105 protein-coding genes, 1 other RNA gene and 2 pseudogenes are annotated in these 115343 nt (G+C 61.0%); 74 read left to right on the top strand and 34 right to left on the bottom strand.

Features of this window, described 5'->3' with window-relative positions; translation table 11 throughout:
• Nucleotides 1-256 precede the first annotated feature (256 nt).
• Nucleotides 257-1930: a DNA repair protein RecN gene (gene recN, locus JF545_RS12265; RefSeq protein ID WP_206942446.1), complete on the top strand. Its 1674-nt coding sequence runs from the start codon at nt 257-259 to the stop codon at nt 1928-1930.
• A gap of 109 nt (nt 1931-2039) precedes the next feature.
• Here the strand turns inward: recN and fur are convergent, their stop codons facing one another.
• Nucleotides 2040-2486, bottom strand: coding sequence for a ferric iron uptake transcriptional regulator (gene fur / locus JF545_RS12260; RefSeq protein ID WP_206942445.1), 447 nt, complete (start codon nt 2484-2486; stop codon nt 2040-2042).
• Between the two features lie 33 nt (nt 2487-2519).
• Between fur and JF545_RS12255 the strand changes: the two genes are divergently transcribed.
• A complete protein-coding gene (locus tag JF545_RS12255; protein WP_315899936.1) occupies nt 2520-3014 on the top strand; it encodes an outer membrane protein assembly factor BamE in 495 nt (164 codons plus the stop codon).
• A 56-nt stretch (nt 3015-3070) separates the two neighbouring features.
• Here the strand turns inward: JF545_RS12255 and JF545_RS12250 are convergent, their stop codons facing one another.
• Both JF545_RS12250 and JF545_RS12245 read right to left on the bottom strand, forming a co-directional pair.
• Nucleotides 3071-3394, bottom strand: a complete 324-nt coding sequence (locus tag JF545_RS12250; protein ID WP_206942444.1) for an RnfH family protein — start codon at nt 3392-3394, stop codon at nt 3071-3073.
• Nucleotides 3384-3818, bottom strand: a complete 435-nt coding sequence (locus JF545_RS12245; RefSeq protein WP_206942443.1) for a type II toxin-antitoxin system RatA family toxin — start codon at nt 3816-3818, stop codon at nt 3384-3386. The genes JF545_RS12250 and JF545_RS12245 overlap by 11 nt, the downstream gene beginning before the upstream one ends.
• Nucleotides 3819-4066: 248 nt before the next feature.
• Between JF545_RS12245 and smpB the strand changes: the two genes are divergently transcribed.
• From smpB to JF545_RS12170, 15 genes are all read left to right on the top strand, one after another.
• Nucleotides 4067-4558 carry an SsrA-binding protein SmpB gene (smpB, locus tag JF545_RS12240; RefSeq protein ID WP_206942442.1) on the top strand — a complete coding sequence of 164 codons (492 nt, stop codon included), beginning with the start codon at nt 4067-4069 and terminating at the stop codon, nt 4556-4558.
• 54 nt (nt 4559-4612) lie between these two features.
• Nucleotides 4613-4992: a transfer-messenger RNA gene (gene ssrA / locus JF545_RS12235) on the top strand.
• Nucleotides 4993-5275: 283 nt separating this feature from the next.
• Nucleotides 5276-6505, top strand: a complete 1230-nt coding sequence (locus tag JF545_RS12230) for a tyrosine-type recombinase/integrase (RefSeq protein ID WP_206942438.1) — start codon at nt 5276-5278, stop codon at nt 6503-6505.
• Between the two features lie 118 nt (nt 6506-6623).
• A complete protein-coding gene (locus JF545_RS12225) occupies nt 6624-7631 on the top strand; it encodes a hypothetical protein (RefSeq protein ID WP_206942437.1) in 1008 nt (335 codons plus the stop codon).
• Nucleotides 7632-7717: 86 nt separating this feature from the next.
• Entirely contained in the window at nt 7718-7936 is a 219-nt protein-coding gene (locus JF545_RS12220) for a helix-turn-helix transcriptional regulator (RefSeq protein WP_108131810.1), read from the top strand.
• A 272-nt stretch (nt 7937-8208) separates the two neighbouring features.
• Nucleotides 8209-8382 (top strand): hypothetical protein, encoded by a 174-nt coding sequence (locus JF545_RS12215; protein WP_206942436.1) that lies wholly within the window; start codon nt 8209-8211, stop codon nt 8380-8382.
• Nucleotides 8379-8642: a hypothetical protein gene (locus JF545_RS12210; protein WP_206942435.1), complete on the top strand. Its 264-nt coding sequence runs from the start codon at nt 8379-8381 to the stop codon at nt 8640-8642. The genes JF545_RS12215 and JF545_RS12210 overlap by 4 nt, the downstream gene beginning before the upstream one ends.
• A complete protein-coding gene (locus JF545_RS12205) occupies nt 8639-8857 on the top strand; it encodes a hypothetical protein (RefSeq protein WP_206942434.1) in 219 nt (72 codons plus the stop codon). The genes JF545_RS12210 and JF545_RS12205 overlap by 4 nt, the downstream gene beginning before the upstream one ends.
• Before the next feature lie 68 nt (nt 8858-8925).
• A complete protein-coding gene (locus JF545_RS20150) occupies nt 8926-9822 on the top strand; it encodes a toprim domain-containing protein (RefSeq protein WP_206942432.1) in 897 nt (298 codons plus the stop codon).
• Nucleotides 9812-11758: a DUF927 domain-containing protein gene (locus JF545_RS12195; protein WP_206942430.1), complete on the top strand. Its 1947-nt coding sequence runs from the start codon at nt 9812-9814 to the stop codon at nt 11756-11758. The genes JF545_RS20150 and JF545_RS12195 overlap by 11 nt, the downstream gene beginning before the upstream one ends.
• Before the next feature lie 125 nt (nt 11759-11883).
• Nucleotides 11884-12627 (top strand): hypothetical protein, encoded by a 744-nt coding sequence (locus JF545_RS12190; protein ID WP_206942428.1) that lies wholly within the window; start codon nt 11884-11886, stop codon nt 12625-12627.
• A complete protein-coding gene (locus tag JF545_RS12185) occupies nt 12620-12889 on the top strand; it encodes a hypothetical protein (RefSeq protein WP_206942426.1) in 270 nt (89 codons plus the stop codon). Before JF545_RS12190 ends, JF545_RS12185 begins: the two co-directional genes overlap by 8 nt.
• A 16-nt stretch (nt 12890-12905) precedes the next feature.
• Nucleotides 12906-13385 (top strand): hypothetical protein, encoded by a 480-nt coding sequence (locus JF545_RS12180; protein WP_206942424.1) that lies wholly within the window; start codon nt 12906-12908, stop codon nt 13383-13385.
• 64 nt (nt 13386-13449) lie between these two features.
• A complete protein-coding gene (locus JF545_RS12175; protein ID WP_206942423.1) occupies nt 13450-13623 on the top strand; it encodes a hypothetical protein in 174 nt (57 codons plus the stop codon).
• A 116-nt stretch (nt 13624-13739) separates the two neighbouring features.
• Entirely contained in the window at nt 13740-15698 is a 1959-nt protein-coding gene (locus JF545_RS12170; protein ID WP_206942420.1) for an alkyl/aryl-sulfatase, read from the top strand.
• A 39-nt stretch (nt 15699-15737) separates the two neighbouring features.
• On the opposite strand, the gene JF545_RS12165 is transcribed toward JF545_RS12170, so the two are convergent.
• Nucleotides 15738-16541, bottom strand: a complete 804-nt coding sequence (locus JF545_RS12165; RefSeq protein ID WP_206942418.1) for a hypothetical protein — start codon at nt 16539-16541, stop codon at nt 15738-15740.
• A gap of 930 nt (nt 16542-17471) precedes the next feature.
• Between JF545_RS12165 and JF545_RS12155 the strand changes: the two are divergent.
• The 15 genes and pseudogenes from JF545_RS12155 (at nt 17472) to JF545_RS12085 (ending at nt 35074) form a co-directional block, all read left to right on the top strand.
• A pseudogene (locus JF545_RS12155) lies at nt 17472-18325 on the top strand (IS5 family transposase).
• 2 nt (nt 18326-18327) lie between these two features.
• Nucleotides 18328-18702 (top strand): hypothetical protein, encoded by a 375-nt coding sequence (locus JF545_RS12150; protein WP_206942414.1) that lies wholly within the window; start codon nt 18328-18330, stop codon nt 18700-18702.
• Between the two features lie 64 nt (nt 18703-18766).
• Nucleotides 18767-18961, top strand: a complete 195-nt coding sequence (locus JF545_RS12145) for a hypothetical protein (RefSeq protein ID WP_206942412.1) — start codon at nt 18767-18769, stop codon at nt 18959-18961.
• A 1243-nt stretch (nt 18962-20204) separates the two neighbouring features.
• Nucleotides 20205-20588, top strand: a complete 384-nt coding sequence (locus tag JF545_RS12140) for a hypothetical protein (protein WP_206942410.1) — start codon at nt 20205-20207, stop codon at nt 20586-20588.
• Nucleotides 20589-20645: 57 nt separating this feature from the next.
• The gene (locus JF545_RS12135; RefSeq protein WP_206942407.1) at nt 20646-21236 is read left to right on the top strand and encodes a hypothetical protein; all 591 of its coding nucleotides are present in this window, start codon (nt 20646-20648) and stop codon (nt 21234-21236) included.
• Between the two features lie 801 nt (nt 21237-22037).
• A complete protein-coding gene (locus JF545_RS12130; RefSeq protein ID WP_206942406.1) occupies nt 22038-23174 on the top strand; it encodes a hypothetical protein in 1137 nt (378 codons plus the stop codon).
• A 1655-nt stretch (nt 23175-24829) separates the two neighbouring features.
• Nucleotides 24830-25162, top strand: a complete 333-nt coding sequence (locus JF545_RS12125; protein ID WP_206942404.1) for a gamma-glutamylcyclotransferase family protein — start codon at nt 24830-24832, stop codon at nt 25160-25162.
• Between the two features lie 195 nt (nt 25163-25357).
• Nucleotides 25358-26032, top strand: coding sequence for a response regulator (locus JF545_RS12120; RefSeq protein ID WP_206942402.1), 675 nt, complete (start codon nt 25358-25360; stop codon nt 26030-26032).
• Nucleotides 26029-27420: an ATP-binding protein gene (locus tag JF545_RS12115; RefSeq protein WP_206942400.1), complete on the top strand. Its 1392-nt coding sequence runs from the start codon at nt 26029-26031 to the stop codon at nt 27418-27420. The genes JF545_RS12120 and JF545_RS12115 overlap by 4 nt, the downstream gene beginning before the upstream one ends.
• A 247-nt stretch (nt 27421-27667) precedes the next feature.
• Nucleotides 27668-30181 carry an EAL domain-containing protein gene (locus JF545_RS12110; protein WP_206942397.1) on the top strand — a complete coding sequence of 838 codons (2514 nt, stop codon included), beginning with the start codon at nt 27668-27670 and terminating at the stop codon, nt 30179-30181.
• Between the two features lie 93 nt (nt 30182-30274).
• The gene (gene mntR, locus JF545_RS12105) at nt 30275-30721 is read left to right on the top strand and encodes a manganese-binding transcriptional regulator MntR (protein ID WP_206942395.1); all 447 of its coding nucleotides are present in this window, start codon (nt 30275-30277) and stop codon (nt 30719-30721) included.
• A 197-nt stretch (nt 30722-30918) separates the two neighbouring features.
• A complete protein-coding gene (locus JF545_RS12100; protein ID WP_206942393.1) occupies nt 30919-31932 on the top strand; it encodes a metal ABC transporter solute-binding protein, Zn/Mn family in 1014 nt (337 codons plus the stop codon).
• A gap of 54 nt (nt 31933-31986) precedes the next feature.
• Nucleotides 31987-32793 (top strand): metal ABC transporter ATP-binding protein, encoded by an 807-nt coding sequence (locus JF545_RS12095; protein WP_206942391.1) that lies wholly within the window; start codon nt 31987-31989, stop codon nt 32791-32793.
• Nucleotides 32790-33938 carry a metal ABC transporter permease gene (locus JF545_RS12090; RefSeq protein ID WP_206942389.1) on the top strand — a complete coding sequence of 383 codons (1149 nt, stop codon included), beginning with the start codon at nt 32790-32792 and terminating at the stop codon, nt 33936-33938. The genes JF545_RS12095 and JF545_RS12090 overlap by 4 nt, the downstream gene beginning before the upstream one ends.
• Complete coding sequence (locus tag JF545_RS12085) at nt 33938-35074, top strand: metal ABC transporter permease (protein WP_206942387.1); 1137 nt, start codon at nt 33938-33940, stop codon at nt 35072-35074. The genes JF545_RS12090 and JF545_RS12085 overlap by 1 nt, the downstream gene beginning before the upstream one ends.
• A 76-nt stretch (nt 35075-35150) precedes the next feature.
• On the opposite strand, the gene JF545_RS12080 is transcribed toward JF545_RS12085, so the two are convergent.
• Complete coding sequence (locus tag JF545_RS12080) at nt 35151-35951, bottom strand: transporter substrate-binding domain-containing protein (protein WP_206942385.1); 801 nt, start codon at nt 35949-35951, stop codon at nt 35151-35153.
• 134 nt (nt 35952-36085) lie between these two features.
• Between JF545_RS12080 and JF545_RS12075 the strand changes: the two genes are divergently transcribed.
• The 5 genes from JF545_RS12075 (at nt 36086) to JF545_RS12055 (ending at nt 41175) form a co-directional block, all read left to right on the top strand.
• Entirely contained in the window at nt 36086-37036 is a 951-nt protein-coding gene (locus JF545_RS12075; RefSeq protein WP_206942383.1) for a LysR family transcriptional regulator, read from the top strand.
• A gap of 152 nt (nt 37037-37188) precedes the next feature.
• Entirely contained in the window at nt 37189-38223 is a 1035-nt protein-coding gene (dctP, locus tag JF545_RS12070) for a TRAP transporter substrate-binding protein DctP (RefSeq protein ID WP_206942381.1), read from the top strand.
• A 305-nt stretch (nt 38224-38528) separates the two neighbouring features.
• Nucleotides 38529-39056, top strand: coding sequence for a TRAP transporter small permease (locus JF545_RS12065; protein ID WP_206942379.1), 528 nt, complete (start codon nt 38529-38531; stop codon nt 39054-39056).
• Nucleotides 39053-40330, top strand: coding sequence for a TRAP transporter large permease (locus tag JF545_RS12060; protein ID WP_206942377.1), 1278 nt, complete (start codon nt 39053-39055; stop codon nt 40328-40330). The genes JF545_RS12065 and JF545_RS12060 overlap by 4 nt, the downstream gene beginning before the upstream one ends.
• A gap of 116 nt (nt 40331-40446) precedes the next feature.
• The gene (locus JF545_RS12055; RefSeq protein ID WP_206942606.1) at nt 40447-41175 is read left to right on the top strand and encodes a M15 family metallopeptidase; all 729 of its coding nucleotides are present in this window, start codon (nt 40447-40449) and stop codon (nt 41173-41175) included.
• 115 nt (nt 41176-41290) lie between these two features.
• On the opposite strand, the gene JF545_RS12050 is transcribed toward JF545_RS12055, so the two are convergent.
• The 5 genes from JF545_RS12050 to JF545_RS12030 form a co-directional block, all read right to left on the bottom strand.
• The gene (locus JF545_RS12050; RefSeq protein ID WP_206942374.1) at nt 41291-41815 is read right to left on the bottom strand and encodes an RES domain-containing protein; all 525 of its coding nucleotides are present in this window, start codon (nt 41813-41815) and stop codon (nt 41291-41293) included.
• Complete coding sequence (locus JF545_RS12045) at nt 41812-42171, bottom strand: XRE family transcriptional regulator (RefSeq protein ID WP_206942372.1); 360 nt, start codon at nt 42169-42171, stop codon at nt 41812-41814. The genes JF545_RS12050 and JF545_RS12045 overlap by 4 nt, the downstream gene beginning before the upstream one ends.
• 124 nt (nt 42172-42295) lie before the next feature.
• Nucleotides 42296-43549 carry a hypothetical protein gene (locus tag JF545_RS12040; protein ID WP_206942371.1) on the bottom strand — a complete coding sequence of 418 codons (1254 nt, stop codon included), beginning with the start codon at nt 43547-43549 and terminating at the stop codon, nt 42296-42298.
• The gene (locus JF545_RS12035) at nt 43546-44172 is read right to left on the bottom strand and encodes a hypothetical protein (RefSeq protein ID WP_206942369.1); all 627 of its coding nucleotides are present in this window, start codon (nt 44170-44172) and stop codon (nt 43546-43548) included. The genes JF545_RS12040 and JF545_RS12035 overlap by 4 nt, the downstream gene beginning before the upstream one ends.
• Nucleotides 44169-47855: an ATP-binding protein gene (locus JF545_RS12030; RefSeq protein WP_206942367.1), complete on the bottom strand. Its 3687-nt coding sequence runs from the start codon at nt 47853-47855 to the stop codon at nt 44169-44171. The genes JF545_RS12035 and JF545_RS12030 overlap by 4 nt, the downstream gene beginning before the upstream one ends.
• Nucleotides 47856-47998: 143 nt before the next feature.
• Between JF545_RS12030 and JF545_RS12025 the strand changes: the two genes are divergently transcribed.
• Both JF545_RS12025 and JF545_RS12020 read left to right on the top strand, forming a co-directional pair.
• Entirely contained in the window at nt 47999-48631 is a 633-nt protein-coding gene (locus JF545_RS12025; protein ID WP_242520808.1) for a hypothetical protein, read from the top strand.
• A gap of 476 nt (nt 48632-49107) precedes the next feature.
• Nucleotides 49108-50058 carry a formylglycine-generating enzyme family protein gene (locus tag JF545_RS12020; RefSeq protein WP_206942364.1) on the top strand — a complete coding sequence of 317 codons (951 nt, stop codon included), beginning with the start codon at nt 49108-49110 and terminating at the stop codon, nt 50056-50058.
• 131 nt (nt 50059-50189) lie between these two features.
• Here JF545_RS12020 and JF545_RS12015 read toward each other — a convergent pair whose 3' ends face one another.
• The 10 genes from JF545_RS12015 to JF545_RS11970 all read right to left on the bottom strand — a co-directional run bounded on the left by JF545_RS12015 (nt 50190) and on the right by JF545_RS11970 (nt 65486).
• Entirely contained in the window at nt 50190-52436 is a 2247-nt protein-coding gene (locus tag JF545_RS12015; protein WP_206942354.1) for a hypothetical protein, read from the bottom strand.
• A gap of 1 nt (nt 52437) precedes the next feature.
• Nucleotides 52438-55287, bottom strand: coding sequence for a type VI secretion system Vgr family protein (locus JF545_RS12010; protein WP_206942352.1), 2850 nt, complete (start codon nt 55285-55287; stop codon nt 52438-52440).
• Nucleotides 55288-55727: 440 nt separating this feature from the next.
• Nucleotides 55728-57542, bottom strand: a complete 1815-nt coding sequence (locus JF545_RS12005; RefSeq protein ID WP_206942341.1) for a TRAP transporter permease — start codon at nt 57540-57542, stop codon at nt 55728-55730.
• Nucleotides 57543-57708: 166 nt separating this feature from the next.
• Nucleotides 57709-58692: a TAXI family TRAP transporter solute-binding subunit gene (locus tag JF545_RS12000; protein WP_206942338.1), complete on the bottom strand. Its 984-nt coding sequence runs from the start codon at nt 58690-58692 to the stop codon at nt 57709-57711.
• 328 nt (nt 58693-59020) lie between these two features.
• Nucleotides 59021-59824 carry a hypothetical protein gene (locus tag JF545_RS11995; protein WP_206942336.1) on the bottom strand — a complete coding sequence of 268 codons (804 nt, stop codon included), beginning with the start codon at nt 59822-59824 and terminating at the stop codon, nt 59021-59023.
• Between the two features lie 23 nt (nt 59825-59847).
• Complete coding sequence (locus JF545_RS11990) at nt 59848-60588, bottom strand: SDR family NAD(P)-dependent oxidoreductase (protein ID WP_206942334.1); 741 nt, start codon at nt 60586-60588, stop codon at nt 59848-59850.
• Nucleotides 60589-60645: 57 nt separating this feature from the next.
• Nucleotides 60646-61434, bottom strand: a complete 789-nt coding sequence (locus JF545_RS11985; RefSeq protein WP_206942332.1) for an SDR family NAD(P)-dependent oxidoreductase — start codon at nt 61432-61434, stop codon at nt 60646-60648.
• Nucleotides 61431-62801, bottom strand: a complete 1371-nt coding sequence (locus tag JF545_RS11980) for an MFS transporter (RefSeq protein ID WP_206942330.1) — start codon at nt 62799-62801, stop codon at nt 61431-61433. Before JF545_RS11980 ends, JF545_RS11985 begins: the two co-directional genes overlap by 4 nt.
• A 114-nt stretch (nt 62802-62915) precedes the next feature.
• Nucleotides 62916-63797 (bottom strand): polysaccharide deacetylase family protein, encoded by an 882-nt coding sequence (locus tag JF545_RS11975; RefSeq protein ID WP_206942328.1) that lies wholly within the window; start codon nt 63795-63797, stop codon nt 62916-62918.
• Nucleotides 63798-64403: 606 nt separating this feature from the next.
• Nucleotides 64404-65486 (bottom strand): GntR family transcriptional regulator, encoded by a 1083-nt coding sequence (locus JF545_RS11970; protein WP_206942326.1) that lies wholly within the window; start codon nt 65484-65486, stop codon nt 64404-64406.
• 280 nt (nt 65487-65766) lie between these two features.
• On the opposite strand from JF545_RS11970, the gene JF545_RS11965 reads away from it, so the two are divergent.
• Genes JF545_RS11965 through JF545_RS11945 form a run of 5 tightly spaced genes read left to right on the top strand, consistent with a single transcriptional unit; the run spans nt 65767 to nt 71344 of the window.
• Entirely contained in the window at nt 65767-67323 is a 1557-nt protein-coding gene (locus tag JF545_RS11965) for an NCS1 family transporter (RefSeq protein ID WP_242520807.1), read from the top strand.
• A gap of 55 nt (nt 67324-67378) precedes the next feature.
• A complete protein-coding gene (locus JF545_RS11960) occupies nt 67379-68728 on the top strand; it encodes an amidase family protein (protein WP_206942325.1) in 1350 nt (449 codons plus the stop codon).
• A 41-nt stretch (nt 68729-68769) separates the two neighbouring features.
• On the top strand, nt 68770-69072 hold the full coding sequence (locus JF545_RS11955; protein WP_206942323.1) for a hypothetical protein: 303 nt from the start codon (nt 68770-68772) through the stop codon (nt 69070-69072).
• 27 nt (nt 69073-69099) lie between these two features.
• The gene (locus JF545_RS11950; protein WP_206942321.1) at nt 69100-70140 is read left to right on the top strand and encodes a CobW family GTP-binding protein; all 1041 of its coding nucleotides are present in this window, start codon (nt 69100-69102) and stop codon (nt 70138-70140) included.
• Entirely contained in the window at nt 70133-71344 is a 1212-nt protein-coding gene (locus JF545_RS11945; RefSeq protein ID WP_242520806.1) for an ABC transporter substrate-binding protein, read from the top strand. Before JF545_RS11950 ends, JF545_RS11945 begins: the two co-directional genes overlap by 8 nt.
• A 161-nt stretch (nt 71345-71505) precedes the next feature.
• Here the strand turns inward: JF545_RS11945 and JF545_RS11940 are convergent, their stop codons facing one another.
• Both JF545_RS11940 and gap read right to left on the bottom strand, forming a co-directional pair.
• Nucleotides 71506-72249: a sulfite exporter TauE/SafE family protein gene (locus JF545_RS11940; protein ID WP_206942319.1), complete on the bottom strand. Its 744-nt coding sequence runs from the start codon at nt 72247-72249 to the stop codon at nt 71506-71508.
• 169 nt (nt 72250-72418) lie between these two features.
• A complete protein-coding gene (gene gap / locus JF545_RS11935) occupies nt 72419-73420 on the bottom strand; it encodes a type I glyceraldehyde-3-phosphate dehydrogenase (RefSeq protein WP_206942317.1) in 1002 nt (333 codons plus the stop codon).
• Between the two features lie 363 nt (nt 73421-73783).
• On the opposite strand from gap, the gene JF545_RS11930 reads away from it, so the two are divergent.
• Together JF545_RS11930 and pgi are read left to right on the top strand one after the other, a co-directional pair.
• A complete protein-coding gene (locus JF545_RS11930) occupies nt 73784-74260 on the top strand; it encodes a methylglyoxal synthase (RefSeq protein WP_206942315.1) in 477 nt (158 codons plus the stop codon).
• 20 nt (nt 74261-74280) lie between these two features.
• Nucleotides 74281-75960 carry a glucose-6-phosphate isomerase gene (pgi, locus tag JF545_RS11925; protein ID WP_206942314.1) on the top strand — a complete coding sequence of 560 codons (1680 nt, stop codon included), beginning with the start codon at nt 74281-74283 and terminating at the stop codon, nt 75958-75960.
• A gap of 56 nt (nt 75961-76016) precedes the next feature.
• Here pgi and JF545_RS11920 read toward each other — a convergent pair whose 3' ends face one another.
• Nucleotides 76017-76460 carry a fluoride efflux transporter FluC gene (locus JF545_RS11920; RefSeq protein ID WP_206942313.1) on the bottom strand — a complete coding sequence of 148 codons (444 nt, stop codon included), beginning with the start codon at nt 76458-76460 and terminating at the stop codon, nt 76017-76019.
• A complete protein-coding gene (crcB, locus tag JF545_RS11915; protein WP_224907807.1) occupies nt 76457-76885 on the bottom strand; it encodes a fluoride efflux transporter CrcB in 429 nt (142 codons plus the stop codon). The genes JF545_RS11920 and crcB overlap by 4 nt, the downstream gene beginning before the upstream one ends.
• Nucleotides 76886-77251: 366 nt before the next feature.
• On the opposite strand from crcB, the gene ybiO reads away from it, so the two are divergent.
• A complete protein-coding gene (ybiO, locus tag JF545_RS11910) occupies nt 77252-79624 on the top strand; it encodes a mechanosensitive channel protein (protein WP_206942311.1) in 2373 nt (790 codons plus the stop codon).
• Nucleotides 79625-79982: 358 nt separating this feature from the next.
• Here the strand turns inward: ybiO and JF545_RS11905 are convergent, their stop codons facing one another.
• Nucleotides 79983-81209 (bottom strand): heme biosynthesis HemY N-terminal domain-containing protein, encoded by a 1227-nt coding sequence (locus JF545_RS11905; protein WP_206942309.1) that lies wholly within the window; start codon nt 81207-81209, stop codon nt 79983-79985.
• Entirely contained in the window at nt 81206-82210 is a 1005-nt protein-coding gene (locus JF545_RS19950; protein WP_224851901.1) for a uroporphyrinogen-III C-methyltransferase, read from the bottom strand. Before JF545_RS19950 ends, JF545_RS11905 begins: the two co-directional genes overlap by 4 nt.
• Nucleotides 82211-82229: 19 nt before the next feature.
• Here JF545_RS19950 and JF545_RS19945 point away from each other — a divergent pair, with 19 nt between their 5' ends.
• Nucleotides 82230-82793, top strand: coding sequence for a hypothetical protein (locus JF545_RS19945; RefSeq protein ID WP_242520805.1), 564 nt, complete (start codon nt 82230-82232; stop codon nt 82791-82793).
• A 45-nt stretch (nt 82794-82838) separates the two neighbouring features.
• On the opposite strand, the gene JF545_RS11895 is transcribed toward JF545_RS19945, so the two are convergent.
• Together JF545_RS11895 and hemC are read right to left on the bottom strand one after the other, a co-directional pair.
• Complete coding sequence (locus JF545_RS11895; RefSeq protein ID WP_206942304.1) at nt 82839-83603, bottom strand: uroporphyrinogen-III synthase; 765 nt, start codon at nt 83601-83603, stop codon at nt 82839-82841.
• Nucleotides 83603-84535: a hydroxymethylbilane synthase gene (hemC, locus tag JF545_RS11890; protein WP_242520844.1), complete on the bottom strand. Its 933-nt coding sequence runs from the start codon at nt 84533-84535 to the stop codon at nt 83603-83605. Before hemC ends, JF545_RS11895 begins: the two co-directional genes overlap by 1 nt.
• 332 nt (nt 84536-84867) lie before the next feature.
• Here hemC and argH point away from each other — a divergent pair, with 332 nt between their 5' ends.
• The 7 genes and pseudogenes from argH (at nt 84868) to JF545_RS11855 (ending at nt 91098) form a co-directional block, all read left to right on the top strand.
• Nucleotides 84868-86283: an argininosuccinate lyase gene (argH, locus tag JF545_RS11885; protein WP_206942301.1), complete on the top strand. Its 1416-nt coding sequence runs from the start codon at nt 84868-84870 to the stop codon at nt 86281-86283.
• A pseudogene (lptM, locus tag JF545_RS20220) lies at nt 86280-86396 on the top strand (LPS translocon maturation chaperone LptM); the annotation flags it as partial. The gene argH and the pseudogene lptM, both read left to right, overlap by 4 nt.
• A gap of 107 nt (nt 86397-86503) precedes the next feature.
• Complete coding sequence (gene lysA / locus JF545_RS11875) at nt 86504-87781, top strand: diaminopimelate decarboxylase (protein WP_206942297.1); 1278 nt, start codon at nt 86504-86506, stop codon at nt 87779-87781.
• Nucleotides 87781-88614, top strand: a complete 834-nt coding sequence (dapF, locus tag JF545_RS11870; RefSeq protein WP_206942295.1) for a diaminopimelate epimerase — start codon at nt 87781-87783, stop codon at nt 88612-88614. Before lysA ends, dapF begins: the two co-directional genes overlap by 1 nt.
• Before the next feature lie 87 nt (nt 88615-88701).
• Nucleotides 88702-89421 (top strand): DUF484 family protein, encoded by a 720-nt coding sequence (locus JF545_RS11865; RefSeq protein ID WP_206942293.1) that lies wholly within the window; start codon nt 88702-88704, stop codon nt 89419-89421.
• On the top strand, nt 89411-90370 hold the full coding sequence (locus tag JF545_RS11860) for a tyrosine recombinase XerC (protein ID WP_206942602.1): 960 nt from the start codon (nt 89411-89413) through the stop codon (nt 90368-90370). The genes JF545_RS11865 and JF545_RS11860 overlap by 11 nt, the downstream gene beginning before the upstream one ends.
• Nucleotides 90364-91098: an HAD family hydrolase gene (locus tag JF545_RS11855; protein ID WP_224907811.1), complete on the top strand. Its 735-nt coding sequence runs from the start codon at nt 90364-90366 to the stop codon at nt 91096-91098. The genes JF545_RS11860 and JF545_RS11855 overlap by 7 nt, the downstream gene beginning before the upstream one ends.
• Before the next feature lie 63 nt (nt 91099-91161).
• On the opposite strand, the gene yihA is transcribed toward JF545_RS11855, so the two are convergent.
• Nucleotides 91162-91767, bottom strand: coding sequence for a ribosome biogenesis GTP-binding protein YihA/YsxC (gene yihA, locus JF545_RS11850; protein WP_206942291.1), 606 nt, complete (start codon nt 91765-91767; stop codon nt 91162-91164).
• 242 nt (nt 91768-92009) lie between these two features.
• Between yihA and JF545_RS11845 the strand changes: the two genes are divergently transcribed.
• From JF545_RS11845 to JF545_RS11820, 6 genes are all read left to right on the top strand, one after another.
• Nucleotides 92010-92630, top strand: coding sequence for a c-type cytochrome (locus JF545_RS11845; RefSeq protein WP_206942289.1), 621 nt, complete (start codon nt 92010-92012; stop codon nt 92628-92630).
• 217 nt (nt 92631-92847) lie between these two features.
• Nucleotides 92848-93486 carry a thiol:disulfide interchange protein DsbA/DsbL gene (locus tag JF545_RS11840; protein WP_206942287.1) on the top strand — a complete coding sequence of 213 codons (639 nt, stop codon included), beginning with the start codon at nt 92848-92850 and terminating at the stop codon, nt 93484-93486.
• A complete protein-coding gene (locus JF545_RS11835) occupies nt 93486-94310 on the top strand; it encodes an endonuclease/exonuclease/phosphatase family protein (RefSeq protein WP_206942286.1) in 825 nt (274 codons plus the stop codon). Before JF545_RS11840 ends, JF545_RS11835 begins: the two co-directional genes overlap by 1 nt.
• Before the next feature lie 215 nt (nt 94311-94525).
• On the top strand, nt 94526-95086 hold the full coding sequence (locus JF545_RS11830; protein ID WP_206942285.1) for a TRAP transporter small permease subunit: 561 nt from the start codon (nt 94526-94528) through the stop codon (nt 95084-95086).
• Nucleotides 95087-96490: a TRAP transporter large permease gene (locus JF545_RS11825; RefSeq protein WP_206942284.1), complete on the top strand. Its 1404-nt coding sequence runs from the start codon at nt 95087-95089 to the stop codon at nt 96488-96490. It begins immediately after the preceding gene.
• A 416-nt stretch (nt 96491-96906) separates the two neighbouring features.
• A complete protein-coding gene (locus JF545_RS11820) occupies nt 96907-98010 on the top strand; it encodes a TRAP transporter substrate-binding protein (RefSeq protein ID WP_206942283.1) in 1104 nt (367 codons plus the stop codon).
• Nucleotides 98011-98167: 157 nt separating this feature from the next.
• Here JF545_RS11820 and JF545_RS11815 read toward each other — a convergent pair whose 3' ends face one another.
• Nucleotides 98168-98596, bottom strand: coding sequence for a YqaA family protein (locus JF545_RS11815; protein ID WP_206942282.1), 429 nt, complete (start codon nt 98594-98596; stop codon nt 98168-98170).
• Between the two features lie 59 nt (nt 98597-98655).
• Here JF545_RS11815 and thiD point away from each other — a divergent pair, with 59 nt between their 5' ends.
• The 5 genes from thiD to JF545_RS11790 all read left to right on the top strand — a co-directional run bounded on the left by thiD (nt 98656) and on the right by JF545_RS11790 (nt 103226).
• On the top strand, nt 98656-99486 hold the full coding sequence (gene thiD, locus JF545_RS11810; protein WP_206942281.1) for a bifunctional hydroxymethylpyrimidine kinase/phosphomethylpyrimidine kinase: 831 nt from the start codon (nt 98656-98658) through the stop codon (nt 99484-99486).
• 138 nt (nt 99487-99624) lie between these two features.
• On the top strand, nt 99625-100470 hold the full coding sequence (locus JF545_RS11805) for a universal stress protein (RefSeq protein ID WP_206942271.1): 846 nt from the start codon (nt 99625-99627) through the stop codon (nt 100468-100470).
• Nucleotides 100471-100567: 97 nt separating this feature from the next.
• Nucleotides 100568-101188, top strand: a complete 621-nt coding sequence (locus tag JF545_RS11800; protein ID WP_206942269.1) for a chalcone isomerase family protein — start codon at nt 100568-100570, stop codon at nt 101186-101188.
• Nucleotides 101189-101258: 70 nt separating this feature from the next.
• A complete protein-coding gene (gene dtd, locus JF545_RS11795; RefSeq protein ID WP_206942268.1) occupies nt 101259-101696 on the top strand; it encodes a D-aminoacyl-tRNA deacylase in 438 nt (145 codons plus the stop codon).
• Between the two features lie 114 nt (nt 101697-101810).
• The gene (locus JF545_RS11790) at nt 101811-103226 is read left to right on the top strand and encodes a uracil-xanthine permease family protein (protein ID WP_206942267.1); all 1416 of its coding nucleotides are present in this window, start codon (nt 101811-101813) and stop codon (nt 103224-103226) included.
• On the opposite strand, the gene JF545_RS11785 is transcribed toward JF545_RS11790, so the two are convergent.
• On the bottom strand, nt 103209-105161 hold the full coding sequence (locus JF545_RS11785; protein ID WP_206942599.1) for an ABC-F family ATP-binding cassette domain-containing protein: 1953 nt from the start codon (nt 105159-105161) through the stop codon (nt 103209-103211). The two genes, JF545_RS11790 and JF545_RS11785, sit on opposite strands and share 18 nt — an antisense overlap.
• 75 nt (nt 105162-105236) lie before the next feature.
• Between JF545_RS11785 and JF545_RS11780 the strand changes: the two genes are divergently transcribed.
• The 7 genes from JF545_RS11780 to JF545_RS11750 all read left to right on the top strand — a co-directional run bounded on the left by JF545_RS11780 (nt 105237) and on the right by JF545_RS11750 (nt 111451).
• On the top strand, nt 105237-105764 hold the full coding sequence (locus JF545_RS11780; RefSeq protein ID WP_206942266.1) for a TIGR02444 family protein: 528 nt from the start codon (nt 105237-105239) through the stop codon (nt 105762-105764).
• A gap of 133 nt (nt 105765-105897) precedes the next feature.
• Nucleotides 105898-106920, top strand: coding sequence for a TRAP transporter substrate-binding protein DctP (dctP, locus tag JF545_RS11775; protein WP_206942265.1), 1023 nt, complete (start codon nt 105898-105900; stop codon nt 106918-106920).
• Between the two features lie 198 nt (nt 106921-107118).
• The gene (locus JF545_RS11770) at nt 107119-107697 is read left to right on the top strand and encodes a TRAP transporter small permease (RefSeq protein WP_206942264.1); all 579 of its coding nucleotides are present in this window, start codon (nt 107119-107121) and stop codon (nt 107695-107697) included.
• Nucleotides 107698-107731: 34 nt separating this feature from the next.
• Nucleotides 107732-109015, top strand: a complete 1284-nt coding sequence (locus tag JF545_RS11765) for a TRAP transporter large permease (RefSeq protein ID WP_206942263.1) — start codon at nt 107732-107734, stop codon at nt 109013-109015.
• A gap of 26 nt (nt 109016-109041) precedes the next feature.
• Nucleotides 109042-109485 carry a universal stress protein gene (locus JF545_RS11760; RefSeq protein ID WP_206942262.1) on the top strand — a complete coding sequence of 148 codons (444 nt, stop codon included), beginning with the start codon at nt 109042-109044 and terminating at the stop codon, nt 109483-109485.
• 165 nt (nt 109486-109650) lie between these two features.
• The gene (locus JF545_RS11755; protein ID WP_206942260.1) at nt 109651-110367 is read left to right on the top strand and encodes an FKBP-type peptidyl-prolyl cis-trans isomerase; all 717 of its coding nucleotides are present in this window, start codon (nt 109651-109653) and stop codon (nt 110365-110367) included.
• A 64-nt stretch (nt 110368-110431) separates the two neighbouring features.
• A complete protein-coding gene (locus JF545_RS11750) occupies nt 110432-111451 on the top strand; it encodes an alpha/beta hydrolase (protein ID WP_242520842.1) in 1020 nt (339 codons plus the stop codon).
• Nucleotides 111452-111487: 36 nt separating this feature from the next.
• Here the strand turns inward: JF545_RS11750 and JF545_RS11745 are convergent, their stop codons facing one another.
• Nucleotides 111488-112093 carry an SCO family protein gene (locus tag JF545_RS11745; RefSeq protein ID WP_206942259.1) on the bottom strand — a complete coding sequence of 202 codons (606 nt, stop codon included), beginning with the start codon at nt 112091-112093 and terminating at the stop codon, nt 111488-111490.
• The gene (locus JF545_RS11740) at nt 112090-112617 is read right to left on the bottom strand and encodes a hypothetical protein (RefSeq protein ID WP_206942257.1); all 528 of its coding nucleotides are present in this window, start codon (nt 112615-112617) and stop codon (nt 112090-112092) included. Before JF545_RS11740 ends, JF545_RS11745 begins: the two co-directional genes overlap by 4 nt.
• Nucleotides 112618-112773: 156 nt before the next feature.
• On the opposite strand from JF545_RS11740, the gene JF545_RS11735 reads away from it, so the two are divergent.
• Entirely contained in the window at nt 112774-113685 is a 912-nt protein-coding gene (locus tag JF545_RS11735; protein ID WP_206942255.1) for an AEC family transporter, read from the top strand.
• A gap of 725 nt (nt 113686-114410) precedes the next feature.
• Here JF545_RS11735 and JF545_RS11730 read toward each other — a convergent pair.
• Complete coding sequence (locus JF545_RS11730; protein WP_206942253.1) at nt 114411-115337, bottom strand: LysR substrate-binding domain-containing protein; 927 nt, start codon at nt 115335-115337, stop codon at nt 114411-114413.
• Between the last annotated feature and the right edge of the window lie 6 nt (nt 115338-115343).

Below are 115343 nucleotides of genomic sequence, written 5' to 3'. Positions count from 1 at the left end.
GGACAATCTCAAGGGCCCCGAAGGCTGATCTGACTCACACGAACAGCCATTCGCCAATGACGGCGCCGACATCGGCACGTCGGCGTGCATTGTCGGCGCGCATCAACTACTGTATAAAACACCAAGTCATGGATAGATAACCAGTACCCGTCTACCGCCCTCCCGGCACGGATGCGTCCATCCTTCCATCCTCACCGGGATCAAGCATTGAGCACCTACCGCCACCTGCTCCAGGTAGCGTCACCCGGAGGCCCGCATGCTGACCGAACTCTCGATCCAGGATTTTGCCATCGTCGACCACCTCGAGCTTGAGCTTGACGGTGGCATGACCGCTATTACCGGGGAAACCGGTGCAGGCAAGTCCATCCTGCTCGGCGCCCTCGGGCTCTGCCTGGGTGAGCGTGGCGACGCGGGCAGCGTCCGTCACGGACAATCTCGCGCCGACCTGAGCGCACGCTTCGATATCAGCGGCCTACCCAATGCACGCACCTGGCTGGAGAGCCGAGAGCTGTCTGCCGATGACTGCCTGCTGCGTCGGGTCGTGACCAAGAGCGGTCGCTCCAAGGCCTGGATCAATGGTCAGCCGGCTACCATCGCCGACTTGAAGTCTCTGGGCGAAACCTTGATCGAGATCCATGGCCAGCATGCCCATCAGGCGCTGCTGGCAGAGGACACCCACCTCAGGCTGCTGGATGACCTGGCCGGCCACCGCGAGTCGGTGGTACGCCTGGCCGAGCTCTACCGTGAGTGGCAGGCCACCCGCCGCCAACTCAAGCGCCTGGCCGACGACAGCGACGACATTCGTGCGCGTCGGCAGCTGTTGCGCTACCAGGTGGAAGAGCTCGACCAGCTGGGCCTGGGCGAGGATGAGCTGGACAGCCTGGAACAGGAACAGGAACTGCTCGCCCACGCTGAAACGCGCTTGGCAGAGACCCAGTTTGCACTGGATTGCTGTGACAATGACGAGGGTGGCGCACTGCCGTTGCTGCACCAGGCCACCCAGCGCCTTGCGGCCTTGCCGGGCAGCAACCAGGGGGCACTGGCTAACGCTCTGGCGCTGTTGGGGGATGCCAGCATCCAACTGGAAGAGGCCGGAAGAGAGCTTCACCAGGTCATGGCAAGTGTCGAACTCGACCCTGAGCGCCTGGCATGGGTCGAGCAACGACTGGCTGAAACCCACCGAATCGCCCGCAAGCATCACGTGTTGCCCGAGGAGATCGTCACCCTGCATCAGCGCCTGTCCACCGAGCTGGAAGGCCTTGAGGGTGGCGACGAGGACCTGGAAGCACTGACCGAAAAGGCCGATGCCCTCAAGGCAGAGTGGCGACAGTTGGCGGAAAAGGTCAGCGGTGAACGCCACAAGGCGGCGAAGCGCTTTGGCAAGGAGGTTCAGCAGCAGCTGGCCTTCCTGGCCATGGGCAAGGCGCGCTTCGAGGTAGAAGTCAGCCAGCGAGATGCCGCCGCCCCCGAAGGCATGGACCGGGTGCGCTTCTTGATTGCAGCCAACCCCGGCCAGCCACCCAGGCCTCTGGCCAAGGTCGCCTCTGGGGGTGAGCTGTCACGCATCAGCCTGGCGATTCAGGTCATCGCGGCACAGCACTCGACCATTCCTTGCCTGGTGTTCGATGAAGTGGATGTCGGGGTATCAGGCGCAACGGCCGAGATCGTGGGGCAGCTACTCAAGCGTCTTGGCGAAGGTGGCCAGGTATTGACGGTCACACACCTGCCACAGGTCGCCGCACAGGCGCACCACCATCTGCATATCGAGAAGAAGGCCCGCAAGGACAGCACCTCGACGCATATGGCGCTGCTGGACGAGGCCGGACGAGTGGGCGAGCTGGCTCGCATGCTGGGAGGGGTCAAGCTATCCGATCAGACGCTCGCCCATGCCCGCGAGATGCTCGACGCCAGCCAGCGCGCCCACCATTGACCGGCGGACACACTGCGCACATCCGTCGACAAAAAACAGGCAGACACAACAAAGCCTCCACCCTGGGGCGGAGGCTTGTACACCTAAGCTCAGGCAAGGAGCGCCAATCTTAACGCTTGGCGATACCTTCCTGACGAGTGGCCTTGGAGCCTTTCGGTCTGACGTAAAGGACCAGCGCATGGTCCACGAGCTCAAAACCGTGCTCTTCCGCAATTTCTTGCTGGCGACGCTCGATGGTTTCATCGAAGAACTCGATGATTTCGCCACTTTCCAGGCACACCATGTGGTCATGATGCTCTTCCTGAGAGAGCTCAAAGACCGCATGGCCACCGTCGAAATTGTGTCGTATCACCAGGCCCGCTGACTCGAACTGAGTCAGGACACGATATACCGTGGCCAGGCCTACATCTTCGCCAGCTTCGAGCAACGTCTTGTACACGTCCTCGGCACTCAGGTGGTGCTGATCGGTGGCAGATTCGAGGATCTGCAGGATCTTAACGCGCGGCAGGGTGACTTTCAGTCCGGCCTTGCGCAATTCATGGTTCTTGTCGGCCATGGTTGCTCTTCGCAGTATCAGGTAGGGTCGGGTATGATCGACCGACCCCACGATAGTGAAGAACAGGCGCAAATGCAAAAGCTGACCGGAATTGTCACCCTTTCACTGGCCCTGGCACTGACCAGTGGCTGCACCTATTTCAGCGTGTACAAGCGCGACCTGGCCCAGGGCAACCTGGTGACCAACAATATGGTCGAACAGCTGCGCCCAGGCATGTCACGCCAGGAGGTCATCAGCCTGATGGGCTCTCCGCTGCTGGAGGCGCCGTTTAACGCCGAGCAGTGGGACTATGTCTATCGACTGGATGAAGCCTACGGAGATGTGATGCAACGACGCGTCACGCTGACCTTTGCTGGCAACAACTTGGTCAACATCGAGCGCGATGGCGACTTCAGCATGGACCCGGACGTCGCCGGCAAGCATAGCTACGGTGTCGGACCGACCAGCGGCGGGGCCGATGACAACCCCGACGGCGAGGCCAACATCGAACCTATCTACAACCGCACCGTCGATCCCGAGCGGGAGTAAGCCCTCGAAAGGATCGGCTGCAGCCCCGACGCACAGGCCCGTGACCGCTGATCATCTCAGCGGTCGCGGGCTGCGCGCTGCGCGCGGGCCTGTTTCGGATCAATCTTCAGCGGGCGATAGACTTCGACACGGTCTCCGTTACGCAGCACGTGCTGCGACGGGTCACGCAGCGTCTTGCCAAAGATGCCAAGGCTGGCATCGGTGAAGGTGTCTACAGGCAATTCAGGAAACAGCGCCGGCAGATGTGCCGCCGCCACGGCTTGAGTGGCCGTCGTCCCAACCGGAAGTCGCAGCGCCACCAGCCTCTGCTTGTGCGGCAAGGCAAAGGCGACCTCGACCGTGATGCGCTCCTGTGCCGTCGCGGGAGCGTCAGCGTCCATACAGCTCATCAGCACGACGAGTGAAGGCATCTACCTGCTGGCCGGCAATCTGCTGAAAGACCTTGCCGAACGCCATGCCCAACAGCCGACTGGAAAACTCGAAGTCCATTTCCAGGCTGACCTTGCACACGTTGTCGCCCATAGCAGTGAACTTCCAGCGCCCGCTCATGCGCTTGAACGGCCCTTTTACCAACGACAGCTCAATCCGCTCCGGCTCGTGAAGGTCATTACGGGTCACAATGGTCTGCTCGATCCCGGCCCTGCCCAGGGTCATTTCCCCCACCAGGTGTGAAGGCTCTTCCTCCACCAGGCGGGCACGGCGACATCCCGGCAGGAACTCAGGATAGCTTTCGAAATCGTTCACAAGATCGAACATCTGCTTGGGAGTGTGCCGCACCATGGCGGATCGATTGACGGTTGGCATTGACCTCTCCGCTGACTTCCAGAAGCCCAGGGCGTATCATGAGCGGTTGTTTCGGCCTTGAATGGTATCACGCTTCCACCGCCGGACTGGACTCCCTCTTCGAGGAGCAATACCGAGGAGTCATCCAGCCACCAGGCTCGACGGTGCCGTCGTCGCCTTGCTGCAGCGGCAGGAATGGACAGATGCATCAGAGGCCACCCCGATGACGATAACGTCCTCGGGACCGACTCAGAGATCAAAGAGGTTCCATGGCCAGCAAGAAGGGAAAGGACAAGGGTCCTGGCAACAACACCATCGCCCAGAACAAGAAGGCACGCTTCGAGTACCACATCGATGAGACCTTCGAGGCCGGCCTGGCGCTGGCGGGGTGGGAAGTCAAAAGCCTGCGCGCCGGCAAGGCCCAGCTCACCGACACTTACATCCTGGTCAAGAATGGTGAGGCATGGCTATTGGGCAGCCATATCATGCCGCTGAACACGGCCAGCACCCACGAAGTGGCAGACCCCACACGAACACGGAAGCTACTGCTGCACCGCAAGGAGATCGCCAAGATCTTTTCGCGCACCCAGGACAAGGGCCACACCTGCGTCCCACTCAAGCTGTACTGGAAAGGCAGCCGGGTGAAATGCGAGCTTGCGCTGGTAACGGGCAAGAAGCTGCATGACAAGCGCGCTACCGAGAAAGACCGGGACTGGCAGCGACAGAAAGGTCGCGTAATGAGGGAACAAAATCGCGCCTGAAGCGTCAGATCTGGCACTTCCCGCAGTATCTTTGGTACACTGGCGGGGCGTTACGGGGGCGACATGGTTTCGACGCCGATGACAACCCCTGAGGTGCATGCCGAGAGCGTGATGTATCTCGTAAATCCAACATCACGATTAAATAGTCGCAAACGACGAAAACTACGCTCAGGGCGCGCTGGCAGCTTAAAACCTGTTAGCTTCTTGTCCTACCCGGCGGCGACGCGCTCATCCGTTGCCAATGGGCTATGAGCCAAGATAGGTGAGATCGCGGTTGGCGCTGTCCTCTCGTCAATCGCTAAACTTACGAGGAATCGCGTTTCAGGATCCTGCCCGTCGGAGCCTGAGGCGTTAAACAAAATGACGGAACTAAGCATGTAGAGCCAATGGGCGAGTGTCGGCGGACGCGGGTTCGATTCCCGCCGCCTCCACCAAATCAAGGTTTCAGGACTTCCCAGCAAGCACCAGAAACCGCATGAATAGGGGCCTTCGGGCCCCTTTCTTGTGTCTGGACGTTCCATAACGTTTCTTGACATGCCCCCACCAAAGGGGGCATTTATGGGGGCACATAGCCTAAGCCGCTACCCTGATGCCCCCAAACCTGCCATAAAGCGCGCCATCAGGCGCTTGGCGGGCCAATGACCTGCCTCCACATTTGGGGGCATATGCCACAACAGGTTGGGGGCATATGGCGATCACCACCCCGAGGTGCCCCCAATGAGCCGCCAGACCAACAAGCTGTCCGCCACCGCCGTGAAGATGGCCAAGCCGAGAGCAAAGGCATTCAAGATGGCCGATGGTGGTGGCCTGTATCTGGAGATCTCCACCAGCGGGAGCAAATACTGGCGGATGAAGTACCGCCACGCTGGTAAGGAGAAGCGGCTGGCCATTGGCGTCTATCCCGATATCTCCCTGGTGGCCGCACGCGAGGCACGAGACGCAGCCAAGCGCCAGCTTGCTCAGGGCATTGATCCCAGCACCGCCAAGCGCATCGCTCGCCAGCAAGGTGAGCAAGACGCGGCCAATACCTTCATGGCCGTGGCCGCCGAATGGCTGGAAAAGGTTCACCAGCATGACGTGGTGCCCGCCCACTACCAACGAAACAAGCGCCGGCTGGAGCGCGACGCCTTCCCCATCATCGGCAAGCGTCCTCTCTCTGAGATCACGCCTCCTGAGCTTCTGGCCTGTCTGCGCCGCATCGAGGAGCGCGGCCATATCGAGACGGCTCACCGAGTAAAGACGCTATGCGGCCAAGTGTTCCGCTACGGCATTTCCACAGGGCGCGTGGAGCGTGACCCTACGCCTGACCTGCGTGGAGCGCTGCGCCCCCACAAGGCCAAGCACTACGCTGCCGTGACCGACCCCAAAGAGGTGGTGGGCCTGCTGCAAGCGATTGAGGGCTACGGGGGCCAGCCAGTCACCATTGCCGCCTTGAAGCTGGCACCTCTGGTCTTCACCCGCCCAGGTGAGCTTCGACAAGCGCTGTGGAGCGACATTGACCTGGAGGAAGCTACGTGGACGTTCAATGCCAGCAAGACAGGGCAAGCCCATGTGGTGCCCCTACCGTCCCAAGCCGTGGGCATCCTGCGCGACCTGTATGGACTGACCGGACGTGCTGAGTACGTTTTCCCAGGCATCCGTAGCAGCAAGCGACCGATGAGCAACAACACCATCAAGGCCGCGCTGGACCGTATGGGCTTCAAAGGTGAGATGACGGCGCACGGCTTCAGGGCGATGGCGCGAACCATCCTGGCCGAGCGCCTGAACTACCCCGAGCACTACATAGAGCAGCAATTGGCGCACGCAGTGAAGGACAGCAACGGACGTGCCTACAACCGCACCTCTCACCTGGAACAACGTCGAGAGATGCTGCAAAGCTGGGCCGATTACCTGGATGCCCTGCGCACTGGTGCCGACAACGTGGTGCCAATCCGCGCCGGGACCTGAGACAAGCGGCAACCGCCGCACCCTGTTGACTGGCTAGGGCCGATCACCCGAAAGCGTGGTAACTCCACCATGCCCGCCAGTCATCCTTTCCTGGAGTGAGCGCGAAGGAGTAGCGCGGATGAGGTCTAAACTCTATAGCCTGAAAGAATGGTTCACCCTAGAAGATGTTGCGTCGCATCTCACTGCCGTTTTTTCCGAGAAAGTCACTGTCGCTGACATCCTTCAGCTAGCGCTCCAAAAGCGCATCAAGCTTTCTGTGAATCTCATATCTTCAGCCGAAGCGAATAAAGGCACAGTACATAACATAACCGAGGGAAGGGTCATATTGCATCCGGCGGAAACTCCACTCTCGTGGCTAAGAGGGGATGAGCCCAAAACCTCTTTGGAGAAAAAGCTACGAGCGGTGGGAGTGGTGAAGATAGGTGATATACAAAACCTAGATGAAGAGATACGGAATGCTGTGAAAGATCAAAGCGTGCATGCTACGCATCTAGGCGAGATCATTTCAGAGACGGATATCGTGGAATTTGAAAAAGAGGTGCAAAGCATAAGCGGAATCTACGACTTGCCTATGCTCTCTGCCGAAAAGTCTCTCATCGAAGAGATGTACTACCCCAAGGTGGGCGGCCCTGATATTGATACGTGGGGCTTAGAAGGCTTGTGGCTGGAGCGAGGAGGCCACATCTATCGACTATGCGAGCGTGTAGCGACGCAGGCCGATCACGAAGCTTGCGGCAATGAAAGCAGCATCGCTCAGTGGGAGAGACGCTACCGAGACCCATCAAGGTGGTTTCCAACGACCAAGCTTCCCGAAGAAAGCACGATAATCGTAAGTAGGGTGAATCTGGACGCCTTCATCGATGGCCTAGAGGAGCCACAATCGAAAGTAAGTGTAGAGGCCAACGGCGATGAAAGCCGGGTCCAGGAAGTGCTTGGGCTCCTGGTAGAAATGTATGCTGGCCGACATGGCCCTGACTTCCATTATGGCACCAAGCCCAAGGCATCCCGCATCGTGCAAGACATGCTTAGCGCGGTTCCGGATGGAATTACTGGAATGGGTGACAGAAAGCTAAAAGAGCACGTGAGCGCAGCTATTGCAGCGTGGGAGGCGAAGAAGCGGCGGTGAATTGCAATCTGCAATTTGCATTTGCACCATACAACTAAAGCACCGCGCCACAGTGCCCTTGCATCCATCGCATAGGGCACCGTGACATGCCAGACACTACCAGTAAGTCCGCACTACTCCGCCGCCCCGAAGTGCTGCAACGCTGCGGAATCTCGAACTCCACCCTTCACCGCCTGATCAATGCTGGCGACTTTCCGCCACCGATCCAGCTTAGCCCCCGCGCCGTGGCATGGATCGAGGAGGAGGTATCCACCTGGATCGACCAACGCATTGAGGCCAGCCGTACCCAAGGGGGTGCAGCATGATGCTTGCGCCCGCTACCTCCTGCCACTATGCTGGCCCGGCTCCCGCAAATTCGGGAGCCGACCTTGGCCGGTCGAATGACTCTAGGCGCACAAGCGCCCCATCCATAGTTGGCGCTTTCTTTGTGCCCGCTATGCGTTATGGCGGCTGTGCGTGGGACGCCTTCGGGCGTGCCGGGTTCCTAGAGTCCCGGTCGGCCAACCCGCGTACAGTCGCCCCCATTCGATGCTTGGCCGCATCCGGGGACGACTCCACAACTCTAGGAGCGTCACCCATGGCATCACGCCTATTCCCTACCCTCAGTCCGTCCAAATCACGCGCCGCTGCCCATCGAGCGATGGCAAAGGCTGCGCTCTTCTCTGATTCAAGCGCCGCCGTCCGGCTCAAGCGCTACAACTCCCATATGCAGAAAGCCCGCCACCTGGAAGCCCAGGAGGTGGCCCAATGAGCTGTCCTGCCCACTACCTCACCGTTTCCGAAAGCCTCGACCGTGAAGACGCTTTCGACGCGCTGACCCTTTCTGTCCAGCACGCAATGAGCGCGACTCAGATGGTAGAGCTTGCACTATCCGATGCAGCAGATGGGGGCGAGCTTCAAGTCTCACCAGCGCTGATGGCCACGTCTCTGCACGGTGTCGAAACACACCTTGCCGCCGTCCTGGCCTTTGCTGATCGCCTCATGAAGCAAGCGCAGGAGGTGAGCCAATGACGCATGAACAAGCCGCCGAATTGGTGAGCACTGCCAATGACCTGCTGGCGCTGGGGGATAAGCTCGATGCTGCCGCCCACGCACTAGCTGACGAGGGGCAGCCCCAGTCCCGCTATCAGCCTCTTGTTGATGCCACTGGGCATATTGCTGGCGCGATCTGTTCGACGCTCGATGCCCTGACCGACAAGGGCGTGGAGGGGAGGACGCCGCGATGATCACCAATACGCACACAAAAGCGCCCGCCCCCTGCCAAGGGCGAGCGCAATGCTCTAATAAAGCGACTGTGCCTAAGCATTCTAGCATCGAATCAGCACTTGCCGAGGCGTTGGCCAGGCATGGGGTCGCGCTGACACCCAAAGCATCTGGACGCTTTGAGCGCTTCGATACGCCGGACAAGCCTAAGGGCAATGCCAACGGTTGGTATCGCATCCACTCACCCCAGGCAGCCAGCTTCGGTATCTGGCACATGGACCTGGTGGAGACAGTGACGCTCGACGGCCCTAGCGATCCAGAGGCGGCAGCAGCGGCCCGGCTGGAAGCCATGCGGGCCCGTGAGCAGCGAGACGAAGAGCGACGCCAGCGGGAAGCCGAAGCCAAGGTGAAAGCGGCTCAATGGTGGGCACAGTCTCGCCCCGCTGACCCTGGCCACCCCTACCTGACCGGCAAGGGCCTGCCGCCCTACAACCTGCGCCAGCGGGGCGACATGCTGCTGATGCCGCTGTTCCTCGATGGGGAGCTGGTCAACATGGAGCGTATCTTTCCAGATGGTGCCAAGCGCCCATTGCCTGGCGGTCGTGTTCGTGGCGCTGCGAGCCTGATAGGCCACCTGGCTGGCGCTGAGCACGTGTTGCTGGCTGAAGGCTGGTCAACGGCTGCTGCCCTGCATGAAGCCATGGGCTACCCGGTCGTGGTCGCTCGGAATGCCGACAACCTGGCCCCAGTCGCTCGTCGCCTGCGCCAGCGACTGCCCGAGGGAGTGGCCATCACCATCGGCGGCGACGATGACCGACACCTACCGGCTCAGGGCCTGCCCAACAAGGGGCGAGTATCGGCACGTCATGCAGCCCTGACCATTGATGCTCGATTGCTCATGCCAACGTTCTGTGAGGGCTGTGAGGGCTGCTCCGACTTTGCGGACGTGCGCCAGTGCAGGAAGGGAGGGCATCACCATGGCAAGTAACTGCCCAGACACCTTTGACCTGTTCGGTGATCCCTTTGAATCGAAGACTGATTCCGGACACATGCAAAAAGAGGTGTCCCATGTGTCCCACGTGTCCCATCCCAGTAATGACGGGGCTTCCAGCCGGGACACGTCCGAAAAAAGTGGTGTCCCGAGGTGTCCCATCGGCCACGAGGAGAGTGCCGTAAACGATGACGATACGCCCGAACCAGTAGGCGAACCCAAGCGCCCCAGCTTCATCACCCATCTGACGCGCACGCAGTATGGCCCGCCTGGCCTGCACTACCACGGCCAGCGCCAGCCCAGGGGTGAAGGCGATCCAGAGCCATTCGACGTATGGGTGTGCAGCCCTATCGAATGCCTGGCAGCCACCCACGATGAGCGAGGCGACAACCACGGGCTATTACTGCGCTTCAAGCCGCCCTATGGCGCTTGGCGAGAGTGGGCGATGCCCCAGCGACTGCTGAAGGGTAGTGGCGAAGAGATGCGCGGTGAACTGCTGGACATGGGAGTAAGGATCAATCCAGACGCCCATCGCTGGCTGACCAAGTGGCTAGCCCAAGCTGCGCCCAAGTCCGAAGTCATCGCCGCCACGCGGGTAGGCTGGCACCAGTTGGAAGGTGGTCGAGTGTTCGTCATGCCGCGACGGAGCATTGCTGCCGGGACGCTGGGAAGCCAGATCACCTTCCAGAGCGAGCACGCGGGGCAAGGTGACTACGCCACCGCTGGCACCCTGGACGGCTGGCGCAGCCGCATAGGTACCCTGTGCAGCGGCAACCCACTGCTGGTGCTCGCAGTCTCCGCCGCCCTGGCTGGCCCACTGCTGTACCTCACCCACCGCCAAACCGCTGGCATTCACCTGGTGGGTGATTCGTCCAACGGCAAGACCACCGCCCTAGAAGTGGCTGCCAGCGTCTGGGGCAGCCCTGATTTCAAGCGCACCTGGCGTGCCACAGGCAATGGCCTGGAAGGAATTGCAGCCGCCTTAAGCGACACCGCCCTGGTGCTGGACGAGATCGGAGAGGCTGACGGCAGGGAGGTAGGCGCTACCGTATACGCCTTGGGCAACGGCACTGGCAAGGCTCGAGCTAGCCGCACGGGAAACGCCCGACAACCTCACCGCTGGCGCATCGCGGTGTTGAGCAGCGGCGAGCACACCCTGGCTGCCCACATGAGCGAGGCAGGCAAGCGCCCCAAGGCCGGACAAATGGTGCGTCTGCTGGATATTCCCGCCAAGCGCCAACATGGGGCCTTCGATGACCTGCACAACCTACCTGATGGCCGGGCCTTCGCTGATCACCTGAAAACGCAGGTGACGCGCCACTATGGCCACCTTGGTCCCGCCTTTATCGAGCGTCTGGTGATCGAGGAGCGCGACCTGGCTGAAGAGGTGGATGGGTTCGCTCAATTGGGCGGGTTCGCCACCACCAACCCGCTACAGGGGCGTGCTGCCAAGGTGCTCGCGCTGATCGGACTAGCGGGAGAATTGGCCATCGAGTATGGGCTGGTGGGCTGGCAGGAGGGCGAGGCCATGGGGGCTGCTATTGACGCCTTCCAAGCCTGGTCTGCTGGCCAAGGTGGGGTGCGCACAGAGCACGAGCAAATTCTTGCCAGCGTGCGAGGGTTTATCGAGCGTCATGGCGATGCACGCTTCAGTAGCGCGTTCGCTGATCCCCTCCAGTCACCCACAGTTTACAACCGGGCTGGCTGGTGGCGTGACGATGCTGAGGGGAGGACGTACCTCTTCAGCGGCGATGGGCTGGGCGAAGCGCTTCGAGGCTTCGACCTGAAGCGAGGCACCGAAGCCCTGGAGACCGCTGGATGGCTGGTCGAGCGAGAGAGTGACAAGCGCTCCATTCGAATTTGGATCAGCGGGAGTCGTCGTCGTGTCTATGCCATTCGCCCAGTTGAGGGCGAGGAGGAGGCCGCAGCATGAGCCTAAGCAACGTTTATCAAACCCTGTCTGGGACACCTGGACACCATACGGGTCCCAGACGTGTCCCGCCGCAAACCCGCATGGTTGAGCCTTTGGGACACATGGGACACGTGGGACACCACAAAATGCAGGATGGCGGAAAGGATGACCCTGGCAGGAGTGCCGAGGTGCTGCTGGCTGCCCTTGCTGATGCTGGTAGACACCTTGGCCGCGACCTGGTGGGCCAAGTTCGGGCAAGGCTGATGATGATGGATCGTCAGTCCCGCGCCGAACTAGCTGCCGTCATTGATGACGCCTTTGAGGTGGCCCCGGACCTGACCAGCGCCCGCCAGCAGGCTCGCCGGATGCTAACAAATACGAACACCCGGCAGGCAGCTATGGCTGTGTGGCCCGCCTTTCCTGAGCCGGAGGAGCCGGTATCTAACGTCGAGCATATGGCCCCCTGGCTGGCGCTTATCGCCCAACACTGTGCCCTGGTGCCCGACGATCACCGCTACCTGACTCACCACCTGTCAGGGCTGCCGGATGCCCAGGCCATGCAGAAGGCGCAGCGGTATGCACAAGCATGGCTGAGGGCTGCTGATGGCGAGTCCCGCAATCACCGCAAAGAGAATGCAGGGAGGCGTGCCGCCAATGCCTCCCTGGTACCCCACAGGGCTGTGTCTATGGCCACGACAGCCCACCGCCCACACCAGCAGCACCACGGCGCACCCGAGCCACTACCGGCAGGCGTGCGCATGAGTTGGACACTATCGGTGGATGGAAGGCGGCTGGCGATTGCTGGTCATCCGATGACAGAGGATGAAGCACTGGCGTCAGCGCGGTCACGCTGGCCCCTATCTGACGTGGAGGTGCGGGCCAATGATTGATGACGCCATCCGTGAGGCAACCCGCCTGCTGGCCAGCCTGCGCAGCATGAGAGCCGCCACGGTACCCGAAGCCGAAGAGGTGCTGGCCACCCTGAAGGACAGCCCCGACCACAACGCCCTGATGGGATGCGCGGCAGTGCTGGAAGAGATCGACGCCCGGATGCCTGGCGGCACGCTGGCCGGATTGGTCCGCATTCGCCTGAAGTCTCTCACCGGCACGGTCAACGCCATGCTGGATGACGCCCCACCGCCTGCCGCCTGATATTGAGGACACGACCATGAACGACGCTATCACCCGCAGTGCACTCGCCAACGCAGCCGCCCAGGGCATCGGTATTGGCCACCTGACACCCGGCCAGGCATGGGCAGCCCACCACCTAGCTATGCCGCCTGAGCGCCTGACAAGGCCGCTGGCATCACATATTGCCGCCCTGCTGGAGAACGTCGAGCGCCTGGCACGTCGCCGGTTCTTTGATGGTGTGGCCAAGGACGATGCTGAAGAGATGATCAAGCGGGCCTATGACGAGGATAACCCCATGTTCCTGCGCGGCCCGATCATGGAGACTCTAAACGATGGCATGCAGGAATTCTTCCCTGGCCTGAAACCGTCAGGCGTGGACGATAAGGGGCGACAGGTGTTCAACCTGGCTGATCTTGCCGAAGCGCTGGGGACCAGAGAGGAAGACTTGCTAGCCCATGCCGAGAAGATGGGGATAACCAACCAGCTACGCACGACGCCGCCCAACCCGTTGCACTGACCATCCACGTGGCCCCGGCAAACGCTGGGGCCTCGCTTTTCCAGACTGACAAAAGGGCCGAACCATGAGCCGTAACCCGAGACGCCTGGACGATCCCCTACGCCTGATCGTTGGGGTCGAGCATGAAGTTATGGAAGCCGTTGATGCTCTGATGGAGCAACGCCGCTACTTCCAAGAACCATACATCATGAAAAAAACTTTTAATAGCCATATTCTATCAAGAACAAATAATAAATAGCTATTTTCTTTTCACCAAGGCATGCAGTACTTCTAGACTTGAACTAGGTTGAAAAAGAAAATAATGGTAGCCATTCACTTTGCTTGAGCCTCACTCACCCAAGGAAGAGTAACCGCATGAAAAATGTTAGTTTTTCAGTCGCAGCAATCACCATCGCGATTAGCGCTGCGTCAGTTCACGCTGCTGAAAATTCGGCTTCTGAGAGCACTGTGCAGGCGAATCAGCAGCTCAAAGAGTATTTGCCTTTTGATGATCAAACTGATTTCGAAAATGCTAATCGCGGCTTTATCGCAACGTTAGATGATAGCGTCATAAAAAAAACAGACGGCTCGCCTGTCTATGATACGAGTCAGTTTGATTTTATTGATGGCGAAGCACCCGATACAGCAAATCCTAGTCTCTGGAGGCAAAGCCAGCTTAACGCCATTAATGGTCTATTCGAAGTTGTCGAAGGAGAGATATATCAAGTCAGGGGCTTTGACCTGGCGGTCATGACTTTTATCCGCGGAAACAATGGTTGGATAGTTGTAGACCCATTAACCTCCAACGAGACTTCAAAAGCAGGATTGGCTCTGCTTAGAGAGCATGTTGAAGATCTACCCATAACTGGCGTAATTATCACACACAGTCATGTGGATCATTTTGGCGGCACGAAGGGAGTGATTAATGAGGATGATATAGCCGCAGGCGATATTCCGATTGTTGCCCCAGAACATTTCTTCGAAGAATCGGTCAGTGAGAACCTAATAGCCGGTAACACTATGAGCCGGCGTGCTAGTTACATGTATGGTAACGTAATAGATAAAGGGCCTGATGGATCACTTGGATCAGGCCTCGGGACCACTACCGCGGCTGGTACTGTGACAATTGCTCAGCCGACAATCACTATAAATGACACACCCCAGACAGAGACTATCGACGGGGTTGAGATGGAGTTTTTATACACTCCGGGTGCGGAAGCTCCGTCTGAACTAATGTTTTACATACCAGAATTAAATGCCTTAATGCAGGCGGAAGAAATCAGCCATACCATGCATAACCTTTACACTTTACGTGGTGCAAAAGTTCGTAGTGGTGATCTTTGGGCAAAATACATTCACGATGTTATAAACCGATATGGTGATGACGTTGAGGTAAGCTTGGGTAGCCACCATTGGCCTACATGGGGAAATGAGAATGTAGTCGAATACTGGGAAAAACAACGAGACACATATCGTTATCTTCATGATGAAGTTCTCCGGCTCGCCAATCATGGCGAGACCATGCTTGAGATCGCGGAACAGATTGAGCTACCTGATTCTTTGGCACAGGAGTTTTACAACCGAGGCTACTACGGTAGCGTAAGTCACAATGCCAAAGCTCAATACCAACTTTACTTTGGTTGGTTTACTGGAAACCCGTCGGAATTAAATGAATTACCTCCAGAGGAGGAAGGGAAAAAGTTTGTTGAATATGCTGGAGGTGCTGAGCAAGTACTAGAGAAAGCACAGCAAGATGTAAACGAGGGAAATTATCGCTGGGCGGCTACCGCGCTCAATCACTTAGTGTTTGCAGATCCCGATAACCAAGATGCGAAAGATCTTCTAGCCGAGGCGCTCACTCAGATGGGGTATCAGGCTGAGAGCGGTATTTGGCGAAACTTCTACCTTTCGGGAGCCAAAGAGCTCCGTGATGGGGTTAATGAAGTGGCCACTCCGGACACTGGTTCTCCCGACTTGGTGAAAGGGCTTCCACTAGATATCTACCTGGATTACTTGGCAGTTAGGCTGAATCACCCTGAAGCAGCTGATCAAGATTTTGACATTAACTTTGAAATGCCAGATGTAGACGAAAAATTTACAATTTCAGTGTCTAATGGCGTGATGAACTATACGATCGGTGAGTGGGCCGACGATGCAGCTGCATCTGTGAAAATTGATCGAGCACAGCTTGACAGCATTAATCTGGGTGAAGTATCCATGGAAGAAGCGATGGATTCAGGAAATATAACAATCGATGGTGATCAAACCACGGTTGAAAAGTTTATTGGGCTATTGGACAACTTCGACTTTTGGTTCAATATCGTCACACCCTAATTCAAAGCTAGTTTTAGGCGCCCCATGAGGGGCGCTTTTTTATTTTAGAAACTGAAGATTAAGACCGAAGAATACTTGCCACTCCGCTTGTCCACTTCCCTCGTCTGCTACGGAAACTTGTGGTTCAACAAAAAAATTGTACACTGTTTTATCTCTTTTAACTACTTGTCCAATGCCTAAGCCCAAAGGAATCCCGTAGTCACCATTATCAAGGTTAAACTGCCAAATTGGCGCGCTTCTTAAGTAAGAGCCACCCCCCAGTTGATAGAACGAAAACGGTTGGAACGCTGCAACATCAAGATCATCTCTATCAGCATTACCTTCAAAACTCTCTTGCCATGAGAGTAAGTAACCGTACTGGAAAGCGGGAGAGGCCCCATTAAATAAAACATTGACCAGACCCGCCGACCATTTTTCACTGCCTACTTCATCTTTTGAAGCCGTCGGCGCTGTGATCTGTGGTCCGACGCCGAAGCTGACAGCTGGATTACCTGTGTCGAACAAGTAGGACGTAAATACATTAAGATCGCCTATACCTGTCTCGGTGCTTAAATTGTCACCAACTGGATAACTGTTGATGGGAAGGGATGCTCTCACGAGCCAGTTAGATTCACCAAGGCTAAATGGCTGTGCATAACGAAACCAGAACTGATTTGCTTCTTCGCTAGATTCTGTGATGTCCCCTATATAGTAATTCTGCATGTTGAAGGCGGTCATGTTCGCTAGCGGATTGTTTGCCTGAGCGGAGGAGCCGGATTCTTCATCGGCTTGTATTGTAGAAACGCCAAGGCTAAATACCGCTGTAGCGTAAACTAAAAACTTTTTTCTTATCTTAATTTCCACATTTCGCTCCTTTTTTACGTTTGCTCTTTTTCTATCCCGTACTATTGGTGTTAAGTGAGTCCTATTTAGCTTCACTTCCCAACCTATAGCCAAAGACAGAACCCATTAGAAAATTTATAACTTTTTTCAATTTAATCTTCTCCATTTTTCACTGCGTCAAAGAGCATCCTTTTCAACATAAGCATTTCATGATAATTTCTTCCTTTCCTTGCAAGAGTAATACAATTCCACCAATCTCGCGGTAGAAAACTCCGAACAGTTAGGAGATGAGCTATCCCTACAAAGCACTCTTCAGCTAGATTCTGTATCAACAGTCAGCGCGTAGGCAGCGGTTTATGCAAGTCAGGTATATCATGGCGCAAAAGCTGCGGACTAGCTTGTCATAGCGTGTAGCGGTTCGCCGTAACTCCTCGACACAGCTAAAGACAATCTCTGCCACTTTACGCTCCCGATACTTGTGTTTACCGAATCCTCAATGGAGTTCAGGACGCAGCCTTCGATACGACTTGCGCTGCGCGATAATCGGCTTCATCCCTAATTGATCATAGTAGCGGCAACGCTTTCGTGGACGTCCCGACTTTCCTAGCAAGCGAATCATTCCATTGTGGGCATGAAATGACGTGTGTCGGCGTCCTGTCCCGGTGATAGCGTGAAGTTCAGCCGCTGTCAGGGTAAATATAGCGGAAAAACACATCGTCGGTGGGCCGATTTCTAAAGGAAAGGTCACGTAACCCCCTGCGCATGGCGAAAAAGGGAGCACTCCACATCTTGCCGGCACCACCTAGATGCCGTGGAGTGAACGCTCCATCCGATCAACCTGACGGCCCCGAGGCGGAGACCATTGCACCGCCCGTCAAATGCCCCGCTAGGTTTTGTCCGAAAAGTCGGATTTGCTAATGTGGCCGATGCCGCAACTGCATAGGTGACCGCATGGCAGGACGCTACGAGCTTTCCGCTCAAAGCTGGGAGATGAATAAGGACAGCGTCTCGCCCTCCCAACCAATGGGCCGCCCTCGCCGAGATGACCGGCAAGTGCTGAACGGGATCTTCTGAATCCTTTGCTCAGGCGCCAAAGGGCGCGATCTGCCAGAGCGCTACGGCCCATGGAAGACCGTCTATGAACGCTTTCGTCAGTGGCGCGACGGCGGCACCTTCGAGACCATCCTGGCGCGGCTCCAGCTCTGCTTGCGTGAAGATGGCCTGATGGATTTGGAGACTTGGATGATCGACTCGACGTCGATTCGCGCCACCCGCGCGAGCCTCTGGGGGCGGCAAAAAAGGGGACCGAAAGACCCCATACACCATGCGCTGGGGCGCAGCCGAGGCGGCCTGACCACCAAGATCCACATAGTTTGCGACCGGCATGGCTGGCCACTAACGTTCACCGTGTCGCCGGGGTAGGATCCGGATACCCGTCACTTTGTTCCTACCATGGAGCACGTCCATTTGCCTGGGCGAGTGGGACGACCACGTAAACGTTGCCAATACATCGTGGCGGACAAAGGCTACGACAGTGCTTCTCTCCGCCGGTACTACGACCGCCACCGGATGAAGCCGATCATTGCCAGGCGCAAGATGCACTGAAAGCCACTGCCGGGGGCATCTAGGGGGGTGACAAGCCGCGCTACCAAGAAAGGAACGTCATCCAGCGCTGTATCGGCTGAATCAAAGAACTACGCCGTGTCAGCACGCGCTATGACAAGCTCGCCAGAAGTTTCAAGGCGATGGTATGCCTGGCCTGCATAGACCGTTGTTTGCGTGCAGACTTTTCAGACAAAACCTAGCTATGCCGCCTGAGCGTCGAACGAGGCCGCTGGCATCGCATATTGCCGCCCTACTGGATAACGTCGAGCGCCTGGCATGTCGTCGGTTCTTCGATGGCGTGCTCAAGGATGATGCTGAAGAGATGATCAAGCGGGCCTATGACGAGGGTAATCCCATATTCCTGCGCGGCCCGATCATGGAGACTCTAAACGATGGCATGCAGGAATTCTTCCCTGGCCTGAAACCGTCAGGCGTGGACGATGAGGGGCGACAGGTGTTCAACCTGGCTGATCTTGCCGAAGCGCTGGGGACCAGAGAGGAAGACTTGCTAGCCCATGCCGAGAAGATGGGCCTCAAGGCTCAGCTACGCACGACGTCGCCCAACCCGCTGCACTGACCACCCACGTGGCCCCGGCAAACGCTGGGGCCTCGCTTTTCCAGACTGACAAAAGGGCCGAACCATGAGCCGTAACCCGAGACGCCTGGCCGATCCCATACGCCTGATCGTGAGCGTTGAGCGTGAAGTGGTGGAAGCCGTCGATAGCCTGATGGAGCAAGGCCGCTACCACCGTCACCGCAACCGTGCCGAGTTCGTCCGCCTGGCCATCGAGAGAGAGCTGGCGCGATGCCAGTCTGATGATTACCGCAGTCCCTAAAAGGGCAGTGAAGGTTTTTCCCCGGTCACTACGCGCGCGAGGCCGGGAAGATTTTTTCGCAGTCACTACGCGCGTGAGGCGTAGCCATGATCACAGCGTGACTTTCGCTACCACCAAGCCCCTGATGGGCTAAAGGAAACGCCCTACGGCAACGGGCAACGCCGCCGAACCAGTTGGCTGGCAGGCAATCCATCTGCCACATTGAGATACGTCAAAGCCCAAAGCGTGAGGGGGCCATGATCAAAAGCAAAAAGGCAGACTGGTATCTCGACACCCAGAGTCAAGCCGGGCTCTACCACTGGTTCTCTATGCAAGACGGCCATGGTCGTCGCCCCCGGTCTCTATGCAGCATGTACCTCTACGAGGCCTGGAGCCGTCAACAGACAGGAGAGCTAAGCCAAGACGAGCAATGCCCGAAGTGCAGAGAGCGGCTTAGCGGTTACCCTTCGCCAAAGGACCCATAGCCACATAGCCCAGCCATCGCGCTGGGCTTTTTCGTGGCCACTGCAAAGATTTTGTAGTGATGATCGCAGGGGTGGTCGGATCGGCCACCCCTGATCACCACGCTCAGAACAGGTTCGCGCCCTGGTTCGCAGGGCAGGTTCGCAGCGGTGCGCACCCGGTACGCACCATCGGTACGCATCTGGCAGGATGTTGAGGAATGTTAAGGCTGCGCCGTCGGTTCCATGCTAAGGAATGCGAAGGTCATCCGGCTTTGGGCAGCACCAGGATGTTGACGAATGTTGACATCAAGCCACGGGAAAAGTCGGGTCCTTACCAGGGCCGGATTCGGCGTTCACGGGGGCGGGCAGCCGCGGATTTCGACAAATTTTGCGCACCCCAGCACCACCACCACCAGCGCCCACAGCCCGCATGGCTGCTGCGTTTCGCCTCTTCAGGGTGGGGCATAGGCTGGGGCGTAAAGAGTCTAGAACCTGTAGGAACTTGCGCTGGGAACCTGAAAAAACCTGAAACGCTGCGTGAGGACTTGCCCCAGCGCCTCTCTATATTCCATAAAGGAATATATATGTTACGATAAAGCCTTAATAGGTTATAATTAGGTCTGTACGTCAACGGGACCGCATCCCATGCAGAAGCGCACACGAGGCCCGCAGGCCGCCCCTACCAAAGCACAGCGCCGCGACCTCTTGCGGATGCTATCTGAACTGGCCGAGGCCGGTGATACCAATGCAATCGGCTGGCTGCTAGTTCTCGATGAGCTGGGCCGCCGTAAGGAGCCAACATGTTGAGCAATAAGACCGCAGCAGCCTGGAGCGAATGGCTATCAGCCGTATCGGATCAACGAAGTCTAATGCAAGAGATCGCGCCACAGTTGAGTGATGCCAAGGAGCAATGCGATAGGTTCCAAAGCGGCGCGCACTACTATGCGCGCACCGTTGCCGGTGCTCTTCGCAAGAACATTGGCGAGCATCCCGACAAAGCTGAACGTGAGCGAGTGGCCACCGAGCTTCGTCAGGTAGCCCGCTCCCACAAGGCCCGACGCCATGACACAGCGGAATCTGTTGGATGGTCGCAAAACCTGACCAACCTGGATGATTGTGAAAGGAGTCTAGAGCAAGCCCAGCAGCGCCTCGACGACCTGTCGGAGCAGCATGATGCTATTTAGTCCGCAATTAACGTCCTGATCGAGAAACAGCCCGAGGCAAATCAGCAGGCACTGGACGTGCTTAATGATGAGGTTGAGCAGGCTGATAGCCGCCGGAAGCGTATTGAGCAAGCTTTGGGCGCCATGGAGAATGATGGCAGCGCCCACAGGCTGGCCCAAGAGGAGGCCGAGCAAGCCCAGCTTCGCCTTGATGAACTAGAAGCGGACGCGGCGCTTGGTGAGTTAAGGGAAGGCGAACAGCGTGCAGCGCAAGCGGCTCTGGCTAAGGCGCGGACGAAAGCACAAAAGGCGCTGGAGGAGGCCAGGCGACAAGCGTCTGCCCGTCGAGGGCTGGAGTCTCGCCTAGTGGTTGCCGCGGAACGTGCAGATGAGCTGCGCAAGGTTCGCGATGAGGTTGCCATCAACATCCATACCCAAGCCCTAGCTGAAGCCGAGGAGGCGCTTGTTGATTACCTAGATGGCGATGAACTCCGAAACCTGACAGCCGAAGTGGCCAAGCACCACGCTGCACTCACCAGCGCCCAGCCAGGCCACAGCTACGGTCCCGCACAAATCGAAATCAGAATGCCGACGCTCTACTGTCACCATGACCGTCAACGCCTGAGCCGCCAGCGCATGACCATCCAACACATACCTACTCGGGCATGAGGGAGGTGGGGGCGGGTGCAGAGTTAACCGCTCCCTAGTGCAGACCGGCGAGGACCCTTCGATGAATCGCTAACCCAGTTTTTCCCGTTGGCCAGAATCACCAGCAACCGGCGCCTGGATGTCCGCTCCTCCTCTACTCATACCGTTGACTAATCCCTCGGCTGGGGACGGGATGATCGTAACGCAACCTGAGCAGTACCGCTGGTTAACGGCGAAGTCGAGTTTGTGGAGATGGCGCTAGTCCATGGTAAAAGAGCAGGTATCACACCACTATGTGACCGCTTAGCAGGCTGCCGCCGAAGCCGAGCCCTATCCTCACAGTGAGGAGAATGCAGGCTGACAAGCCGCGAACCAGACGTTTTTACCGACACACAAACGCTCGATGACCTCCGGGACCACGCGCCAGGCGACGAACAACACACCGCCGTCACGGCTGCCCCGCACAACCAGGCGAACGCCAGCAAATGAGCCGCTAACTGTTTCATCCGGAAAAGCGTCCAAGAGGATCCATAACACCGCTAGTGACAAGCCACTGCTGCCTAAAAGCACTGTTCGGCATGGTCAAGACTATCCAGACACACTACCTCCCCCGGAAAATTTCCATATTGCGGAAAACTATTCCACAGGCAATCCACTCTCTTCCACTCCGAGCCATGATCACCTACCCTGCTAGTATCCCATTGGCTCGGAGTGCTGAAGGCCGTGGGTTGCAAAAAGCTCGAAATTGCCTGTATGGCATGGAGCAACTTAAAAGTCTATTAAATTAATAATCTGTCTATTCTTAATATTACGCGGGGTTTTATGGAACAGGGTGATCAAGTAAACGCAAAAGACATTGCAAGAACCGTCTACGAGTGGGCGAGGCGCAATGGTGCGTTGGCACTTAGCAATTCTCCAAGCGCGGGAAGTTCACACGAATTAAATGATGTCTTTGACCTGGATGCTGATGAGCTAGAAAAGATTGAGAGCATTCTCAAGCGAGTAAAGATCACTGCCGTAGTGCACGATGAAGAGAATCTTGCGGTATCACTTCTTTGCAAAAATGCAGTTTCTTCAGCAGCCCGGAAGAAGTTTCCATCCGAGTCGCATGGAATAAAGTTAAGCCTAGTTGGGAAGATTGCGCTGGAGTCTAACCCCCCTGTCACCCCATCTTCAACAGAGGCTGGATCTCCAATATGGTTTTCACATAATGGATCTTTAGCTTGTGGCAGTTCTGTTACTGCAGCGACTGACTCAGGTGCAGGCACCTTAGGGTTCTTGGCGACTCGCCAAGATGGGACATTAGTGGGCGTGACCAATAACCATGTAACAGGTGGCTGCAATCACACTCCGTATGGGATGCACATAATGTCACCTGCCCCTTTTGATGCCATACCAGGTGGACCAGAGCCAACAGCTATTGGTAAGCACTCCGGCCTAGTACCAATTTTGAGTGGTGATCCCGGACAAATTCACCTTCAAGAACTAGATGTTGCCGTATTCGATGTCACCAAACCTGACATGTTGTCGTCGATGCAAGGCGAGGGGCTTTATGACACACCTGTCGATGTAGTTGACCCGTCAGCCAGCATGCGGGTTAAAAAAGTCGGAAGAACCACAGGGTTGAGGACAGGTATTGTTCTGGGAAGAGTTTCCACCACGCTCTCGATCCCCTACAAGTCAAGCAAATTTAACTCCCTTGTCCATTTTGATGATATATGGGCCATACTAGGCGATAACAACGCAACCTTCTCGGAGCCTGGGGACAGCGGCTCCCTAGTTGTTTCTGAAGATGGCCAGAATGCCGTTGGCTTAATATTTGCTGGCGGAGGAAACACATCATTCATGATCCCAGTAAGGAAGGTTCTGGATCATTTCAACCTCAGCCTTACTTCTCAGCATAATGCTGAAGGAGGCGACCAAGATGACGAAGCCAAAGAAAATGACGATGCTGCTTGAATCTCTAAGTCTATCTTCCGAAGAAGCTTCGGTGATTGAAGATGAAAGCACGCACCCATCAAGACTAACGGTTGTTGTATATGGTAAATCTCTCCCGATGGGAGTATCTCCTGTTAAGAGATGGCAAGGCCATCCAGTCAAGGTAATTTGTACTGGGGAAAAGCTAAGCCTACATTTCTAGCCTTTGAGGCCCGTCTTATGTCGGGCCTTATTGAAATCTGACATCTGTGGTGCAGGGATTCTTTAAGAAATTAGTGTTGCTAGCGCTTAGATCGCTTAACCTGGGTGATGTCCAGCAGCCGTATCCAAAGCACAGGCCTACCAGATGTGCTTCGGGACGATAAACGCAACGGGGTTGTCACCGTAGACACGATGCGTACAAACCGGACAGCTCGAGCGGCTAGCGTCAGGTACACAGGGGGAGAGCAAGGACTGGCGCTGCTGGCTGGCAGGAAAAAGCGGATTAGCAGTCCACGGCTTAGGAGTCAGAGAATGGGCAGAAGCGTCTTCAAGGGGGCACATATGGGGGCACAAGCGAAAGAAGATCATTAAAAATCACAACAATATCAAATACCTTTTTAGGCTTTTTGTTGGACGCCGCCTCCACCAACACCGACGAAAGAACCTCCCACCGGGAGGTTTTTTTGTATCTGCAAGGCGAGTGTCGGCGCTTTCTACACACCCCGGGCTCGATGCCCGCCGCCTCCACCAACACCGACGAAAGAATCTCCCACCGGGAGGTTTTTTGTATCTGTAGGTATCAAAGACCGACCCCAGGGCGAGTGTCGGCGCTTTCTACACACCCCGGGTTCGATTCCCGCCGCTTCCACCAGCACCGACGAAAAAACCACCTCATCAGCAGGTGGCTTTTTTGTGTCTGTAGGTATCAAAGACCGACCCCAGGGCGAGTGTCGGCGCTTTCTACACACCCCGGTTCGATTCCCGCCGCCTCCACCAACACCGACGAAAGAACCTCCCACCGGGAGGTTTTTTTGTGTCTGTGGGTATCAAAGACCGACCCCAGGGCGAGTGTCGGCGCTTTTCACACACCCCGGGTTCGATTCCCGCCGCCTCCACCAGCACCGACGAAAGAACCTCCCTTGTGGAGGTTTTTTTGTGTCTGTGGGTATCAAAGACCGACCCCAGGGCGAGTGTCGGCGCGTTCTACACACCCCGGGCTCGATTCCCGCCGCCTCCACCAGCACCGACGAAAAAACCACCTCATCAGCAGGTGGCTTTTTTGTGCCTACAGGTACCAGAGGCAGACCCCAGGGCGAGTGTCGGCGCTTTCTACACACCCCGGGCTCGATTCCCGCCGCCTCCACCAACACCGACGAAAGAACCTCCCTTGTGGAGTTTTTTTGTGCCTGTAGGTATCAAAGAACGACCCCAGGGTGAGTGTCGGCGCTTTTCACACACCCCGGGGTCGATTCCCGCCGCCTCCATCAACACCGACGAAAGAACTTCCCCCAGGGGGGGGGGGGCTGCAGGCATCTGAGACAAGCCGAGGGAGAATGTCGGCACGTACACGCCCCTTCCCAGGCCCTGAGCTCGTCTGTCAGCGCTTCTGCCAGGCATCACACAGGGCTTCGCTTGTGTGGCAATGCCAAGATCTGCAAAATCTCGCTTTATTTCCCATCATCAGGAGCCTACCGATGGACCGCCTATTTATTTACGGCACGCTGGGCCCAGGGCGCCCCAACGAACATGTGATGCAGCGGATTGGCGGGCAATGGGTGGCTGGCACTACCCGCGGACGGCTGCTGGAGGCCGGCTGGGGAGCCGCCATGGGCTCTCCCGGCATGGTGCCGGACGCACAAGGTGAGCTGATCAGCGGTCATGTCTTCGAATCAGACAATTTGCAGCACCACTGGCAGGAGCTCGATGAGTTCGAGGGACCTGAGTACCAACGCGTACTGGTCACCGTCACTCAGCAAGACGGCAGCCAGGTTGACGCTTACATCTACGCGCTTCGCGACCACGACTAGGTCATCCCTAAGCTTGCCTCTTTAGCCCTCTACACCATTGACGGATAGCGAGCGCTCCCCAATGGAGCTCGCGTGGAAAGATTTGCAATGAGACACCTGTCCCCAGGTCAATAGATGGCCAAAACTTAAGACTGCCTTAAGGCCACCTCCGTCATACTGACGACGTTGGCAACGTGCCGGGCGAGGATCTGGGGTATGCGAGCATTATTGGTGGAAGACGACCCGTTGCTGGGTGACGGCATCAAGGTCGCGCTGGAGCGTGAGGGCTACGCCGTGGACTGGTTTACCCAGGGCTCTCAGGCGCTCCGGGCCATGGCGTGCGAACCCTTTTCGGTCATGGTTCTGGACCTGGGTCTACCGGACTGCGATGGGGTCGATCTACTGCGTCGCCTGCGCCTTACCAGCTCTCTGCCCGTTCTTATCTTGACCGCTCGAGATGCCATCGAGGACCGCATTCAAGGACTGGACGCCGGCGCCGATGACTACGTGCTCAAGCCATTTGACCTGCAGGAGCTGCTGGCCCGCCTGCGTGTCATCACGCGGCGCGCCGCCGGGCGCGCCAGCTCGACCGTCGACATTGGTTGCCTGTCCATCGATGAAGCTCGACACCTTGTGGACTGGCAGGGACACCAGGTCACTCTGAGTCGACGCGAATTTGCCCTGCTGTCTGAACTTGCCAGGCACCCTGGCCAGGTGCTGTCGCGGCCCCGGCTGGAAGGACTGCTGTATGGCTGGGGCGAGGAGCTCGAATCCAATGCACTTGAAGTGCATGTCCACCACCTTCGCAAGAAGCTTCACAAGGAAATGATCACCACAGTGCGCGGCATCGGATACCGCCTCAACACCGATTTCCTGGCGCCTTCCCCATGATGTCGATTCGTCGCTACCTGTTCAGAACCCTGGCGCTGACGCTGACCCTGGTGACCATTCTTTCGGTCATCGCCGCCTGGCTGATCTCGCAGAACGAGCTGGAAGAAATTCTTGATGCGCAGCTGGCCATCACCGGTCGCGGGTTGATGAGCATGCTCCCCGCCGAACCTGAGGCGGAAGATTACGAGCGCCTGGCACAGTGGATGGATCAACGTAAAGCAAGCACCAGGCTCTACGCCGAAAGCGGTGCGGTGCGCAGCCTCGACCAGGCTGACGGACAGACCTTTCACCATGAAGAACGCAAGGTCGGCTTTGGCCTGTGGAACGATGCCGGCAAGCCCCTGCTGATCGGCCCAGGCTGGCATGATGCCAAGACTCAGATGACCGCTCCCGTCGAGCAAGGCTTCCGCTGGCGCTCGCTGGAGGCATCGCGTTGGCGAGTGTTCGCCCTGCACGATGACTCCCGTGGGCTATGGTTGCAGATCGGCATCGAGCGGGAGTTTTTCTCCGATATCATCGAGAGAATTGCCCTTAACCAGCTGTGGCCGATGGTATTGCTGATGCCCCTTTGCCTATTGCTGGTGCTGCGCCATATTCGCCGCGGCCTGACGCCAATCCGTCGCTTGTCCGAGCAAGTCGAGCACCGTGATTCCGGCGACCTGGGCGAAATCCTGCTCGACGTACCCGATGAATTAAAAGGCTTGAGGGGCGCCCTGAATGACTTTCTGAAACGCCTGAAGGCCGCCCTGGAGAAGGAGCGACGGTTCACCGCCGATGCGGCGCACGAGCTACGCACCCCGTTGGCCGCCATGAAGATCCACCTGGACAATGCCATCGCTGGCGAGAGCAACGCCCTGCCCAAGGCACGTCAGGGCGTCGAGCGCCTGCAGCGCGTGGTCGAGCAGCTGCTGGTGCTCGCCAGGGTCGATCGACACTCAAGTGCAGCACGTGAGCAGGTGGATCTACGCGCCCTGCTGCAGGACCTGGCCGCGGAGCTCTGGCCGCTGGCCCAGGCCCGGAATCAAATCATCGAGCTGGTCGATCTGCCCCACGTCTTCGTTGCCGGTAACGCCACCGAGATCGGCATCATGGTGCGCAACCTGATGGACAATGCGTTGCGCTATTCTCCCGACAACAGCACCGTTCACGTGACCCTGGAATCGGCGTCCTCCGGCCCGATACTGTGCATTCTCGATAGTGGTCCAGGCATCGCCGAGAGCCACCTCAATCGCGTGAGCGAACGCTTCCACAGAGCCAGCGACTCATCGGTGACCGGCAGCGGTCTTGGGCTCTCCATCGTTACCGCCATGGCACGTCAACAGGGCGTGAGTCTGTCACTCTCCAATCGGTCCCAGGGCGGCTTGTGCGCTCGCCTGGCGTGGTCTTAGGTCAGCACAGGGGCGCACCATGGCGCCCCCGTTCCAACGGACAACACCGCACTATTGGACGGCGAAGTATGTAAGGCATTCCTCCCTTCTTAAGCTGCACACAGCGCCCGTTTTCTACAAAAATGTGCACGATCCCCGCCTCTCCTGGCACGTCCTTCGCTCAACAAGTCTTTGCCCTACGCGCCAGGCCATGCTAATCAATGAGGGTGTGTTCGAAGGCTTTCCCACAAGAGACCGCCTCTACCTCATGCCTCCCCTTTTCATCAGCTACCCACAGGTAGCCCAGGCCATCCAGGGTGAACATATTCCCTGGCTTGTGGTGCTGTCTTGCCTGGTGGCGCTGGTGTCGGTCTACTCTGCCATGGCCGTGGCAGAAAGGGTCAATGCCTCCCGCTGGAAGCACCGCCGTCAGATCTGGTGGCTTGCCGGGGGCACCATGATGGGACTTGGCATCTGGAGCATGCACTTCACCGGCATGCTGGCCTATCGCCTGCCCTTTCCTGCCCATCATAGCCTGGGCCTGACCCTGGTCTCTCTGCTGCCCGCTATAGCAGCAGGGCTCATTGCGGTTGCTGCCATGGCACGCAAGGGACTTTCCTCCGCGCACAAGGTGGCCGCAGGCTGCATTCTCAGTGCGGGAATTGCCACCATGCATTACACCGGCATGGCGGCCATGCAGCTACCTGCGAGCATGCGCTTTTCGCCGACTCCGCTGATCTTGTCTCTGCTGATTTCTCTGCCGTTCGGCATCGCCAGTATTCATTGCTTTCACGCCGCGAGAGACCTGCCCCGCTTTCACGGCATTCGTCTCGGCAGCCTCATCGCGGCAACCTTGGCATCGCTGGCCATTTGCAGCATGCACTACTCGGCCATGATGGCCGTGCACTTCTTGCCCGAACCAGGCTGGGAGGCGATTCCCCACAGTGCTGGCCATGACGCTATCGTGGCGATCGCCGTTATCGTGCTTGCCTCTTTGTTCGCATTGACAACGCTGGCGTCGGTGCTGGTCGATCGCAAACTCCAGGACAGCGCCGCCCGCATGCAGGTGTCCCGGCGTCAGCTGGTGGATGTCATCGAGTCGATGCACGATGGCGTCGTGCTGCTCGACCAGCGCGCGCGTATGGTGATGTGCAACCACGCCTTCGAGACGTTGACCGGGGTGCCGCACACCGATCTCCAGGGCCACTCGCTGCTGCGCCTCAATACCCTGCTGCGCTTCGATCACTATCGCGGCAACATTCTGCGTTCGCTGAAAGAGAATGGCGCCTGGATCGGCGATGTGGAGGTTCGTCATCGTGCCGGCCATCGCTTTCCCGCACGCCTGAGCATCAACCGCGTGCGCGCCGAAGAAGACAGCGCAGGCCACTTCGTGGCGACCCTGAGTGATACCACGGCGCACCACAATGCCCAGCAGCGCATCCGCTATCAGGCCTATCACGATGCCCTGACGACACTGCCCAATCGCAGTTCGCTGCAAGAACGCATCCATGCGCTGCAGCTGGCCAGTGATGTCAGCGGGCGCCATATCATGCTGCTGCTTGTCGATATCGATAACTTCAAGGGCATCAACGACGCCCTGGGGCAGGCCACCGGCGATCGCCTGCTCAAGGCCCTGGCCGCCAGATTGAAGCCCTGGGCCAGACAACCGAGCGATCTGGCACGCCTTTCCAGCAACGAATTCGCCCTGCTCTATGACGGACTGTCAGTGACGCCAGAGAGTGCCATGGACCAAGCTCGCAGCAAGGCCCGGCAGGTGCTGGAAAGCCTCAACGGCGACTACTCCCTCGCCGGAGAGCGTCACAGTTGCCACGTCAGCGGGGGCTTCCTGCTGTTTCGCGGGGGAGAGCTTGGCGTCGGCGAGCTGCTCAAGCGGGCAGGACTGGCGCTTCTTGAAAGCAAGTGCGAAGGGGTACAGCGCCCCTGTGCCTTTGAAGCCTGCATGGTTGAACGACTGGACGCACGCCTCAGGCTGGAGCGACAGCTCAAGACCGCCGTCGAGGAAGATCAGCTACGACTTCACATGCAGCCACAGGTGGATGATCTGGGCAACATCCTCGGCGCCGAGATGCTGCTGCGCTGGGAACACCCCGAACGCGGCCTGATCTCCCCCAGCACCTTCATCAGCCTGGCGGAGGAAACCGGCCAGATTGTCGAGCTGGGCAACTGGGTGCTGCACCAGACCTGCCAGCTGCTGGCCGAGTGGCAGCAGCATGAGCGCCGACGACATTGGACCCTGTCGGTCAATGTCAGCGCGAGAGAGTTTCAACGCGCTGATTTTGTCTCCGGGGTCAAGGCAGCCTTGGCCAAGACCGGTGCCCCCGCCCGCCAGCTCACCCTGGAGCTCACCGAATCGCTGATGCTGGGAGAGGCCTATCCGGTGATCGATACTCTGGGCCAGCTGCGTGATCTCGGAGTGCGCTTCGCCATCGATGACTTCGGCACCGGATACTCTTCTCTGGCGTATCTCAAGCGGCTTCCCCTGGATACGCTCAAGATCGACGTTGCGTTTGTTCGCGACCTGACCGAAGACCCTACCGCAGCCCCCATCGCCCAGACCATTATCGCCCTCGCCCAGACCCTCAAGCTGGGCGTCATTGCGGAAGGCGTCGAGACCATTGCACAACAGGAGCGACTGCTGGAGCTTGGCTGTCGCTCCTTTCAGGGCTACCTTTACTCGGTCCCGCTTCCGCTCAAGCAGTTCCTGGCACTCGCGACACGCCCTTGCTTGCCGATGACCGAACCCGCGCCAAGTCAACAATAGGGCAGCCTAACTGGCATCACGGCAGCGCCAAACTTGCAATACTGTCACCAATTGGCAAGATGGACACCTTGACCCGAGGCGATACCATCCCCCATGAACGACCCCCTCAACCACGACGAACGCGCATCGCTGATCTCTCCTGAAAGCCACGTCGAGGGGTTTCGCAAGGCAAGGGATGCTCGCCGCACCGAGCTCATCGAAGACTATGTCGAGTTGATCTCGGATCTGATCACCGACGGCGGTGAAGCGCGTCAGACGGATATCGCCCGTCGCCTGGGCGTGGCCCAGCCCACGGTGGCCAAGATGCTCAAGCGCCTCGACGAGGAAGGCCTGATCATCAAGCGGCCCTATCGCGGCATCTTCCTCACCGAGAAGGGGCAGGCCCTGGCGGATGCCAGTCGCGAACGCCACCAGATCGTCGAAGCGGTGCTGATCAAACTCGGCATCACTCCCGAAACCGCCAGGGTCGACGCCGAAGGCATTGAACATCACGTCAGCGCAGAAACGCTGGCGGCCTTCGAGCGCTTCCTCGAGCCCTGACAGACTTCAACGCTGCCAGACCCTGCGCCCACGCCTGGCGTCGGCCCAAATATAGTCAACGTCCATTGATGCGATTGAGGCGCGCCTCTTGACGATTGCCCTGTATCTCGCCAAAACTTAGCCTTGTCTATAAATGATAGCCAAATGGCACGTTGGCGCGATACTCGCGCTTGCCCATCATCAAGGGAGTCCTGTTCATGCGTCGTTCGGCCCTTCTGCTTCCGCTGCTGACGGCTACCAGCCTGTCGAGTATCGGCCTTGCCCATGCTCAGGATGACACCGCTGGGGAGGTATCGCCCCTCGCCACCGTCGTGACCATCGGGATGCTCAGTGATCTGGTCGAGCAGGTGGGCGGAGACTGTGTTGCGGTCAACACCATGATGGGTCCGGGCATCGATCCACATCTCTACCAGGCGAGCGCCCGGGACGTGCACGATCTCGATGAGGCTGAGCTGATTCTTTACAGCGGCTTTTCGCTGGAGGGTCAGCTGGGCAAGGTCTTCGAGCGATTCTCGCGCATCAAGCCCACCGCTGCCGTCAGTGAGCAGGCGATTACCGACGATCAGGTTATCCACACCCAGGACGCCTACGGCGTGGACCCCCACCTGTGGATGGATGCAGCGCTCTGGGCCCAGAACATCCCGACCATTGCCGCCCTGCTCAGCGAGCAGCGCCCTGACTGCGCTGCGGCGATCGATGCGCGTGCAGAGGCCTACCAGGCATCGCTGCTCGCGCTCGATGAGTGGATCCAGGCCAGTATCGACAGTATCCCAGCCGATCAACGCATCCTGCTGACCGCCCACGATGCGTTTGGCTATTACGGCCGCGCCTATGGCATCGAGGTTGCCGGCATTCAGGGGCTTTCCACCGCCACGGAGACCGGTGTCGCCGATATTCGGCGCATGGCAGACAAGGTCGTGGCCCAGGGGGTACCCGCCATGTTTGTGGAGAGCACCATCAACCCACGTACGGTGCAGGCGGTCATCGATGCGGCTGCCGACCAGGGCCACCGTATCGCTATCGGCGGGCAGCTTTACTCTGATGCCATGGGCGACGAGAACACCCCGGAAGGGACCTATATCGGCATGCTGAAGAGTAATACCGAGCAGATTGTCGCGGCACTCGGTGGCCACACCGTTGCCTGGCCAGACAGCCTTGCCGACTGGACCGAGCGAGTGGCACAAGCCACCCAGATGCCCAGCGAACCTTAAGTATGTAGCGCGCGTCGCCCTGCCAGACGGGGCGACGGCGACAGGAGCGACCCCATGAGCCAGCAGCTGCACGAACCGAACCTTGCCCTGCACGTAGAGGACCTGACCGTCAGCTACCACGGCAAGCCCGTATTGTGGGACATCGACTTCGACGTGCCGCCAGGCGTGATGGCCGCCATTGTCGGGCCCAACGGCGCCGGCAAGAGCACGCTGATCAAGAGCATCCTCGGCCTGGTCCCGAGCATCGCTGGCCACGTCACCCTGCACGGCCATCCCTACCGCCAGGCCCGGCGCCGCGTCGGCTATGTGCCGCAGCGCTCGACGGTGGACTGGGACTTTCCCACCACGGCGCTGGACGTCGTCACCATGGGACTTTACGGACGCCTGGGATGGCTCAGGCGTCCGGGGCGACGCGAGCGACGTGAGGCCATGGCGGCGCTCGAGATGGTGGGCATGGAACGCTTTGCCGAGCGCCAGATCAGTCAGCTCTCCGGCGGCCAGCAGCAGCGGGTGTTCCTTGCCCGTGCTCTGGTGCAGAACGCCGATGTCTATTTCCTTGATGAGCCCATGGCCGGCGTCGACGCGACCACGGAGCGCGCCATCGTCGATATCCTCAGGCGCCTGCGCGATCAGGGGAAGACGGTCATCGTGGTGCATCACGATCTGCAGACGGTTCGCAGCTACTTCGACTGGATGCTGATGCTCAATGTCAGAGTGATCGCCCAAGGTCCGGTGGACGAGGTCTACACCGCCGACAACCTGCGGCGTGCCTATGGGGGCCAGATTGCCCTGCTTGACGATGTCACCAGTGCCATCCCCGGCCCACGCGCCCCGGCCAATTCTGAGGAGGTGCCGGGATGAGCCTGGCCAGCCTCCTCGGTGACTACACCCTGCAGAATGTGGTGCTCGGCGCTGCCATGCTGGGACTGGTGAGCGGCGTGCTGGGCTCTTTTGCGGTGCTGCGCAAGCAGAGCCTGCTCGGCGATACCCTGTCCCATGCAGCGCTGCCAGGGGTCTGCCTGGGCTTCATCATCGCCGGGGGGCGTGAAATGGGCAGCATTCTTGCTGGCGCGCTATTTACTGGCTCCCTGGCTGCCCTGGTGATGCTGCTGCTGACCCGCATGAGTCGGCTCAAGACCGACGCCGCCCTGGGCATCTCGCTGAGCGTCTTCTTCGCTATCGGCGTAGTGCTGCTGACGTACATTCAAGGCACGGGCAACGCCTCCCAGGGCGGCCTGGATGCCTTTCTGTTCGGCCAGGCGGCGGCCACGCTGAGAAGCGACCTGTGGATCATGGCTGCCGTGGGCGGCGTGGCCCTGGCCTTGGTCGCCGGCCTGTGGAAAGAGTTCAAGCTGGTGTCCTTCGATGCCCAGTTTGCCGCGACCCAAGGCATGCCGGTGTCGCTGCTGGATGGGTTGATGACGATCATGATCGCCCTGGCGGTGGTCATTGGCCTGCAGATGGTCGGCGTGGTGCTGATGGCTGCCATGGTCATCGCCCCTGCCGTTGCCGCCCGTCAGTGGGCCAACCGGCTCGAGTCGATGGTGGCATTGTCGGCGCTGTTCGGCATTCTCGGCGGTGTCGTGGGCGCCGTCATCAGCGCCACGGGCCCCGGCCTTGCCACGGGTCCGCTGATCATTCTGAGCCTTTCCAGCGTGGTCCTGGTGTCCCTGCTATTCGCCCCCAGACGTGGCTTCTTGTGGGAGATCCTCAAGCTGCGACGTGACCGACGCCAGCTCCGCTACCAGCGCGTGCTGACCACGCTTTACCAGCTGGCAAGCCACCACGCAGACCGCCACTATCGCTCAGAAAAACGCATGCTGGACACCTACCTGGGCGCAGATAGCCGCAGGGCTCTTGCCCGCCTGATGGCTCGCGGACTGATCATCGAGCAGGACCCTCCCCCCCATGAGCCCGGCAACAACAAACGCTGGGTACTGACGCCAGCAGGCTGCCAGGAGGCAGAACGCATTCTGGCGACGCTCGGGCAGGAGCAAGCACACTAATGGCCACCCTATTCGACAACATTCCACTGATGATCATGCTGGTCGGGGCGCTGGTGGGCATCGCCTCTAGCCTGGTCGGCACCTTTCTGGTGCTGCGCGGGACCAGCATGCTGTCAGACGCCATCGGTCACTCTATCGTGCTCGGCATCGTGGTCGTCTGGCTGGCGACCCATCAAGCCAACGGCCCGGTGCAGATCATCGGCGCAGCGCTGACCGGCATCCTTACCGTCTTCTTGACCGAACTGCTGGTCTCGACGCAAAGGGTCAAGAAGGATGCCGCCATAGGTCTGGTGTTTCCCGTGCTGTTTTCGCTGGGCGTGCTGCTGATCAACCTTTACGCCAGCGACGTGCATATCGACGCCCATACGGTGCTGCTGGGGGAAATCGGCTTCGTCTGGCTCGATACCCTGACCATCGGAGGCGCGGAGGTGCCCCGCGCGCTGATCTCCATGGGCGCCATGACCTTGCTCAACCTGCTGTTCGTGGCGGCCTTTTACAAGGAGCTGAAGCTCGCCACCTTCGACGAGGCCCTGGCCAAGGCATTAGGCTTCGCCCCCACGGCACTGTTCTACGTCTTGCTGATGTTGACCAGCGGTACCGCCGTCGCAGCCTTCGATGCCGTAGGTGCGGTGCTGTTCGTGGCCTTCGTCATTGTTCCGCCATCCGCGGCGTATCTGCTCACCGACCGGCTATGGAAGATCTTTGTCTATGCCTCGCTGATCGCGGCCGCCTCCAGCGTCTCCGGCTATATGCTGGCGGTGGCATGGGACGTGTCGATTGGCGGCATGATGGCCGTCATGACCGGCGTCTTCCTGGCTCTGGCCTTTCTGCTCGGTCCGCGCTACGGCCTGTGCGCCCAGTGGCTGAGCCGTCGCCGCCAGCGTGACCTCAACGAAAGCCGTACCCTGATGGTGCACCTCTATCACCACGAAGATGGCCCCGAAAAGGCGGTGGAAAACGTAACCCAGGCGCTGCGCGAGCATCTGATGTGGACACCTGCCAGGGCGCGTCGCGCGGTTGAGTTATCCCGCCAGCGCCAGCTTGTCGTGCAGGAGGGTGAGCGCTTGCACCTCACCCAGGCGGGCCGGCACATGGCGCGAGAGATTCTGGAGCCAGGCGCCAAGGACGGCAGCTGATACCAGGCCGCGACGTCAACGGGGCAGCCAGAGGCTGCCCCGTTGACGTTAAACTGGCAGAAGCACAGCTCTTGCCTCAGATCTTGATATCGTAGTCCACGTACTTGTGCATCAGCTCGTCGTAGGTGCCGTCTTCCTTGATCTCGGCCAGGGCCTGATTGAACTGTGCGGCCAGGTCTTCGTCGCGAGGACGAAACGCCACCGCCACACCGTGGCCAAAGTAGGACTTGGGCTCACGGATCAGCTCGGAGCTGACCACTACCTCGCTGTCGGCCTCGTCCACCTGCAGGTTGGCCAGCGCCAGCGGGTAGTACATGAAGGCACTGTCCAGGCGTCCGGTCTTGACGTCCAGCGCCAGGTCCTCGGCGGTGGCATAGCGACGCACTTCCATGATGTCGCCGTAGGTATCGGTGATGAAGCGATCACGAATGGTGCCGCGCTGCACGCCAACGGTCAGGCCCTCCAGGCTCGCACGGTCGTCGGGATCCACTTCACTGCCGCGCAGCGTCACCCACACGCTGGGGTTGGAATAGTAGGGCTCGGAGAACAACACCTGCTGGCGACGCTCTTCAGTGATCGCCATGGACGACATGATGGCGTCGTACTTGCGGGCCATCAGCCCCGGGATGATGCCATCCCAGCTTTGCTCGACCCATTCACATTGACGCTGGATGCGCCGACACACTTCTTCCCCAAGCTCTACCTCAAAGCCCGTCAGGGTGCCATCAGGCAAGCGGTACTCGAAGGGCTCGAACGGGATATCCACCCCCAGCTTGAGCGGCTCGTCGGCCTGGGCCGTTGTCACCAGGGTCGAAGCCGACAAAGCGGTGAGCCCCAGCAGGGCACTCAATAGCACAGGACGGGAAAACGATCGCATCCGTAAGTTCCTTTTTGCGTTATGGTTATTGGTCTATGCCTTGTGGGCACAAAGAGTCTGCCACTCTCTGTCACCCTCGCCAAGTTGCCTGCGACATGCTGACAACCACCGGTCATCATCGATAAGGAACGACAATGCTCAACGGCCGCGCTCTGGCGTATCTGTGCGAAGTACAGCGACGTGGTTCCCTGCGGGGCGCAGCCATCCACCTGAATGTGGACGTCTCCGCCATCAGTCGCTTGATCCGGCGCCAGGAAGAAGAGCTTTCGATCCCATTGCTGACCCGCCACCCAGATGGCGTCACCCTGACCGAAGCCGGCCGCCTGCTGGTGGAACACCATCGCGCTCGATGCGATGCCGAAACGGCAACGTTGTCGCGCCTGAGCGCGCTTCAGAGCCTGGATAGCGGTGAGGTCAGAGTGGCCGTGGGCGAGGGCTTTATCGCTGACCTGGTCAATGCCCCCTTGCAGACCTTCATGACGGCGCATGCTGGCATCGACATTGTGGTGGTCATGGCCGGCGTCAACGAGGCCATGGCGTTGGTCCGTGACCGCGAGGTGGATCTGGCCCTGCTGTACGCGCCACCCATGGACCCGCTACTGCGTTGTCATGTGGAGCGCCGCCACCCTCTGGATCTGATCGTGCCTGCCGACCATCCACTGACTCGGCGCCAGGCACCATTGACCCTGGCCGAAATCAGCGATTGGCCACTGGGGCTGATGGACAGCCCCTTCGGCATGCGCCAGATGGTCGACCAGGTCGCCCATCAGGAGCGCCTCCATCTGCGTTCACGGCTGCATACCAACTCGGTCACCGTCCTGAGGAATTTCGTCAGGTCCGGTAGCGGCGTCACCTTTATGCCCGAGTTGACCGTCGCCGATGACATCGCCCAGGGGTTGATTCAGGTGCTGCCGCTGGCACATCCGGTGCTCAACGGGGCCCGCGCTCAGATCGTCAGTCGTCAAGGCCGGCCATTGCCGGTGGCGGCAGAGGCCTGCCTGGCGCATCTGCGTCGCGGCATGCGCTTCTTTGCCGATGATGCGCCACGCCTGCTGGCCCCACATCGCCAGAGCGGCGTTGCCTGAGGGCCCGTCCGACGTGCTGCCAAACGCCAGACCATGCTGGCGTTGCCAAAAGATCAACGCCTTGGGGTTTGATTAGTCAACGCGACAACGCCTAGTCTCGTTATCGATAGACAGCGTTGCCGCACAATAACACCACAACACCGGAGTCCCTCATGAGCCTGTTTCGTCCACTGCCCCTGCTTGCTGCCCTGACCACCGCCACGACAATGGGGTTGACCGCCGCCTCAGCGCTGGCCGCAACCACCGTCAACCTGAGCTATAACGGCGCTCCCGACCCGGACAAGAACGCGGTGCACGTGTTCGCCACCAACTTGAAGGAACTGGTCGAGGAGAAGACCGGAGGCGAGCTTGAGCTCAAGCTGTACCCCAACAGCATGCTGGGTGAAGAGCAGGAGCGCATGGAGCAGACCATGGCGTCGCCGAGCCTGAACATTGCGTCCTTCGCCGGCATGTCGCCCATCGTCCCCGAAGTGTTCGTCAGCGCGATCCCCTTCCTGTTCAAGGATTTCGATGACGCTCGCCAGTTCTTCGACGAAGGCAGCTACTGGAAAGCGGTTCAGGAAGACCTGGAGGGCCGCGCCGGACTGGAACTGCTGGCGGTAGTCGAGGAAGGCGGCTTCCTGGCCTTCACCAACGACAAGACGCCAATCGCCGAACCGGCGGACTTCGAAGGGCTGCGCTTCCGCGCCATGGACCCCAGCCAGGTCGCACTTTATGAGGCCTTCGGCGCGTCCGGCACGCCCATTCCCTGGACCGAGGTCTACATGGCGCTGAAAACCGGCGTCGCTGACGGCCAGATGAACCCGCCGATGTATATCATCCTCGGCAGCCTCTATGAGGTTCAGGACTACCTGACGCTGGCCAACATCCAGTACTCCGACCAGTTCCTGGTGGGCAACACCAGCATGATCAATGGCTGGGACGAGGCGACCCAGACTGCCTTCCGTGAGGCGGTCGCCGAAGCCAACCAGCTTGCTCGCGAACAGAACCAGGCCAAGGTCGATGAGCGCATTGCCTACCTGGAAGAGCAAGGCATGGAGGTCATTCGTCCTAACCCAGAGCAGCTGGAAGCCTTCCGCCAGCAGGGCCAGCCGGCTTATCTTGAGTGGCTGAAGGACCAGAACATCGAACAGCGCTATATCGACATGGCGCTCGACGACGCCGGACTTCAACTCAGCGCCCAGTAGCCCTGAGCACTTAGTACTGAACACCGGGCAGCGTCGACGACCGTCTGGCTGCCCGGCACACAGTGCACTGACCCAGACTCTCTTAACACGTGCTCTGAACAAGTGCTCTGAATAGGTGCTCTGAACAAGCGCTCTGATATTAGCGGCTCAACGTTAAGCGCTCTGATATCGGTATGGCGACATGAGTGCTCTGACGTGAGTGCGCAGGCCTGAGCGCAAGACGAAGAATGCTCCAGCACGTACAACGGCCTCCGCTCCAGGAGGCCGGTTCATCCTGTTTCACCAACCTGTGGGAGAGCCTCCCCATGTCCTGGTCCCTTGCCCAAAGCCGGCCCGTCATGGCGCTGCGGCGACTATCGCTATGGAGCGCGAGTGCACTGCTGCTCATTGATCTGCTGGCCATGCTGTATGGTGTGGCCGCTCGTTATCTAGCCGGCGGGGCCCCCATCTGGACCGATGAACTGGCCCGCTACCTGATCATCGGCGCGGTCATGCTGGCCCTTGGCAGCGTCTGGATCGAAGGCGGTCATATGCGGGTCGCGCTGATCGAGCGGCTGATTCCACGCACCCTGGGGCGCATCCTCTCTGTCTACCAGTGGCTATTGACCCTGGCACTTGCCGCTGGCGGAGCCTGGTTCAGCTTTCACTACGCGCAATCAGTGGCGATGTTCCAGAGCCAAGGCCTGGGCATTAGTCGGGCCGTGCCGGTCATGTCCGTGCCGCTCGGCTTTGCGCTGCTGACGCTGATGGCGCTGTGCCATGGCCCATTCCCGCTACCGACCCAGGACGGCGACGCCGACGCCGCTCAGCACGACCGGGGGGCCACGTCATGACGCTTGCCATGCTGGCGGTCTTTGTCGTCCATGTGCTGCTGGGCCTGCCCCTGTTCATCTCGCTGCTGGCCACCGCCGTGGTGGGTTTCGCCTTCGTCGACCTGTCGATGATTCCCCGCATGATGCCCCAGCAGTTCTTTGGCGGCATCGATGCCTTCTCATTGATGGCCATCCCGCTGTTTATCCTCGCCGGCAACCTGATGAACGCCTCGAAGCTGACCGACCGGCTGATGGCGCTGGCGCGTCTGTTGGTCGGCCATCTGCGCGGCGGCATGGGCCACGTCAATGTGGTGTCCAGCGTGTTCTTTGCGGGGGTCAATGGATCGGCGGTCGCCGATACCTCGGCACTGGGCTCTCTGCTGGTCCCTGCGATGCGCAAGGAAGGCTATTCGACGGCCTTCGCCGCTGGCCTGACGGCGGGCAGCTCACTGATCGGGCCGATCATCCCGCCCAGCATCTTCATGATCCTCTATGCCTCGCTGACCAACACCTCGGTGGGCGATCTGTTCCTTGCCGGCGTGATTCCCGGGCTGTTGCTGGGTGCCGCCTTCATGGCCATGAATGCTGTCTACGCGCGTCGCAAGGGGCTGCCCAAGGGTGATGGCTGGCCCGGTGCGCGCCAGCTGGGGGTGGCTGCCCTTGGCGCCTTGCCTGCCCTGATGGCCCCCTTCCTGATTGTCGCCGGCATCGTCATGGGATTGGTCACACCCACGGAATCGGGAGCGCTGACCGTGGCCTACGTGGCCCTCTACGGAGTGCTGGCTGGCAACCTGAATCTATTGGCGCTGTGGCGTGCGTTTGTCGACACGACCCGCCTCACCGCCGCCATCTTCGTCATCATGGCTGCCTCCAGCACGGTCAGCTGGCTGCTGTCCTACGCCCAGGTGCCCTACCAGTTCGTCGAGCTGTTGACCCCCTACGTCGATAGTCCGGTGATCATTCTGCTGTTGCTCAGCCTGATCACCTTCATCACCGGCATGTTCATGGAAGAGGTCTCGGCGCTGATGCTGCTGACACCGATCTTTGCGCCAGTGGCCATGATGGCAGGCATCGACCCGGTCCACCTGGGTATCATCATCACCCTCAACATCACCATCGCGCTGATCACGCCGCCGATGGGCGCCTGCGTATTCGTCGCCGCTGCCGTCAGCCGGCTGGAGATCACCGCGCTGTTTCGTACCATCTGGCCCTTCGTGGTCATCGCCCTGCTGGTCCTGGTGGCACTGATCCTGGTGCCCTCCCTGACCCTATGGCTTCCGACCGCTCTGGGATGAGAACCTCCATGACCTCCAACGAAGGCTGCAACGAGACCTGCAACGAGAGCTGCAACAACGGCATCAATAACAGCGGTGACGACCGTCATCCCTGTGCACATCCCGAGACCCCAGCCATGGCGATTCCTCTATCCGCTGAGCCTTCCTGGGCCCAACTGCGCCAGATTCCCATTCAGGGGCTGGATGATCCCCTGGTGCCCATGAGCCTGGCCCCATCACCGGTCAAGGTATTTCCCGCCTACGCCCGCCTGGGAATTCCTGGCGCCATCAACGAGTGCTATCTGCGTGAAGGCGTCTATCGCCGCGTGCTGGCGGCGGCGCGCTCGCTGCCTGACGGCATAGGTCTGATCGTGCTGGACGGCTGGCGTCCGTGGCGAGTTCAGCAGTACCTGTTCGACACCTTGATGGAAGCCATTCGCGGCAACCATCCAGACATTGATGAGGCTGAGCTGCTAAACCGTACTCGTGAGTTCGTGGCCGAACCCAGCACCCGTGCCGACGCGCCGAGCCCTCACCTGAGCGGCGGCGCCGTCGACGTGACCCTGTGCGATGCCGATGGCCTGCCGCTGCCCATGGGCACTTTGTTCGACGAAGCGTTGCCGGCCTCCCACACCGCCTTTCTGGAACACAAGGCCACGCTGACCGATGACGAGCGCGCGGCGCGGGACAACCGCCGCCTGCTGTACCACGCCATGACCGCTCAGGGATTCACCAACCTGCCGAGCGAATGGTGGCACTTCGACTTCGGCGACCAGCTGTGGGCCCATTACGGCGGCCACGACCAGGCGCTGTACGGACCCGCCGAACTGGACACCATCGAGAATCGCTGGCGGCGGCAGTTGTAGCGAAAAGCGGTAAGGGAAAGGGAGAGTGGGCAGGAGAAAGGAAAACGTTGAGGGGCAACACGGGATAACTGGCTGCGCTGGACATCTCGAACTGTGGCGCTGACGATGCGCTACTTCAGCGGCTCAGCCGCCCCTCATCATCGATCACCCTGACCTTGGTCGGACGAGAGCGAGACCATTTCCAGAACACCAGGTTGACGTCACGGGCACCGGCCCCCGTCGCCTGCGACGGTACTCGTATGCCGACAATGCCTTGCCGAATCAGCTCGTCGGCAATCTCCCAGGCGAGCACGCTTTGCCGTGCGAGCCTCTTCGCCAGCCAGGCCTCATGCATCCAGCTGTCCGCGTCGGGATGGACGAGGGCACAGACATCCCGATCACACAGGTCAAGCAGCGGACCACAGTCGACCTCATAGGTGCACAGCGTCAGCGGCTGTGTCTTGAAGGGCATTCCCTGTTGCGCTTCCAGCCAGGCGGTCTCGAACCGCGCTGAGGTGTAGAGTGCGGGTTGGCCAACACGGTTCCAGCGCCCGCCATTCAGCGCCGCCCCATCTCCGGATTCAGGTGCGTGCTGCCAAAGAGGGTTGTGCCCTCGATACACCAGCCCGTTGAAGTGAAAGCCGTGACTCCGCAGGCTCACGCATAGCCCCCCTCGGCGATATGCGACAGATACGCGCGTACATCATCGGCTCGACCTCGCCTGACCAGTTCTTCCGCCGTCATATCGCCCAGGGCCGCAATCGGGTAGCTGCGAAACCACGACCAGGCTGCGCTGATCGAGCCAGTCCAGGGCTCGATGCGTTTGAGTATTTCATAGGCCTGGCGCAACCGCTGCTGCGTCGAGACGGCTTGCAGCCGCTCCTTGCGAACGATGGCGCTCTGGCTGAGCCCGATGGCGCGAGCAAATTCGCTTTTCGTTATATGAAGCGCCTTGGGCAAGGCATCGGCGCTGATATAGCCCTCGGCATTCACCGCTTCACGAATCTCAAAGGACATACCTGGCACCCATTACGACATAGATATATGTCAATCTAGGCGACAAACAGGGAAGCGTCAAAACCCGCCTGCGTGCTCCCCTGCCACCCGCATTGAGCTCGCGTCTCGCCGACGCCATCGCCCGCTACACCGCCAGCACCAGGCTGACGTCGTGAATCAGCTGGACGTCATTGAAGGGACCTGCCGGGCTTTCCTCGGGGATCAGCCGAAACGCGCGCTGCTCTTCCCGCGGCAGCCCCTGGTACTCGGCGATGACCTGAAACAGCCAGATTTCCTGATCCCATTCGAGCTCGCTATCGGCCAGGTACTCAAGGGCACTGACATCTCCTGGCCTCCCGTCTGGCGCGGCACCGCGGTCCACCACGTCCAGGTAGAAGCGCTCTACATCCTGCTTCAGCGCCTGCTGGCGGGCCTCTACCAGGCTTGGTTCTTCCACCTGGGCGGGGCCGGCGGCCTCGACGATCTCGGGGCGGTGAACCGCAACCGGCAAGGCGTGCAGCAGGCTGGCGATCGTGTCGCTGTCGTGATGGTGGTCCAGGGCCACCGAACCCGCTGCCTGCAAGGGGCTTGCCCGATTGAACAGCTCTGGCACCTCGCTTCTGCGGGTGTAGTTGCCGGGAATAAACCCCGGATGCTCGCGCAGGAAGGCGGCCATACCGGCCACCAGTCGGCTCTGCTGCTGCTGCTGGCGAAAGCGCGCCATCAGCTCGATCAGCCGCCCCTGCACCTCACGCAGGTTGGTGTAATGCAGGCTCAGCTGCTGTTGCAGCTGGCTGATCAGCAGCTTGCGCAACGACCCATCACTGCCCACCAGTTCGATCAGCTCTTCGAAGTCGATCAACGCCATGCCGTCGAGCAGACGCACGATCTGCTTCTGGGCACGGTCGTTCTCGCGGATCTTGTCGTTAAGGCGGCTGACAAAGCCAAAGTCGCTGTTGAGGCGCTGCCACAGACTATCGATGGCGTCGGCGAAGCGGCCGTTGAGGTCGTCCACCTCCTGGCGCAAGCGCAGCATCAGGGGCCCCTGCTGGTAGTGCTCACCGCGATTGACCGCTTCACGATAGCTCTGCACCAGGTTGCGGATCTGCTCAAGGGTCTCACCGACGTCGGCGTTAACGTGGCGGCGGGTCTCATCGGCCAGCATCTCGGCGATCAGCTCGCGCACCTTGGGGGTCAGCTTGACCGCTCCGTGTTCGTCTGGGCGCCACAGGATGCGCGCCGCCAGCAGCTTGCGCAGGGCGCCGTCAGTCAGCGGCTCCAGCGGCACCTCGTCACGGGAGTAGCCCTGCATCAGGACGTCGGCGTAGCGTCCCAGCAAGGAGAGACGCTCGGTGCCGGTGGCCATCAACCGGCTTTCGAGCGTGTGTTCCTCGCTCATAGCAGGGACTCCTGACGGGCCGGTGCCTCATCATCCACCGGCAGGCTTTCTTCGTCGCGAATGAAGCGTACCAGCTCGACCAGATAATCGATCTTGCCGGTGACCAGATAGACCTGACGATCGGCGTGGGGCTGCAGCAAGTAGCCGTGTTCCTTGAGTCGCTTGAACACCTGCTTCATCTGGGCGTCGAGCTGCTCGCTCTGGGAACCGAAAAAAGGATCGGTGGCAAGGCGCTCCAGGCGTTCGCGCAGGCTCTGGTTGTCCTCGCAGCGAGCGCTGAACTCCGCCGGCTTGAGCACATCGCCAGGCGCCGCCAGGGCATCCTGGCCCAGCGCTTCCTGTACCAGTTGCAGCCACTCCAGCAGCGGCAGCAGGCTGTTGACGGTATCGCCCAGCTGGCGCGACAGCTGCTCGCGGGCGTCTTCGTTTAGCTGCCGCCAGGCCAGGAAGTGGACGCTGCGGTCCTCGTTGCTGGCCAGACGGCGGTTGAGCGGACGCAGGTAGGTGTCGATCTGCTCGCGAACGTCGCCGTCTTCAAGTTTGCGAAAGGCGCTCTCGTCGCTGATCGCGCAGATGAACTCGCCGGCCAAAAGGCGCTCCAGCAGGGGGCCGTGTTCGATCATAGGGTGAGCTCCTCTTCACTGCGCTGCTTGAGTCGCTGGGCCAGCTTGCTGAGCCGGGGTTCGATGCGCTTGAGTCGACGGCGGCGAGGATCACTGGCGTCACGGTCGATCAGGTAGCGGTTGTGGAACAGCAGCAGCACATCGGACTCCGGGTTGGGGAAGGCGCCGACGATGTGAATGTGATTGCTGTCACAGGCCTCGAACAGTTTTTCGACGTTGTGATAGGCCAGGGTGCCGATCTCGTCGATGGGCCAGTGCACGCTGATCTCGGCCTGGCCGCGCAGCAGGCGGGTGAAGGCCAGCAGGAACTTGCACAGGATCAGGTAGGCCATGCCGTGGCTCGACGACTCGAGCAACTGGCGGTCGTTCTTGATCACCAGGTCGGTGCCGCCTTCATTAAGGTGCAGCTCCAGGCGCAGCAGACTCTCGAAGCTGTACTGCTGGTCGCTGCGCAGCAGGTCGACCACATCGGCCAGGGCATTGAGGTAGTCGTCTCCGGGCAGGCCACCGGCGTCCTGCCAGTCACGATAGTCCTGGGCGAAGCGCTTGAGCGGCTCCCAGAAACCCAGCTCGTCGATGGTGGACTGGATCTTGACCTCGGCCTTGGTGATGCCTTCCAAGCGCAGGTCGTCGGCCACCTCCTCGGATAGCCTCCGGCTCTGTGCGCTGATGCGTCGGTTGAGGTCGCGAAAGACGGTGAAGAACTTGTCGAGGTCCGCCCCCAGGTTGCGTCCCTGCTGCACCAGCTGCTGTTGCTGGTCTTCGAGCAGGGTAAGCATCCCGCGCAGCAGCGGCAACAGCTGCCGAGGACCGACGTCGGCGCTACCCTGGAGCTCATCGCGGAGCTTGTCGCGCTCGGCGCTCAAGGTATCGATAAAGCCAGCGCTGGCGCCCTTGATCAGCTCCCCCTCGACCTGCTCGCACCCCTTGCGCAGGGCATCCATTTCGGTGGCACGCTCGCTTAGCGCTCGGTGGGCTCGCTCGATACGCTCGTGCACATCCCCGGGTGCCTGACTCTGGGGCGCCGGAGCTGGGTCCAGCGGCAGCTGCTCGACCTGCACCAGCAGCGGCTTGAGGGCGTCGATGATGCCGCTCTCGGTGCTGCGCCGGGTGGACAACTCCGCCAGCGCCTGCTGGTGGGCGCTGCGGGCAGACTGGAACTCGGCCTTGCGCTGCTCGCGCTCGCGCTCGGCGGTCTCCTTGTCACGTATCAGACGGGTTTCCTTCTCCACCAGCTGCGGCTTGCGCTGACCCCAGTCCAGGCGCATGAAGCGGCGATAGTCCTCCAGCTGCTCCTGACGGCCGGCGGTGTCGCGGATGCGCTGATCCAAGGCGGCAAGCCGCGCCTTGGTATCCCTGAGTGAGTCCAGGTCCACGCCCTGCTCCTGCAGCTCACGATCGAAGGCGGCCTCGAGCTCCTGGCGCTGGCGCTGGTGCTCCTGCTTCTGGTCGCTCAGGTACTGCTTGTGCTGGCGGATCTGGTCGTCGATGCCATCCAGGCGGCTCTGGGCATCGGCCTTCACCTCCAGTAGCTGCGCCTGATGGGTCTTGGCCAGAGTGTCGAGGGCATCACCTTTTTCCTGCTTGAGGTCATCATGACTCGCCTGCTGAGCGGCCAGTGACTCCTCCAGCGCCTGACGCCGGGTCTTCTGCTGGCGCGCATGGCGCTCCTGCAGTTGGCTGCGCGCATCCCGAGCGTAGTCCACCTCCGACTCGGCGCGCTTGACCTCCATACGCGCTCGCCGCACGGCATCCTCGGCAGACTGTACCCGCTCGTTGCAGGCCTTCATCTGACGCTCGGCGGCCTGTTCGGCGTTCTCGGCGCGCACCTGCGCGGCCTCGGCCTGCTCGATGGCGACGACCAGGCTCGCCTCATCCTGGGCGTACTCCGGCACGTCCACCGCGGCCAGGTCGAGCCCGACGCCGAACAGCTCATCGTGGTCGTGTTCACCGACCTTGGGTGACAGGTCGCGACGCTCCAGCAGCTCAGGCGCGATCACCTTGCCCAGACGTTGTTCCCAGCCCGGTCGGTGATAGCGCAGGAAGTGGCGCAGCGTGCCTTGCGCGGGATCACGCTGCTGGTGCAGCGCGTGGCAGTGTGCCTCGGCCTTGGCCAGCTGGTGACGGGCGTCGTTGAGCTCCTGCTCCGCCTGGTCTCGACTGCGCTTGAGCGTGTCGTACTCTTCGCGCAGGGCACTCAGGGTTTCCCCGCTGGCGTCACGATCGCTCTGGGCCTGGTCGAGGCGCGCCTGGGCGAGCTCCGCTTCCTGCATCTCTTCTGCTGTGGCGGCACTGGCCGACAGCTGCGCCTTCAGTTCGGCTACCCGCTGAAGCCCTGCGTCGAGGCGTTCACGGTAGCTGTCATCGAGCTCCTGGCGCTGGGACTGGTAGCGTTGCTCCAGCTCGCTTTGCTGCTGCCACTGCTGATTGCGCAGCTCTTCCCTGGTCTCGCCCAACTCGTCGATGCGGGCCTGGGCCTCCTCCTGCTGGCGGGCCAGCTCATCGGCGAGCTCGCGCAGCCGGCCCTCAAGCCGTGACTGGTGCTCCTGAAAGGCGGACTGCATCACCGCCAGGTGCTCGCGCAATTGCTGACTCTGGTCGCGCCACTGGGGCAGCGACTGGACGTCTCGCTCAAGCGCCGGCATGTCGGCTTCTTCGAAGGCCTCGAAGGTATCCTGCAGATCCGACAGCTCCCGCTGAGTCTGCTCGAGCTCGCTGGTCATCTCGCTAAGGCGGTCATTCAAGGCGTCGCGCAGGTGGCCATATTCCGCTTCACGCTCCTGAAACTCCTGCTTGCGGCGAGCGATCTCCGCCTCGGTGTCGGCCAAGGTGCGCTCGGCGCGGTGGCGGTCAGCCTCGAGCTGGGGCTTCAACTGCCACAAGATGGTCTCGCGCTCGGCTACCTCATGGTCCAGCTCATCCAGCTTTGCCAACGCCCGCTCCAGCGGCTCCAGGCGTTTGGACTGACGCATCTGAGCGATCCACTCCCGCGCCTTGGTGCTGCGGATGCGCGTCACCGGCAGTTCGACGCCGTCCTCCTCGAAAATCGCCGCCAGCATGGTCTTGAGGGTGTCCATCTTGCCCTCTTTGGCGTGCACCGCACTGATCAACTTCTCCATATGGCGGATACGACGCTCAGGCTTGACCAGGCTGAACTGGGCGGCCATCTGGCGCAGTCGCAGACTGTCCTTGCGGTTGCCCTGCTGATGGGTGAAGTCGTTCTGGATGACGGCGCGGTAATCCGAGGTGGCCGTCAACTTGGCGGACATCGGCACGTTGTCTCGCCTCAACTGGCTGGCCCAATCGCTGTAGCCGAGTGCTGTCACGCCACCGTTGGCTTCCACCAGATAATGACCGGGCTGATACGGCGCGCCGATAAAGCGGTACTCGATGCCGCCATCGGACTTGCGGGTCAGCACCGCCTGACAGACATTGCCGGCCTCGCGACGATACTCGTAGATCAGGTAGCTGTTGCCGTGGGGTAGATAGAAGGCGTCGAACTTCTTGCGGGTCTTGGGTACCACCTTATTGGGCAGCTCACCGTAGAACACCGGCACCAGACGCTGGAGCGTGGTCTTGCCCGAGGCATTGGTGCCACAGATATTGGTGTGACCATCGACATCCAGTTCGACCACCCCTTCCAGGTGGCCGTGGATCATCACGATGCGCAGCAGGTGAGCCATGGAGTTTCCTTGTTCGCTTGTCCGTCAGGGGGAGTATTCTGCCAGAGACCGCCCGCCCTGACAGTTCGACCAGAGTTGCCCCGGAGCAAGCTTTCGCCTAAAAGAAGTACCCCCACTATCGTCTGCCCACTACCGGAGCCCCCATGAACTTCGCCACCCTCGGCCCTGAAGACAGCAACCACGCCTTGGTCCTGGCCCGCTATCTTGAGCTCCGGCGTCAGGATCTTGGGGGTAAAGACAGCCCACTCTCGCCGACCGTCCAGCTGGTAAACGACTTCCCCCAGGCCTTTCAGGACCTGGTGGACGGGCATCACGACTATGTGTTGCAGGTCAGCGCCCATTTCAGTCACGCCGACTGCGTCGGACGCTTCATGCACCGCGCCTTTCCCGTGGATAGCTTCATTGCCCCAAGCCGGCCCTTGGCACTGGTCGCGCGCAAGGACGTCGCCAGCCCCACAAGCGTCCTGCGTCAACCGGCGACCCGTCACTACACCGACCTAACGGGGCTGAAGCAACGCGACGCCCCCACCATCGTCGCCGCCCTGGAAGGCCTGCTCGACGGCCAAGCCGACGCCGCCATCGTCGCCGAACAGGCCCTGGCCCTCTACCCAGATCAACTGCGACTGTTGCGCCCTCTGGGACCAGCGCTGGACACCTGGATTCTGTACGCCAACCGACCGCTCATGGATGAGGTGCAGCAAGAGCCGGCATTGGGAGACAGTGGCGCCTTACGGGAGCATTTCAGAACGACGTTGGCGCGAAAAAAACCGGCATGATGCATCAACCTCGATAACGTAAGCGGTGTGGCAGGTACTTGCCGCCGCTTTCCCGATGGAAGCGCTGACGTCATCAGCCGAGCGGAGCCAGACGCCCGCAGCGCAGCACCCGGAGCCTATGCGGTATCGGTGAGGAGTTCGAGCAGCGCGTAACGCAGCGAATCGGAGGCGCAGGCATTTATGCAGTGTTTCCTTATGGTGGAGAGTCACACAGGGGAAGGGCCCGCTTCATCACTATCATCCTCCGAACTCCCAAGCCCCGTCGTTGAGTTAAAACTCCTTCAGGCCACCGATACGTGTCGACGCTTAGTCCCCACTTATCCCTACCTGGACAGCCATGACGCCCCCCTAGGAGATAGGGGAACCCACAGATCAGAATAATTTGTGGGAAATCACTCACAAGGCACTGTCCGGTCGAATGGTAAGCTTGCTTTGCGCACACCCTTGTCGCACAAGTATCGTAATGGAGCCAAACCATGGAAAGGTTTTATCGACTCAGCATACCCATTATTGCTTGCGTCATGATGACCGGGTGTGACGGAAGTGCTTCAAAGGAAGAAGCCGGAGGCTACAGGGACGCCGGCTCACCGGTTAACCAAGAGGCCGTTACGGCGCTCATCCAGAACACCATGGACAACATGATCTTTGTTGAAGGCGGCAACTTCCAGATGGGAGATTTTGGGCCGATTGACCCCAAGGCCGAAGGCCTGTATTACACAGCGGACACTGACGATGAGCCAGTACACGAAGTGACGCTAGACAGTTACTCCATCTCTGCAGTCCAGGTGTCCTACGCCGACTACGATATCTATACAGAGGCGACAGGGCTGCCAAAGATCAACGTCGAAGGAAGAAACGTCGAATATCGGGCGCCCGATGTTCCTGCCGGTGTGGACTGGTACCAGGCAAGAGACTACTGCGAATGGCTCGGCGAACAGACAAGGCTTCCCTTTTCACTTCCTACCGAGGCGCAGTGGGAATACGCCGCACGTTCACGTGGGCAGTTTCAGCTATATGGCACCTTCGATGGAAAGCATATGAACCCAGGTGTTAACTATCCGACTCGCGACGAGATAAAGGCCAGCACTCCGTCGGGGAGGATGGGGCCGCATACCATCGGCCTTTATCCATCCAACTCAATCGGTCTCTACCAGATGGGATTAAATGGATTCGAGTGGGTGATGGACTGGTACGATGAAAACTATTACAAAAGATCACCTAAAAATAATCCAATGGGCCCTGAAGAGGGGGAGCATAAAGTCCTGAGAGGAGCTGCCTTCTCTGAAACGTATAGAGCAAAACTAATCATTAGTCGCCGACATTCGGCACCAGATATTTCACTAGATAAGCCTATAGCAGGCCTGACACATAGTCCGTCACGTCTCTACACGTTCCGGTGCTCACTCGCCCACGATGATCAATCATGACCTTGGCTTATATAACTTTAAAAATTGCCCGACGAAACTTAATTTGAACCCGTCTTGCTAACCGAAAAATTCTCCAGACAACTCCTACCAAAATTCAAAGCAGGAGCGGAACGAAGGCAAAGTATATAATCTTAGAAAGCCTCTCCACCTTCAGTCGACACATCAACTTCAAGTATACACTGTGTATAGTTTTCACAAGGAGTATTAAAATGCTTCGACACTTTATCCTGAAACCTGTACTCCAAGCTGTCATTTCTTACAATTTCTGTTCCTATAGAAGACTCATCCCTTATCAAGCTCGCTCGAAGGTAAACAAATGAGCGTTCGAAATGACTCGATAGCGGCGGTGGGAGGTCCTTTTCTCCTAGTGCCAGAAAACCAGAAACCATTTCCTCACCTGCCTCACTGTCTATAATCTCACCCACCCTTGGGGTGACTCTTTTCATCACATTCTTCATCTCGTTCTTGGACTGAATTAAATTAAGAACATGCATAATTGCCGTTTTTCTCTCATTCATAAACCCGAACAGACTGGGGTTTTGCCACCAGCCTTCTACGTCTCTATTTAATGGATGATAGACATCGAACGCATTGGTTTGCATAAGCCAGTAGATGATCATTCCCTTTGCGTCGGGAGTCGCGTATTTGAGAAGGTCAGGATTCTCGTTGACTCGTTCAGCCAAATCGCTCCTCTTATAGGCATTCTCTGCATTGCTGGAAATTTCAGAGAACACCGCGTCAGTCAGATCAGAAATCATCTCTACTGAATATTCCAGATAATCAACAATCTCGCCTCCTTTTGCATTCATCAAAGCGATGATATTCGACAGAGCATAAAATGCGTCATCCTCCATGAAGAACAGCTTTGAATAGTTAATGTTTTTTAATTGGTAGGCTACCCACTTAACAAACTCCATCAACAAATCTGTATCGACCTCGAAGTCGATCTTCCCCTTACTGCCAAAACCTAAGCACGCCCCTGCCCTAGCAGAGATGCGAAATTTTCCCTCTTCATAGCGAACGTGGAAGTCTACGGTAAAACCAGCCCCGGCCAAGACCCCTCGACCAGCCACAGCCTTGGCGAACGGTTGGAAGGTATTGCCTTCTTCGGGGCTCTTCCACTCGAGCTGAACGCCCATTGAGGCATCCATTTTTCCTCCGGCAAAGGCTTCCATGCCAACAGATACCTCGTTATTAGCGGCATGATTGCTGTCATTTTCTCGGAGTATTACGCGCTGCTCCCCAGGAAGGCCGAAGCTTACCAATTCACCAGGCACGCCATTGGCCTGCAGCCGTTCCTCGCTCACTTCAATGTTAAGATTAAGTTCAGCGGCGATACTCGCTCCGACACCGCCTGCACCGGCGATTAAGGTTCGACATCTGATCATACCTAGGTCCATGACCTGCCCACCCGGCAGTTCGCAGGCCAACATCAGGCCGCCAACGGGTGTATAAAAATCCACCGTTGCCTTGGCCTGTGCCAGTACCAGTTCGGCCTTAGCATCGGCTTTAAGAAATGCCGTGCCTTCAAAGGGATTGATCTCGCCAGACAGCCCGCTAGCCCCCGATGTCCAGCGCATCAACTGGGCTTCGGCAGATAGCTCAACACGATAGCTATCACGATCATGTTCCTCGCCACTGACAATGCTATGGCTGTACTTCAAGTTTTCGTTTAGCGCCTTGGACCATTTGAACAGGTCAATGGTCGTCTCTTCCTTTTTCAGCCAGTCATCGAACCAGGGAAAATCGATCTGTATCTTGCCGGTCGTAGCAAATTCTTCCAGCTGAGATCTCAGCTTTTCCCAGTCAAAAAGACCATCTGTCATAACGCTTTCACTGGCGTCGACGTTCCCCCTTGGGAGAAGGATCTCTTCGGCAAAGGCCATGATGATGTGCGAGCGTACATAGGCCAGGCGAAAATATTCGGCGCTTGACTCCCCTCGACGAATGGGTATCAGCTCCATGACCTTGTTGGTATCGCTACTGAGGTTGGTCAAAGGCTCAATGACGCTCTTGAGTACTCGGTTCTTGTCTTCCACCTTGTGCTGCGCCTGTACTATTGCAGTCTGAAGAAGTTGTTTGTCCATCAGAAAACGATGATCACGGCGGGCCGACATCATCAGCGCCACATAGTTGCTGTTGGCCGCTGAAAGTTCGGCAAGGGCACTCTGGTGGTCCTCTACGACCATCTCCATTAACCGGCACTCCTCAATAAAGTGCGCAGCTCCCTCGGGTGACACGCTCACCAACTTATCTCGCCCCACCGCATAGAACAGCAGTGGCGAGCCTCCAATCGCAACATCACGCCCTTGCGGCATCAGGCGGGTTTGGGCATTACCATCTTCCGTATCAGCGGGTAGTGTCGAAGCCTCTGTCATGTCACACGCCTCCCTGCGCATCAAAAATGTCATCCAGGTCATCAAGCCGGTCTAGAACCGTGATGCTCAGGCGCTCTGGTTGACGGGTAACTACCTTCTGCGTCCGCCCCTCTTCGTCACTACGACCCTCGATAGCCCTGCCCTCTGCAGTCACGATCCGGTACTTTGCGAAACGCAGGGGCAAATTCGTCTTCTTGTCACGCAGAACGAAAAACTCGGAAAATATTCCTTGAGGCTCGGGCAATGGAGCCAGCAACTGCTGCAAGCTTGTCGGCCCCGCAAAGCTATGCTGCGCGCCCTTCAGGTCCACCAGTCCCGGCCCGTGGATCTGAATATCCCCATCCTTGAGGCGGATATAGCCACCGCCGCTGGTCAGCAGGATTTCCTCTTCGGCAGCGATGTGGACGCTGTCCTCGGTGGAGGTGATGGTCAGCTGCTTCTCGGCGGTCAGGGCCATCTCATCTGACTGGGCCTGGATATCGACCTTGCCTTGGGCGGCGAACAGCTTGATGCCGGCGCGCTGCACGAACAGCGAGAGCGCCTCGGATATCGCACCCAACAGGCTCCTGCCCGTGGCCAGGTTGATGTCCTCACCGCTGGTGACACTCAGCGACTTGCCCTGGACAAAATGGGTCGACTGCGGGGTGCTCGCGGCGATGCCCGCAGGAGACGCCAGGTGCAACCAGGACTGCTTCAAACTCCCGGCCTGGCCGCGTCCGCCAAGGCTTGCCGTGCGTGCGCTGCCGCCGTCGAACGCGTTGGCCTGGGAGGCCTCCCCCGCCACGCCCTGGGTGTCGTCGGCGGCTTGCTTCAGGTTGGCGCGGGCGGCCAAGGCGTCGGCATGGTGCTCCTCCGCACTCTGGCTAAGGCTGTCGGTGAGTTGCCAGGCGCTGGCGAGCTCTTGATACGCCGGGGCCAGGGCGAGCTGTTCACCGCTCGCGCCCAGTTGCCCCCAGGTCGTCAGCAGCAGTCCCTGATGGGCGCGTACAGCGCCAAAGGCGTCGCTTCTCAGCTCGAAGCCGGTACCGCGAAAGTCGCCGCGGGTGTTGCCCTGCTGGTGGATCAGGTAGCCCAGGTTCAGCTGAGTCTTGGCGTGCTCGGAATTAAGACGAACCCGCTCCTGGTCGGTGGCGTCATCGAACACCAGCTCGTTGTACGTGTTAGCCCGATAGGTCTTGGACTTGAAGCCGGACAGAAGACCGTTGGAATGCCACTCGGGCTGTTCATCACCGTTATAGACGCGCCCGGTGATCAGCGGGCGGTCCGGGTCTCCTTCGAGGAAGCTGACGATCACTTCCTGGCCAATACGCGGGACAAAGACACCGCCCCAACCGGCGCTGGCGTTGGCCTCGCTGACTCGCAGCCAGCAGCTCGACTGGGAATCCCGCTGCCCCAGCCGATCCCAATGGAACTGCACTTTCACCCGGTTGAGCCAGTCGGTGTGGATTTCCTCACCCTCGGGTCCCACCACGATGGCGGTGTGGGGCCCCCCCATGACAGGTCGAGGATGATCCAGCGCCGAGCGGTAGGGCTGGGTCAGGCGCTGGGCCTCCAGGTCCATCAGGTAGTGGCCGGTACCGGCACGCTGGTAGTCGTCACGATGAAGACTGTCGTCATCAAGTCCGTGGGCCCGGCGGGCATCCAGCAGTTCCTGTTGCAGGCTGCCGGGCAAGGTGTGGAGGTGGGCCGAGACCGGCAGGGCATTCTCGGCGAACAGGCTGAGGCCCAACACCAGGAATTCGCGTTCGGTAGTCTCGCCGCGGTCATGTTGAGCGTGCTGGGTCAGTTCGAAGAAGCGACCGACCTGAAGCTGGCGGGCGCCGCCACTGCCAAAGAAGCGCTTGGCGCGAGATTCCAGGGCCGCGAGCCGATGCTCGGTCAGCCGCTCGCCGTGATAGTGGTCATGGTAGTAGTACTCGCCGGGGGCGTCGTAAACCTCCTCGTCCGAGAGGTTACCCTGCTTGTCGCGGGACAGCAGGTCAGTGCGCTTGACCAGGCGAGGCTGCTTGTAGTCGTAGGTGGCAAGGCTGACCCTTGTCGCCTGCTGCTGGCGACGTCCGCCCCATTGGGTAAGCGCGTCTTCGGTCTCGGTGGCGGCCTGGCGATGAAAGCGAATCTGGCGCGGCGCGACCGCCTGGCAGGTGGCCACATCGTCGGTGATCACCAGACGGTGAAGAGCGGTCTCACCGCTTGGGCTACCGGCGTTCTGGCTGTTGTTGAGGCTGCTGTTGTGGCTATCGTTGTGGCCAATGTGCTGGCCATCGCCCTGAGAATGCTCGAAGTAGTAGAACAGGCCTTCCTGTTCCATCAGGCGGTTGACGAAATGGTAGTCGCTCTCGCGGTATTGCACGCAGTAGCTGCGCGCCAGGTAGTCGCGACGTACGTCGATGCGCCAGCCGCCCCGGGCGATATCATGGCCAGAAAAGACGTCTTCGATGATCTCAAGGATGCTCTTGTCCTGAAAGATGCGGCTGTCGCGTCCCAGGTTCAGCATCGCAAGCCAAGGCACCAGGGTCAGCTGGTAGTAGAAGACGCCGCCATCCTCGCCCAATAGCGCCGCGGTCTCGACCAGACCGGACAGCGACCGGTAGCGCCCGTCGGCCTGACGAATCGCGATGGTGGCGGGCTGGGCCATCAAGGACTTGAGCTCGATATCGCCTCGCTGGGCGATCACATCGAGGCGATAGCAGAACGGGCGTGACATCTGCTCCTGCCCGACCAGACGGTGGGGGATCAGGGCTGGGCCCGCTAACGTGGCACCGTGCAGTTCAAGCTGGAGCAGCCGCTCGTTCTGTAACAGCGGAATATCGAAAGAGGCGCGTAGCGCCTTCCACCAGGAGGGATCGCTCATAAATGCCAGCCTTGCTGGCATCGGCACAGCGTTCGATGGCAGGCCATCGACAAGGGATCAATATCCAATCTAGCGCACGTAATGGGCATGAAAGATCCTCTCCTGGCAACATCCATGTAGTCACAGGAGAATCCTACCCAAGCCCTCGACGTGAGCCATCACATCGCAATGACTTTCCGAGAAAGCGACAATTTTTTATTAGAAGAACCTACAAACTTAACAATAAAACGCACGGAATAGCCGCTCATGAAAAGCAGCTATTTATCCTTTTTTGCGCTCCCGTCGCTCACTCATCATCACATCATCGATGCAGGAATTATCGTCTAACGACCACCGTTTTTTCGATGGCCTTGCCCCCGTCGTAACAGCCAGAGAACGGCTCAGAGTACAGACCAGAGCACCGGACAGAGTACAGACCAGAGCTCCGGTAAGAACACCGGTCAGAGCACAGGCCAGGGCACGAAGATCACGCCAAGCCCCAACGCCACCAGCACCAGCCTGACCCACCAGCGGAAGCGTCCGATCAGTCCGTAGGACGTCATCCCAAGGCCAAGCAGCACGCCAAGGGTCGTGCCCAGGGCAAGGACAATCCCACCGCCAAGATCCAAAAGCGCCGGATGCGCCACCATGGCCAACGGGATCAGGTACAGACCGACCCCCAGCGCCATGGCCTTGGCCGCGACCTTGAGCCAGTTTTCATCGGCCATGCCAGCAGCGATGAACACCGCCCCGCACACCGGCGGGGTGATGGTGGAGAGCAGCGCGAACCAGAACACGAACAGGTGAGCCGTCAGCAATGGCAACCCCAGCTCGGTCAGCGCGGGGCCAGCCACCGACACACAGATGACATAGGCCGCAGTGGTCGGCACTTCCATACCCAGTACCAGGCAGGCAAGCGCGGTCAGCAGCAGCGCCGGCCATAGCTGCCCACCGGACAGCGACAGAATGGCAGAGGTCACCTTGACCCCCAGCCCGGTGAGCGCCAGCACACCAATGACCAGGGAGGCGCACAGAATTATGGCGCCGATGACCGCAATCTGGCGACCAGCCGTCAGCGCAGCCTGGGCCAGGCGAGCGCGGAATTCTCTCCCGGACACCTTGAGCTCGGCATTCATGGCCAACAGGGCAAGCCCTGCGAAGATCGCCACGCTGGCAGCATACTGGGGCGTGTTGCCGCCGTGAAAGATACGTTCCAGCAGGATCGCGAAGGGCACCGCAAAGAACAGTGCCGTCGTGACCACCTCACGCAGCGCCGGGCGATCTTCCGCAGCCACAGGTTTCAAGTCATGGCGAGTCGCGAAGGCATTGATACCGATCCACACGGTGGCGAAGTAGAGAAACGCCGGCAGCAGCGCCGCGCCCATGATCTCGGTGTAGGGAGTCCCGGTCAGCTCGACCATGACGAAGGCGCCAGCCCCCATCAACGGCGGCATGATCTGGCCACCGGACGAAGCTACCGCTTCGACCGCACCGGCCAGCGAGCGCGGGTAGCCAAGCCGGGCCATGGAAGGAATCGTGATGGCGCCGGTGGAGGCCACATTGGCCGAGGCCGAGCCCGAGATCGACCCCATCAAGGCGCTCGAGATCACCGATACCTTGGCGCCACCTCCGGTCAGACGACCCGCCGCGGCACCTGCGAGGTTCATGAATCCTCGACCCGCGTCACCGGCATTCAGCACCGCGCCGAAGATCACGAAGATGGCGACCACCGACACGCTGACCCCGGTCAGCTTGCCCCACAGGCCACCCTCAGCAATGGTCAGCGAGCCCACTAGGCTTGCCATGGGCAGCCCCGGATGACCGAACTCACCGGGTAGATACTGGCCCAGGGCCGCGTAGCCCAGCGCCAACGCCGTCACCAGTGGCAATGGCCAGCCGATCGCACGCCGCGCGGCTTCCAGCGCGACGACGATCAACAGCACGCCCACCGCCATCTGCAACGGGGTATCGATAAAGCCATACTGGCCGCTCAGGGCATCCTCGTTGATGACGATGAACAGACAGGCAGCGACACCCAGCGCCGTCAGTGCTAGGCCGCTGGCATGCTGCCAGCGAGTGCGGGCGGAAAACACCAGTACCCATGGCAGCACCAGCGCCATGTGCAGAGGGCGACTGATCAGCGCCGGAGTCAGGCCATGGAAGATCAGGCCAAGGTGGAACACCACCGACAGGGTACCCAGGCCCACCCACACAGGCGTGAGGGTGCGTCGGGCGTCGTTGTCGGTGGCCGAGCGGGCGGCATCGCTTGAACTCATGACATCACTATTTCAGCAGGGACGGTGCCATTACCCGAAGTGATCTTCGCGGCAGTGGCCAGGCCAGTTTTACGGAAAGACGATAAAGAGGAGCCAGGAAAACGCGTATTCGCCACGCAGCCGGGAATGGCATTCATGGCGAATACTCTGTCAGCTCAAGGAATGATCAGCGCTGAGCGTCAGGAATCTGAACGCCGGATTCCTCGTAGTAGCGAAGCGCTCCGGGATGCAGAGGTCCCTCGAGGTTAGCCAGCATCTGAGGAGAAATGGCCTGCCACCAGGGGGACGTCTTGGCCATAGCCTCTCGCCGTTCCCAGAAGGTCTTGGTGAGGGTGTAGGCGGTCTCTTCATCCATCGCGCTGGTGGTATAGGCCACCACCGGTAGTGACGTGGTCAGCACGTCTTCATCCACACCCGCATAGGTACCGGCGGGAATGATCTGAGGCGCAGCTCCGGTTGCCTCCACCTCGGCCTCGCTGAAGGACACCAGTCCGACATCGTGGCTCGCCGCTGTCTCGATCACATTGGGCGCGGGGAAAGAACTCGCGGTGGCAAAGGCGTCGATCTGGCCATTCTTGAGCGCGTCGGGAGCGCTGCCCACGTCGGCGTCGTCGACCTCGACCTGGTCGGCAAGCTCGAACAGGTCCAGATAGCGCGCAGCCTCTCTGGCGCCGAAGGAGCCCTGGCCGATCAACAGGTGCTTGCCAGCCAGTTCATCCAGCGACAGGGTGTCCTGCTCGCCGGCCACCACAAAATGCATGGTCAGTGATGGAATCGGGAACAGCGCGCGAATCTCCTGGAAGCGCGGATGGTTGCGGTTCTCGAACGGGCCGCTGGATTCGCGTGCCTTGCTGACCAGGCCCGGGGGCGAGGTGAAGACATAATTACCGGGCCGCGCCATCACTTCCATGACGTTCTGCACCGATCCCTGGCTTTCTTCCAAGGTGAGGGTGACCTCACCCTCGGTACCGGCCTTGATGGCTTCGGATAGCTCGACCCCCATCTGGTAATAGGCGGTGCCGGCAGACGCCGACTTGTAGGTCAGGCGAGTCTGCGCACTGGCGGTGCCAGCCGCTAGACCGCTCAGCAGAAAGGTACCGGCCAGCACGGCCGTCAAGGCCCTGGAGCCTCGGCTACGAAGATGACGCATGGGGTGGTGTCTCCAGTCGACAATGGGCGGGGCCAGCACCTCTTCTTTCCTTTATAGTGCCGCGCCAGGTACACACCTGCCGGGCTTGGCCGGCCAACAGCATATTCGACTGACGCCCTTCTCGCCATGGCAGGGCCAAAATGCCGACCACGCCTGACTAAGAGACACCTCTGAATCACGAATGAGCGAGACACCCTACGGAAACGCGCATCAGAGCTTTTTGCAGAATCAGGCATGTCGAGTAAGCCTGCTATCGCTCACCAGACTTAAGCAGGTCTCTCTCTTTCCCCCACCTCGGTGGGGTTTTTTTTGCATGTCATCGATGAGCCTAGCCGGATTTCCTGGAAGTCCTCGCGCAGCGCCAGCCCACCACCTGCCTCGCCCATAAGGCGCCGCTGGTGGCCAACGCTGCCGCTACGGCAAGGCTGAAGGCGGTCGTGGGGGGAAGAGTATCGGCACTGAGTGCGAGGACGGCGCTGAAGGCCACCAGGCTCAACATGCCCAGCTGGGTGCTGGCCAGGGTGGCACGCGCTGCCGCTGCTCCGTAGCGCTGGTGCAGGGTCAGGGCGATGGTAAGCATACCGATCGGGAAGCTCAGGACCATGCCCGATACCGCGGGTGCCCAGGTGCCGACCAACAGCGTGGCGAGACACACGATGGCGCCCGCCAGAGAACCCCGAAGCAGTAGATCGACCCAGCGTACCGGCGCCGATACCGACACCGATGCCAGGTGAAGCGAGCGCAGCCGTCGCATGGCCATGGCCAGACAGGCAAGAAACACGATCAGTGCCAGTCCCACACCACCGGGTAGCGCATTGGCGACCGCTGCTGCCACCCACCACAGGCCCGCGGAAATACCGGCGCTGGCCCAGGCTCCAAAGCGACCCGACGCCAGCACAAAGGCCAGACAGAAGGCCAGGGTGGCCAGCATGGCGTGCAATGACCCCAGCGCGGCATCTGCGACCAGGCCACCTGGCTGCTCACGCAGCATGAAGAAGTAACCTGGTCCCAGCACGATCGGGGTGCCGGCCAGTACCCCGCCAATCCCGGGGCCCAGGCGGACGGCGGCCAACGAGACACCGATCACAACTGACGCGGTCGCCAGCCACTTGATCAGCAGAAGAGTCACCATGAAGGGGCTCCCGTGGACGATGGCTACATCACGTCGCCACTGTTGGGCCCAAGCGTCTGGCCAAGATACAGATCACCGTCCGGCGACGCCGCCAGCATCAGCGCCGAAGGCGCCACCTCCTCGGCTCTGCCGAAACGCCCGAGGGGCAATTCGGCTTCCTTGTCGGCGATCCACTCCGGGCTCAGCCCTTCCAGCATCGGGGTCAGGATAGGGCCAGGGGCAATCGCATTGGTCAGCACGTTGTAGGGAGCAAGGTCCCGGGCCATGGACTTGGTCAGCCCCAGCACCCCGGCCTTGGCCGCGCAGTAGTGAGACAGCCCCGTGCCGCCCTTGAGCGCCAGCTGTGAAGCCACATTGATGATGCGTCCGTTCCTGCGCTCCACCATGTGTGGCGCCACGGCCCGACTGACCAGAAAGACCCCGCGCAGGTTGATGCCAATCATGCGGTCAAAGGTGTCCGCACTCATCTCCAGAAACGGCGTTTCGTCGAGTATTCCGGCGCTGTTGACCAGCACGTCGATGCGTTGATGGCGGCCGATCACCTCATCGACCATGGCCGCCACCGAGGCCTCGTCGGAGACATCCACGCGGTGGACGCTGGCCCGCGCATCGAGCTCATCGGCCAGCTGAGCGCAGGCATCGGCGTTACGATCCGCCAGCGCAACGACGGCGCCCTCGGCGTGAAACAGCGAGGCAATGGCGCGACCGATACCGCTGCCACCTCCCACCACCAGAGCCACCTTGCCTTCAAGCTTGAGTGTCATGCAACGATCCTCCTCTGGGGAAAGTCGGGGGTGAGCTGGCCCACCCCCGCAAGGGTGTCAGCTGGGCCAGCGCACGGTCAGGCCGCCGTCCACAATCAGCTGCTGTCCGGTGACGTAAGAGGCATCATCGCTGGTCAGAAAGCGCACCGTGCGGGCGACCTCATCGGCGTGCCCGACACGTCCAGCGGGAATCACCTTGCCTGCCGCCGCCAGCCCTTCCGGCCCCAGGGAGTTGACCGGGTCCAATGACTGTGGCGTCTCGATCAATCCGGGAATCAGGGTGTTGACGCGAATACCTCGTGGGGCGAGCTCCACCGCCAATGACTTCACCAGCCCCACCAGGCCACTCTTGGCGGCGGCATAATGGGCATGGTCATCCCAGCCATACACGCCCCCGGCGATGGAGGACACCGCGACCATGGCGCCAGGCCCGGTCATCACCCTGGCGGCGGAGCGGAAGATCCGCATGACCCCGGTCAGGTCCACCGACAGCATGTCATTCCAGGCATCGTCGGTGAGGTCTTCCAACGCGGCCTGGCGCAGGATTCCCGCGCCTGCAACCGCAATATCCAGTCGCCCAAAGTGCTCGACGGCGGCCTGGGCGAGCGCATCACACTGCTCGCCATCACGTACGTCCACCGCCACCGCCAGGCACTCGCCGCCGGCTTCTCGCACCGCGGCAACGGTGGTCTCGACGTCATGGGGGTCGCCCGGATAATAGCCAGCAACCACCTTGACCCCCGCCTTGGCATAACTGACCGCCAGGGCTTGCCCGATGCCACTGGCCGCACCAGAGATCATGGCGACCTTGCCTTCCAGTCCATCGTCACGCATCAAGCGACTCATGCTGCCACCTCCTTGAGAACATCCTCTTCGCGGTGATCGACCTGACGCGTACCGAACATCAATAGACCACTAAGCAGCAGCGGCAGTGAGCCGGCCAGAATCGCCGCCCAGGTCATGCTGACACCAGCGGTCAGCAGCAGTGACACCAGCCCGGAACCGATGATCGCCCCCACCGGCGCCATGACGTGGGCGACGTTGGCGCCGGTGCCACGCACGTGAGCCGGAAAGGACTCCCCCATGTAGAACAGGATGGCGGCGAACGGGCCGAGCAGGAAGAACAGGGTGACCGCGTACATGGCATAGACGAAGCCATCGGTCGCCGGCCCCAACAGCATCAGCATGCTGGCGATGCCCCCGAGCAGAAAGCCCAGCAACACGGTATTGCGACGCCCGATACGATCACCTACCCAGCCATGACTGAGGTAGCCGACAAAGCCCACGGCGTTCGCCAGGATCAGGACATACAGGGAACTCTCGAAGCTGACACCCTTGGCCTCGACCAGCACGGTGGTACCCAACACCGCAAACACCTGGATCGCCATCCAGCTGAACAGCCAGACCAGCGAAAGAGAGATGGTGTGGCGACGCAGCTCTGGCGAGAACACGCCCTTGAGCCCCAGGTTCTCGCCATTGTTGACCTCGATGTCGTGTTCGGCCGCAAGGCTCGCCGCCCCGCTGTCGTCACCCGCCTTGCGCCGGCGCTCGACTTCCTTGATGGCGGCGAAGACAGGGGATTCCGGCAGCTTGATCGCCATCACGATGACAATGATCGAGGCACAGGCGGCCACGAAGAAGCTTCCTCTCCAGCCCACGATGGGCAGCAGCAGTGAGGTCATCCCGGCGGCGAGCAGGGCACCCACCGGCCAGCCGCTCTGCACCAGGCTATACATGAAGCCACGCCCCTTGGCCTTCTTGTAGATCTCGTTGAGGTAGACGGCATTGACCACCTCTTCAGAAACCGCAAAGCCAGAGAAGGCGCGGATGATCACCATGGACGCCGCACCGATGGCGATCCCCGACAGACCCGAGCTGACCGCGCCCCCGATCACCAGAAAGATCAGGGTCTTCTTGCGACCGAAGCGATCGAGCATCGTACCGACCACCAGAGAGACCAGAAAGACCCCGATGGTGGCCCAGGTATTGACGGCAGTGGCCTTGGCGGTGGTCCAACCGAAGTCCTCGGCGATCACCGGCAGCAAGGTGCCAAACAGAGTGTAGTCGTAGACCGACGCCACCCAGGCGATAAAGCAGACCAGAGAGGCATAGCCAATCTGTTTCTTGGTTATGACCGCGTTCCAGGGGGCTTCTGCGTCGGCGGGAGCCGTGCCAGGGGCACTGGAGGACACAGTGGAGGTTGGTTCAGTCATCGACGTCACCCTTTGTTCGTTATCGTTGTGGTGTGAAGGTCAGGCGGGGCGAAACGTGAAGGCTTGGTGGCTCGCCCGGCAACGGCGCCGAGCGAGAGCATCCCTTCGGTTCGTTCAGGTTCTGGGGTGGCGCTTGGCGAAGTCGTCGGCGATTTCGTCGAAGGTGCAGAAGCGCACGCCCTCGTGGCTCTGCATGTGCTCAATCAGGCGCTCGAGCATCATCAGCACCTGGGGACGCCCGGACACATCCGGGTGAATGGTCATGGTGAATACTGCGTAGTCATTCTCGCGGTAGACCCAGTCGAACTGGTCCTGCCACATTTCGCCCAGCTGCCGCGGGCTGACAAAGCCGTGGCTGTTGGGAGACTTCTTGATGAACATCATCGGCGGCAGGTCATCGAGGTACCAATTGGCGGGAATCTCGATCAGATCCGTTTCCTCACCCCGCTCAAGGGGCTTCATCCACTCCTTGGCGGACTTGGAGTAATCGATCTTGGTCCAGGAGTCGCCTACACGCACGTAGTACGGATGAAAGTCATTGTGCATCAGGCTGTGGTCGTACTTGATGCCCCGCTCGAGCAGCAGCTCGTTGGTCACCGGACTGAACTCCCACCATGGAGCGACATAGCCAGTGGGGCGCTTGCCGGACAGCTTGGTCACCAGCTCGATGCTGTGATCAAGGACATCGCGCTCCTGCTCGCGGGTCATGGCGATGGGGTTCTCGTGGCTGTAGCCGTGCACGCCGACTTCATGACCCGCGTCGACCACTGCCTTCATCTGCTCGGGGAAGGTCTCGATGCTGTGGCCGGGAATGAACCAGGTGGTCTTGAGGTTGTAGCGTTCGAACAGCTTGAGCAGGCGGGGGGCGCCGACCTCGCCAGCGAACAGCCCGCGGGAGATATCGTCCGGTGAATCTTCGCCGCCATAGGAGCCGAGCCAGCCGGCCACGGCATCCACGTCGACACCAAACGCACAGAGAATTTCTTTCTTGGCCATCGTGTAAACCTCGTCTTGTCACTTGGAGTTATTGAGATCTGTTGGCGAAACCGGCCACGCCATGGGCATCTGGACACGGGATAGAGCGCAGCTCACCGCTCCAGAACATCGCCTTTCAATTGAAGACTGGATACAAAGGTCATTTTTGTCAAGACAGTGGCTTTTCGCTTTCGAGGCGTAACGGATCCATCGACAGACGCTCTCATCCACCGCAAAGAACGCACTAACGCCTTTTTTCTCAACAAAATAGAAACAACAGGAAAGAAGCACCGGGAATCTTGAGACTCGCAAGAAATACAACTAAAGTCGAAAAAAGAGAAAGCGCAGAAACGGATAAAAACGCAGAACGTCATTTTTTTGATCATCGCATTCCGATGACATTTTTCAGTGCCCCAGCATGACGCAGCCGCGGCAAGCATCAGTGGAAGCAGAAGGGGGATAGAGGGAGAGGGAGAGGGAGAGGGAAAGCCACAGGGGCTGAGCCACAGCCCCAGAAGCGCCAGCGACAGCACAACGAGAGGTCAGCGGCTGCCGGTCATGCTAGAGAGATAGTGACGCCGGAGACCCGACGTCAGCAGCAACAGGGGAGATCGCCACCGCCAGGGATCATACGATGCGCTGCAGGTAAGGCGGCAGTTCAGGTTCAGGAAACACTGACAGCACCTTGAGGCGACGCCGGGTACGCTCAGCGGCGGCCTGGAGGTGTGATTGCAGGCTGGAGGCGGCAGCATCGAAGGCGCCATATAGCAGGTGATCGATGACAAGCTTGTGCTCTACCAGCAGCGGCTCATCGCTTGGCACCCCCAACACCTGGAAGAACATGCGATTGACGATCACTGGCAGCTGGCTCTGGGCGATCATTTCGCCGGCCTTGCGGTTGCGATAGTGTCGCAGACAGTGCTGATGCAGATCCTGCTCCAGCCGCGCAAGGGTCGCAGCGCTCTGTTGTTCAGGCGCATCGATCAGCTGCTGCACCCGTGCCTGCATGGCCTCGAGCTCGTCACGCGCCAGATGCGGCCCCGAAGCCTTCAGTGCCGCCGGCTCGAGCAGGATCCTGATCTCGTAGTCCTCGGCCACAGCCTGCGCCGTCAGCGGGCCTGCCAACCAGTGCGAGTGGCGATCCTTCTCGATCAGTCGCTGGCTACGCAGCCGCCCCAGCACCTCGCGTGCCACCGTCCTGCTGACCCCATAGTGCTCGCTGAGGGTGGTTTCCACGATGCGAAAATGGCCAAAGGCGAGGCACGTCGCCACCGCCTCTTCCACTTCAGCGTAAATCCGCTCAGCCGCGGGCCTCGTGTCCACCACCGGCGCCTGGTCGTCACACAGCCCCAAGCGCTCAGCCGTCAACGGCCCCCGGGCGGGGGACACGGCCCCAGGGTGCGGCGTTGCCACAAAGCCACGCCCTTCAAAGCGGCTGATCACCCCTTGTTCGTGCAGCAGCTCCAGCGCCTTGCGTACCGGCCCGCGACTGGTCCCGAACAACCGTGCCAGCGGTCCTTCCAACAACACCTGATTGGGCGCGACACGGCCTGAACGTATGGCGTCCCGCAGCGAATCCTGAATCATTGCATAGCGCGGCGGGCGTCCCCCACCGTGCGTGCTGGTCTTTTCTGCCGTATCCAGAAGTCGCCCTCCCTGTCGTTGGCGAGCCGCCCTGCCGCAAGGCAGCCCCATAGTCTGGCAGCTCATGCCGCCCCTTTCGACCCGCTCAAAATGACACCTGTCGACGAAAGCAGCCCGGTCATCCACGCCCGACCCCATCTGGAGCGCTCGCGCCGGGGCTCTACTATGCCGAAAAAACAGCCTATTGCATTTACTTTCCGTACCAAATGCGGCTTAAGGCTAGAGGCAAAGCTTGTCAAAAAATGGTTTTTGTATCCATACTGCATTTACGCGATCTTGAGAGATCTCCTCCCCTCTCCGGCGCTATCGCTCCCAACAACAACCTTTCACACCCAGGTGCGATACCATGACAAGCACTCAACACACATCGCCGCCCCCTGCCCCTTCGACGCGCTCCGGTACGTCATCCCAAGCGACGACGTCCTCCTCGGCCAACGCCAGCGATCATCTGCTGGAGGCGGCGATCCTGCCGGTATGGCTCAATCAGCGCACCATCGGCTTTCTGGGCTTCATCTGGCTCTGGATCGGCATGGCCGTCATCATCGCCACCTTCCAGCTAGGCGCTGGCGGTGTCGCTGGCCTGCCACTGGTCCAGGTGGTCGCCATCATCTTCCTGGCCAACCTGGTCCTGGGCGTGGTGATGAGCCTGACGGCCGATATCGGGACCGAGCACGGCCTGTCGTTCGCGGTCTATCTGCGCGCTCCCTTCGGCCTCAAGGGCACCCACCTGCCCGCCGTATCACGCGGCATCGTCGCGGCTATCTGGTTCGGCGTCCAAACGTACCTAGGGGCGCTGGCCCTCAACGGCATCGTCGAATACCTGTGGGGCCTCGACAACTGGGTGCTCTGGTACCTGCTGTTCGCCGTCGTGCAGATCGTCAATACCGCCCTCGGTATCCGCGCGGTAGAGCTGCTGGCGTCGATCGCCGCGCCCTGCATCGTGGCCATCTCGGTATGGATGTACTTCACCCTGGACGTACTGGCCGAGACCCAAGGCATCAACATCTGGACCTTTGCCGGCGATCAGGACGTGGCGGCGCTGGGACTGTTCTTCGCCAACATGGCTTTCTGGTCGGCGCTCGCCGTCGATATCCCCAACCTCACCCGCTTTCTGAAGACCGAGGCGGGTGCCAGAAGCTTCTTCCAGCGCAACCGCAACGTCTTCGTGGCGCAGTTCCTGGCGCTGCCCGCCACACAAGCCTGGATTGCACTGATCGGCGGCGTCTCCTTTATTGCGGCGGGCGACTGGAACCCGGTCACCGTCATCCAGGGCCAAGGCGGCGGCTTCACCCTGATTGCGCTGCTGGCCATGGTGATCCTGGCCCAATGGTCGACCAACAATGCTGCCAACCTGATTCCGGCGGCCCTGACCTTCGTCAATGCCGGGGCGCCAAGGGTCAGCTATCCGGTCGCGCTGGTCATCGCGGGGGTGGTCGGCACCGCGTCAATGCCATGGCTGATTCTCGATAACCTGTTCACCTTTCTGAGCTACTACGGCGCCGTGCTGTCTGCCGTCGGGGGCATCATGGTGGCTGACTACTATCTGCTGCGCCGGCGTCGCCTCAATGTACCCGCGCTGTTTGATCCTGCAGGGCAGTTCCGTTTCTGTGGTGGCTTCAATCCCGCAGGGCTGATTGCCTGGCTCGCCGGTGGCACTCTCGCGCTGATCTTTCTCGAGTATGCCTACGCCGTGGGTTTCGTCACCGCCCTGGTGGTCTATGTGGTACTGATGAAGGCCTGGATCCTGCGCCGGTACCCTCAGGAGGAGATCACCTCCGGCTACGACGATCGATTCCTCGCCACCTCGGTGGGCCGCAACTGGGTCTACACCGAGCAGGGACGCTTCGAACGCCTGGAAACCGGTGACATCCCCGACTCCGCGCTCAAGCGCGAGGATCGCTGAGTCGTCGTCTGGTGCCGCCCGCGGCGGCGCCCACCAACCGCAACAGGAGACGTGCATGCCTGCCTCCCCCTTCACCGCCCTGGCCATCGGCGAGGCCATCCGACGCGGCGAACTCGATCCGGTCGCGCTGACCCGCCAATGCCTGACCCGGGCCGCCGACAGTGACGCCGTCTTTATCTCGCTGACCGAGCAACGCGCTCTGGTGGAGGCCGAGGCCTGTGCCCAGCGTCAGCGCTCGGGCACCCTGCGCGGACCGCTCGACGGTGTGCCGCTGGCCTGGAAGGATCTGTTCGATATCGCCGGCACCGCCACCACCGCCGGCGGCAAGGTGCTGGGCAAGACGCCGGCCGCGCGCGACGCCGAGGCGGTACGCCACACAGCCGGCGCGGGCATGGTCGGCATCGGCAAGACCAACCTCACCGAGATCGCCTACTCGGGGCTGGGCCTGAACCCGCACTTTGGCACACCGCACCATACGCCAGCCGGCGCCGAGCCACGGGCGCCCGGCGGCTCGAGCTCAGGCTCTGCGGTGGCGGTCGCGGCAGGCATCGTGCCCGCCGCCATCGGCACCGACACCGCGGGCTCATTGCGCGTCCCGGCGGCCTTCAATGGGCTGGTGTCCTATCGCCCCTCCCAGGCCCGCCACTCGCGCCAGGGCGTGACACCGCTGGCCGACAGCCTGGACACCATCGGCGTCATCGCCACCACCCTCGAGGACTGCCTGGCCATCGACGACACGATGCGCGGCAGCGCGCCGCTGGCCCGCGCCGCCGCCGCGCCCGAACAGTCGGTGATCGTGCTCGATACAGGCTGCCTCGACGACCCGAGGGTATCCCGCGCCGTGGGCGACAATCTGGAGGCCTGCGCCAGCCGCCTTGAGGACGCCGGCTTCCACATCATCCGTCGCCGCGTGGCCAGCGTCGCCGACACCCTGGAGGCCATCGCCCGCCACGGCTGGCTGGGCGCGGCGGAGGCCTACACCGAGTATCGCGCCTTGCTGGAAGGCCCCGATGCCGAGGCCATGGACCCCCGGGTACGCAAGCGCCTGGCGGCCGCCCGCCAGATGCCCCCGGACAGCGTGGTCAGCCTGTACCGCCTGCGCCGGGCGCTCAAGACTCGGCTGCGCGAGGAGCTTGCCGGCGCGACCCTGCTGACGCCCACGGTGGCGCATGTGGCGCCCTTGATCGCGCCGCTGGAAGCCGACCCCGAGCACTTCGCCGAGGTCAATCTGGCGACGCTGCGCCTGAGCATGGTGGCAAGCCTGCTCGACTCGCCCGCGGTGGCGCTGCCCAGCGGACGTGACGACGACCGCCAGCACACCAGTCTGCAGCTGAGCGGATCCTGCGGCGAGGACGAAGCACTGCTGCGGGTGGCCCTTGCCGCCAGCTCGGCGCTGACGGCCTAAATCACATTCATTCGGCGCCGACGGCGCCATCGGAGGTTGGCATGTGCGGACTGTGCGGTGCATTCGGCGGCGAAAGCCACTGGAGCACCACCATCGAGGACCCCGAGCAGGCCCACTTCGCGCGCAGGCGCGCCCGTGCCTACCGGGTCACCCTGATCAATCGGGTACTTGCGCCGAGTCGTATTACCATCGAGGACTTCCAGGCGGCCAGCTTCGTGTTGGCAAACGCCACCGGCAAGCGCGATATCGTGCAGGACCTGGGTGGCGTCTGGCAGCAGGCCGAGCAGATGTGCGGACGCCAGCTGGACCCGTTGGATGCCGATTTTCTGGCGTCTCTTGCCTGACACCATCGCGCGACACGAGACTCCCTTATGAGCGAGAACACTCCCCTGCTCCCCGTCCATGTGATCTCCGGATTTCTCGGTGCAGGCAAGACCACCCTGCTGAAGTCGGTCCTGGCCAGTGAGGCATTTGGCGATAGCGCAGTGCTGATCAACGAATTCGGAGACGTGGGGCTCGACGACCGGCTGATCGGTGATATTGCCGAAGACGCCGTACTGCTCTCCAGTGGCTGCGTCTGCTGCACCATTCGCGGCGAGCTGTCCGAGGCGCTCAGGCGCTTGCTGACTCGACGCCAGGACGGCGACATACCACCGTTCAAACGAATTATCCTGGAGACCACGGGCCTGGCCGATCCTGGCCCGATCGCCTCCACCATTACCGCCGATCCGGTCTTGCGACACCACCTGCGTCCCGGCACCAACCTGACGCTGGTGGATGCCGTCAATGCCGTCGACAGCCGCGCCGCTCACCCGGTGTGGGAGGCTCAGGTCGCCGTGGCCGACAAGCTGGTAATCAGCAAGACCGACCTGGTGGAGCACCATGCGCTGACACAGCTCGAATCACTGCTGGATGCGCTCAACCCCGCTGCTCAACGGATGGGCAGGGAAGCACTCGATCAGCCTAGTGATAGCCTGTTTGCCAGCGGCCCACATCTTCAGCGGTTTACCCCTGGGCAGGTCAAGGACTGGCTGGGACCATGGCGCAACCCCGTCCGGCATGACCCCGACCACCTGGGCAACATCCGCTCCTTTCGACTGGGCCTGGAAGGCGACGTGGACTGGACATGCCTGGGCATCTGGCTGTCCATGCTGCTTAATCGCCATGGCAGTGACATCCTCAGAGTCAAGGGGGTGCTTCACGTGCACGGCGATAACCGCCCGGTCGTGCTGCATGGCGTCCAGCACACGATTCATCCGCCTGAGCATGTCGAGACGTGGCCGGCGCACGACCGTCACTCGGAGCTGATCTTCATTACCCGCGACATCGATGCCGAGCGCGTGACACAATCGCTGACGACCTTCATGGAGCGCATCAGCGATCACCCCAGCCCAAGGATTCAGCATGCCTGACACCCAGCACGACGCCCCCTATGTGCAACGTGGCCCCGTGACCCTGCGTGTGCTTGGCACCTCAGTGACGCTGCTCGAGAGCATTCGCGAGCGCGCCCGAGAAGATCTCGGTCTGCGCCTGGAGTTCACGGTAATGGACGGCGTAGCCGCCCAGAGAGCCGGCGTGCTGGCCCCCGACAGCTTTGATATCTACGATCAGTGGTTCCACAACGTCGACTTCGTATGGCCCGCAGGCGCCATTCAACCGATCGAGCTGAGCCGTCTGGAACACTGGGAGTCCATCAACGACCTGCCCAAGACCGGCCGCCTGACGCCCCATGCGCCAAGAGGTGCCGGTGGCAACCCAGTAGACCGCCTCTACGTCCAGCCCGACGGCAGCTGTGGCCCACGGCCGACGGAACACATCACCATGTTGCCCGTCAGTCACAACGTCGACAGCTTTGGCTACCGTCTAGACATGCTGCCGGAGGGGCTCTCCGACGCAGAGGAGAGCTGGGCCTGGCTGCTGGACCCGCGCTGGCGCGGCATGGTCAGCCTGCAAAACGACAGCGCCATCGGCGCCATTGACGCGGCTCTGGCCGCCCAGGCAGCGGGCTTGGTGACCTTCGAGGACCTGGGCAACCTGAGCGTCAATGACATCGATACGCTGATTGACTGCCTGATCACCCTCAAGGGAAAGCAGCACTTTCGCACCTTCTGGAGCAACCAGGACCAGGCCTCCTCGGATATGGTGCGCGGCCGCGTCGGCATCGAGAGCCTGTGGTCGCCAGCGATGACGGCGCTAAAACAGCGCCAGATCAAGGTGCGCATGGCAGCGCCACGGGAGGGGTACCGTGCCTGGTACGGCGGTATGTCGCTATCTCGAGGTGTCACGGGCAGAACCCTGGACGCCGCCTATGACTACCTGAACTGGTGGCTCTCTGGCTGGCCCGGCGCGGTGATGGCCCGTCAGGGCTACTATGTTTCCACGCCGGAGCTGACACGCCCTCACCTGACCACCGCCGAGTGGGACTTCTGGTATGCGGGCAAGCCGGCGGCAGAGGAACTCGCGGGCCCTTCAGGGCCGTGCGGCATGATTCACAAGGGCGAGGTCCGCGACGGCGGAGACTATCTGACCCGCATGAGCCGTATCGCCGTCTGGAACACGGTCATGGACGAACACAACTACCTGGTCAGACGCTGGAACGACTTTATGTCGGCGTGAGCCCACAACAGCCCGTCGCCAGGCGCTGCCCGAAAAGTCGACGAGCGAAGGTTAGACAAGGCAAAAATCGGTGAGAAAGCGCAGTTTGCGGGGTGTAAATGAGCATTTCGGTCCGGTTTTTAACGCCGTATTACCGAGCGCAGGCACTTTTCAAACAAGCCCTAGCCCAGCGCCTTGACGATCAACTGCACCCCCACCACCGCCATGGCCAGCACCACCAGGCGATAGAACAGCCGCTCGTTGACCCGATGCTGCAACCACAGACCGCTCTTGATGCCGAACCAGGCCACGGGCACCAGCGCCAGCGACGCCCAGATGCTGGTGAGGTTGATCTCCCCCAGCCACAGGTAGGGCGGCAGTTTCATGGTGTTGACGGCGGCGAACACTAGAGTGGTGGTGGCGATGAAGGTGGTCTTGGGCAGTCGCCTGGGCACCAGGTAGAGGTTCATTGGCGGCGCCCCGGCATGGGCAATAAAACTGGTGATGCCGGTGGCAATGCCCGCAGGCCAGGCCCAAAGGGGGGCGATCGGCTTGGAGGCCGCCGGCTTGAGCACCATGTAGACCACGAACAGCAAGGAAATCACCCCGAGCAGCAGCCTGACGTGGTCCTCATCGAGACGGCCCGCCACCAGGGTCGCCACTACCACACCGATCGCCATGCCGGGTATCAGCCGCTTCACCTCGGCCATATCCTGATGCCCCCACCAGGCCTTGACCGCCAGCCCATCCATCACCAGCAGCAGGGGCAACAACAGGCCGGCAGCAGCGATGGGGTCGATGGCCAAGGCCATCAGCGGTACCGACAGAGTGCCGAACCCTCCGGCAAAGCCGCCCTTGGAAATACCCGTCAAATAGGTGGACAGGATGATCAGGCCCCAGGCGAGCCAGGAGTAATCGGGAAGCATAGCGATCCTTGCGCACGACGACGCCGAAGCAAGCCTGCTTCGGCGTCTTTATCAGGGGTCGGGGCAACCATGCACCCCAGGCCCCAGCATGCCACACCATGCTCACCTATGGCAGCGGGCAGCGGCGTTTCGCGTGCTGGCTGAGCTGCGAGGCGCTTGCCTGCTGGCGTTACTTGGCGGCCTGCATCGCCAGGGCGGTATCCAGCATACGGTTGGAGAAGCCCCACTCGTTGTCGTACCAGGCCATGACCTTGACCAGGCGGCCGTTGACGCGGGTGTGATTGGCGTCGAAGGTCGAGGAGGCCGGGTCGTGGTTGAAGTCGATCGACACCAGCGGCTGGGCGTTGACGTTAAGTACCGGAGAATTGGCCGCCGCCTTGGCGACGATCTCATTGATCTCTTCCTTGGTGGTGTCGCGTGAGGCAGTGAACACCAGGTCGACCAGGGACACATTGATGACCGGCACGCGAACCGCCAGGCCATCCAGCTTGCCATTCAGCTCCGGCAGCACCTTGCCCACGGCGGCAGCGGCGCCGGTCTTGGTCGGGATCATGGAGTGAGTAGCACTGCGCGCGCGGTAAGGATCCTTGTGGTACACGTCGGACAGGTTCTGATCGTTGGTATAGGCGTGAACGGTGGTCATCAGGCCATTCTCGATGCCCACGGCATCATTCAACGCCTTGGCCACCGGCGCCAGGCAGTTGGTGGTGCACGAGCCGTTGGAGACGATGGTGTCACTGGCCTTGAGCACGCTGTCATTCACACCGAAGACAATGGTGGCGTCGCCATCGGGGCTGGGCGCCGACACCAGCACCTTGGCGGCACCAGCGTCAATGTGCTTGCCGGCATCGGCACGCTTGGTGAACAGCCCCGTGCACTCCATCACGATGTCCACGCCAAGGGTTGACCAGGGCAGGCTCGCGGGATCACGTTCGGACAGGATAGCGATACGATCGCCGTCGACGCTCAAGCTTTCCTCGTCATGTTCTACCTTGAAAGGAAAGTGTCCATGGGCCGTATCATGACGCAGCAAGTGGGCGTTGAGGGACGGATCGCCCAGGTCGTTGATGGCCACGACCTCGATACGATCCCGGTAGCCGTTCTCGTAGAGCGCGCGAAGCACATTGCGGCCGATGCGACCAAATCCGTTGATGGCAACCTTGAGAGTCATAGCGAAAATCCCCCTGAGCGGCGAAAAACAATCTTGCGTGAAGGCCATAGAGCTCGACGGTAGGCGGGATTGATGAAGTTGCACATCCCCCGCAAGGACGTCGTCAGTGGGCACCAATGTGGTACAGACAGCGCCGGGACTCAAGCACTATTTTGCTAAACTTACAACATTTTCAGCAAAACATTGATAGAGGACACTCTAATAGTTCCCGCAATTCGCCAACTTGCTTGCGCTTCAGCTCTAGAACCTTAGCGGTTCATACCTTAGTCGCACGGCATCTTCGTAGTAATATTACCTTCAACACTCTATGGTATCCCTGAACATGGTGACACCATTCACCCCGCCTTTCATCGGAGGCCTCGCATGTCTCAGCCCGTCAAGGAAGTCAGCCGTGTACTCCCGGCTCGTAAACGCATCGCTCTGGTCGCCCACGATGGCAAGAAGCAGGAGCTGATGGACTGGGCCTCACGCTGGAAGGACACCTTGACGGCGCACCAGCTGATCGGCACCGGGACCACGGCCGCCCGCCTCAGCCACACCCTGGGACTGGACGTGGAGGGGTTGATGAGCGGTCCGCTGGGCGGTGACCAGCAGATTGGCGCCAGGATCACCGAACAGGCGTTAGACCTGCTGATCTTTTTCTGGGATCCGTTCTCGCCGCAGCCCCACGACCCTGACGTCAAGGCGCTGCTGCGCCTTGCTGCCCTGTGGAACGTGCCGGTGGCCTGCAATCCCTCCAGCGCCGACTTCATGATGAGCTCCCCCTGGCTCGGCCAGGACTACGAGATGAGGATACCCGACGCCCAGGCGTGGATTTCTTCTCGTAGTGACAACAACTAATTCGTATCGAGGATTCATCCGTGTTCCAACTGACCCGAAGCGTGACCTGGCAATCGCTGCTGAAGCTGCGTGAAGAAACCGCCAACGACCGCATCCGTGACTACTTTGCCGCTGATCCCAAGCGATTCGACAAGATGAGCCTGCGCGTGGGTGGGCTCTTTCTCGACTACTCCAAGCATCAGATCTCCGACAAGGTGCTCGACAAGCTGATGGAGCTGGCAGAACACTCTGCCCTGGTGCAGCGGCGCGCGCAGATGTTCTCCGGCGATATCATCAACGTCACCGAGGACCGGCCGGTCCTGCATACCGCATTACGCAACCTGGGCGACACGCCGGTCATTGCCGACGGCAAGGATGTGATGCCCGAAATCCACGCCACTCGCGAGCAGATCAAGCGCTTCTCCGAGGAAGTGCGCAGTGGCGCCTGGAAGGGCTACAGCGGCGAGCGTATCCGCGACATCGTCAACATCGGCATCGGCGGCTCGGACCTGGGGCCCAACATGGCCAGCCGCGCGCTGCTCAAGTACCGACAGGCGGACCTGAACTTCCATTTCGTCTCCAACGTCGATGGCGCTCATATTCAGAAGGTACTGAGAAGCCTCGATCCGGCGACCACCTTGTTCATCGTCTCCACCAAGACCTTCTCGACCCAGGAAACCCTGCTCAACGCGCGTACTGCCCGTCGCTGGTTCATCGAGAATGCGGGTGATGATGCCGACATCGGCGCTCACTTCATCGCTGCCTCGACCAACCGTAAAGCGGCCATGGAATTCGGCATCCGCGAAGAGAATGTCTTTGAGTTCTGGGCCTGGGTCGGCGGACGCTACTCGATGTGGTCGTCGATCGGCCTGCCTATCGCGCTGGCTATCGGCTACGACGGCTTCATCGAGATGCTCGAAGGCGCCTACGAGATGGACCAGCATTTCCTGTCCGCGCCACTGTCCAACAACATGCCGGTGCTGATGGCGCTGATCGGCATCTGGTACATCAACTTTGTCGGCGCCGAAACCCAGGCCATCGTGCCCTACGACCAGGCGTTGCATCAGCTGCCCGCCTTCCTGCAGCAGCTCGACATGGAATCCAACGGCAAGTCGGTGGATATCTTCGGGCGTCCCGTGGACTACAAGACCGGGCCCATTGTCTGGGGTCAGACCGGCTCCAACGGCCAGCATGCCTTCTTCCAGCTGCTGCACCAGGGCACTCGCTATGTGCCCATCGACTTTATCGCGTCGCTGAAGCCCGAGCCCGGCGTCGAGGACCACCACTTCGCCCTGCTGACCAACATGCTGGCTCAGGCCAACGCCTTCATGGAAGGCAGTAGCCAGGGCGGCGACCTGGATCCTTACAGCTGTCCAGGTAACCGACCCTCCAGTGTGCTGCTGCTCGATGAATTGACGCCGCGCAACCTGGGCGCCTTGATCGCTCTTTACGAGCACAAGGTGTTCGTCCAGGGAGTGATCTGGAACATCAATTCCTTTGACCAGTGGGGCGTCCAGCTCGGCAAGCGGATTGCCGGTGAGATCAGCGAGAAGATCGACGAGCGCAGCCAGGACTTCGACGCCTCGACCCAGGGACTGCTGGGTCTGGTAAGAGAACACTTCAGCGCGGCAGAAACACCCAGGAACAAGCACGCTGACAAAGCGACCAAGACGTCCCGCAAGGGCGCATCGTCCAAGCACGACGCAGCAACAAAACCCTGACGACAGCTGACCTTCAAGCTCGCTCCAGACCCCCTGCGGGGCGAGCTTGGCTGCGTTCAGTCTTCGCCGCGCTTCGCGCCAACCGCCGCCGTGCGTCGGGCCAATACGCTGCGTGCACGGGCATCTCCTGCCCAGGCCGCCCCAAGCCACAGTGGAACACTCACCGTCAGGTAGGCCAAGGCCAGGCCGGGGCGCCCTGCGATGACCAGTTCAGCCACTTCCAGGCTGAACAGGGAAAAGGTAGTAAAGCCACCACAGAAGCCTGCCACCGCCCAAGGGTGCAGACGCGCCAGACGCCGGCTGCCACTCAGACCCGCGTGGGTGGCAAAGCGGGCGATCAGCCAGGATCCCAGCACATTGACCAGCAGGGTCGCCCAGGGAAACGGAGAAGCGACAAGCCCTGCCACCATCATGCCGACGCTGAGGCGACACACCGCGCCCAGGGCGCTCCCCATCCCGACGGCCAGATACAGCCATGCCACTTCGCGTCGGATCCTCATGGGAGCGCCTCCCGGCCCAACAGCAGGCCATCGATGAGGCTACCCAGCATCCATCCTGCGGCCACCGCCGACAAGCCGACGATCAAGGTCACGCCCACGTTTGCGATGGCCGCCATCAAGCGCCCTTCTCGCAACAAGTCGAGGGTTTGCAGGCTGAACGAAGAGACCGTGGTGAAGCCACCCATGACCCCAGTGAGTAGCATCAGCGCCAGCGTTGAACCGGTCTCCAGCAGGCTTGCCAGCAGACCTATCACCAGGGCACCGAGCAGATTGACCAGCATGGTGCCCCAGGGAAACCGGCTGCCCCAGGCCGAGGCTGCCCAGCGGCTGACGAACAGCCGCCCCATGCCACCCAAGGCTCCTCCCAGCGCCACACTGGTCAGCGTCCACCCATCCATCGCCTTGCGCTCCGACAAAAGCGTCATGGTAAGCCAGTGGCTGCCCTTTGTCGTGGCGACACACCAGCAGATCCGGGGAGCGATTTGCTACGCAAAACCGGCACGGCACAGAACGTTTCTGTCAAAGCAGGCTCTCAATGCAGGTGCCCGTCTGGCAGGGACGCGAAAAAAAACGCCGCCCGGGAGGGCGGCGAACTTGTGCTTGCCTAGCAGGGATGAAGCGCATGGGATGCGTTCACCGTCAATATGGCACAGAATTGGCAATACGTACAAGTTTTGTACATCATTGATGACGTACAAGCGCTGATCGAACATGTTAGCCTGCGCCAGAATCGCTCGATCATGCCCTCGCCTGTCCTCAGGCTCCATCAATTACAGGAGAAGGTTTGCGTGATGCCCTCACGACTCTGCTCTCGACTCTCACGCGTGCTGCTGCTCGCCCTGATATTGTTCGCTGGCCCAGCCTTTGCTCAGCAAGCGGATGGAGATGGCACCGCAAACGCTTCTGGCGACGGCCCAGCCTATTCGACCCTGGCTGACCTGCTGGAAAACGAGCAGTCTCGTAGCCAACTGATCCAACAGCTGCGCCAGATGGCGGAGAACGCCCCGGAACAGGCTCAAGCTGCCGGCGGCGCGGCCATCGATACCGCGGCCGACGCGACCTTGCCAAAACAGCTGGCCGATATGACCAGCCGCGTCGTCACCGAATTTGGCTTTCAGTTCGAGAACCTGGTCAATATCTTCGGAGCCATGGTGAATGGCGCCTTCTCGGAAGGTGAGCTCAACTACGAGCTCTTCACAGAAGCGGCCATCAATCTCGGACTGGTGATTCTGGCCACCTTCGTCATGTTCGTGGTCATCCGACGACTGGTCAGGCCGCTGTTCACCCGCCTGAGCCAGTATTCACAGAATGGTCAGACGCTGAATCCCACCATTCGGCTGGTGCTGTGTGTGGTCCTGGCCGTGATCGTCGACGCCGCTGTGGTCGGGCTTGCCTACGTGGGCGGCAACCTGGCCGCCACCTTCGCGATTGGTGAAACCGGAAGCCTGTCGACAAGGGCATCGCTGTTCCTGAACGCCTTCCTGGTCATTGAGCTGCTGAAGGCGGCTGTCCGCATGTTGTTCGCCTCCCGCTACGAGGGGCTACGCCTGCTGCCGATTTCCGCCGACAATGCGTCCTACTGGAACCGCTGGATCGCGCGCCTGATCGGGCTGACCGGCTACGGCCTGATGGTCGTGGTGCCGCTGATCAACACCTATCTTTCCTACAGTGTCGGCGAGGGCATTGGCGCCCTGATCATGATCGGTGCCTACCTGTATGCCATCACCGTGGTATTGATCAACCGCACCAAGCTGCGGGATGCGCTGTTCGATTCTGCGGTGCGTTCCAGCCTGGCCGCCTCCGGCGTGGCACTGCGTATGCTGGGTCGTACCTGGCACCTGTGGGCCATCATCTACTTCTCGGTGGTGCTGGTACTGACCCTGACACGTCCCGAGGACGCTCTGCCATTTGTCTTGATGGCCACGCTGAAGACCCTCGGCATCGTGCTGGCGGCCATGCTGATCTCGCGGCTGCTGGTACAGGCAGTAGGACGCCGCATTACCCTGTCCAGCGAGCTCAACAAGAAGCTGCCGCTGCTGGAAACCCGGCTTAACTCTTACGTGCCCACCCTGCTGCGCATCGTCAACGTATTGATCCTGATCGTTGCCGCCATGGCGCTGCTCAATGCCTGGGGCGTGTTCGACATGGCCACCTGGTACGCGTCAGAAGCCGGGCGCCTGCTGGTCAGCCAGGTCATCAATGTGGTCATTATCCTGGTGGTGGCTGCCGGCACCTGGATCGCTCTGGCCAGCTTCATCGAGCACAAGCTCAACCCCTCCACTGGCCGTGGCGTGCCTTCTGCCCGGGCCCAGACCTTGCTGTCGCTGTTCCGCAATGCCCTGGCGATTGCCATCGTCACCATGACGGCAATGATCGTGCTGTCGGAGATCGGCATCAATATCGGGCCATTGATCGCCGGTGCCGGTGTGCTGGGTCTGGCTATCGGTTTCGGTGCGCAGAAACTGGTCCAGGACATCATTACCGGTATCTTCATCCAGGTAGAGAACGCCATGAATACGGGTGACGTGGTGACCCTGGGCGGTATTACCGGTACCGCAGAAAAGCTCAGCATCCGTTCGGTGGGTATTCGTGACCTGCACGGCACCTATCACCTGGTTCCCTTCTCCAGTGTGGATGTGGTGTCCAACTACATGCGTGGCTTTGCCTACCATGTCGGCGAATACGGTGTGGCATACCGCGAAAACGTGGATGAAGCGATCGTTGCCCTGCGCAATGCCTTCGACGAGCTGTCGTCGGACGACCAGTGGAAAACGGAAATTCTCGAGCCTCTCGAGGTGGCAGGTGTCATCGCCCTGGCCGATAGCTCGGTCAACATTCGTGTCCGCATCAAGACCACACCAGGCAACCAGTGGGCCATCGGGCGCGCCTACAATCGCCTGGTCAAGATGCACCTGGACGAGGCGGGTATCGAGATTCCCTTCCCTCATACCACCGTCTATTTCGGCGAAGACAAGCAAGGCAAGGCACCTGCCGCCAACCTGCGTCTGGTCGAAAAGGACGTGGTATCCACCGGCAAGGAGAAAGATACCGCGCCACTACCTGGAGAAGAAGGCAGCGTCGACGCCCCTCGCGAGCACGAGACCCGCGAGTACGCTGAAACCAATGCCAAGTTCCGCGGTGACTATGACCCGGAAGGCAATTGACCTGATCTTCAGTAACAGCGAGGGCGGCCCATGGGCCGCCCTCTTTTATTCGCTGCTGGTAACGCCTACCCCACACACACCTCCCGGCATCTCCCACCCGGCGCCAGGCGGCTCGCCTGCCCCATACGGTTCCTGGCAGCACCTGGCTGCTCGCCTATCGCTGGAACCACTCCCATGCCGCTTCTGGCAGCGCTCATCCGGCACCTGAAGATGGCAGGCCTCCTGCCACGAACTCGGGCGCCTTGTGTGACGCTCGGCCATGTTCAGCGCGACCGCTAGGGGCCCACAAACGCCAGGAGCGGGGCCCATTGGCCCCGCCCCGGGCGGTCGTTCTGCGGCGTCGGTCGCAGTCCTGGGATCAGGCCTGCTGGGCGTCGCTAGGTTGCGGTAGTGACGGCAACGACTTGTCGAGAAGCTCGACGCTCTGACGATAGTAGAGCTGGCTCTTGTTGTGTTCACCCAGGTTGGCATAGAGCCGTGCGAGTTCTGCACAGACCACGCCGCTCGGCCGCTGACGCTGGCTCGCCTCGAAGTACTCCTGGGCCTTGCCCCAGTACGCATTGCGCAGGGCCAGTCGACCAAGGGTCAACAGCAGGTCCGGATCATTGGGGCGTTCCTGCAGCCATTTCTCGGCGGTGACCAGTTGGCGCGAGGCATCCACACCCAGCAAGCCGTAGCGCAGCACCAGACGGCTGTCCCAGTTGGATTTGAGCGAATGGCGCAGCAGTTTCTCGGCAATCACCTGCTCGTTGCAACGCACCAGCGTCTCGGTGTACAGCACCAGCAAGTCGACGTTGCTGCGCAGGTACTCCGGCATATCGGACCACAGGTTGCGCACTCGCTCGATATCTTCGGGGTTGCGCGTTTCCTGCAGAATCAGCTCACGATAGGCCTGCAGCTCCAGAGCCTCACGCTCTTCCCGGGAGATCAGCTGCTGGTCAGCCAGGCGCGGCAGCAGGCGACGCAGGCCATCCCAGTCGCTGACGCTGATGTACGCGGCTTTCAGCTGCTTGAGTACCTGCGGGTGACGCGGCAGGTGCCGGTCGAGACGCGTCAGAATAGCCAGCGCCTCTTCGTACTGCTGACGGTCCAGCATCAGCTGAGCCTGCATCATACCTACCGCAGGATCGGCCCCATCGGTCGAAATATGTGCACGCTTGAGCAGCGTATCGGCCTGGTCGTAGCGTCCCTGGTAGTGAGCTGCCAGCGCCGCGGACAAGTAGTTGACCAACGGCGTGCTGGAGTCGTCCGCCGCCTTGACCAGAGCCTTCTCGGCTCGCTTCCAGCGACCTTCCGCCAGCGCGACCAGCCCGCGCACAGTACGCTTCATGGCGGTGCGATTACGGGCCCGAGAATTCCACACCTTGAAACGGCTGACCGGGCGACTCATCCGTACCAGAACGCGCAAGGCAAAGTGCACAATGATGAACAGCGCCAACAGGATGACCAGACCGAACCAGAAGGAGGTCTGGAAGGAGGTGTCCCCCACCCTGACCAACCAATAGCCAGGAACGGACATCATCAGCTGGCCGAACAGCGCCCCGACCGCAAGGCCAACGACGATGAGCAGGATCAGCTTTCTCATGCGTTACCTCCCTGGCCGGATGCACCCGCCTCGAAGCGCTGCTCGATAAACCTAGCCAGCGCTTGCTGGGAGGCACTGATGTCGGGAAGCTCAGGGCGAATGGCCTGGCTCTTCAGCTCACCCAGGCGTGCAATCACCGCCTGCACCGCCTCGTTGTCGCCATCGTAGTAGCCTTGAAGCAAGGTGATGGCCTTGTCGAGGCTCGCTTCGTACAGCCCGGTTTCTTCCTTCAGCAGCGCCAGCTGCGACTGCTCCAGGACCAGCCGCAGGCTTTGACGCAGGTAGGATTCCTGCTCAGGGGTGATCAGCGCCTCGAGAGCCTGGTCATGATGACGGACCGTCACCAGCTCCTTGAGTTCTTCCCCGACCCGAGCGAGCTGCTCCTGCCAGGCCCCTGCCGGCGCCTCCTCGATGGTGGTATCCGCCGTGAATTCCTCGATGTCCTGGGCCAGCGGCAATCCGGCGATCTGCTCCTGCTGGGCGTTCAGGGCCAGGTAGAGCCCTGTGCGGTCCACCTTGGGCACCGACTGCAGCGCGGCAAGCTCTTCGGCAATGGCACGACGCACCGGCACCAGCGCCGGGTTATCAGCCTCTTCCAGGCGCGCGTCTGCGGTCCGCAGCAGGGCAGCGGCACCTTCCACGTCGCGCTCCAGCTGCAGGCGCTGATTGGCCAGCCTCAACAGATAGGCAGCCTCGGCATGAAGCCAGTCGCGCTCATCGGCATTCTGTTCCTTGGAGAGTTCCGCCAGCACACGGTCCAGCGTCTGATTGACGTCGGACTTGTAGTCCGCGAAATCACTCTTGATCCCGTCGACCGCCTGCCCCATGGTCTCGCGGCGCTCGTTGAGCCCGCTTTCCAGCTGTGATGACAGCTCCTGGACATCGCTCAGGCTCGGCGTGTTCTGCTTGAGCTGATCGATCCGGGCCGACATGGCCTGCTGAAGCTGCCACCCTTTGAAACCGACGAAGGCCACGCCAGCGATCAACAGCAGCACCAACACCAGCGCAATGACACCGGCCTTGCCTCCACCGGAACCGCCCGAAGAAGTCGATGTGGCGCTGGTCGATGCCGCGCCTCCACCGCTACCGGCGGAGCCACCCTTGACGCGGCCGCCGGACGAGCCAGTGGACGCAGAGGAAGTCGCACCCGCCGCGGCAGCCTTCGTCTTGGCTGAGTCCGATGCGCTTGAACTCGATGCACTAGAGCTAGAAGCAGACGTCTTGGAGCGGGAGTCGCTCGACTGGGTGGGGGCAGACGCGTCCGCGCTTTGCGGCTTGGCATCAGCGGCTGGCTTGGCTGCCGACGTGGTAGCACTGGAGGCCGCCTCTTTCGACGCTGAGGTCGCCTTGTCGCCAGCGCTCGACGCGGCCGCATTGTCAGAAGAGCCACTCTTGCTGCTGGCCGACGCGGCGGTGGAAGACGGCGAAGCGGACCCGGTCGAGCTGCTGTTGTTCTTGTCGCGACGCCTCGAGCGCCGCTGGGCGCCTCCCCTGCCGGCACCACCCTTGGCGGGCTCCGTGCCTGAGGTCGCGGCCTGTGCTCCTTGCTTGCCGGAGGCGGACGCCGTCTGCTGCTCGTCCTGATCGTGCTGTTGGTTGCTCATCTGTCGCTAGCCCTTTTCGAGATCTTCATTCGCCATCCTCTGGGTCGCAGGTCCTTGCTACCGCAGCTGCCAGCGCCGCAGGAGACGCGCCAGACGCCACGACCGGGACGCGAAACCCCAGCGTTTTCGCCAGTGTAGCCAACCGCTGGCTGGAAACGACCAGCGGTCGTTGAAAGGCGGCCTCTGAACACCATCTTGCCAGATGTTCCAGGATTTCTCCGCTACTGACCACCAACGCCCCGTAGTCCCCTGCAGCCAGCCGCTGCGCGGCATCCTCTGCCAGCGGCAACAGACGGCGCCGATACACTTCTACCCGCGTCAACCGCGCCCCTCGCTGAGCAAGCGTCTCACCCAGCAACGACCGCCCTCCTTCACCTGCCACCAGCAACACTCGCTGCTGATCAAGCCGCTTGAGCGACGGAAGTGCCAGCAAGGCCTCACTGGTTTCTTCCCCGGCGGCCGCAGTAGGCAGACGTACCCTCACACCCAAGGCCTGATACAGCAGCGCGCCCGTCGCCTGCCCCACGGCATACAGCTCGAGCCCTTGCGGCAGCTGCGGCCAATATCGGTCGAGCGCCTCGACCAACTGCTCGGCGGCGGCGGGGCTGATAACTATCACCTTATGAAAGTGATCGATGTCGAGCCAGGCCGACCTTGCATCCGCCGTCTCTGGCACAGTTTCCTGCCGCATCACCTCGAGCCGAAGCGTTGACAGCCCGAACGCACCGACGGCTTCTGCCAACACCTGGCCGCGAGCGCCCGGTCGAGTCAGCAACACCGGTGCAGACATCAGCGCGGCCCGTACACCTCAGCCAGAATATCGCTGGCTCCCTGTTCGAGCAGCTGCTCGGCCACACGAATACCCAACGCCTCCGGTTCGTCTACCGAGCCGCGACCCTCGGCCCGCAGCACTCGCGTGCCGTCCGGGGTACCCACCAAGGCACGCAGCCACAGCGTCCGGCCATCATCTTCGTAGATAGCGTGGCCGCCGATGGGGACCTGACAGCCCCCTTCAAGCCGCGTATTCATAGCACGCTCGGCACGCACTCGCGTCGCCGTCTCGATATCATCAAGCGGCGCCAGCAATGACACCAGCTCGGTATCATGCATACGGCACTCGATCCCCAGGGCGCCTTGCCCACAGGCAGGCAAACACACCTCGGGGGGCAGCTCCTGGGCGATACGGTCTTCAAGGCCCAGGCGCTTTAGTCCGGATGTCGCCAGCAGAATGGCGTCAAACTCACCGCCGTCAAGCTTGGCCAGGCGGGTCTGCACATTGCCACGCAGGCTGATCACCTCCAGATCGGGGCGCGCTTCGCGCATCTGCAGCCCGCGCCTCAGGCTGGATGTGCCCAGTCGAGCCCCCTCGGGAAGGTCCTCGAGGCAACCGTAGTCGTTGGACACAAACGCGTCGGTGGGCTCGGCCCCTTCGAGAATCACCGACAGACCCAGGCTTTCGGGGAACTGCATCGGGACATCCTTCATGGAGTGCACGGCAATGTCCGCTCGTCCGTCGAGCATCGCCTCTTCCAGCTCCTTGACGAACAGTCCCTTGCCGCCGACCTTGGCCAGCGGGGTATCGAGGATCTTGTCCCCACGCGTCGACATGGGTACCAGCTCGACTTCAAGGTCAGGATGAATCGCCATCAGGCGATCGCGGACATGTTCGGCCTGCCACATGGCCAGTTGGCTCTTACGCGTCGCGATACGCAGCCTGGACATCTGTTGCACGTTGCTACTCCCTGGTCGGGCTCGCGACCACATCGCCGCGTCCGCCATATTAAGTGAATGGCGTCATCATAAAGCACGGCCCCCGTCAGTAAAATCGACCTGAGCCAGCCTGGCCGTCCTTTTTGCCGCCATCTTCGCCTTCGCCCCGGTCTCAGCCCCCTGGGTCCGAGACTTTTGTTGTCGGGCCCGATACCGCCCTCGCCTCGTTGGCCGACTCTGGTACACTCTGGCCCATACCTCGACAGCGGCTCCCGACACTGTCCTCGCCTGCAGGCCCGACGTCGCGCCCGTCGCCATCGCATCGTCATTCAGGAAGTCCTTCAATGAGCCAGACCACCAATCAGTCCTGGGGCGGACGCTTCAGTGAACCCACCGATGCCTTTGTCGCCCGTTTCACCGCCTCGGTCGACTTCGATCAGCGCCTGGCACGCCACGACATTCAGGGCTCCATCGCTCATGCCACCATGCTGGCCCAGGTAGGGGTGCTGAGCGAACAAGAGCGTGACGCCATCGTGACCGGCCTCAAGGAGATCGAGACCGAGATTGCCGAAGGCAGTTTCGAGTGGTCGGTGGCACTGGAAGACGTGCACATGAATATCGAGGCGCGCCTGACGCAGAAGATCGGCATCACCGGCAAGAAGCTGCATACCGGCCGTTCGCGTAACGACCAGGTGGCGACAGATATTCGCCTCTACCTGCGCGAAGAAATCGATCTGGTCGCCAGCGAACTGGCACGGCTGCGTGCCGGGCTGATCGAGCTGGCCGACGGCGAAGCAGATACCATCATGCCGGGCTTCACGCACCTGCAGACGGCCCAGCCGGTCACCTTTGGTCATCACCTGCTGGCCTGGCAGGAAATGCTGGCGAGGGATCATGAGCGCCTGCTGGATTGCCGCAAGCGGGTCAATATACTGCCCCTGGGCGCCGCCGCGCTGGCGGGTACCACCTACCCCATCGATCGCCACCTGACCGCTCAGCTGCTGGGCTTCGAGCGCCCCGCCGAGAACAGCCTGGACGCCGTCAGCGATCGTGACTTCGCCATTGAATTCACCGCCTTCGCCAGCTTGCTGCTGATGCACCTGTCGCGCATGAGTGAAGAGCTGGTGCTGTGGACCAGCGCCCAGTTCGACTTCATCGACCTGCCGGACCGTTTCTGCACCGGCTCGTCGATCATGCCGCAGAAAAAGAACCCCGACGTGCCTGAGCTGGTGCGCGGCAAGACCGGCCGTGTCTATGGTCATCTGATGGGCCTGCTGACGCTGATGAAGTCTCAGCCGCTGGCCTACAACAAGGACAATCAGGAAGACAAGGAGCCGCTGCTCGACACCCTGGACACCGTCAAGGGCTGCTTGCGCGCCTTTGCCGACATGGTGCCGGCCATCGAGTCCAAGGGCGATTCCATGCGCGAGGCTGCACGCAAGGGCTTCTCGACCGCCACCGACCTGGCCGACTACTTGGTACGCAAGGGCGTCGCCTTCCGCGACGCCCACGAAATCGTGGGTCAATCGGTCGCCTATGGCATCGAGAGCGGCAAGGACCTGTCGGACATGAGCCTCGACGAACTGCGCCAGTTCTCCGATACCATCGGCGACGATGTCTTTGATGTGCTGACGCTGGAAGGCTCGGTAGCAGCCCGCAACCATATCGGAGGCACCGCCCCCGACCAGGTCCGCGCCGCTGCCCAGCGGGCTCGCGATGCGCTGAAGGCCATCGCCACTGACCAAGGAGCCCGCCAATGAGCCGCGCTACCTCTGCACTGCTGCTGATACTGCTGCTGGCGATGACCAGCTTGGCCGGCTGCGGACAAAAGGGCCCGCTGTACCTGCCAGGCGACGAGGAGGCCGCAGAGCGCTACGGCCCTCGCGACAGCGTGGACCAGGACGACCAGGGTGAAGATGGCAACGCCCAGGGCCAAGGTCAGGATCAAGACGGCAACACTGAAGGGAGCGACGGCTGAGCATGGATCACTTCAACTATCGCGAGGGCGAGCTCCACGCGGAAGCGGTCCCCCTTGCGCGCATCGCTGACCAGGTGGGCACCCCCTGCTACGTCTATTCACGGGCCACCCTGGAGCGCCACTTCAAGGCCTATCAGGAAGCCCTTGGTGATCATCCACACCTGATCTGCTATGCCGTGAAGGCCAACAGCAACCTGGCCGTACTCAACGTTCTGGCACGCCAGGGAGCCGGTTTCGACATCGTCTCCGAGGGCGAGCTAGAGCGCGTCCTGGCGGCGGGCGGGAACCCCGCCAAGATCGTGTTTTCCGGGGTTGCCAAGCAACCTGGCGAAATGGCTCGCGCCCTTGAGGTCGGCATCAAGTGCTTCAATGTCGAGTCCCGTCCGGAACTCGAGGTCCTCAACCAGGTGGCCGGTCGTCTCGGCAAGGTCGCCCCGGTCTCGCTGCGGGTGAACCCGGACGTGGACGCCGGAACCCATCCCTACATTTCTACCGGCCTCAAGGACAACAAGTTCGGCATCGCCGTCGACGACGCCCTTGAGGTCTATCGTCTGGCGGCGACGCTGCCTAACCTGCGCATCGAAGGCCTCGACTGCCATATCGGTTCACAGTTGACCGAGATCGCCCCCTTCCTGGACGCCCTGGAACGCCTGCTGGTGCTGCTCGACCGTCTGCGCGAAGAAGGCATCGAGGTGTCCCACCTGGACCTGGGCGGTGGCCTTGGCGTGCCCTACCGTGACGAGACGCCCCCGGCGCCCTTCGACTATGCCTCGAAGTTGCTGGAGCGCCTGTCTCGCTGGGAAGGTGGTGAACGCCTGACGCTGCTGTTCGAGCCTGGTCGCTCGATCGCCGCCAATGCCGGCGTGATGCTGACCCGCCTGACCTATCTCAAGCCAGGTGAAACCAAGAACTTCGCCATTGTCGATGCGGCAATGAACGACCTCATTCGACCGTCGCTGTATCAGGCATGGCAGGCCATCATTGAGGTCGATACGCGCCAGCAGCGCGACAGCGATATCTATGATGTGGTCGGCCCGGTATGTGAAACCGGCGACTTCCTGGGCAAGGAACGTCGTCTCGCCGTGGCGCCGGGAGACCTGCTGGCGGTGCGTTCGGCCGGTGCCTACGGCTTCGTCATGGCCTCCAACTACAACAGCCGGCCGCGCCCCGCGGAAGTGCTGGTGGATGGAGACAGCTGGCAGGTCGTGCGGCAGCGAGAACGCATTGAAGACCTGTGGGCAGGTGAATCACTGCCCGACGCCGCCGGAGAGTCGCGCTGATGCTGCTGCACTTCACCAAGATGCATGGCCTGGGCAATGACTTCATGGTCATCGACCTGGTCACCCAGCGCGCGCGTATCGAGACGGAAGACATTCGCCGCCTCGCCGATCGCCGCTTCGGCATTGGCTTTGATCAACTGCTGGTGGTGGAACCGCCGCGAGATCCCGACATGGACTTTCGCTATCGGATCTACAACGCCGACGGTAGCGAAGTGGAAAACTGTGGCAACGGAGCGCGCTGTTTCGCCCGCTTTGTGCGCGACAAGCGCCTGACCCATAAACGCCAGATCCATGTCGAGACCGCCGGAGGGCCACTGGTCCTTGACGTGCACGACGATGAACAGGTCAGCGTGGACATGGGCGCACCGCGCTTTGCTCCTGCCGCGCTGCCCTTTGACGCCGACGCTGACCAGTTGCTGCATACGCTGGAGGTGGACGGAGAGACCCTGAACATCGCCGTCGCCTCCATGGGCAACCCTCATGCCGTCATCCGCGTCGATGATGTGGCCAGCGCCCCGGTGGAGCGCCTGGGCCCGCTGATTGAGCATCATCCGCGCTTTCCGCGCCGGGTGAATGTCGGCTTCATGCAGATTCTGTCGCGCCAGAGCATCCGTCTGCGGGTGTTCGAACGCGGCAGTGGCGAGACGCTGGCCTGCGGCACCGGCGCCTGCGCCGCAGTCGCCTGCGGTATTCGCCAGGGTCTGCTGGATAGCCCGGTATCGGTGGCGTTGCCTGGCGGCAACCTGAGCATACGCTGGGCCGGAGAAGACCAGCCGCTGATCATGACCGGGCCTGCCGAGCGAGTGTTTGATGGTCGCATCCCGCTACGTTGATCTCTTACGTATTGGACGCTCCCCGACTACGCTAAGCTGCCAGCATGGCTGACACTTTGACACCGACCGTTACACAGGGAGACGCGCATGCCCCAAGCCGCCCCAGAGCCTCGCAAGACGCTGGATCCGGACCGGGTCGCCGAATGGCTGGCGCGCCATCCGGACTTTTTCGTTGGCCGTGAAGGCTTGCTGCAAAGCCTGAAGGTGCCTCATCCGGAAACTCAGGGTGCGACCTCTCTGCTCGAGCGTCTGGTCTACGATCTGCGCAAACGCGCAGAGGGTGCTGAACTGCGCCTGGAACAATTGCTCGACTCGGCTCGACACAATGAAGCCCAGTACCGTCGAACCCGAGAACTGGTGCTGGCGCTGCTCGAGGCCCAGGACAACGATGCCCTGGGGCAGGCGCTGGCGACCCAGCTGAGCGAGCGTTTCCAGACTCCGGCAGTAGCAGTCTGGTGCCCCGCCAGCTTGACCGATCGCGACCCGCGCCCACCTCAGGCGCCGCGCCACGTCCTCGACGAGCACACGGGTCAGCGCTTGACCGCTTTGCTCGATGGCCGCGCCAGCCGTTGCACACGCCTGACGCCCACCGACTGGAAGCGACTGGTGCCCCATGCCAAGGCGCCGACCAAGTCCGGTTCCTGCGCGATCGCCCGCATGACCCTCGGCGAACCCCAGGGCTTCGTGGTGTTGGCCAGCGCCGACCCGGACCACTTCCGCGCCAGCATGGACACTCTGTTCACCGAGTATCTGGCCGATGTGCTGGTACGGTTGAGCGTCCGACTGAGCGAGCATGATGGCGGCTGAGCCTCCGCTTGATCGTGCGGTGGCGGACTTCTTGAGCGAGCTTGCCCGCACGGCCAGCGGCGCCACGGTCGACGCCTACCGACGAGACCTGGCTGCCTATCTGGATTGGCGGGAACAGCAGAGCCTGTCAGCGCCAGAGGATGACCTCATCACGGCCAAGGAACTGCGGCGATTCCTGGCCTCCGAGCGCAGCCGAGGGCTGGCTGCACGCAGCCTCAAGCGCCGCCGTGCCGCACTGTCCCGGTTCTGTGGTCATCTGGTGGACAACGGACAGCTGGCGTACAACCCGGTGGGCCTGAGTCAGGGCCCCAAGGCGCCCAACGACCTTCCTCGCCCCGTCGATGTGGACCTTCTTGCCCGCTTTCTCGACACCCCCCATGACGGCTCGGTGCTGTCGGTGCGCGATCAGGCCATGCTGGAGCTGCTTTACTCCAGTGGATTGCGCTTGGCGGAGCTATCGGCGCTGGATCTGGGGGATGTGCATGGCGCCAGCGTCAGGGTCGTCGGCAAGGGCAACAAGCCGCGCCAGGTACCCGTGGGCTCCCGTGCCAGAGCCGCCATCGAGCAATGGCTGACATTGCGAGAATCGCTGGCTGCTGATGGCGAGCTGGCCATGTTCGTCGGACAGCACGGGAAACGCCTGGGTCATCGCGCCATTCAGGCGCGCCTGGTCACTCAAGCGCGCCGTCGCGGCCTCCCCGAGCACCTCCACCCTCATCGACTGCGTCACTCCTTTGCCAGCCATCTTCTCGAGTCCAGCCAGGACCTGCGTGCGGTCCAGGAACTGCTCGGCCACGCCAACCTGTCGACCACCCAGGTCTATACCCGCCTGGACTGGCAGCACCTGTCGGAGAGCTACGATCGCGCCCACCCCAGGGCTCGGCGCAGGCCGGCCAGCACCGCACCAGACCCTGATGACCCTGACCTTGTTGGAGAGACACCGTGCTAGCGCCCGCAAACCTGTCTCGGCTGGAAGCCATCACCTTTGATCTAGACGATACGCTGTGGGACAACGCCGGCGTCATGCAGCGCACCGAGCACGGCCACGTCGACTGGCTGAATACCCAGCTTGCTGCGTGGCAGGCCCGCCGAGGCGAGCCTGCCACCGGCCCCATCGATCTTGAGCGCTATCTCGCGGCACGCCAGGCCATGGCTCGGCAGCACTGGTCCCGACGCGGCGACTTCAGTTGGCTGCGCGAGCACAGCCTGGTTCAGCTGCTGGTCGAAAACGGCCTGGATCAGGACAGCGCCCGCGAGTGGGCGGCACGGGCTATGCAGCAGTTCCATCAGCTGCGCATCGACGTCACGCCCTTCCCCGGGGCCGACGCCATGCTGGAGCGTCTCGCCTCACGCTACCGGCTCGGCAGCATCACCAATGGCAATGTGGCCTTTGAGCGCCTGGCCATTGCACGGCATTTCCATGAACGCATCGCCGCTGGTGAAATGCTGGCCCCAAAGCCCGACCCACGCCCTTTCCTGGCCATGCTGGCGAGGTTGAACGTGCGCCCTGAACGAGCACTGCACGTGGGAGATTCATGGGAGGAGGACATCCTGCCTGCCAGACGGCTAGGCATGCAGGCCGCCTGGATCGCGCCGACACAGACGCAGGTGACGGACCTGCCTGCCGGCGTCTTTCACCTGACCTGTGTCACCGAGCTAGAGGCCCTGCTGTCCTGAAGGGGCGTGTTCTCACACCGAGAGCTCTCGCACCATAGGTGCTGAGCCACAACCCTGGCAGGCTCAGTCCTGGTCGAGCCACCCATCCAGACGTCGATGGGCGTCTTCAACCCCCTGACGCTTGAGTGCCGAGAATAACTGGACGCTGACCAGGTCTTCCCACTCGCGCAGACGAGACCGCACCTGCTGCAACGCATTCTTGGCCGCGCCCTGCTTCAACTTGTCTGCCTTGGTCAGCAGGATATGGACCGGGAGATCTCGCTCGTCCGCCACATCCAGCAGCGCAAGGTCAAATTCGGTCAGCGGATGCCGCACATCCATCACCAGCACAAGGCCGCGCAGTGATTGGCGCTTCTGCAGGTACTCCGCCAGGTGACGCTGCCACTCCAACTTTACCTTTTCAGGCACCTTGGCGTAGCCGTATCCCGGCAGATCCACCAGACGCCGGTCCACGTTGTCGCCCAGCGAAAAGACATTGATCAGCTGTGTGCGTCCCGGCGTCTTGGACGTCCTGGCGAGCGCCTTCTGCTGGGTTATCGCATTGATAGCGCTAGATTTTCCCGCATTGGAACGACCCGCAAAGGCCACTTCCACACCGCTGTCTTCAGGGCAGCGGGCAAGGGTAGGGGCGCTGGTAAGAAATCGGGCCAAGGAGTAATTGAAAGCCATGAGATGGAAGAAATCCTGACGGTGGTCAAAAGTAGGGGCGAGGGCCCTGGCATTCCCGCCCTCAGGGTGTTTGGTTATAGTAAGCTTTGAGGCGGCTGCGACCCGGAGACCCATCTTACCATTGTGCTGCTGTTGCCAGCGACCGGCCTCAGCGCGGGCGCTTCCTCCTGCAACTCGGGCATGCCTCAAGGCCACGCCCCGCAGGACCGTGAAAACATCATAACGGCATAAGTGAACTAGCGATGAGACAGTTACTGGCAAGCCTGGCAATCTCCATCGGCGTCGTTGGCGCCGCCCATGCCGATCTTCAGAGTGACGCAGACGCCGCCGCTGGACGCGACAAGGCAACCGCCTGTGCCGCGTGTCACGGCCAGACCGGCGCCAGCATCGCGCCAACCTTCCCCAATCTGGCAGGACAGCAGGCCTCCTATCTGGCCAAGCAGATCCTCGATATTCGAGATGGCCATCGTCTGGTACCCCAAATGGCTGGTCAGGTGGACAACTTCAGCGACCAGGACGCCTGGGACGTGGCCGCCTTCTTCGCCGGCCAGGAGCCGGTGGTGGGCCAGGCCAAGGACGACGAGGCCTTGCTGGAACGCGGCGAAGCCCTCTATCGCGCGGGCGATCTCGCCAAGGGCATACCCGCCTGCAGTGCCTGCCATAGCCCCACCGGCAGTGGTATAGGCTCCGCGGTCTATCCGGCACTGTCCGGACAGCACGCGGGGTATGTGGTCACTACGTTGAAGGCCTTCGCCTCCGGTGATCGTGCCAACAGTCCTGGCGGCATGATGTCGGATATCGCCGCCAAGATGAGCGACGCCGACATGGAAGCTGTGGCCAACTACGTGCAAGGACTGCACTGACCATCTTTCTGGCGGATCAGCGGGGCGGCTCTTGAGCCGCCCCGCTTGCGTTTGGCGACACTCAGCGGCAACCCCATGGTCATTCGGGATATTCGGGAACCCTTCTAACGTTGTAGACTCAAAACAGCGTTCGCTTTGTGGCTTCAGCCTCAGGGGAGCAGAACTGCTGCTCGCCGGTCGCGGAAGTACACCGTCTATTTCAAGGAGACATACTGACATGCTGAAGTCACTGATGATGGGCCTGGTAGGCCTGGGCCTGTCCACCATGGCTGCTGCTGCCCCGGTCACTGAAGGCAAGGACTACACCGTTGCACCCAACACCGTTCAGCTGGGCAGCGATGACAGCAAGATCAACGTGACCGAGGTGTTCTGGTATGGCTGCCCTCACTGCTACGCGCTGGAAGATCCGCTGAACGCCTGGGTGGCAGACCTGCCAGAGGACGTGGAATTCGAACGCATGCCGGCCACCCTGGGGGAAACCTGGGTCAAGCACGCTCGCGCCTTCTATGCTGCCCAACAGCTGGAGATTCTCGACGAGGTCCACGAGGATTTCTTTGACGCCATCCACCAGGAAGGCGAGCAGCTGACCGACCCGGACGATATTGCGGCCTTCTTCAGCGACTACGGCGTCAGCGAAGATGATGCCCTCAAGGCCCTGGATGGATTCGGCGTCAAATCGCAGATCAACCGCGCCAGCGCGACCATGCGTAACCTGCAGCTGATGGGAGTTCCGGCACTGATCGTCGATGGCCGCTACATCGTATCGCCCAGCAACGCTGGCAGCCTCGACAATATGCCGCGCATCGCCGAAGCGCTGGTGGAGCAGGTTCGCGAAGAACGCGAGGCCGCGCAGTAATGAGCTCCCTGGCCGAGGAACATCACCCTACCCTCGAAGGAGGTCACCTGAGACTGGTGACCTTCAACCTTCAGGTGGGCATTCAAACCTCGGCCTACCACCATTATCTGACACGCAGCTGGCAGCACCTGTTGCCACATCCCCAGCGGCAACGTCGCCTGGACATGATGGCTGAGGTGCTGTCGCACTTTGACATGGTGGGACTGCAGGAGGTGGATGGGGGCAGCTTTCGCTCGAGCCAGGTGAATCAGCTGACCTACCTGGCACGGCAAGGAGGCTTCCCTCACCACTACCAGCAGCTGAACCGCAATCTCGGCCGTATCGCGCAACATAGCAACGGCCTGCTGTCGCGCCTGACACCTAGCCGTATCGAGGAACATCGACTACCGGGAACGCTTCCCGGCCGCGGTGCCATCCACGCTCGCTTCGGTGAGGGCCCCGAGGCGCTACACCTCTTTGTGGCACACCTGGCCCTAGGCCAGCGCACCCAGAACCTGCAGCTCGACTACTTAAGTGAATTGATCCAGCCCCTCAAGCATGTGGTGGTGATGGGCGATCTGAACTGCACACCAGAGCGCTTGCATGCCCATGATCGATTCTGCGCATCGTTGCCGCTGCATCCGGTGCATCCGCCGCTGAGCTACCCGTCCTGGCGCCCCAGTCGTGCGCTGGACCATATTCTGCTGTCGTCCTCTCTCGAGGCCGACGAGGTCGAGGTCCTCGACCGGCTGTTTTCCGACCATCTGCCCGTCGCGGTGGATATTCGCCTGCCAGATCCCTGCCTGAAGGCCATTCGCGCCTGCCATTCCCAACAACTCGCCTGAACCGAGCATCACACGACCGATACCGCGGCAAGGCTCGACTTTCGATGCCATGACAGTGCTACCTTGCCTGCCGTATAGTCAGCGTTGATGCGCGCCACCCTGTGCAACGGGTCCCGCGTGCAACACTATCCAAGACGCCAGGCCGCTCCGCGCTTCCCCGCGCGCGGATGCGCTGCCTGAAACAAGATCGCCCTGACACTATCTTGCGAGCTCACATGTCCACAACCTCCGGCTTGCCGGGGCCACTGGCGGCCCTCGACGCCTTGATCGAACGCCTGGGTAGAGGCCTCTCCTGGCTCATTCTGGCGATGATGATCATTCAGTTCCTGATCGTCATTCTGCGCTATGCCTTCAGCGTCAACAGCATTCCCATGCAGGAATCGGTGATGTACATGCATGCCACCGTCTTCATGCTGGCGGCGGCCTACACCCTGCGGCATGGCGGACATGTGCGCGTCGATATCTTTTACCGGGCCATGTCGGCACGTAAAAAAGCCCTGGTCGATCTGCTGGGCACGCTGTTCCTGTTACTTCCGGTGATGGTGTTCGTCATCGCCACCAGCCTTGGCTACGTCGGCAAATCCTGGGCCATTTTCGAGGGTTCCCCCGATGCCGGCGGCATCCCCGGCGTGTTCCTGCTGAAGACCCTGATACCGGCCTTTGCGCTACTGATGATCCTGCAGGGGATCGTTGAAATCTGCCGCAATTCTCTCATCCTTAGCGGGCGCCTGACCCCGGACGAAGCCCCCCACGATGCCAACGAGGAGCACCTGTAAATGCTGGAGTTCATGCCACTGGTGCTGTTCGCGGTCATCTGTACGGTCCTGATGTTCGGCTATCCGGTCGCGCTGTCGCTGGCCGGCACCGCGCTGGCCTTCGCCGGTCTTGGCTTCGGCCTCGAGTCCATCGGTATCGACGCCAATTTTGATGGCAGCTATCTCAACGCCTTCCCCAATCGACTCTACGGCATCATGACCAACACGACGCTGTTGGCGGTGCCGCTGTTTGTCTTGATGGGCGTGCTGCTGGAAAAGTCCCGGGTCGCCGAGACCCTGCTTGACGCCATGGCACTGCTGTTCGGCTCGCTGCGCGGGGGACTGGGCATCTCGGTGACCATCGTCGGCATGATGCTGGCGGCCTCCACCGGGATCGTCGGTGCCACCGTCGTCACCATGGGGTTGATGTCGCTTCCCACCATGCTGAAGCGTGGCTACAGCCAGTCCCTGGCCACCGGCACTATCTGCGCTACCGGCACGCTAGGACAGATCATTCCCCCTTCCATCGCCCTGGTCCTGCTGGGTGACGTGCTCTCCAGCGCCTATCAGCAGGCCCAGCTATCCATGGGTATCTTCAGTCCCAAGACGGTGTCCGTCGGCGACCTGTTCATGGGTGCGCTGGTGCCAGGCCTGATTCTGGTGCTGGTCTACATCGTTTACGTGAGCCTGGTGGCGATGTTCAAGCCCAGCGCAGCACCCGCGGCTGATCGCCAGGAGCTGATGGCGGAAATGGGCCATACCTCGGGCCTGGGTCTACTGTTGCTCAAGGGGCTCGTACCACCCATCGTGCTGATTGTCGCGGTACTGGGCTCTATCCTGACCGGCCTGGCGACCCCCACAGAAGCGTCCGCCGTTGGTGCCTTTGGTGCTTTCGTGCTGGCCCTGGCCTATCGTCGCCTCGACATGGCCACCCTCAAGGAAGTGCTGCGCTCCACCACCCATGTCACCACCATGGTCTTCCTCATTCTGATTGGGGCGGCCCTGTTCTCGCTGGTATTTCGTGCCTACGGGGGTGAGGAACTGGTGACTCACCTGTTCGAGAACATGCCTGGCGGCGTCGTCGGTGCCACCATCATCGTGATGCTGGTCATCTTCCTGCTCGGCTTCATTCTCGACTTCATCGAGATCACCTTTGTGGTCGTGCCGATCGTCGGCCCCATTCTGCTGGCCATGGGCCTCGACCCGATCTGGCTCGGTATCATGATCGCGATCAACCTGCAGACCTCGTTTCTGACCCCACCGTTTGGTTTCGCGCTGTTCTACCTGCGCGGGGTCGCTCCGGAATCCGTTCCGACGTCTGCCATCTATCGTGGTGTGATTCCGTTCATCGTACTGCAGCTGGGAATGCTGCTGGCGCTGGCGTTCTTCCCGGGCCTTGCCACCTGGCTGCCGGAGCAGTTCTAACTCGGGATGTGCTGTTCAAGGAGGCCGGGAGAGCGCGGTCACAAGCGGCTCCCGGCTCTTTCCGGCGCTTTCAGACAGGAACATGGGGCATCATCATGGCCATGGGCGTGCGCATACCGCACGCAATGGCCCCCGCGTTGGCGATGCGTGGACGGCGCCAGTCACGTGCAATACGGCGCGGCATCTATAGTAGCTGCATCGCCATAACGCCCCTTGCCTACACGCTCTATCAAAGGGCTATAGCCAAGAGCTATACCCAAGGGCTATATCCAAGAGCCCTATCAAAGGGCTATATCAACAAGACGCATGACCGAGCATCATGACGCTGCCGACATCCCGGCAGCGCCATTCACCCGCTGGCCCTACCCCGGCCGGCAGGTCCCGACAACGCCAACACCATATAAAAGGGGACTTACATGCAACGCAGCTCAATCGCCAAGGCCATTACCCTCGCCAGTGCCACCGGCCTTATGCTGATCGGTGCCCAGGCACAGGCTCAGGACACCTTCGAGTGGAAACTGGTAACGTCCTGGCCCAAGAACTTTCCCGGCGTTGGCCAAGGCCCGGAGCGCCTGGCCAAGCTGGTGGAAGAAATGTCGGACGGTCGACTGACCATTGAAGTGTTCGGCGCCGGCCAGCTGGTTCCCGGCTTCGAGGTCTTCGACGCAGTAGCGGAAGGCACCGCGCAGATGGGCCATTCCGCGTCGTACTACTGGAAGGGCAAGGCACCCGCTGCCCAGTTCTTCGCTGCCGTTCCGTTTGGCATGAATGCTCAGGAAATGAACGCCTGGCTGCACTATGGCGGCGGCCTGGAGCTGTGGAACGAGCTCTACGACGACTTCGGGGTAGAAGTCATGGCGGCCGGCGCCTCCGGGGTGCAGATGGGCGGGTGGTACAACAAGGAGATCAACTCGGTCGCCGACCTGGACGGTCTCAAGATGCGTATGCCTGGCCTCGGTGGCGAGGTCATGAACCGCATGGGCGTGGCCATCGTCAACATGCCAGGCGGCGAAATCTTCACCTCGCTGCAATCCGGCGCCATCGACGCCACCGAGTGGATCGGCCCCTATAACGACCTGGCCTTTGGCCTTCACCAGGCCGCCGAATACTATTACTACCCGGGCTGGCATGAGCCCACGGTCATGTTCGAAGCCATCATCAACGATGATGCTCTGGCAGAACTGCCTGCCGACCTGCAGGCGATCCTGCGTAGCGCGGTTCGCGACGTCAACCAGGACGTACTCGACGAGTACACCGCACGTAATAACGACGCCCTGGCAACGCTGATCAACGAGCACGACGTTCAGCTGCGCAAGCTGCCTGATGATGTCCTTGCTCAGGCTCAGGAGATTTCCGCCGAGGTCGTGCAGGAACTCGCCGACTCCAGCGATATCGCCGGCCGCATCTACGAGTCCTATCGCGAGTTTCAGGACAAGGTCGTGAATTACCACGCCATTTCCGAACAGGCCTACTATAACGCCCGTAATCCGGACGGCGGCACCAGTCTCGGGCAGGAGTAATCCGCGTCGACTATCGCCGTCAGCGGTGATATCGACAGCAGAAGGGCTGCCATTCGGCAGCCCTTCTGCTATCCCCGGCTGGGCCGGGGCTTCCGTCAAGTCTGGGCTTGGCTAAAGGGCTTGGCTATAGGGCTTGGTGGTAGGTCCTGGTCCAGGCTCAAGCGCCACACGAGAAGTAGCTGTCCGCTAACCACAGTACCAGCGCATAGCGCCCCCCCTTGCTCACCAGAATCCACACCAGCGCGCGCCACCAAGGTAGCCGCGCGATTCCCGCCAGCACGGTCAGTGGATCTCCTATTACCGGCACCCAGGCCAGCAGCAGACTGGCTTCTCCTCCCTTGCGATACCAGCGCTGCGCCCGCGCCAGTCCCTGCGGTGATGCCGGAAACCACCGCCGATCCACGTAGTGGGTGGCATAGCGCCCCAGACCCACGTTGATCAAGCTTCCCAAGGTGTTGCCCAGCGTCGCCACCCACCACAGTGCCAACGGCGACTCGCCACGGCACCACAGTGCCGTCAGCCATACCTCAGAGCCGCCCGGCAACAAGGTCGCACTGGCCATCGCTACCACAAACAGACTGAACATGGCTCCCTCGACCTGGTCTCTTGTATCCTGTGGGTCCTGCTGACTTTCCGGTGCCGTTCATGTCCCAGCTCACAGCCATCCCCCACACTCTGACCATTGCCGGCTCTGACCCGTCCGGTGGCGCAGGTCTGCAAGGTGACCTCAAGACGCTGTCGGCGCTAGGCACCTATGCCACCAATGTGATTACCGCAGTGATCGCGCAGAATACCTGTGGGGTCCGCGAGGTGCACCCGGTGACGGCCGCCAGCATCCGCGTTCAGCTCGACCACTTGCTCGATGATGTCCGCGTCGACGCGGTCAAGATCGGTATGGTGGCAAGCCGCGACGTCGCCGAGGTGCTGCGCGAAGCGCTCGAGGCCCGGCGTCCGCGCTGGATCGTGCTGGACCCGGTCATGGTCGCCAAGAGTGGCGATATTCTGGTCGACGAGGCGGGGATTAGCGCCGTACGCGACATTCTGGTGCCGCTGGCTGACGTCATCACGCCCAACCTGCCCGAGGCTGCCGTATTACTTGACCGGCCCATCCCCACCAGTGCAGATGACATGGAAGCCATGCTGCCAGCACTGACCGCGCTATCGGCGCCCTATGTCCTGCTCAAGGGAGGCCACCTCGACGGTGACAGCTGCCCTGACCTGCTCGCCTCGCCCACCGGGGAGCGGTGGCTACCTGCACCACGCATCGATACTCAAAACCTGCACGGCACAGGCTGCGCGCTGTCGTCTGCCATCACCGCCAAACTGGCCCACCTGCCGCACGACGCCCAGGAAGCCCAGATTATCGACGCCATCGGCGATGCCAAGCGCTGGCTGCACCAGGCACTGGATGCCAGTCGCCGGCTGTCCGTGGGGCACGGGCGGGGCCCGGTTCACCACTTCCACGCCTGGTGGTAGCCGCTACCTTCTGTTGTCGTTCAGGCTTAGGGATCAGATCATCATGCGCTGACAGCAGTGGTACCTCGGAGCGCTTGCGCGAATCGGCATGCCCACCCATGCTGAAGGTTCATCCACTGGCGTTCTGAGGGCAGAGCCATGACTCGCTCCCTGCTGTTTGCCTGTGACCTGTCAGCCGAAAACCGCTCCGCCTTTGGCCGTGCCATTCGCCTGGCCAACGACATGGGCGCACGCCTGGACGTACTCCACGTCCTTGACCCCTATCTGCCACGGCGGGTGCTGCGTGACCTGGAAGGTGCCGTCGTCGATGACATCCATGCCATCGCCACGGATCTACGTGAAGACTATGCGCTGAATGAGCCGCCGCTGTTGGTACAGACCGTGACCGGGGCTCCCTACGCCGAAATCATACGCGAGGCCCACGAGCGCAGCGCCGAGATGATCATTCTCGGCACTCACCGCAAGCGGGGTCACCCTGACCTGATCGGTGGCACCACCCTGGCCAGAGTGTTGCTCAGCGCACCCTGTCCGGTGCTGACCGTCAGCCAACCGCCCTCTGCCCCATGGACTGACATCCTCGTGCCGGTCGACTTCTCGCTGACCTGCCGACGCACGCTACGCGAAACCCTGCGCCATTTTCCGGAGTCACGCCTCGAGCTTCTGCACGCCTGGGACGTGCCCGGCGAGCGCGAGCTGGGCTCCGACGCGGAGTTTGCCCAATGGCGCGACCGGGAAGTCATTCGCCTGCGACACCAGCTCGAACATGAAATTGATCAGCTGATGGCAGAGTTTGAACGAGTGCCTGAGCTGGAGCTGGTACTGGAGCAAGGTGATCCACTGGATGTACTGATCGCCCATCTCCGGCGCCAACCTCCTGACCTGCTGGCACTGGGCAACCGCAGTCAGGCTGGACGTCGCAGCCAGATCACCAAGCGCCTGCTGGCAGAGCCGCGCTGCGACATCATGCTGTGTCGAGCCTGGTAATCGCCGACGGGTAAGGCGCAGCAAGATATACAAAACCTGTACAAGAAACGCATCCTTTGCCATGATCTGTACAACATCGTGCCAGAGGACGTGTCTCATGCCCCCGCGCCAGCCCCAGCAACATCCGCTCACTCGACTGATTGCCGCCATCAGCCTCATGACGTGTCTGACACTGACCATGGCGCTACCCCCCAAAGCCGACGCCCAATCCACCACCGCGAACGCACCGCAGGTACAGGTCAAGGACGCCAGCTTTGCGCGAACGATTGAAGGTGACCGGCGCTACGACATGCTCGGTCATGGCCTGTTCACCTATATGGTGTGGGACGCCTACGCCGGCGCCTACTACCAGGCCGCAGGCTTTCCTCGACCGGCGCCGCTATCCGATGTCCCGAGACAGTTGGTGCTGCATTACTTCCATGCCATCGACGCCGAGGACTTCGCCGAGGCGACCACTCGCACGGTGCGCGAGCAGGTCAACGAGGTGAATTTCGCGAGCGTGCGCTCAGAGCTATCTCGCCTCACAGACAGCTATCGCGACGTTCAGCCTGGGGATCGCTACGCCTTGCGCTGGAGCGGCGAGCAGCTCACCCTCTCGCTCAATGGAACGCCGCTGTTCCAGAGCCCCAACCTGGAACTGGCCATCGCCATGTTCGCCATCTGGTTGGGCAGCGATCCGTTGGACGATGGCTTCCGTGATGCGCTTCTCGGGCGCTGACCGGCGCCTTCTGCCTACCCTTACCTCTCCGTGCTAGGCTGATGCCCTTTTCAGCCAAGGCACTCGCATCATGAAAGCTCTGATTCAGCGCGTCAGGCGCGCCAGCGTCGATGTCGACGATCGCACCATTGGCGCCATCGATCACGGCCTCCTGGCCCTCGTAGGCGTCGAGAAAGGCGACGACGAGGCGGCGGCCGAACGGCTGCTGCACAAGCTGCTGCACTACCGTGTGTTCGGCGACGACGATGACAAGATGAATCTCAACCTCCAGCAGGCCGGCGGCGGGCTCCTGCTGGTGTCGCAATTCACCCTTGCGGCTGACACACGCAAGGGCCTGAGACCCAGTTTTTCCAGCGCAGCCCCTCCTGCGGAAGGCGAACGCCTCTTCCACTACCTGCTCGATCTGGCGAACCAGCGCCACAGCCCCGTCGCCTGTGGACAGTTCGGAGCCAACATGCAGGTAGCGCTGGTCAACGACGGTCCGGTGACCTTCATGCTGGAAAGCTAGGGGTCGTGACACGTCGCAATACGCTGACATGACCGTCGTCGAAAACGTCGCTTGATGTTCATGGAAACATTTACCAAAATCATCTGTATACAATAACAACGGGTGATCGTATCCATGACACACCAGCGACATGTCGCCAGCCGCTCGGTCTTCGACTTCCACGGCAGGCCCCCCATGAGCCGTGCCCTGCCGTTATCATTGCAGCACATCCTCGCCATGATCATGGGCACCATTACCGTGCCCATCATCGTGGCGGGCACCGTGGGTGCACCGGTGGCCCAAACACTGATGCTGATTCAGGTCTCCCTGATGGCGTCAGCGGTGTCCACGTTGATCCAGCTATTTGGTGTCTGGCGCTTCGGCGCCCGCTTGCCGACCATCTTTGGCGTGGGCTTCGCCTATGTCCCCACCTTGACGGCGGTAGGCGCACAGTTTGGCCTGGAAGGTATCCTCGGCGCCCAGCTGTGTGGCGGGATCGCCATGCTGCTGGTGGGCATCGGCATTCGACCGCTGCGGCATCTCTTCCCGCCGGTGGTCGCCGGCGTGGTGGTGCTGGTCATCGGCCTATCCTTGTATGACATCGCCATCCACTACATGGCCGGAGGACGCAACAGCCCCGACTATGGAGGGGGACAGCAATGGCTAGTTGCCCTGGTCACGCTCGCCGTCGTATTGGGGGTGTCCCAATTCGGCCGAGGCTTTATCAAGCTGGCGGCGATCATCTGCGGCATCGTGGTCGGCTACGTTCTGGCACTGGCCCTTGGCATGGTCGATTTCACTGCCGTGAAGCAGGCCGCCTGGTTCAGCGCCCCACGCCTGCTACCGGTATCGCTCGACTTCGCCCCTGCCGCCATCCTGTCCATGGTGATCATCTGCGTGGTCAACTCCGTCCAGACCATTGGCGACCTGTCGGCAACCACCATCGGTGGCATGAACCGTGAGCTGGGTCATCGGGAACTCTCGGGAGGACTGCTTGGTAATGGGATCTGTACCCTGGTTGGCGCGCTGTTCGCCGCTCTGCCGACAGCGTCCTTCAGCCAAAACGTCGGCATTGTGGCCATGACCAAGGTCGTCAGCCGCTCCGTACTGGCACTGGCAGCGGTATTCATGCTGGCGGCGGGGCTGATTCCCAAGTTCGGCGCACTGATGACCACCATTCCCTATTCCGTGCTGGGGGGCGCTACCATCACGGTATTCGGGATGATCACCATGACAGGCATCCAACTGCTGACGCGGGATGAGTTGTCAGGCCGCAACATGACCATCGCCAGCCTGTCCCTGGCACTGGGGCTCGGCCTGGCCGCCGCGCCTGAAGCGATGCAGGCCCTGCCGAGTACCTTGCAGCTCGCTCTGGGAAGCTCACCGATTGTGGTGGCGGCCCTCAGCGCCGTCACCCTCAACCTGGTGCTGCCGCAGACCAGCCTGGCAGACGAGCAGGCGGAACGGCAGCGCATGGCGGCGCGAATGGATGCACAGGATGCGGCCTCGCCCGGACACACCGAGGAGGTCCCATCAGTCTCCGCTCGCTAGCGCATCCTGCATGTCCTCGAGTGCCTCTTCGGCGGCCAGCCACTCGGCCTCAAGGTCGTCGAGGCGGGCCTTGAGCTCGCCCTGACGGCCCAGGCATTCGGTCAACTCCTGCTTGCGCGCGGTATCTGTGTACAGCGACGCGTCCCCCAGCCGTTCCTCGACCTCGGCGAGCTCAGCCTGCACACCCTCCATGGCCTTTTCCGCACGATCACGCTCGCGCTTCAGGGGCCTTAGCTTCTCTCTCAGCTCGGCGGCGGCTCGGCGGGAGGCCTTGCGATCTTCCTTGGGTGCTGCCTGCGCGGCGTCCGCCTTGTCGGCCTTCTCTTCCCGGGCGATGCGCCGGGCCGTCTCCAGGCGCGTCTTCAACCAGACGCGATAGTCCTCGAGGTCACCGTCGAAGGGCTCTACCCGATGATCCGCCACCTTCCAGAACTCGTCCACCGTGGCCTTGAGCAGATGGCGGTCGTGGGACACCACGATAACCGTGCCATCAAAGGACGCCAGCGCTTCCGTCAGCGCTTCGCGCATCTCGAGATCGAGGTGGTTGGTGGGCTCGTCCAACAGCAGCAGGTTGGGCTTCTGCCAGGCGATCAAGGCCAGGGCCAGGCGCGCTTTCTCGCCCCCGGAGAAGGTATCGACCTTGGCAAAGACATCGTCGCCCGGAAACCCGAAGCCTCCCAGGAACTGACGGATGTCGCTGTCAGCGGCCTTGGGCGACAGACGCTGGACGTGGGTGAACGGCGACGCCTGCAGATCGAGGCCTTCCAGCTGGTGCTGGGCAAAGTAGCCTACGGCGAGGTGTTCGCCGGGTACACGCCGCCCCTCCAGCAGGGGCAGGTCGCCGGTCAACGACTTGATCAGGGTGGACTTGCCTGCGCCATTGGGCCCAAGCAGACCAATACGCTGGCCCGGCAACAGCGTCAGCTTGACGTTGGACAGCTGAACGCGCTGACCGCCGTCCGCCTGCTGATAGCCTAACGCGGCATCGTCGATCACCAGCAGCGGATGGGAGGTCTTCTCTGCCGCCGGCAGGGTGAAATGAAACGGAGAATCGACGTGAGCAAGGGCGATATCGCCCATGCGCTCGAGCATCTTCAAGCGGCTCTGCGCCTGTCGTGCCTTGGTCGCCTTGTAGCGAAAGCGAGCAACGAACTTTTCGATTTCCTCCCGCCTGGCCTGCTGTTTCTCGGCCTGGGCCTGCTGCAGCGCCAGCTTTTCGGCGCGGGTGCGCTCGAAGGTCGTGTAATTGCCCCGATACAGCACCAGCTGGCGACGATCGAAGTGAACGATGTGGTCACAGACGGCATCGAGAAAGTCGCGATCGTGAGAAATCAGCAGCAGAGTCCCCGGGTAACGCGTCAGCCACTGCTCCAGCCACAGCAGGGCATCCAGGTCCAGGTGGTTGGTAGGCTCATCCAGCAGCAGCACGTCAGAGGGCATGAACAGGGTGCGCGCCAGGTTGGCGCGCATTCTCCAGCCGCCGGAGAATGCCGACAGCGGCTTGTCCAGGTCCTGCTGAGCGAAGCCAAGGCCCACCAGCAATTGGGCGGCACGGGCCGGCGCGCTGTAGCCATCCAGCGCCTCGATGGCCCCATGCAGCTCCGCCTCGCGATGATGGTCACCCTCCGTCTGGGCGGAGGCCAGAGCCGCTTCGGTGCGGCGCAGCTCGGCATCGCCATCCAGCACGTATTCCACGATGGGCCGGGTCAGCGCCTCGACCTCCTGGGCCATATGGGCGATGCGCTGACCGCCGCTCATTTCAATCGCGCCCTTGTCGGCGCCGATCTCGCCCAGGATCAGCCCGAACAGGCTCGACTTGCCGGCGCCATTGGGCCCCACAATACCGGCCTTGTGCCCCGCATGCAGGGTCAGGTCGGCACCTTCGAACAGTGGCTCGGCGCCACGTTGCAGGGTGACTTGGCGCAGTGCAATCATCATGGCTCCATCGAACTAGGCCCGTCGGGCCTGTTACCCGCGAGCATCTGACTGAAAATAAGGAAGGATGTCATCTTGCCCACCGATTCTACCGAATTCGCCGCGCAGCTGCGTCCCCGTCTAGCCTCAGACCCGCTATGGGAGTTTGCCCTGGCTCTCTATGCCAGGCCGGGGGTAGAGCCGTCGTGCCTGATCCTGCAGGACGAGCACGGCTGGGATGTGTGTGAGCTGATCTGGCGCTGCTGGCTGTTTCGCCATGGTGCCACGACAGGCCCGGTTCCAGCGGACGTCAGCGACTGGCAGCAAACGGTGACTGTTCCATTGCGCCAGCTTCGTCGCCAACTCAAGCGTGCCGCCCAGCACGAACCGAGCATCGCGAGTGTGCGCTCAAGCATCCAGCGCGCAGAACTCGAAGCGGAGCGTCAATGCCTCGAGATGCTCATGAAAATTAGCCTTGAGGGGCTTGCTTTTACCCCCTTGCCAGAGCCAAGACCACGCCTTGAAAAAGTTCTTCTTTCTTGCAGCGAACGACAGAAAAAAACGCAATTTACGGCCCTGAGAAGCATGGAAAGCCAGCTTGACCCTCTTCCTTCAGCGCGCTAGCCTGAACTTAACTGCATGAGAATTACTGCATTTTTTGCAGAATCTAACCCGCTGAAGCCAAAGCGGTGTAGCGCGTTGTTCAGTGCGCGCTCAACCTGCCCCTAGCTCCAACACCTGCAGAGGAACCACAAGAATGAAGGCAACACAATTGTTGACCACCGCCAGTATCGGCGCACTGATGCTGGGTCTTTCCTCCACTGCCATGGCTGACAACTGGCGCTACGCCCACGAGGAGTACGAGGGCGATGTCCAGGACGTCTTTGCTCAGGCGTTCAAGCAGTACGTTGAAGACAATTCCGACCATTCCGTCCAGGTCTATCGCTTTGGCGAGCTGGGCGAATCTGACGACATTATGGAGCAGACCCAGAACGGTATCCTGCAGTTCGTCAACCAGTCCCCCGGCTTCACCGGCGCCCTGATTCCAGAAGCCCAGATCTTCTTTATCCCCTACCTGCTGCCCACCGATGAAAGCACCGTTCTCACGTTTTTCGACGAGAGCAAGGCGATCAACGAGATGTTCCCCGAGCTCTACGCAGAGCATGGGCTAGAACTTCTGCAGATGTACCCGGAAGGGGAAATGGTGGTCACCGCCGACGAGCCGATCACTTCACCGGAAGACTTCGATAACAAGAAGATCCGGACCATGACCAACCCCTTGCTGGCGGAGACCTACGACGCCTTTGGCGCCACGCCGACCCCGCTGCCCTGGGGCGAGGTGTATGGCGGTCTGCAGACCGGCATCATCGACGGCCAGGAAAACCCGATCTTCTGGATCGAGTCTGGCGGTCTGTATGAGGTGTCTCCCAACCTGACCTTCACCGGACACGGCTGGTTCACCACCGCCATGATGGCCAACCAGGACTTCTACGAGGGCCTGTCAGACGAAGACAAGCAGCTGGTCCAGGATGCGACCGATGCTGCCTACGACACCACCATCGAGCACATCAAGGGGCTTGCCGAGGAGTCGCTGGCCAAGATCCAGGACGCCTCCGACGAGGTCACCGTGACGCGTCTGGACGAAGAACAGATCCAGGCCTTCCGTGATCGCGCTCCTCAGGTTGAGGAGAAGTTCATCGAGATGACCGGTGAGGGCGGTCAGACGCTGCTTGACCAGTTCAAGGCCGACCTCGAAGCGGTGCAGGGCAGCGAGGGTTAAACCTCGTCACCACGAGACCGCTCCCAAGGGGGCAGCCGCAGTCTGGCTGCCCCCTTTTGTTTGCACGACTGCCGGTCTGCGTACACATAGCGTTGGAGGCGCTATCGGCATCAGCGCCTCGCGGCCACTACGCTGCTGGCAGGGCTACAGTGAAGACCCGTGTCTCTCACCCGGTACCCCCCGACCAAGGATTGCCACATGACCGACGAAGAATCCGAAAAGAATTATCACTCGGGGCTGCCTGGTTTTCTGGGCACCATCGACAACGCGATCAGCAAGCTGGAGGCCGCCATTCTGGCCGTCGGCGTGCTGCTGATGGCAGCTAACACCATCATCAACGTGATCGGGCGTTTTGTATTTGGCGAGAGCATCTTCTTCAGCGGTGAGCTCAACCGAATCCTGATCATCATGATCACCTTTGCCGGCATCGGCTACGCCGCGCGCCATGGCCGACACATCCGCATGTCTGCCATCTACGATGCCCTGCCGGTAGGTGGGCGCCGCGTCCTGATGGTGGTCATTGCCCTGTTCACGTCACTGGTGATGTTCTTTTTGCTCTACTACTCAGTGATCTACATCCTCGACCTCTACGACAAGGGGCGCATCCTCCCCGCGCTGGGAATTCCGATTTTCTGGATCTACCTGTGGGTCCCGCTGGGCTTCTTGATCACAGGCATCCAGTACCTGCTGACGGCCATCAAGAATCTGACGTCCCACGACGTCTACCTGTCGACAGGCGTAGTGGATGGCTACAAGGACACGGAGACCGAAGTATGAGTGATGTGACGGTAGCCGCAGGAGAAATGGTCCAATGACAACGATAATGGTCACAACCATGATTGCCCTGCTATTGCTGGGCTTTCCCATGATGATTCCGCTGATTACCGCCGCGGTGATCGGCTTCTTCATGATGTTCAACGGGCTGGATCAGATGGATACACTGATTCAGCAGATGATGGCCGGCATCAGACCAGCCTCACTGATCGCGGTGCCGATGTTCATCCTTGCCGCCGATATCATGACCCGCGGTCAGTCGGCGGAGCGACTGATCAATATGGTCATGGCCTTTATCGGCCATGTGAAAGGTGGACTGGCGGTGTCCACCGCCGCCTCCTGCACGCTATTCGGTGCAGTATCGGGCTCTACCCAGGCGACCGTGGTGGCCGTCGGCTCACCGCTGCGTCCACGCATGCTCAAGGCGGGATATTCGGACTCCTTCACCCTGGCCCTGATCATCAACGCCAGTGACATTGCTTTCCTGATCCCGCCGAGCATCGGCATGATCATCTATGGCGTCATTTCCGGAACATCTATCGGCGAACTGTTCATCGCAGGCATTGGTCCTGGTCTGCTGATTCTACTGATGTTCTCTCTCTACTGCGTGGCCTACGCGGTGATTCGCGATGTACCGACGGAACCCAAGGCGTCATGGGGCGAGAGACTGGCGTCCGTCAGACAGGCGCTATGGCCCCTGGGCTTCCCGGTCATCATTGTCGGCGGCATCTACGGCGGCATTTTCAGCCCCACCGAAGCGGCGGCTGCCTGCGTGCTGTACGCCGTGTTGCTCGAGTTCGTGGTATTCCGTTCGCTGAAGATGGGCGATATCTATGCGATCGCCAAATCCACGGGGCTGATCACCGCCGTGGTGTTCATTCTGGTGGCCGTAGGCAATGGTTTCTCATGGATCATCTCTTTTGCCCAGATCCCCCAGGCCTTGCTGGAGGCAGCGGGTATCAATGAGGCGGGGCCCACCGGCGTGCTGATTGCGATCTGCGTGGCCTTCTTTGTGGCCTGCATGTTTGTGGATCCGATCGTGGTGATCCTGGTGCTCACGCCCATTTTTGCGCCAGCCATCGAGGCGACCGGCCTGGATCCCGTGCTGGTCGGCATCCTGATCACCTTGCAGGTGGCCATAGGGTCGGCCACGCCACCGTTTGGCTGCGACATATTTACCGCCATCGCGATCTTCAAGCGCCCCTATCTGGACGTGATCAAAGGCACGCCACCGTTCGTGTTCCTGCTGATCCTGGCAGCAGCGCTGTTGATCATGTTCCCGCAGATTGCGCTGTTCCTGCGTGATATTGCCTTCCGATAGCACAGCTACGGCTCAAGGAGAAACCGATGTTCAATCGTATCCTGGTGGCGGTAGATGGCTCCAAAGGCGCCATGAAAGCACTGGAAAAGGGCGTGGGTCTGCAGTACCTGACCGGCGCTGAGCTTTATATTCTGTGCGTTTTCAAGCATCACAGCCTGCTCGAGGCCTCGCTGTCGATGGTCCGTCCCGACAAGCTGGACCTGCCAGACGACGCGCTCAAGGAATATGCGTCCGAAATCGCCGTTCATGCCAAGAACCATGCGGTAGAACTGGGGGTGCCGCTGGAAAAGGTGCGTGCCTTCGTCAAGGGTGGCCGCCCCTCACGCACCATCGTGCGCTTTGCTCGCAAGCGAGACTGCGATCTGATCGTCATTGGGGCCCAGGGCACCAACGGCGATGCCAGCCTGATCCTCGGTAGCGTCGCACAGCGCGTTTCCGGCTCCGCCCAGTGTCCTACCCTGGTCGTCTAGTCGGTCATCAGACGGCAAGCCAAGCACGACAAACAAGACCCGGATCCCTGATCCGGGTCTTGTTCGTATGGAGTAGACTGCGACGGATGCGGAACCCTTTGCCGCCTGATACAGTCACACCAACGACATTCACACTGCGGCCGACGCCGCCAGACAAGGATTTCCATGAAGACACTGCTGACTTCCGCTTCGCTGATCGCCCTGCTGGGTGCCGCTCCGCTGGCCTTCTCTGCACCGGAAAGCGACCAGGAGAAACTCAGCTACAGCCTGGGTGTGACCTTGGGCCAGAGCATCAAGCAGGACGTGGAAGACCTCGATACCGACGCCTTCAGTGACGCCATCAACGATGTGTTCGCCGGCGGTGACCTGGACATGACCGACGAGGAAATTGCGGCGGCGTTGACCAAGTTCCAGGAAGACGCCATGGCCAAGCGCGCGGAGGAGCAGCAGAAACGCGCCGAAGAAATGGCTGAACAGGCAGACGCCAACCAGGAAGAAGGCGCGGCCTACATGGCTGACAACGCCGAGAAAGACGGCGTGACCACCACCGATTCCGGCCTTCAGTACAAGGAACTGGAAGAAGGCGACGGTGAGTCACCTGAAGCGGGTGACACTGTCCAGGTCAACTACGAAGGCAAGCTGATCGACGGGACTGTCTTCGACAGCTCCTACGAGCGTGGCGAGCCGGTCTCCTTCCAGGTCGGCCAGGTCATTGAAGGTTGGCAGGAAGCCCTGCAGATGATGAACGTGGGCGATACCTGGGAAGTCGTCATTCCGCCGGAGCTTGGCTACGGCGCCCGTGGACAGGGACCGATTGGCCCGAACGAGACCTTGATCTTCAAGGTCGAGCTGCTGGATATCAATCCCAGTGATGAAGGCTGAGGCAGTGCGCCCAGCTCGCCGGACCAACGCCAGCCTCCTCGGGGGGCTGGCGTTTTTTTTGACGATGCCAGCGCTGGCACAGCCCCCAGCGCTCCCGGCGCTCGGTCTATCAGTCGAGCATACCGCCACCATTGGCGTGTCTTCCGGGGGTTACATGGCGGAGCAGCTGGCAGTGGCCTGGCCCTCACGCTTCGAGGCGCTGGGCCTGGTCGCCAGCGGACCGTGGGGATGTGCCCTGGGTGAACTGGGGGTGGCCCTCGGTCAGTGCATGGGGCAACGGCACGGTACAGCGGACTTGGCAGCCATTGATCGGCGCCTGCAGGGCTATCGTGAGCAATCGCGGGTAGGGGATGCAGACGATCTTGCCGAGCTGCGAGTGTACCTGTGGCACGGCGACAAGGACGGCACCATCGACCCCGCGGTAGGCCACGCAGCCGTTACCCAGTGGCAAGGCTGGCTGGCTGACGAACGCCAGCTTCAAGCCGTCTTTCATCCCGACGCTGGACATGGGTGGCCCACCACCGTGGAGAGCGACATCCCTCTGGCAGACTGCAGCGAAGGAGGCCCCCCTTACCTGCTGGACTGTCATACCGATCTGGCCGGAGACTTCCTCACCTGGTGGCTTGGCGCGCTCCAGCCTGCCGAGCAACCTGAGTCAGCCGAGCCTGCGGAGTTTGCGAGCGACGCGCGACTTATCGCCTTCGACCAGCGCGAGTTCGACGCCAAGGGCCTGGCGGATACCGGTTTTCTGTACCTGCCCGAGGCCTGTGAACAGCAGCAGAACACGTGCAAGCTCGTGGTCGCCTTCCACGGCTGTGAGATGGCGGTGGACGACACCGACGACGAGGCGATCCAGCCGCCCGCCTTCGCCAAGGCCAGCGGTTTGAATCGCTATGCCGAGCGCCTCGGCCTGGTCGTGCTGTATCCCCAGGCGGAAGCAAGCTTGGCCAACCCGAAAGGGTGCTGGGATTGGTGGGGTTTCAGCGAGAGCACCTGGCAACAGGACCCGCTGCATGACAGCCGCGATGGCCGACAGGTCAGCGCGCTGATGAGCATGATCGATCGACTGCAGCAACGCCCTTGATGCGACGATGTTCATGGAACGATGAGGCGCGCTGGCTTACTCGGCCAGCGCTCGATCAAGGGCTGCCTGTAGCGGGCCTGGAGTCGGTGAATGCAGGACACGCTCAAGGATCGTACCGTCTGGCTTGACCAGGTACAGGGAGGCGGTGTGATCCACGGCGTATTCCATCTGCGAGTCTGGTGTCTCGACCTTGCGCCAGACAACGCCATAGCGCTCGCCAATGTCCGCTAGTTCGGCGGCACTCCCTGTGGCTCCGACCATGTCGTCACCGAAGGCGGCGAGATACTCTTCCAGTCGCTCCAGCGTATCGCGTTCGGGATCTACCGAGATCATGACCGGCACCACTCGACGGCGTAGCTGAGGGGAAAGCGATAGGCGCGCCTGACGCACGACGGCGAAGCTGATGGGGCAGACATCAGGGCACCAGCTGTAGCCAAAGAACAGCACGGCGACCTGGTCATCCTGCAATGCTGACAGCGAAAACGTGCCGGTGGTGGCAGGAAGTTCGATGTTGCCGCCGACAGGCCCCGACGACGGCGTCACCTGCCAGGGTCTGAAGCTCCAGAGCAAGGCTGCCGCCACCACCAGCCCCCCCGCCAGCCCAAGGGCCCAGCGACGCCGCGCAGAAATTCGGGAGGTCATGGCAGGCTACGCTCGACTTCCAGGTCGAAAAAACTGCCTACGCGCCCTCGTGGCGTATCGAAGCTGACCCGGGCACGCCAGACCATGGTCTCGCGCGTACAGATGCCCAGCTGCCCCTCACCGATGAACCGACTGACGCCGTTCTCGTCTGGTGGCTCGGCGGACAGCGTAAAACGGTGCTCGCCCATGTCCATATCGACCCCTTCGAATGACACCCTCACGTTGTCAGCAGCTACACCGTCGATGCGAACCGCCAGAGGCAGCGCGACGAGAGGCTGAATACTGCTGTCAGGCGCGATGGCAAGAGAGACGCTTTCCCCCTCTCCGAGGCTGGCCGAACAGGGCCCCTGGTGCAGATCGCACCCTGGGGCTGCGGGGTACCAGACCGTCTCCTGATGATCGCCAAGTTCGTAGCGCAACAGGTACCATAGGGCAACCAGCAGCGTGACCACGGTAACGGTGATCAGCATGCGCAGTCGTGGACGACGTGCGCCACGCGAGGATGAGGACTGGCGCGAATCCATGTTGGAGGACGACCTCCAGAGCAGAATGGGTGTCACCTTAGCTTATCAGCAAAATCCCGAAGCCCCCTGCGCGACAATGTCGCAGTTATCAACGCGCTGGACTGACAACAACGCATCACCACGTCGCCTCGGGCGTCATTCGAACAAGGATCGTACATGGCCTCCATCACCGCGGCCCTTGGCCCTCTCTTCCTGCTGATATTGCTGGGTGCTCTGCTCGGGCTTGCACGTTTCCCCGGTGGCGACTTCTGGGCACGCATGGAACGGCTGATCTACTTTCTGCTGTTTCCTGCCATGCTGGTCGCGACTCTGGCACGCGCAGATATCAGCCAGGTTCCGGTGGTTCGGCTGGCCGTGGTCCTGCTCGGCACCATGCTTGCCCTATCCTTGCTGCTCTGGTGGTGCAAGCCGCGCCTTGGCCTTGACGCCGCCGCCTTTACATCGGTCTTTCAGGGGGCCGTTCGCTTCAACACCTATGTCGGGGTGGCAGGGGCGGCCGCCTTGCACGGCAGCCAGGGCGCGACCGTCGCGGCGGTAGCGCTGGCGCTGATGATTCCGACCGTCAATGTCCTGTGTGTGCTGACCTTTATTGCCGCCGGAACCCTGGGACGTTCCGGGCTCTGGCGCTCGCTGTGGGCACTGGCCCAGAACCCTCTGATCCTGGCGTGCCTGATCGGCATTGGGCTCAACCTGTCTGGCATCGGTCTGCCTGGCTGGTCGGCCGGTACGCTGGAACTGCTGGGTCGAGCTGCGCTTCCCCTTGGTCTGGTGGCTGTCGGCGTGGCACTTCGTCCCCAGGCACTGCTTCGCCGGGACCTGGGCCTGTGGGTCTCGAGTCTGGCCAAGCTCATCCTCATGCCAGCACTGGTCCTCGCACTTGGTTGGGTCTGCGGGCTCGATCCGGTCAGCCTGAATGTGGCGCTGTTGTTTGCTGCGCTGCCCACCGCCACCTCTGCCTATATTCTCGCGCGCCAACTCGGTGGCGACGCTGAGTTGATGGCCGGGCTGATCACGGCGCAGACCCTGGCCGCGATGCTGACGCTGCCACTGTGGATGCAGCTGACCTGAGCCGCACAGCCCCTATATAAAAAAGATTCTCGTTTGTGTTGACGAAGCGAATGAGAATGAATTACGCTTACTTCGTCGGCGTTGATGAGTCGCCGACACCAGATACAGGCATTGCCAGTCGCTATCTGGTTTCTCCTCCTCATTGCTAGTCACGGTCCTTTCGCCGCTTCCCCTTGGAAGCGGCTTTTTCTATTGTGGCCTGTGGCCATTCCGCGATCGGCCAGGCCAACGCGATGGCATCAGCAGCGCTGGCCGCCGCCTTAAATAAAAAATATTCTTGTTTGTATTGACGCGATCAATGAGAATGATTTACGCTTACCTTGTCGGCGTTGATGAGCCGCCGACACCAGATACCAGGCGTTGTTCGTCGCTATCTGGTTTCTCCTCCTCATTGCTAGTCACGGTCCTTCGCCGCTCCCCCTTGGGAGCGGCTTTTTCATTTCCCCTTTTTGTTTCCCCCTTTCCAGACCAACGCAGACCAACGCAGCCAGCCAGAGATCAACGACGCTCAGAAGGCATGAATAAAAAGAATTCTCGTTACGCTTGACGGGGAAAATGAGAATGATTTACGCTGATGTTGTCAGTGTTGATGAGCCACTGACACCAGATACAGACTCTGCCAGTCGCTATCTGGTTTCTCCTCCTCATTGCTAGTCACGGTCCTTTCACCGCTCCCTCTGGAGCGGTTTTCTTTTGTGCTCCGCCTACCCTCGAGACGCTCTCCGTCAGCTACCCGCGTTCATCTGTCGTGACTCGCGACCATGGGCAGGCCAGGGCCCGGCACCCGACAGGCGCTGTCGCAGCAAGGTCGCCAGGGCGTCTACGGCTGGCCATGACGCCGCCGCAATTCGCCTGCTGAAGTACAGACACGCGTGAGAGTGACTCAGCTCAGGAAGCCCGTCTCGCTCATCCAGTACTCGCATTCTGGGCGTCAGCCGCTGGCGGTCGAGAATGCTCACGGCCAAGCCGACTTCTACGGCCTTCTCGACGGCATGGATACTGGTACTGGTAAAGACGGCGTACCAATCACGCCCCTGGCTGTCGAGGGCCTCTACACCGAGAGAGCGGAATGGGCAGTCCAGAGGGTGCAGAGCAAGCGGCAGCGGCGCGTCATCCGTGAGACGAAATTCACGCGAGGCAGCCCACACCGGGGCGGTCTGCCACAGTGACTCTCCCGCTCCCAGCTGATGGGGTCGGTCCAGCGCGACGGCCAGCGACAGCTCGCCGCGTTCCAGGCGACGCGCCAACTCTCCACTCGGCGCCGTCACCGCCTCCAGCAAGACATTGGGATGGCTGGCCAGGAAATCAGGCAGGATCTGCTCCACCAAATGCGGCGCATAGCCTTCAGGCATCCCGAAACGCACCCGACCACTCAATCCCTGTCCTGTCAGCCTGGCCACCAGGCTATCGTGCTGGCGCAGCAGTTCACGCGCTTCCTGGAGCAAGGCTTCACCCGCCGGCGACGGCGATACGCCCCGTGGGCCGCGTATCAACAGCCGCGCGTCCAGGCGTTCCTCCAGGCGTTTGATCTGCATGCTCAAGGCACTGACAGTGCGATGACGCAGAGCCGCAGCCCCCGCCAGACTGCCCTGCTGGGCCACCGTGACAAAGCTGCGCAATGCTTCAAGATCCAACGATGGGCCCTCTCCCATACCTCC

It is taken from the genome of Halomonas litopenaei, assembly GCF_017303055.1.
Taxonomy (GTDB): Bacteria; Pseudomonadota; Gammaproteobacteria; order Pseudomonadales; family Halomonadaceae; genus Halomonas; species Halomonas litopenaei_A.
This window is presented reverse-complemented; position numbering and strand designations above follow the sequence as displayed.

Coding starts and splice junctions, on each gene's coding strand:
- gap (WP_206942317.1), bottom strand. CDS start 73,420: ATGACTCTCAAGGTTGCCATCAACGGATTTGGTCGCATCGGCCGCAAT.
- JF545_RS11745 (WP_206942259.1), bottom strand. CDS start 112,093: ATGACCTCCCGAATTTCTGCGCGGCGTCGCTGGGCCCTTGGGCTGGCG.
- JF545_RS12185 (WP_206942426.1), top strand. CDS start 12,620: ATGATTGATGACGCCATCCGTGAGGCAACCCGCCTGCTGGCCAGCCTG.
- JF545_RS12080 (WP_206942385.1), bottom strand. CDS start 35,951: ATGCGATCGTTTTCCCGTCCTGTGCTATTGAGTGCCCTGCTGGGGCTC.
- JF545_RS12085 (WP_206942387.1), top strand. CDS start 33,938: ATGGCCACCCTATTCGACAACATTCCACTGATGATCATGCTGGTCGGG.
- ybiO (WP_206942311.1), top strand. CDS start 77,252: ATGCCCTCACGACTCTGCTCTCGACTCTCACGCGTGCTGCTGCTCGCC.
- lysA (WP_206942297.1), top strand. CDS start 86,504: ATGGATCACTTCAACTATCGCGAGGGCGAGCTCCACGCGGAAGCGGTC.
- JF545_RS11865 (WP_206942293.1), top strand. CDS start 88,702: ATGCCCCAAGCCGCCCCAGAGCCTCGCAAGACGCTGGATCCGGACCGG.
- JF545_RS12025 (WP_242520808.1), top strand. CDS start 47,999: ATGAACTTCGCCACCCTCGGCCCTGAAGACAGCAACCACGCCTTGGTC.
- JF545_RS12000 (WP_206942338.1), bottom strand. CDS start 58,692: ATGCGTCATCTTCGTAGCCGAGGCTCCAGGGCCTTGACGGCCGTGCTG.
- JF545_RS12045 (WP_206942372.1), bottom strand. CDS start 42,171: ATGTCCTTTGAGATTCGTGAAGCGGTGAATGCCGAGGGCTATATCAGC.
- JF545_RS11965 (WP_242520807.1), top strand. CDS start 65,767: ATGACAAGCACTCAACACACATCGCCGCCCCCTGCCCCTTCGACGCGC.
- JF545_RS11750 (WP_242520842.1), top strand. CDS start 110,432: ATGCCAGCGCTGGCACAGCCCCCAGCGCTCCCGGCGCTCGGTCTATCA.
- JF545_RS11835 (WP_206942286.1), top strand. CDS start 93,486: ATGAGCTCCCTGGCCGAGGAACATCACCCTACCCTCGAAGGAGGTCAC.
- JF545_RS11985 (WP_206942332.1), bottom strand. CDS start 61,434: ATGAGTCGCTTGATGCGTGACGATGGACTGGAAGGCAAGGTCGCCATG.
- thiD (WP_206942281.1), top strand. CDS start 98,656: ATGTCCCAGCTCACAGCCATCCCCCACACTCTGACCATTGCCGGCTCT.
- argH (WP_206942301.1), top strand. CDS start 84,868: ATGAGCCAGACCACCAATCAGTCCTGGGGCGGACGCTTCAGTGAACCC.
- dctP (WP_206942381.1), top strand. CDS start 37,189: ATGAGCCTGTTTCGTCCACTGCCCCTGCTTGCTGCCCTGACCACCGCC.
- JF545_RS12205 (WP_206942434.1), top strand. CDS start 8,639: ATGACGCATGAACAAGCCGCCGAATTGGTGAGCACTGCCAATGACCTG.
- JF545_RS11975 (WP_206942328.1), bottom strand. CDS start 63,797: ATGGCCAAGAAAGAAATTCTCTGTGCGTTTGGTGTCGACGTGGATGCC.
- JF545_RS11805 (WP_206942271.1), top strand. CDS start 99,625: ATGACTCGCTCCCTGCTGTTTGCCTGTGACCTGTCAGCCGAAAACCGC.
- JF545_RS12120 (WP_206942402.1), top strand. CDS start 25,358: ATGCGAGCATTATTGGTGGAAGACGACCCGTTGCTGGGTGACGGCATC.
- JF545_RS11955 (WP_206942323.1), top strand. CDS start 68,770: ATGTGCGGACTGTGCGGTGCATTCGGCGGCGAAAGCCACTGGAGCACC.
- JF545_RS11980 (WP_206942330.1), bottom strand. CDS start 62,801: ATGACTGAACCAACCTCCACTGTGTCCTCCAGTGCCCCTGGCACGGCT.
- JF545_RS12230 (WP_206942438.1), top strand. CDS start 5,276: ATGAGCCGCCAGACCAACAAGCTGTCCGCCACCGCCGTGAAGATGGCC.
- dapF (WP_206942295.1), top strand. CDS start 87,781: ATGCTGCTGCACTTCACCAAGATGCATGGCCTGGGCAATGACTTCATG.
- JF545_RS12065 (WP_206942379.1), top strand. CDS start 38,529: ATGTCCTGGTCCCTTGCCCAAAGCCGGCCCGTCATGGCGCTGCGGCGA.
- JF545_RS12005 (WP_206942341.1), bottom strand. CDS start 57,542: ATGAGTTCAAGCGATGCCGCCCGCTCGGCCACCGACAACGACGCCCGA.
- JF545_RS11950 (WP_206942321.1), top strand. CDS start 69,100: ATGAGCGAGAACACTCCCCTGCTCCCCGTCCATGTGATCTCCGGATTT.
- JF545_RS11770 (WP_206942264.1), top strand. CDS start 107,119: ATGACCGACGAAGAATCCGAAAAGAATTATCACTCGGGGCTGCCTGGT.
- JF545_RS11845 (WP_206942289.1), top strand. CDS start 92,010: ATGAGACAGTTACTGGCAAGCCTGGCAATCTCCATCGGCGTCGTTGGC.
- JF545_RS12035 (WP_206942369.1), bottom strand. CDS start 44,172: ATGATCGAACACGGCCCCCTGCTGGAGCGCCTTTTGGCCGGCGAGTTC.
- JF545_RS11760 (WP_206942262.1), top strand. CDS start 109,042: ATGTTCAATCGTATCCTGGTGGCGGTAGATGGCTCCAAAGGCGCCATG.
- JF545_RS11820 (WP_206942283.1), top strand. CDS start 96,907: ATGCAACGCAGCTCAATCGCCAAGGCCATTACCCTCGCCAGTGCCACC.
- JF545_RS12170 (WP_206942420.1), top strand. CDS start 13,740: ATGAAAAATGTTAGTTTTTCAGTCGCAGCAATCACCATCGCGATTAGC.
- JF545_RS11930 (WP_206942315.1), top strand. CDS start 73,784: ATGTCTCAGCCCGTCAAGGAAGTCAGCCGTGTACTCCCGGCTCGTAAA.
- JF545_RS11970 (WP_206942326.1), bottom strand. CDS start 65,486: ATGAGCTGCCAGACTATGGGGCTGCCTTGCGGCAGGGCGGCTCGCCAA.
- JF545_RS11990 (WP_206942334.1), bottom strand. CDS start 60,588: ATGACACTCAAGCTTGAAGGCAAGGTGGCTCTGGTGGTGGGAGGTGGC.
- crcB (WP_224907807.1), bottom strand. CDS start 76,885: ATGACGCTTTTGTCGGAGCGCAAGGCGATGGATGGGTGGACGCTGACC.
- JF545_RS11735 (WP_206942255.1), top strand. CDS start 112,774: ATGGCCTCCATCACCGCGGCCCTTGGCCCTCTCTTCCTGCTGATATTG.
- JF545_RS12220 (WP_108131810.1), top strand. CDS start 7,718: ATGCCAGACACTACCAGTAAGTCCGCACTACTCCGCCGCCCCGAAGTG.
- JF545_RS11940 (WP_206942319.1), bottom strand. CDS start 72,249: ATGCTTCCCGATTACTCCTGGCTCGCCTGGGGCCTGATCATCCTGTCC.
- JF545_RS12100 (WP_206942393.1), top strand. CDS start 30,919: ATGCGTCGTTCGGCCCTTCTGCTTCCGCTGCTGACGGCTACCAGCCTG.
- JF545_RS12015 (WP_206942354.1), bottom strand. CDS start 52,436: ATGACAGAGGCTTCGACACTACCCGCTGATACGGAAGATGGTAATGCC.
- JF545_RS11730 (WP_206942253.1), bottom strand. CDS start 115,337: ATGGGAGAGGGCCCATCGTTGGATCTTGAAGCATTGCGCAGCTTTGTC.
- JF545_RS12225 (WP_206942437.1), top strand. CDS start 6,624: ATGAGGTCTAAACTCTATAGCCTGAAAGAATGGTTCACCCTAGAAGAT.
- JF545_RS12130 (WP_206942406.1), top strand. CDS start 22,038: ATGGAACAGGGTGATCAAGTAAACGCAAAAGACATTGCAAGAACCGTC.
- JF545_RS12060 (WP_206942377.1), top strand. CDS start 39,053: ATGACGCTTGCCATGCTGGCGGTCTTTGTCGTCCATGTGCTGCTGGGC.
- JF545_RS11840 (WP_206942287.1), top strand. CDS start 92,848: ATGCTGAAGTCACTGATGATGGGCCTGGTAGGCCTGGGCCTGTCCACC.
- JF545_RS12210 (WP_206942435.1), top strand. CDS start 8,379: ATGAGCTGTCCTGCCCACTACCTCACCGTTTCCGAAAGCCTCGACCGT.
- JF545_RS12095 (WP_206942391.1), top strand. CDS start 31,987: ATGAGCCAGCAGCTGCACGAACCGAACCTTGCCCTGCACGTAGAGGAC.
- JF545_RS12245 (WP_206942443.1), bottom strand. CDS start 3,818: ATGCCAACCGTCAATCGATCCGCCATGGTGCGGCACACTCCCAAGCAG.
- JF545_RS11815 (WP_206942282.1), bottom strand. CDS start 98,596: ATGTTCAGTCTGTTTGTGGTAGCGATGGCCAGTGCGACCTTGTTGCCG.
- JF545_RS12090 (WP_206942389.1), top strand. CDS start 32,790: ATGAGCCTGGCCAGCCTCCTCGGTGACTACACCCTGCAGAATGTGGTG.
- JF545_RS11830 (WP_206942285.1), top strand. CDS start 94,526: ATGTCCACAACCTCCGGCTTGCCGGGGCCACTGGCGGCCCTCGACGCC.
- JF545_RS12195 (WP_206942430.1), top strand. CDS start 9,812: ATGGCAAGTAACTGCCCAGACACCTTTGACCTGTTCGGTGATCCCTTT.
- JF545_RS11755 (WP_206942260.1), top strand. CDS start 109,651: ATGAAGACACTGCTGACTTCCGCTTCGCTGATCGCCCTGCTGGGTGCC.
- JF545_RS12190 (WP_206942428.1), top strand. CDS start 11,884: ATGCAGGATGGCGGAAAGGATGACCCTGGCAGGAGTGCCGAGGTGCTG.
- JF545_RS12030 (WP_206942367.1), bottom strand. CDS start 47,855: ATGGCTCACCTGCTGCGCATCGTGATGATCCACGGCCACCTGGAAGGG.
- dtd (WP_206942268.1), top strand. CDS start 101,259: ATGAAAGCTCTGATTCAGCGCGTCAGGCGCGCCAGCGTCGATGTCGAC.
- JF545_RS12055 (WP_206942606.1), top strand. CDS start 40,447: ATGGCGATTCCTCTATCCGCTGAGCCTTCCTGGGCCCAACTGCGCCAG.
- JF545_RS11960 (WP_206942325.1), top strand. CDS start 67,379: ATGCCTGCCTCCCCCTTCACCGCCCTGGCCATCGGCGAGGCCATCCGA.
- smpB (WP_206942442.1), top strand. CDS start 4,067: ATGGCCAGCAAGAAGGGAAAGGACAAGGGTCCTGGCAACAACACCATC.
- JF545_RS12110 (WP_206942397.1), top strand. CDS start 27,668: ATGCCTCCCCTTTTCATCAGCTACCCACAGGTAGCCCAGGCCATCCAG.
- hemC (WP_242520844.1), bottom strand. CDS start 84,535: ATGTCCAGGCTGCGTATCGCGACGCGTAAGAGCCAACTGGCCATGTGG.
- JF545_RS12180 (WP_206942424.1), top strand. CDS start 12,906: ATGAACGACGCTATCACCCGCAGTGCACTCGCCAACGCAGCCGCCCAG.
- JF545_RS12145 (WP_206942412.1), top strand. CDS start 18,767: ATGAGCCGTAACCCGAGACGCCTGGCCGATCCCATACGCCTGATCGTG.
- mntR (WP_206942395.1), top strand. CDS start 30,275: ATGAACGACCCCCTCAACCACGACGAACGCGCATCGCTGATCTCTCCT.
- JF545_RS11905 (WP_206942309.1), bottom strand. CDS start 81,209: ATGAGAAAGCTGATCCTGCTCATCGTCGTTGGCCTTGCGGTCGGGGCG.
- JF545_RS12255 (WP_315899936.1), top strand. CDS start 2,520: ATGATCGACCGACCCCACGATAGTGAAGAACAGGCGCAAATGCAAAAG.
- JF545_RS12140 (WP_206942410.1), top strand. CDS start 20,205: ATGTTGAGCAATAAGACCGCAGCAGCCTGGAGCGAATGGCTATCAGCC.
- fur (WP_206942445.1), bottom strand. CDS start 2,486: ATGGCCGACAAGAACCATGAATTGCGCAAGGCCGGACTGAAAGTCACC.
- JF545_RS12115 (WP_206942400.1), top strand. CDS start 26,029: ATGATGTCGATTCGTCGCTACCTGTTCAGAACCCTGGCGCTGACGCTG.
- JF545_RS12250 (WP_206942444.1), bottom strand. CDS start 3,394: ATGGACGCTGACGCTCCCGCGACGGCACAGGAGCGCATCACGGTCGAG.
- JF545_RS12175 (WP_206942423.1), top strand. CDS start 13,450: ATGAGCCGTAACCCGAGACGCCTGGACGATCCCCTACGCCTGATCGTT.
- JF545_RS11825 (WP_206942284.1), top strand. CDS start 95,087: ATGCTGGAGTTCATGCCACTGGTGCTGTTCGCGGTCATCTGTACGGTC.
- JF545_RS11785 (WP_206942599.1), bottom strand. CDS start 105,161: ATGATTGCACTGCGCCAAGTCACCCTGCAACGTGGCGCCGAGCCACTG.
- dctP (WP_206942265.1), top strand. CDS start 105,898: ATGAAGGCAACACAATTGTTGACCACCGCCAGTATCGGCGCACTGATG.
- JF545_RS11895 (WP_206942304.1), bottom strand. CDS start 83,603: ATGTCTGCACCGGTGTTGCTGACTCGACCGGGCGCTCGCGGCCAGGTG.
- JF545_RS12125 (WP_206942404.1), top strand. CDS start 24,830: ATGGACCGCCTATTTATTTACGGCACGCTGGGCCCAGGGCGCCCCAAC.
- JF545_RS11765 (WP_206942263.1), top strand. CDS start 107,732: ATGACAACGATAATGGTCACAACCATGATTGCCCTGCTATTGCTGGGC.
- recN (WP_206942446.1), top strand. CDS start 257: ATGCTGACCGAACTCTCGATCCAGGATTTTGCCATCGTCGACCACCTC.
- JF545_RS11740 (WP_206942257.1), bottom strand. CDS start 112,617: ATGGATTCGCGCCAGTCCTCATCCTCGCGTGGCGCACGTCGTCCACGA.
- JF545_RS12075 (WP_206942383.1), top strand. CDS start 36,086: ATGCTCAACGGCCGCGCTCTGGCGTATCTGTGCGAAGTACAGCGACGT.
- JF545_RS11860 (WP_206942602.1), top strand. CDS start 89,411: ATGGCGGCTGAGCCTCCGCTTGATCGTGCGGTGGCGGACTTCTTGAGC.
- JF545_RS12010 (WP_206942352.1), bottom strand. CDS start 55,287: ATGAGCGATCCCTCCTGGTGGAAGGCGCTACGCGCCTCTTTCGATATT.
- JF545_RS11920 (WP_206942313.1), bottom strand. CDS start 76,460: ATGAGGATCCGACGCGAAGTGGCATGGCTGTATCTGGCCGTCGGGATG.
- JF545_RS12040 (WP_206942371.1), bottom strand. CDS start 43,549: ATGAGCGAGGAACACACGCTCGAAAGCCGGTTGATGGCCACCGGCACC.
- JF545_RS11995 (WP_206942336.1), bottom strand. CDS start 59,824: ATGGTGACTCTTCTGCTGATCAAGTGGCTGGCGACCGCGTCAGTTGTG.
- JF545_RS12215 (WP_206942436.1), top strand. CDS start 8,209: ATGGCATCACGCCTATTCCCTACCCTCAGTCCGTCCAAATCACGCGCC.
- yihA (WP_206942291.1), bottom strand. CDS start 91,767: ATGGCTTTCAATTACTCCTTGGCCCGATTTCTTACCAGCGCCCCTACC.
- JF545_RS11790 (WP_206942267.1), top strand. CDS start 101,811: ATGACACACCAGCGACATGTCGCCAGCCGCTCGGTCTTCGACTTCCAC.
- JF545_RS11800 (WP_206942269.1), top strand. CDS start 100,568: ATGCCCCCGCGCCAGCCCCAGCAACATCCGCTCACTCGACTGATTGCC.
- JF545_RS12150 (WP_206942414.1), top strand. CDS start 18,328: ATGCCGCCTGAGCGTCGAACGAGGCCGCTGGCATCGCATATTGCCGCC.
- JF545_RS12020 (WP_206942364.1), top strand. CDS start 49,108: ATGGAAAGGTTTTATCGACTCAGCATACCCATTATTGCTTGCGTCATG.
- JF545_RS11945 (WP_242520806.1), top strand. CDS start 70,133: ATGCCTGACACCCAGCACGACGCCCCCTATGTGCAACGTGGCCCCGTG.